This is a genomic window from Mycetocola tolaasinivorans (genome assembly GCF_003667565.1).
Lineage (GTDB): Bacteria > Actinomycetota > Actinomycetes > Actinomycetales > Microbacteriaceae > Mycetocola > Mycetocola tolaasinivorans.
The window spans coordinates 114,771-228,412 of record NZ_RCUX01000001.1 but is presented as its reverse complement, the minus strand read 5'-3'; the positions used below and the strand labels follow the sequence as shown (position 1 = coordinate 228,412).

The 113,642-nt window shown below is 66.9% G+C and carries 114 protein-coding genes and 1 tRNA gene (2 of these 115 cut by a window edge); 48 read left to right on the top strand and 67 right to left on the bottom strand.

Annotated elements, in window-relative coordinates:
- The 8 genes from D9V32_RS01075 to D9V32_RS01040 all read right to left on the bottom strand — a co-directional run.
- Positions 1–109 carry the start of a family 4 glycosyl hydrolase gene (locus D9V32_RS01075; RefSeq protein ID WP_121647048.1) on the bottom strand. The gene continues 1,148 nt to the left of window position 1, outside the view, so only the first 109 of its 1,257 coding nucleotides appear in the window; its start codon is at positions 107–109; its stop codon lies beyond the left edge, outside the window.
- A gap of 35 nt (positions 110–144) precedes the next feature.
- Entirely contained in the window at positions 145–1,296 is a 1,152-nt protein-coding gene (locus D9V32_RS01070) for an ROK family transcriptional regulator (RefSeq protein WP_121647047.1), read from the bottom strand.
- Positions 1,293–2,156 carry an ABC transporter ATP-binding protein gene (locus D9V32_RS01065; protein ID WP_121647046.1) on the bottom strand — a complete coding sequence of 288 codons (864 nt, stop codon included), beginning with the start codon at positions 2,154–2,156 and terminating at the stop codon, positions 1,293–1,295. Before D9V32_RS01065 ends, D9V32_RS01070 begins: the two co-directional genes overlap by 4 nt.
- A complete protein-coding gene (locus D9V32_RS01060; RefSeq protein WP_121647045.1) occupies positions 2,153–3,094 on the bottom strand; it encodes an ABC transporter ATP-binding protein in 942 nt (313 codons plus the stop codon). The genes D9V32_RS01065 and D9V32_RS01060 overlap by 4 nt, the downstream gene beginning before the upstream one ends.
- A complete protein-coding gene (locus tag D9V32_RS01055) occupies positions 3,091–4,110 on the bottom strand; it encodes an ABC transporter permease (protein ID WP_121647044.1) in 1,020 nt (339 codons plus the stop codon). Before D9V32_RS01055 ends, D9V32_RS01060 begins: the two co-directional genes overlap by 4 nt.
- Positions 4,103–5,107 carry an ABC transporter permease gene (locus D9V32_RS01050; RefSeq protein ID WP_121647043.1) on the bottom strand — a complete coding sequence of 335 codons (1,005 nt, stop codon included), beginning with the start codon at positions 5,105–5,107 and terminating at the stop codon, positions 4,103–4,105. Before D9V32_RS01050 ends, D9V32_RS01055 begins: the two co-directional genes overlap by 8 nt.
- Positions 5,108–5,155: 48 nt before the next feature.
- On the bottom strand, positions 5,156–6,832 hold the full coding sequence (locus D9V32_RS01045) for an ABC transporter substrate-binding protein (RefSeq protein WP_121647042.1): 1,677 nt from the start codon (positions 6,830–6,832) through the stop codon (positions 5,156–5,158).
- A gap of 210 nt (positions 6,833–7,042) precedes the next feature.
- The gene (locus D9V32_RS01040; RefSeq protein WP_121647041.1) at positions 7,043–8,752 is read right to left on the bottom strand and encodes an ABC transporter substrate-binding protein; all 1,710 of its coding nucleotides are present in this window, start codon (positions 8,750–8,752) and stop codon (positions 7,043–7,045) included.
- A gap of 278 nt (positions 8,753–9,030) precedes the next feature.
- Between D9V32_RS01040 and D9V32_RS01035 the strand changes: the two genes are divergently transcribed.
- The 4 genes from D9V32_RS01035 (at position 9,031) to D9V32_RS01020 (ending at position 13,375) form a co-directional block, all read left to right on the top strand.
- Positions 9,031–10,065: a zinc-binding dehydrogenase gene (locus D9V32_RS01035; RefSeq protein ID WP_121647040.1), complete on the top strand. Its 1,035-nt coding sequence runs from the start codon at positions 9,031–9,033 to the stop codon at positions 10,063–10,065.
- Between the two features lie 210 nt (positions 10,066–10,275).
- The gene (locus D9V32_RS01030) at positions 10,276–11,343 is read left to right on the top strand and encodes an iron chelate uptake ABC transporter family permease subunit (protein ID WP_121647039.1); all 1,068 of its coding nucleotides are present in this window, start codon (positions 10,276–10,278) and stop codon (positions 11,341–11,343) included.
- Positions 11,340–12,335, top strand: coding sequence for a FecCD family ABC transporter permease (locus D9V32_RS01025; RefSeq protein ID WP_183086112.1), 996 nt, complete (start codon positions 11,340–11,342; stop codon positions 12,333–12,335). The genes D9V32_RS01030 and D9V32_RS01025 overlap by 4 nt, the downstream gene beginning before the upstream one ends.
- A gap of 71 nt (positions 12,336–12,406) precedes the next feature.
- Entirely contained in the window at positions 12,407–13,375 is a 969-nt protein-coding gene (locus D9V32_RS01020) for an ABC transporter substrate-binding protein (RefSeq protein WP_121647037.1), read from the top strand.
- Positions 13,376–13,443: 68 nt separating this feature from the next.
- On the opposite strand, the gene D9V32_RS01015 is transcribed toward D9V32_RS01020, so the two are convergent.
- Positions 13,444–14,658 (bottom strand): beta-ketoacyl-[acyl-carrier-protein] synthase family protein, encoded by a 1,215-nt coding sequence (locus tag D9V32_RS01015; RefSeq protein WP_121647205.1) that lies wholly within the window; start codon positions 14,656–14,658, stop codon positions 13,444–13,446.
- Positions 14,659–14,727: 69 nt separating this feature from the next.
- Here D9V32_RS01015 and D9V32_RS01010 point away from each other — a divergent pair, with 69 nt between their 5' ends.
- The gene (locus tag D9V32_RS01010; protein WP_121647036.1) at positions 14,728–15,315 is read left to right on the top strand and encodes a TetR/AcrR family transcriptional regulator; all 588 of its coding nucleotides are present in this window, start codon (positions 14,728–14,730) and stop codon (positions 15,313–15,315) included.
- An 82-nt stretch (positions 15,316–15,397) separates the two neighbouring features.
- Here D9V32_RS01010 and D9V32_RS01005 read toward each other — a convergent pair whose 3' ends face one another.
- Together D9V32_RS01005 and D9V32_RS01000 are read right to left on the bottom strand one after the other, a co-directional pair.
- Positions 15,398–16,171 (bottom strand): SDR family NAD(P)-dependent oxidoreductase, encoded by a 774-nt coding sequence (locus D9V32_RS01005; RefSeq protein WP_183086111.1) that lies wholly within the window; start codon positions 16,169–16,171, stop codon positions 15,398–15,400.
- A gap of 1 nt (position 16,172) precedes the next feature.
- On the bottom strand, positions 16,173–17,012 hold the full coding sequence (locus D9V32_RS01000; RefSeq protein WP_121647034.1) for an SDR family NAD(P)-dependent oxidoreductase: 840 nt from the start codon (positions 17,010–17,012) through the stop codon (positions 16,173–16,175).
- Between the two features lie 105 nt (positions 17,013–17,117).
- Here D9V32_RS01000 and D9V32_RS00995 point away from each other — a divergent pair, with 105 nt between their 5' ends.
- Positions 17,118–17,651: a TetR/AcrR family transcriptional regulator gene (locus D9V32_RS00995; protein WP_121647033.1), complete on the top strand. Its 534-nt coding sequence runs from the start codon at positions 17,118–17,120 to the stop codon at positions 17,649–17,651.
- 64 nt (positions 17,652–17,715) lie between these two features.
- Positions 17,716–18,663 carry a ketopantoate reductase family protein gene (locus tag D9V32_RS00990; protein ID WP_121647032.1) on the top strand — a complete coding sequence of 316 codons (948 nt, stop codon included), beginning with the start codon at positions 17,716–17,718 and terminating at the stop codon, positions 18,661–18,663.
- 83 nt (positions 18,664–18,746) lie between these two features.
- On the opposite strand, the gene merB is transcribed toward D9V32_RS00990, so the two are convergent.
- A complete protein-coding gene (merB, locus tag D9V32_RS00985) occupies positions 18,747–19,433 on the bottom strand; it encodes an organomercurial lyase (RefSeq protein ID WP_121647031.1) in 687 nt (228 codons plus the stop codon).
- 63 nt (positions 19,434–19,496) lie between these two features.
- Here merB and D9V32_RS00980 point away from each other — a divergent pair, with 63 nt between their 5' ends.
- Positions 19,497–19,952, top strand: a complete 456-nt coding sequence (locus tag D9V32_RS00980; protein WP_121647030.1) for a MarR family winged helix-turn-helix transcriptional regulator — start codon at positions 19,497–19,499, stop codon at positions 19,950–19,952.
- 19 nt (positions 19,953–19,971) lie between these two features.
- Here the strand turns inward: D9V32_RS00980 and D9V32_RS00975 are convergent, their stop codons facing one another.
- Positions 19,972–20,907 carry an SLAC1 family transporter gene (locus tag D9V32_RS00975; RefSeq protein WP_121647029.1) on the bottom strand — a complete coding sequence of 312 codons (936 nt, stop codon included), beginning with the start codon at positions 20,905–20,907 and terminating at the stop codon, positions 19,972–19,974.
- Positions 20,908–20,962: 55 nt separating this feature from the next.
- Here D9V32_RS00975 and D9V32_RS00970 point away from each other — a divergent pair, with 55 nt between their 5' ends.
- The gene (locus D9V32_RS00970; protein ID WP_121647028.1) at positions 20,963–21,523 is read left to right on the top strand and encodes a CGNR zinc finger domain-containing protein; all 561 of its coding nucleotides are present in this window, start codon (positions 20,963–20,965) and stop codon (positions 21,521–21,523) included.
- Between the two features lie 70 nt (positions 21,524–21,593).
- Here the strand turns inward: D9V32_RS00970 and D9V32_RS00965 are convergent, their stop codons facing one another.
- Together D9V32_RS00965 and D9V32_RS00960 are read right to left on the bottom strand one after the other, a co-directional pair.
- The gene (locus D9V32_RS00965) at positions 21,594–22,187 is read right to left on the bottom strand and encodes an HdeD family acid-resistance protein (RefSeq protein ID WP_121647027.1); all 594 of its coding nucleotides are present in this window, start codon (positions 22,185–22,187) and stop codon (positions 21,594–21,596) included.
- Entirely contained in the window at positions 22,184–23,188 is a 1,005-nt protein-coding gene (locus D9V32_RS00960; RefSeq protein ID WP_183086110.1) for an FUSC family protein, read from the bottom strand. Before D9V32_RS00960 ends, D9V32_RS00965 begins: the two co-directional genes overlap by 4 nt.
- Positions 23,189–23,347: 159 nt before the next feature.
- On the opposite strand from D9V32_RS00960, the gene D9V32_RS00955 reads away from it, so the two are divergent.
- The 4 genes from D9V32_RS00955 to D9V32_RS00940 all read left to right on the top strand — a co-directional run bounded on the left by D9V32_RS00955 (position 23,348) and on the right by D9V32_RS00940 (position 27,658).
- On the top strand, positions 23,348–24,583 hold the full coding sequence (locus D9V32_RS00955; protein ID WP_121647025.1) for an amidohydrolase: 1,236 nt from the start codon (positions 23,348–23,350) through the stop codon (positions 24,581–24,583).
- 24 nt (positions 24,584–24,607) lie between these two features.
- Entirely contained in the window at positions 24,608–25,795 is a 1,188-nt protein-coding gene (locus D9V32_RS00950; RefSeq protein ID WP_121647024.1) for an AI-2E family transporter, read from the top strand.
- Positions 25,796–25,868: 73 nt separating this feature from the next.
- A complete protein-coding gene (locus D9V32_RS00945; protein WP_121647023.1) occupies positions 25,869–26,483 on the top strand; it encodes a TetR/AcrR family transcriptional regulator in 615 nt (204 codons plus the stop codon).
- Positions 26,480–27,658 (top strand): SGNH/GDSL hydrolase family protein, encoded by a 1,179-nt coding sequence (locus D9V32_RS00940; RefSeq protein ID WP_121647022.1) that lies wholly within the window; start codon positions 26,480–26,482, stop codon positions 27,656–27,658. The genes D9V32_RS00945 and D9V32_RS00940 overlap by 4 nt, the downstream gene beginning before the upstream one ends.
- Positions 27,659–27,718: 60 nt before the next feature.
- On the opposite strand, the gene D9V32_RS00935 is transcribed toward D9V32_RS00940, so the two are convergent.
- Positions 27,719–28,360 carry a helix-turn-helix domain-containing protein gene (locus D9V32_RS00935; protein ID WP_121647021.1) on the bottom strand — a complete coding sequence of 214 codons (642 nt, stop codon included), beginning with the start codon at positions 28,358–28,360 and terminating at the stop codon, positions 27,719–27,721.
- Positions 28,361–28,444: 84 nt separating this feature from the next.
- On the opposite strand from D9V32_RS00935, the gene D9V32_RS00930 reads away from it, so the two are divergent.
- Both D9V32_RS00930 and D9V32_RS00925 read left to right on the top strand, forming a co-directional pair.
- Positions 28,445–29,104: a class I SAM-dependent methyltransferase gene (locus tag D9V32_RS00930; protein WP_121647020.1), complete on the top strand. Its 660-nt coding sequence runs from the start codon at positions 28,445–28,447 to the stop codon at positions 29,102–29,104.
- 80 nt (positions 29,105–29,184) lie between these two features.
- Positions 29,185–30,735 carry an MFS transporter gene (locus D9V32_RS00925; RefSeq protein ID WP_220700627.1) on the top strand — a complete coding sequence of 517 codons (1,551 nt, stop codon included), beginning with the start codon at positions 29,185–29,187 and terminating at the stop codon, positions 30,733–30,735.
- Here the strand turns inward: D9V32_RS00925 and D9V32_RS00920 are convergent.
- Positions 30,698–31,798: an epoxide hydrolase gene (locus tag D9V32_RS00920; RefSeq protein ID WP_220700626.1), complete on the bottom strand. Its 1,101-nt coding sequence runs from the start codon at positions 31,796–31,798 to the stop codon at positions 30,698–30,700. The two genes, D9V32_RS00925 and D9V32_RS00920, sit on opposite strands and share 38 nt — an antisense overlap.
- Before the next feature lie 98 nt (positions 31,799–31,896).
- Here D9V32_RS00920 and D9V32_RS00915 point away from each other — a divergent pair, with 98 nt between their 5' ends.
- From D9V32_RS00915 to D9V32_RS00905, 3 genes are all read left to right on the top strand, one after another.
- The gene (locus D9V32_RS00915) at positions 31,897–32,526 is read left to right on the top strand and encodes a TetR/AcrR family transcriptional regulator (protein WP_121647018.1); all 630 of its coding nucleotides are present in this window, start codon (positions 31,897–31,899) and stop codon (positions 32,524–32,526) included.
- Positions 32,527–32,787: 261 nt separating this feature from the next.
- Positions 32,788–33,171: an excisionase family DNA-binding protein gene (locus D9V32_RS00910; protein WP_121647203.1), complete on the top strand. Its 384-nt coding sequence runs from the start codon at positions 32,788–32,790 to the stop codon at positions 33,169–33,171.
- 13 nt (positions 33,172–33,184) lie between these two features.
- Positions 33,185–33,775, top strand: coding sequence for a PIN domain-containing protein (locus D9V32_RS00905; RefSeq protein ID WP_121647017.1), 591 nt, complete (start codon positions 33,185–33,187; stop codon positions 33,773–33,775).
- Between the two features lie 65 nt (positions 33,776–33,840).
- Here the strand turns inward: D9V32_RS00905 and D9V32_RS00900 are convergent, their stop codons facing one another.
- From D9V32_RS00900 to D9V32_RS00875, 6 genes are all read right to left on the bottom strand, one after another.
- Entirely contained in the window at positions 33,841–34,221 is a 381-nt protein-coding gene (locus tag D9V32_RS00900) for a metal-sensitive transcriptional regulator (RefSeq protein ID WP_121647016.1), read from the bottom strand.
- A gap of 92 nt (positions 34,222–34,313) precedes the next feature.
- Positions 34,314–36,575 carry a heavy metal translocating P-type ATPase gene (locus D9V32_RS00895; protein WP_121647015.1) on the bottom strand — a complete coding sequence of 754 codons (2,262 nt, stop codon included), beginning with the start codon at positions 36,573–36,575 and terminating at the stop codon, positions 34,314–34,316.
- 51 nt (positions 36,576–36,626) lie between these two features.
- Positions 36,627–36,812 (bottom strand): hypothetical protein, encoded by a 186-nt coding sequence (locus tag D9V32_RS00890; RefSeq protein ID WP_121647014.1) that lies wholly within the window; start codon positions 36,810–36,812, stop codon positions 36,627–36,629.
- 55 nt (positions 36,813–36,867) lie between these two features.
- Positions 36,868–37,077, bottom strand: a complete 210-nt coding sequence (locus tag D9V32_RS00885; protein WP_121647013.1) for a heavy-metal-associated domain-containing protein — start codon at positions 37,075–37,077, stop codon at positions 36,868–36,870.
- Positions 37,078–37,179: 102 nt separating this feature from the next.
- Complete coding sequence (locus D9V32_RS00880; RefSeq protein WP_121647012.1) at positions 37,180–39,711, bottom strand: excinuclease ABC subunit UvrA; 2,532 nt, start codon at positions 39,709–39,711, stop codon at positions 37,180–37,182.
- A complete protein-coding gene (locus tag D9V32_RS00875; protein ID WP_121647011.1) occupies positions 39,708–40,349 on the bottom strand; it encodes a hypothetical protein in 642 nt (213 codons plus the stop codon). The genes D9V32_RS00880 and D9V32_RS00875 overlap by 4 nt, the downstream gene beginning before the upstream one ends.
- 188 nt (positions 40,350–40,537) lie before the next feature.
- Here D9V32_RS00875 and D9V32_RS00870 point away from each other — a divergent pair, with 188 nt between their 5' ends.
- From D9V32_RS00870 to D9V32_RS00855, 4 genes are all read left to right on the top strand, one after another.
- Positions 40,538–41,005: a small multi-drug export protein gene (locus D9V32_RS00870; protein ID WP_121647010.1), complete on the top strand. Its 468-nt coding sequence runs from the start codon at positions 40,538–40,540 to the stop codon at positions 41,003–41,005.
- A gap of 63 nt (positions 41,006–41,068) precedes the next feature.
- Positions 41,069–41,638: a TetR/AcrR family transcriptional regulator gene (locus tag D9V32_RS00865; protein WP_121647009.1), complete on the top strand. Its 570-nt coding sequence runs from the start codon at positions 41,069–41,071 to the stop codon at positions 41,636–41,638.
- 175 nt (positions 41,639–41,813) lie between these two features.
- Positions 41,814–43,631: a hypothetical protein gene (locus D9V32_RS00860; protein ID WP_147440361.1), complete on the top strand. Its 1,818-nt coding sequence runs from the start codon at positions 41,814–41,816 to the stop codon at positions 43,629–43,631.
- A gap of 165 nt (positions 43,632–43,796) precedes the next feature.
- Positions 43,797–44,528, top strand: coding sequence for a TetR/AcrR family transcriptional regulator (locus tag D9V32_RS00855; RefSeq protein WP_121647007.1), 732 nt, complete (start codon positions 43,797–43,799; stop codon positions 44,526–44,528).
- A 4-nt stretch (positions 44,529–44,532) separates the two neighbouring features.
- Here D9V32_RS00855 and D9V32_RS00850 read toward each other — a convergent pair whose 3' ends face one another.
- From D9V32_RS00850 to D9V32_RS00825, 6 genes are read right to left on the bottom strand one after another with little or no spacing between them, the layout of a single operon-like run.
- Entirely contained in the window at positions 44,533–45,525 is a 993-nt protein-coding gene (locus D9V32_RS00850) for an ROK family protein (RefSeq protein ID WP_183086109.1), read from the bottom strand.
- A 20-nt stretch (positions 45,526–45,545) separates the two neighbouring features.
- Positions 45,546–47,141: a family 20 glycosylhydrolase gene (locus D9V32_RS00845; RefSeq protein WP_121647005.1), complete on the bottom strand. Its 1,596-nt coding sequence runs from the start codon at positions 47,139–47,141 to the stop codon at positions 45,546–45,548.
- A 24-nt stretch (positions 47,142–47,165) separates the two neighbouring features.
- Positions 47,166–48,008, bottom strand: coding sequence for an ABC transporter ATP-binding protein (locus D9V32_RS00840; RefSeq protein ID WP_121647004.1), 843 nt, complete (start codon positions 48,006–48,008; stop codon positions 47,166–47,168).
- Entirely contained in the window at positions 48,005–49,801 is a 1,797-nt protein-coding gene (locus D9V32_RS00835) for a dipeptide/oligopeptide/nickel ABC transporter permease/ATP-binding protein (RefSeq protein WP_121647003.1), read from the bottom strand. Before D9V32_RS00835 ends, D9V32_RS00840 begins: the two co-directional genes overlap by 4 nt.
- The gene (locus D9V32_RS00830) at positions 49,798–50,739 is read right to left on the bottom strand and encodes an ABC transporter permease (protein WP_121647002.1); all 942 of its coding nucleotides are present in this window, start codon (positions 50,737–50,739) and stop codon (positions 49,798–49,800) included. The genes D9V32_RS00835 and D9V32_RS00830 overlap by 4 nt, the downstream gene beginning before the upstream one ends.
- Before the next feature lie 25 nt (positions 50,740–50,764).
- The gene (locus D9V32_RS00825) at positions 50,765–52,294 is read right to left on the bottom strand and encodes an ABC transporter substrate-binding protein (RefSeq protein ID WP_121647001.1); all 1,530 of its coding nucleotides are present in this window, start codon (positions 52,292–52,294) and stop codon (positions 50,765–50,767) included.
- A 172-nt stretch (positions 52,295–52,466) separates the two neighbouring features.
- Between D9V32_RS00825 and D9V32_RS00820 the strand changes: the two genes are divergently transcribed.
- The 3 genes from D9V32_RS00820 to D9V32_RS00810 all read left to right on the top strand — a co-directional run bounded on the left by D9V32_RS00820 (position 52,467) and on the right by D9V32_RS00810 (position 57,162).
- Positions 52,467–53,126 (top strand): TetR/AcrR family transcriptional regulator, encoded by a 660-nt coding sequence (locus D9V32_RS00820; RefSeq protein WP_121647000.1) that lies wholly within the window; start codon positions 52,467–52,469, stop codon positions 53,124–53,126.
- Entirely contained in the window at positions 53,123–55,399 is a 2,277-nt protein-coding gene (locus tag D9V32_RS00815) for a glycoside hydrolase family 3 C-terminal domain-containing protein (protein WP_121646999.1), read from the top strand. The genes D9V32_RS00820 and D9V32_RS00815 overlap by 4 nt, the downstream gene beginning before the upstream one ends.
- A 215-nt stretch (positions 55,400–55,614) precedes the next feature.
- On the top strand, positions 55,615–57,162 hold the full coding sequence (locus D9V32_RS00810) for a hypothetical protein (protein WP_121646998.1): 1,548 nt from the start codon (positions 55,615–55,617) through the stop codon (positions 57,160–57,162).
- Between the two features lie 74 nt (positions 57,163–57,236).
- On the opposite strand, the gene D9V32_RS00805 is transcribed toward D9V32_RS00810, so the two are convergent.
- Both D9V32_RS00805 and D9V32_RS00800 read right to left on the bottom strand, forming a co-directional pair.
- Entirely contained in the window at positions 57,237–58,625 is a 1,389-nt protein-coding gene (locus D9V32_RS00805; RefSeq protein ID WP_121646997.1) for an arsenic transporter, read from the bottom strand.
- Between the two features lie 85 nt (positions 58,626–58,710).
- The gene (locus D9V32_RS00800) at positions 58,711–59,073 is read right to left on the bottom strand and encodes an ArsR/SmtB family transcription factor (protein WP_425461991.1); all 363 of its coding nucleotides are present in this window, start codon (positions 59,071–59,073) and stop codon (positions 58,711–58,713) included.
- Positions 59,074–59,155: 82 nt separating this feature from the next.
- Here D9V32_RS00800 and D9V32_RS00795 point away from each other — a divergent pair, with 82 nt between their 5' ends.
- Positions 59,156–59,563, top strand: a complete 408-nt coding sequence (locus D9V32_RS00795) for an arsenate reductase ArsC (protein WP_121646995.1) — start codon at positions 59,156–59,158, stop codon at positions 59,561–59,563.
- Positions 59,564–59,632: 69 nt separating this feature from the next.
- Positions 59,633–60,298, top strand: a complete 666-nt coding sequence (locus D9V32_RS00790) for an SDR family oxidoreductase (RefSeq protein WP_121646994.1) — start codon at positions 59,633–59,635, stop codon at positions 60,296–60,298.
- Here the strand turns inward: D9V32_RS00790 and D9V32_RS00785 are convergent.
- From D9V32_RS00785 to D9V32_RS00710, 16 genes are all read right to left on the bottom strand, one after another.
- Positions 60,295–61,017, bottom strand: a complete 723-nt coding sequence (locus D9V32_RS00785; RefSeq protein WP_121646993.1) for a TetR/AcrR family transcriptional regulator — start codon at positions 61,015–61,017, stop codon at positions 60,295–60,297. The genes D9V32_RS00790 and D9V32_RS00785 overlap by 4 nt on opposite strands.
- 80 nt (positions 61,018–61,097) lie before the next feature.
- Complete coding sequence (locus D9V32_RS00780) at positions 61,098–61,412, bottom strand: CHY zinc finger protein (protein ID WP_245981892.1); 315 nt, start codon at positions 61,410–61,412, stop codon at positions 61,098–61,100.
- Positions 61,409–62,542: a thiolase family protein gene (locus D9V32_RS00775; RefSeq protein ID WP_425461992.1), complete on the bottom strand. Its 1,134-nt coding sequence runs from the start codon at positions 62,540–62,542 to the stop codon at positions 61,409–61,411. The genes D9V32_RS00780 and D9V32_RS00775 overlap by 4 nt, the downstream gene beginning before the upstream one ends.
- A complete protein-coding gene (locus D9V32_RS00770) occupies positions 62,526–63,635 on the bottom strand; it encodes an AMP-binding enzyme (protein WP_245981887.1) in 1,110 nt (369 codons plus the stop codon). Before D9V32_RS00770 ends, D9V32_RS00775 begins: the two co-directional genes overlap by 17 nt.
- Positions 63,636–63,777: 142 nt before the next feature.
- The gene (locus tag D9V32_RS00765) at positions 63,778–64,152 is read right to left on the bottom strand and encodes an SdpI family protein (RefSeq protein ID WP_121646989.1); all 375 of its coding nucleotides are present in this window, start codon (positions 64,150–64,152) and stop codon (positions 63,778–63,780) included.
- A 21-nt stretch (positions 64,153–64,173) separates the two neighbouring features.
- Positions 64,174–64,818, bottom strand: a complete 645-nt coding sequence (locus D9V32_RS00760) for a DUF4395 domain-containing protein (protein ID WP_121646988.1) — start codon at positions 64,816–64,818, stop codon at positions 64,174–64,176.
- Entirely contained in the window at positions 64,805–65,245 is a 441-nt protein-coding gene (locus D9V32_RS00755) for a thioredoxin family protein (RefSeq protein ID WP_121646987.1), read from the bottom strand. The genes D9V32_RS00760 and D9V32_RS00755 overlap by 14 nt, the downstream gene beginning before the upstream one ends.
- 196 nt (positions 65,246–65,441) lie before the next feature.
- A complete protein-coding gene (locus D9V32_RS00750) occupies positions 65,442–66,569 on the bottom strand; it encodes a fatty acid desaturase family protein (protein ID WP_121647202.1) in 1,128 nt (375 codons plus the stop codon).
- Between the two features lie 179 nt (positions 66,570–66,748).
- Positions 66,749–67,918, bottom strand: coding sequence for an RtcB family protein (locus tag D9V32_RS00745; RefSeq protein WP_121646986.1), 1,170 nt, complete (start codon positions 67,916–67,918; stop codon positions 66,749–66,751).
- 112 nt (positions 67,919–68,030) lie between these two features.
- Positions 68,031–68,453 carry an alternative ribosome rescue aminoacyl-tRNA hydrolase ArfB gene (arfB, locus tag D9V32_RS00740; protein WP_121646985.1) on the bottom strand — a complete coding sequence of 141 codons (423 nt, stop codon included), beginning with the start codon at positions 68,451–68,453 and terminating at the stop codon, positions 68,031–68,033.
- 41 nt (positions 68,454–68,494) lie between these two features.
- Positions 68,495–69,301 (bottom strand): ABC transporter ATP-binding protein, encoded by an 807-nt coding sequence (locus D9V32_RS00735; protein WP_121646984.1) that lies wholly within the window; start codon positions 69,299–69,301, stop codon positions 68,495–68,497.
- 11 nt (positions 69,302–69,312) lie between these two features.
- A complete protein-coding gene (locus D9V32_RS00730; RefSeq protein WP_121646983.1) occupies positions 69,313–70,398 on the bottom strand; it encodes a FecCD family ABC transporter permease in 1,086 nt (361 codons plus the stop codon).
- Entirely contained in the window at positions 70,395–71,546 is a 1,152-nt protein-coding gene (locus D9V32_RS00725; RefSeq protein WP_245981884.1) for a FecCD family ABC transporter permease, read from the bottom strand. The genes D9V32_RS00730 and D9V32_RS00725 overlap by 4 nt, the downstream gene beginning before the upstream one ends.
- A complete protein-coding gene (locus D9V32_RS00720; protein WP_121646982.1) occupies positions 71,543–72,613 on the bottom strand; it encodes an ABC transporter substrate-binding protein in 1,071 nt (356 codons plus the stop codon). The genes D9V32_RS00725 and D9V32_RS00720 overlap by 4 nt, the downstream gene beginning before the upstream one ends.
- A gap of 217 nt (positions 72,614–72,830) precedes the next feature.
- A complete protein-coding gene (locus D9V32_RS00715; protein WP_245981881.1) occupies positions 72,831–73,676 on the bottom strand; it encodes a helix-turn-helix transcriptional regulator in 846 nt (281 codons plus the stop codon).
- On the bottom strand, positions 73,673–74,482 hold the full coding sequence (locus D9V32_RS00710) for an AraC family transcriptional regulator (RefSeq protein WP_121646980.1): 810 nt from the start codon (positions 74,480–74,482) through the stop codon (positions 73,673–73,675). The genes D9V32_RS00715 and D9V32_RS00710 overlap by 4 nt, the downstream gene beginning before the upstream one ends.
- Positions 74,483–74,618: 136 nt before the next feature.
- On the opposite strand from D9V32_RS00710, the gene D9V32_RS00705 reads away from it, so the two are divergent.
- The 4 genes from D9V32_RS00705 (at position 74,619) to D9V32_RS16145 (ending at position 78,075) form a co-directional block, all read left to right on the top strand.
- The gene (locus D9V32_RS00705; RefSeq protein WP_121646979.1) at positions 74,619–75,695 is read left to right on the top strand and encodes an ABC transporter substrate-binding protein; all 1,077 of its coding nucleotides are present in this window, start codon (positions 74,619–74,621) and stop codon (positions 75,693–75,695) included.
- A 2-nt stretch (positions 75,696–75,697) separates the two neighbouring features.
- Complete coding sequence (locus D9V32_RS00700; RefSeq protein WP_245981878.1) at positions 75,698–76,795, top strand: FecCD family ABC transporter permease; 1,098 nt, start codon at positions 75,698–75,700, stop codon at positions 76,793–76,795.
- Entirely contained in the window at positions 76,792–77,826 is a 1,035-nt protein-coding gene (locus D9V32_RS00695) for a FecCD family ABC transporter permease (RefSeq protein WP_220700625.1), read from the top strand. The genes D9V32_RS00700 and D9V32_RS00695 overlap by 4 nt, the downstream gene beginning before the upstream one ends.
- A gap of 78 nt (positions 77,827–77,904) precedes the next feature.
- A complete protein-coding gene (locus D9V32_RS16145; RefSeq protein ID WP_183086108.1) occupies positions 77,905–78,075 on the top strand; it encodes a hypothetical protein in 171 nt (56 codons plus the stop codon).
- Between the two features lie 82 nt (positions 78,076–78,157).
- Here the strand turns inward: D9V32_RS16145 and D9V32_RS00690 are convergent, their stop codons facing one another.
- A complete protein-coding gene (locus D9V32_RS00690) occupies positions 78,158–79,072 on the bottom strand; it encodes a nucleotidyl transferase AbiEii/AbiGii toxin family protein (protein ID WP_121646978.1) in 915 nt (304 codons plus the stop codon).
- Complete coding sequence (locus D9V32_RS00685; RefSeq protein WP_245981875.1) at positions 79,069–79,659, bottom strand: type IV toxin-antitoxin system AbiEi family antitoxin domain-containing protein; 591 nt, start codon at positions 79,657–79,659, stop codon at positions 79,069–79,071. The genes D9V32_RS00690 and D9V32_RS00685 overlap by 4 nt, the downstream gene beginning before the upstream one ends.
- Positions 79,660–79,870: 211 nt before the next feature.
- Here D9V32_RS00685 and D9V32_RS00680 point away from each other — a divergent pair, with 211 nt between their 5' ends.
- Positions 79,871–80,854, top strand: coding sequence for an aldo/keto reductase (locus tag D9V32_RS00680; RefSeq protein ID WP_121646976.1), 984 nt, complete (start codon positions 79,871–79,873; stop codon positions 80,852–80,854).
- Positions 80,855–81,343: 489 nt separating this feature from the next.
- On the opposite strand, the gene D9V32_RS00675 is transcribed toward D9V32_RS00680, so the two are convergent.
- The gene (locus D9V32_RS00675) at positions 81,344–81,943 is read right to left on the bottom strand and encodes a superoxide dismutase (RefSeq protein ID WP_121646975.1); all 600 of its coding nucleotides are present in this window, start codon (positions 81,941–81,943) and stop codon (positions 81,344–81,346) included.
- A gap of 143 nt (positions 81,944–82,086) precedes the next feature.
- Between D9V32_RS00675 and D9V32_RS00670 the strand changes: the two genes are divergently transcribed.
- From D9V32_RS00670 to D9V32_RS00650, 5 genes are all read left to right on the top strand, one after another.
- Positions 82,087–82,824, top strand: a complete 738-nt coding sequence (locus D9V32_RS00670; protein ID WP_121646974.1) for a hypothetical protein — start codon at positions 82,087–82,089, stop codon at positions 82,822–82,824.
- Between the two features lie 54 nt (positions 82,825–82,878).
- Positions 82,879–83,697, top strand: a complete 819-nt coding sequence (locus D9V32_RS00665; RefSeq protein WP_121646973.1) for a MerR family transcriptional regulator — start codon at positions 82,879–82,881, stop codon at positions 83,695–83,697.
- Positions 83,698–83,759: 62 nt separating this feature from the next.
- A complete protein-coding gene (locus D9V32_RS00660) occupies positions 83,760–84,557 on the top strand; it encodes an SDR family oxidoreductase (RefSeq protein WP_121646972.1) in 798 nt (265 codons plus the stop codon).
- A 16-nt stretch (positions 84,558–84,573) separates the two neighbouring features.
- Complete coding sequence (locus D9V32_RS00655; protein WP_220700624.1) at positions 84,574–84,912, top strand: nuclear transport factor 2 family protein; 339 nt, start codon at positions 84,574–84,576, stop codon at positions 84,910–84,912.
- A gap of 80 nt (positions 84,913–84,992) precedes the next feature.
- Positions 84,993–85,442, top strand: coding sequence for a DUF6389 family protein (locus D9V32_RS00650; RefSeq protein WP_121646971.1), 450 nt, complete (start codon positions 84,993–84,995; stop codon positions 85,440–85,442).
- Here the strand turns inward: D9V32_RS00650 and D9V32_RS00645 are convergent.
- The 4 genes from D9V32_RS00645 to D9V32_RS00630 form a co-directional block, all read right to left on the bottom strand.
- Positions 85,413–86,738: an acyltransferase family protein gene (locus D9V32_RS00645; RefSeq protein WP_183086107.1), complete on the bottom strand. Its 1,326-nt coding sequence runs from the start codon at positions 86,736–86,738 to the stop codon at positions 85,413–85,415. The genes D9V32_RS00650 and D9V32_RS00645 overlap by 30 nt on opposite strands.
- Before the next feature lie 140 nt (positions 86,739–86,878).
- A complete protein-coding gene (locus tag D9V32_RS00640; RefSeq protein WP_121646969.1) occupies positions 86,879–87,556 on the bottom strand; it encodes a response regulator in 678 nt (225 codons plus the stop codon).
- The gene (locus D9V32_RS00635; RefSeq protein WP_121646968.1) at positions 87,553–88,776 is read right to left on the bottom strand and encodes a sensor histidine kinase; all 1,224 of its coding nucleotides are present in this window, start codon (positions 88,774–88,776) and stop codon (positions 87,553–87,555) included. The genes D9V32_RS00640 and D9V32_RS00635 overlap by 4 nt, the downstream gene beginning before the upstream one ends.
- Positions 88,754–89,485, bottom strand: a complete 732-nt coding sequence (locus tag D9V32_RS00630) for a DedA family protein (RefSeq protein ID WP_121646967.1) — start codon at positions 89,483–89,485, stop codon at positions 88,754–88,756. Before D9V32_RS00630 ends, D9V32_RS00635 begins: the two co-directional genes overlap by 23 nt.
- Positions 89,486–89,761: 276 nt before the next feature.
- On the opposite strand from D9V32_RS00630, the gene D9V32_RS00625 reads away from it, so the two are divergent.
- Complete coding sequence (locus tag D9V32_RS00625; RefSeq protein WP_147440360.1) at positions 89,762–90,130, top strand: hypothetical protein; 369 nt, start codon at positions 89,762–89,764, stop codon at positions 90,128–90,130.
- Positions 90,131–90,358: 228 nt separating this feature from the next.
- On the top strand, positions 90,359–91,402 hold the full coding sequence (gene trpS, locus D9V32_RS00620; protein WP_121646965.1) for a tryptophan--tRNA ligase: 1,044 nt from the start codon (positions 90,359–90,361) through the stop codon (positions 91,400–91,402).
- 121 nt (positions 91,403–91,523) lie between these two features.
- Here the strand turns inward: trpS and D9V32_RS00615 are convergent, their stop codons facing one another.
- Both D9V32_RS00615 and D9V32_RS16140 read right to left on the bottom strand, forming a co-directional pair.
- A complete protein-coding gene (locus D9V32_RS00615) occupies positions 91,524–92,000 on the bottom strand; it encodes a hypothetical protein (protein ID WP_245981871.1) in 477 nt (158 codons plus the stop codon).
- A 101-nt stretch (positions 92,001–92,101) separates the two neighbouring features.
- Positions 92,102–92,257: a hypothetical protein gene (locus tag D9V32_RS16140; protein WP_183086106.1), complete on the bottom strand. Its 156-nt coding sequence runs from the start codon at positions 92,255–92,257 to the stop codon at positions 92,102–92,104.
- Between the two features lie 638 nt (positions 92,258–92,895).
- Here D9V32_RS16140 and D9V32_RS15985 point away from each other — a divergent pair.
- Together D9V32_RS15985 and D9V32_RS00610 are read left to right on the top strand one after the other, a co-directional pair.
- Entirely contained in the window at positions 92,896–93,630 is a 735-nt protein-coding gene (locus tag D9V32_RS15985; protein ID WP_147440359.1) for a hypothetical protein, read from the top strand.
- A 50-nt stretch (positions 93,631–93,680) separates the two neighbouring features.
- The gene (locus D9V32_RS00610; protein WP_121646964.1) at positions 93,681–93,950 is read left to right on the top strand and encodes a GNAT family N-acetyltransferase; all 270 of its coding nucleotides are present in this window, start codon (positions 93,681–93,683) and stop codon (positions 93,948–93,950) included.
- 36 nt (positions 93,951–93,986) lie between these two features.
- Here the strand turns inward: D9V32_RS00610 and D9V32_RS00605 are convergent, their stop codons facing one another.
- Positions 93,987–94,466, bottom strand: a complete 480-nt coding sequence (locus D9V32_RS00605) for an isochorismatase family protein (RefSeq protein ID WP_121646963.1) — start codon at positions 94,464–94,466, stop codon at positions 93,987–93,989.
- A 393-nt stretch (positions 94,467–94,859) separates the two neighbouring features.
- Between D9V32_RS00605 and hrpB the strand changes: the two genes are divergently transcribed.
- From hrpB to D9V32_RS00585, 3 genes are all read left to right on the top strand, one after another.
- The gene (hrpB, locus tag D9V32_RS00595) at positions 94,860–97,592 is read left to right on the top strand and encodes an ATP-dependent helicase HrpB (RefSeq protein WP_121646961.1); all 2,733 of its coding nucleotides are present in this window, start codon (positions 94,860–94,862) and stop codon (positions 97,590–97,592) included.
- Positions 97,585–97,812 carry a hypothetical protein gene (locus D9V32_RS00590; RefSeq protein WP_147440358.1) on the top strand — a complete coding sequence of 76 codons (228 nt, stop codon included), beginning with the start codon at positions 97,585–97,587 and terminating at the stop codon, positions 97,810–97,812. Before hrpB ends, D9V32_RS00590 begins: the two co-directional genes overlap by 8 nt.
- Positions 97,813–97,939: 127 nt before the next feature.
- Entirely contained in the window at positions 97,940–98,734 is a 795-nt protein-coding gene (locus tag D9V32_RS00585) for a hypothetical protein (protein WP_121646959.1), read from the top strand.
- A gap of 22 nt (positions 98,735–98,756) precedes the next feature.
- Here D9V32_RS00585 and D9V32_RS00580 read toward each other — a convergent pair whose 3' ends face one another.
- Positions 98,757–99,407 carry a small multidrug efflux protein gene (locus D9V32_RS00580; RefSeq protein ID WP_121646958.1) on the bottom strand — a complete coding sequence of 217 codons (651 nt, stop codon included), beginning with the start codon at positions 99,405–99,407 and terminating at the stop codon, positions 98,757–98,759.
- Between the two features lie 241 nt (positions 99,408–99,648).
- Between D9V32_RS00580 and D9V32_RS00575 the strand changes: the two genes are divergently transcribed.
- Positions 99,649–100,449 carry a MerR family transcriptional regulator gene (locus D9V32_RS00575; RefSeq protein ID WP_121646957.1) on the top strand — a complete coding sequence of 267 codons (801 nt, stop codon included), beginning with the start codon at positions 99,649–99,651 and terminating at the stop codon, positions 100,447–100,449.
- A complete protein-coding gene (locus D9V32_RS00570) occupies positions 100,442–101,167 on the top strand; it encodes a GOLPH3/VPS74 family protein (RefSeq protein WP_121646956.1) in 726 nt (241 codons plus the stop codon). The genes D9V32_RS00575 and D9V32_RS00570 overlap by 8 nt, the downstream gene beginning before the upstream one ends.
- Positions 101,168–101,198: 31 nt before the next feature.
- On the opposite strand, the gene D9V32_RS00565 is transcribed toward D9V32_RS00570, so the two are convergent.
- Both D9V32_RS00565 and D9V32_RS00560 read right to left on the bottom strand, forming a co-directional pair.
- The gene (locus tag D9V32_RS00565) at positions 101,199–101,651 is read right to left on the bottom strand and encodes a hypothetical protein (protein ID WP_121646955.1); all 453 of its coding nucleotides are present in this window, start codon (positions 101,649–101,651) and stop codon (positions 101,199–101,201) included.
- Between the two features lie 51 nt (positions 101,652–101,702).
- Positions 101,703–103,952, bottom strand: a complete 2,250-nt coding sequence (locus D9V32_RS00560; protein ID WP_121646954.1) for a CapA family protein — start codon at positions 103,950–103,952, stop codon at positions 101,703–101,705.
- A gap of 256 nt (positions 103,953–104,208) precedes the next feature.
- Between D9V32_RS00560 and D9V32_RS00555 the strand changes: the two genes are divergently transcribed.
- Positions 104,209–104,556, top strand: coding sequence for a DUF3892 domain-containing protein (locus D9V32_RS00555; RefSeq protein ID WP_121646953.1), 348 nt, complete (start codon positions 104,209–104,211; stop codon positions 104,554–104,556).
- Between the two features lie 385 nt (positions 104,557–104,941).
- Here the strand turns inward: D9V32_RS00555 and D9V32_RS00550 are convergent.
- The 5 genes from D9V32_RS00550 to D9V32_RS00530 all read right to left on the bottom strand — a co-directional run bounded on the left by D9V32_RS00550 (position 104,942) and on the right by D9V32_RS00530 (position 109,137).
- Positions 104,942–105,018 (bottom strand) — tRNA-Pro (locus D9V32_RS00550).
- Between the two features lie 130 nt (positions 105,019–105,148).
- On the bottom strand, positions 105,149–105,838 hold the full coding sequence (locus D9V32_RS00545) for a nucleoside/nucleotide kinase family protein (protein ID WP_245981864.1): 690 nt from the start codon (positions 105,836–105,838) through the stop codon (positions 105,149–105,151).
- 418 nt (positions 105,839–106,256) lie between these two features.
- Complete coding sequence (locus D9V32_RS00540; RefSeq protein ID WP_121646951.1) at positions 106,257–107,237, bottom strand: acetylxylan esterase; 981 nt, start codon at positions 107,235–107,237, stop codon at positions 106,257–106,259.
- Positions 107,238–107,335: 98 nt separating this feature from the next.
- A complete protein-coding gene (locus tag D9V32_RS00535) occupies positions 107,336–108,112 on the bottom strand; it encodes an SGNH/GDSL hydrolase family protein (protein ID WP_121646950.1) in 777 nt (258 codons plus the stop codon).
- Between the two features lie 113 nt (positions 108,113–108,225).
- On the bottom strand, positions 108,226–109,137 hold the full coding sequence (locus tag D9V32_RS00530) for an NUDIX domain-containing protein (RefSeq protein ID WP_245981861.1): 912 nt from the start codon (positions 109,135–109,137) through the stop codon (positions 108,226–108,228).
- A gap of 324 nt (positions 109,138–109,461) precedes the next feature.
- On the opposite strand from D9V32_RS00530, the gene D9V32_RS00525 reads away from it, so the two are divergent.
- Positions 109,462–110,637 (top strand): alpha/beta hydrolase, encoded by a 1,176-nt coding sequence (locus D9V32_RS00525; RefSeq protein WP_121646948.1) that lies wholly within the window; start codon positions 109,462–109,464, stop codon positions 110,635–110,637.
- Between the two features lie 84 nt (positions 110,638–110,721).
- On the opposite strand, the gene pheT is transcribed toward D9V32_RS00525, so the two are convergent.
- Both pheT and pheS read right to left on the bottom strand, forming a co-directional pair.
- On the bottom strand, positions 110,722–113,250 hold the full coding sequence (gene pheT, locus D9V32_RS00520; protein WP_121646947.1) for a phenylalanine--tRNA ligase subunit beta: 2,529 nt from the start codon (positions 113,248–113,250) through the stop codon (positions 110,722–110,724).
- Positions 113,251–113,252: 2 nt separating this feature from the next.
- Positions 113,253–113,642 carry the 3' end of a phenylalanine--tRNA ligase subunit alpha gene (gene pheS, locus D9V32_RS00515; RefSeq protein WP_030143091.1) on the bottom strand. 651 nt of this gene lie beyond the right edge of the window, so 390 of the gene's 1,041 nt are visible here — the last part of the coding sequence; its start codon lies beyond the right edge, outside the window; its stop codon occupies positions 113,253–113,255.

Here is a 113,642-nt window from a genome sequence, read left to right as displayed (position 1 = left end):
TGTCGACCAGGGCGATCTCCTCGAGGGGGAGAACGTCCCGCAGCCGGGAGAAGCCGTCAATGAGTTCGGGGGTGTAGGTGGACCCTCCGCCAACGATGGCGAGTTTCATGGTGGTTCCGTTCGGTAAAGAGTGAGGGGTAATAGTTAGCGGGACAGAATGCGCGCCTCGAGGCGCTGGCGGATCTGATCAACGAGGAGTTGTCGGGCGCCGAGCAGCACGGCCAGGGGGCCGGCAAGACTCGCACGCACGGTGATTTCGGGATGGGCGTCGCTGCGAATGCGGCTCGCCACCCGGGCGGCGAAGGCGTCCCCGCCGGCCACACCGGTGGGCCCGCCCAGCACCACGAGGGCGGGGTCAAGCACGGCGAGCACCGGATCAAGCGCAAACGCGACCCGATCGGCGAGGGTGTCCCGCGCCTCGGGGTTTTGTGCGAGTAGCGCCACGGAATCCGCATAGGCGGTACCCTCGGGCAGCCCGAGCAGCCGGGTGACCGCCGGGCCACCGAGGAGGTCCGTGGTGTCCGAGGGCTCACCGGTATCGGGGGCGGCCGCCGCGAGATAGCCGATCTCACCGGCGCTCCCGGCCGCACCGCGATGCAGCAGGCCGCCGAGATCCACCCCGACACCGAGGCCCTCGCCCAGCCACAGCAGGGCAAAGCTGCTGGCGTCTCGGGCGGTGCCCTCGGCGCGCTCGGCCATCGTCGCGAGGTTGACGTCGTTCTCCAGCGTCGCGTCAATCTCCAGCGCCGCCTCGATCCGCTCGCGCGATCCGATGGCCGGCCAGCCGGGCAGGGTGTCGGTGAGCGAGAGCCGGTCGCGTTCGCGCCAGACCGCGGCCTGCACTCCGATCGCCACCGCGGCCACCGCATCCGTGGGTACCCCGGCCGCCGCACACGCGGCGTCAATCGCCGCCCGCACGTCGTTTTCGGGTGAGCGCTCACGCCCGGCCAGCGGCACGCGGCTAATCGGATGCTCGGTGCCGATCGCGTCGACGAGCACCGCCTCCAGGAACTCCCCGTGCATGCTCACGGCCACCCCGGTGATGCGGTCGGTGCGTACGCCGTAGGACACCGCGGTGGGCCCGCGGCTGCCCGACACCTCCCCAACCGGGGCGATCAGCTCGGCGCTTTCGAGCCGGGTGAGCATCTGACCGGCGGTGGGCTTGGACATCCCCGAGAGCTCGCCCAGCTGTGCCCGAGTGAGCGGGCCGTGAGTCAGCAGCAGGTGCAGTGCCGTGCGGTCATTTTGTACCCGCAGCCAGGTGGATGTTCCCGGATCAATCTGCGTCTGGCTCATCTGAAGCTCCCTTCGGCACGGACCTCCGCCTTCAGCTGACCCAGCCGATCGGGATCGGCGGCAGCGTCCAACAGGGTGCGCGTGTATTCGTGCTGTGGGTTCAGGATGACAGAATCGGGCTCTCCGCGCTCGACAATTGCGCCCCGATACATCACCATGATCTCGTCCGAGAAGTGACGGGCGGTCGCGAGGTCGTGCGTGATGTAGAGCACGCCGAGCCCCTCACTGCGCTGCAGATCGGCGAGCAGGTTGAGCACGCCGAGCCGAATCGACACGTCGAGCATCGACACCGGCTCATCCGCCACGATGTAGGTCGCTCCCGGCGCGAGCGCGCGGGCGATCGCCACGCGCTGACGCTGACCACCGGAGAGCTCGTGCGGCCGGCGATCGGCGTATCGACTCGAGGGCGTCAGCTGTACGCGCTCCAGAAGTTCGTGCGCCCGCGCGGTGATCTCCTTCTTGGAGAGGTGCGGGTTGTGGATCTTCAGCGGCCGCTCGACGTGGTGCAGGATCGTGTGGAACGGGTTCAGTGAGGCAAACGGATCCTGAAACACCATCTGCACCTTCGAGCGGTAGCGCTCGAGGGCCCGGCCCCGGTTGGGCGCCTGGACACCGTCGAGCAGAACCTGCCCGCCGGTCGCGTTTTCGAGGCGTGAGATGATGCGCGCCACGGTGGATTTCCCCGATCCGCTCTCCCCCACCAGTGCCACGGTACGACCGGGCTCCAGCGTGAACGAGACGTCCGAGACCGCGTGCAGCGTGGTGCGGGCAAAGCCCGAGCGCAGCGTGTAGTCGCGCTTCAGGTTGCGAATCTCCAGGGTGGAGGGGGCCTCGGGGCGGCCCTGCTTTGCGTGGCTCATGCGCTCTCTCCTGCCGTGTTGGTGCTCGGGGCGAGCGGGGCGACACCGCGGTCGGTGGGTGCGGGCGCACCGTGTCCGTGCCGAACGAAGTCGCCGCGGGCGCCGCGCAGGCTCGGGAAGCTCTCGAGCAGTTTGCGGGTGTATTCGTGCTGCGGATCACGGTAGATGCGGTCGGCCTCATCGAGCTCGACGATGGCGCCGTCACGCATGATCGCGATCCGGTCGCTGATCTCGATGAGCAGCGGGAGGTCGTGGGTGATGAAGATCACCGCGAACCCGAGCCGCTCGCGCAGCCGCATAATCTCGCGAATAATGCCACGCTGGACCACCACGTCGAGCGCGGTGGTGGGCTCGTCCATGATCATGACCTGCGGGTTGAGTGCGAGGGCCATGGCGATCATGATGCGCTGGCGCATACCGCCGGAGAGCTCGTGCGGGAACGCCCCGAGACGGTTGGGGTCCACCCCGACCAGCTCCAGCAGCTCGGCGCTGCGGGCGCGGCGCTTCGCCTTGGCCATACCCGGGCGGTGCGTGGTGAACACGTCATCGAGCTGAGCCTGTACGGTCATCACCGGGTTCAGGGAGTTCATCGACCCCTGGAACACCATCGAGACCTTGTCCCAGCGGAAGCGTCGCAGCCCCTCGCCGGAGAGCCCCACCACGTTGATGTCGGTGCCATCGATATCGTGGAACTCCACGTCGCCACCGGTCATCACGGCCGGTGCCTTGAGCAGGCGGTTGAGCCCGTAGGCGAACGTGGTCTTGCCGCAGCCCGACTCCCCCGCAAGCCCGAGGATTTCTCCGCGGTGCAGGGTGAGCGAGACATCCTTGACGGCCTGCACCGGCGGCGTGACCTCATACGTGATGCTCACGCCGTGGGCCGTGAGCACCGGGGTGCCGCGCGTCTCCTCGCCGGAAGCGTTGGTGCTCTCACTCATGCGATCGCTCCGTTCTCGCTGACGCTGCGGCCGGCACGGCGAGCCTTGCGCTGGTTGCGCGCGGCCTGCGGTGCGAGGCGCAGCTTGGGGTTGACGACCTCATCGATCGCAAAGTTGATCAGGGACAATCCGGTACCCAGCAGGGCGATGAGCGCTCCCGGCGGAACGAACCACCACCAGGCCTGGCTGCCCACGGCCTGCCCGGTCTGGGCATCGTTGAGCATGGTACCGAGGGTGATCGACCCGGTGGGGCCAAGACCCAGGTAGGACAGGCCAGCCTCACCGAGGATCGCGAAGATCACGCCGAAGATCAGCTGTGCGGCCAGCAACGGCACGAGGTTCGGCAGGATCTCCACAAAGATGACCCGCAGCGGCTTTTCACCGGCCACCCGGGCGGCGGCCACGTAGTCGCGCATCCGCAGCGACTTGGCGGTGGCACGCAGCACCACGGCGGAGCCCGCCCAGCCGGTAATTCCCAGCACGATCGCCACCAGGAGGGAGCTTCGGGCAAACGCCCCGAGCCCCTCGGTGTGCTGCACGTAGGCCGCGATAACCATGACCAGCGGGAGGCCCGGAATCACCAGCATGATGTTGGTGATCAGGGTGAGGACCTCATCCAGGACCCCGCCGAAGTATCCGGCGAGGACACCAAACAGGATGGCCAGCAGCAGGGCGAGCCCACCGGCGACCACGCCCACGAACAGCGATCCGCGGGTACCCCAGGCGAGCTGGGCAAACACGTCATAGCCGAGCTTGGTGGTTCCGAGGATGTGGCCGTCTCCGGGCGGAAGCAGCGCGTCGTTGCCGGAGAACCGGGGATCCTGCACGAAGAACGGTGCGAGGATTCCAAACAGTGAGATGACCACCACGATGATGATGCCGGTGAGGAGCTTGCCGGAGATCCGCGGCAGCGGGCGACGCGTACGGTCGGTCTTCGCGATGCGAATGGCGGCGAGGGTGGAGGTGGGGGTGGGTCCGGTACGAACCGGGACCTCGGGCGAAGTGTTGTCAGCCACGGTGTCTCACTCTCGGGTCAATAAATCCGTAAATCAGTTCCATCAGGAAGTTCGCCGCCAGCACCGTGAGGGTGATCACGAGGAACACGCCCTGCATGAGGGAGTAGTCGAGGCCCTGCACGGACTGAATCATGAGCTTGCCGATGCCCGGATAGCTGAACACCTGCTCGGTGACGATCGATCCGGCCACCACGAAGCCCAGGGCGATACCGAAGCCGGCGAGGCTCGGAATCACCGCGTTGCGGGCAGCGTAGCGGGTGCGGATCCGGCTCGGGGTGAGGCCCTTGGCCTCGGCGGTCACGACGTAGTCCTCGGACATGGTCTGGACCATCATGTTGCGCATGCCGAGCAGCCAGCCGCCCACCGAGGAGATCACGATGGTCAGTGCGGGCAGGATGGCGTGCACGATGGTGCTGCTGAAGAACGCCCAACTCCATTCGGGGCCGCCGGGGAAGTCGAAGACGTCATACCCGCCGATGATGGGCAGCACACCCATCTGGACGGAGAGCACGGCGACCAGCACGAGTGCGAGCCAGAAGTAGGGAATGGACTGGAGGAAGGTGGTGGCGGGAACCAGGTGGTCTACCCAGGTGCCGCGCTTCCATCCCACCCAGGCACCGGCGGCAATGCCGAGCACAAAGGAGAGGACGGTGGCGACACCGACGAGCATGACCGTCCAGGGCAGCGCCGCCCCGATCAGCTCCAGTACCGGGGCCGGATACCGCGTGGAGGAGACACCGAGGTCTCCCTGCAGGATCCGACCCCAGTACGCGATGTACTGGTCCCAGAGGGTCATCCCCTTTTCTGCACCGAGCATCGAGGTAATCCCCCGAATGGTTTCCTCGGAGAGGGGCCTGCCTCCGTTAGCACGCCGCAGCTTCCCCAGCATGATTGCGGCCGGATCTCCCGGGAGCAAGCGTGGCAGGAGGAAGTTGAGCGAAACAGCAGCCCAGAGCGTGATGACGTAGAACAGGATTCGTCGAACATAAAAAGACACCGTTCAACCCCCCGTTGCGTGTGTGGTGATGGCCATGGAACCGAATTTCTACTTCGCGGGCTTGAGGTGGGTGAGTACGATTGCCGAGGCGGTCGACAGGTACGGCAGCGGTGCCGCGTACAGGTCCTTCTCGCTCGGCCAACCGGTGAAGTCCTTCGTGTTGAAGAACGCCTGGCTGGCGTTCAGGACCACGGGGATGTAGGGCAGGTCGCGGGCGATCTCGGTCTGGATCTTTGCGTAGGCTTCCTTCTTGATGCCCTCGTCCTCGGTGGCGCTCGCGGTCTTCACCGCGGCGTCAACGATGTCGTTGGTGTAGCGGGCATAGTTCTGACCCTTGGTGGGCTCCGATCCGACCTTCGCGGTGGCGGGGGTCGAGAAGTAGCGCTCGTAGGTCGAGTAGGGGTCGGCCACGAGGGACTGGGTGACGCCGTAGAGGGCCATCTGGAAGTTACCGTTTGCCAGCGGGGTCCAGTACTCGGCCTCGGAGACGGTGCGGTTGTTGATGCGGATGCCGGCCTTCGCGGCCTGCTCGCTGATCAGCTTGGCCGCATCGTTGTAGTCGGTCCAGCCGTCCGGGGAGAAGAGATCGAGCTCGATGGCCTTGCCGTCCTTCCCGTAGAAGCCGTCGGAACCCTTGGTGTATCCCGCGGCCTCGAGCGTGCTTCCGGCCTCGGCGATGTTGGCTTCCTGCGGGCTCTTGGCTAGGGCCGGGTCGGAGAGCCACTTCTCGTCACGCGGCAGCAGCGCGAACGAGGGTGAGGCCACACCGGAGAGCCCAGCGAAGGCCTTGTCGCTGATCGCGCCACGGTCGATGGCGAGGTTGATGGCCTGGCGCACGGCGGGGTCGGTCTGCGGACCGGTGCAGCCAAGCGCCACGGTCGAGCAGGTCAGCATGGTGGTGGGGTCCTGCTGCTGGTTGAGGGTCGAGATGCGACCGCCGGCGGTGATGGCATCGGGGTTCGCAATGAACTGGCCCACCCAGTCGATCTTGCCGGTCTTCAGGAGGTCTTCCGAGGACTGGTTGGAGTCGATACCGATGACCTGAACGGTCTTGACCGCGGGAGCGCCGTCACGGTAGTTGGGGTTGGCCTCAACGGTGTAGGCGGCGTCGGTGAACGACTTCAGGACGTAGGGGCCGGAACCAACGGGCTTCTGGTTGGTTTCAACGGTGTAGTCCTTGATGTCCTTCCAGATGTGCTCGGGGATCATCCAGGTGGAACCGAGGATCAGCGAGGCGGCGGTGAACTTCGGGGCGGAGTAGGTGATCACCACGGTGGTGTCGTCGGTGGCCTCGACGGAGACCATCTCGGGGTCCTTGTTCGAGCCGTAGCCGAAGGTAAACGCAACGTCCTTCGCGGTGAGTGCGGTGCCATCCGACCACTTCTGATCAGCCTTGATCGTGATCGTGAGGACGGTGCCGTCTTCGCTGTAGGAGTACTTGTCGCCGATCAGACCGGTGGGGGGATCTGCGGAGAGCTGGTTGAAGAAGAACAGGGGCTCGTAAATCGGGCCGAAGGTGAAGTGGGCGGCGGTGTCCACGGCGAACGGGCTGAAGTTGTTGTTGATGGGGGTCATGGATCCCGACCAGACCCGCAGCGGCTTGTCGGATGCGCCGGAACCACCGGAGCCTCCGTCTGCGCCGCCGGCACATCCGGTCAGGGTGAGCGCCAGTGCGGCTGCACCGGCGGCGAACATCATACTGAGTCGTTTGCGTCGACCAGTCATAGTAAAACCTCTTCTCATGAGCGTTAGAGCTGGATGGTGAAAGGTGTTGCTCGGCAGCATCCTTGCTGCCTGTTCTCAGGAGATTATAGGAAAAGAGGTTTCCAGTAAAGCACTTTCTTGTTTATTTTTGGTCACGATCATGTTTCCAACCGGCCCCCGTGTGTTCACCATGTTTCGGATGCCGCCCGCGCGGGGCGGGCGGCATCGGCCCTATTTCACGGGTTTCAGGCGGGCGAGAATCACCGCCTGGGCCGTGGCCAGGTACGGCAGCGGCGCCGCAAATCGCTCCTGTTCGGTGGGCCAGCCGGTGAAGTCTCGCGTGTTGTAAAACGCCTGACTGGCATTCAAAACCACGGGAATGTAGGGCAGGTCACGGGCGATTTCCGCCTGGATTGCCGCATAGGCCTCACGCTTGGCCCCCTCGTCCTCCGTGGCGCTCGCGGCGGCGACCGCGGCATCCACGATCGGGTTGCTGTAGCGGGCGAGGTTTAGGCCGCCGTCCGGGGAATCCCCGACCGGGGCGGTGGAGGAGGTCGCGAAGAAGCGATCATAGTTCGAGTACGGGTCGGCCACGAGGGACTGCGGGAGCCCGTAGAGCGCCATCTGGAACGTGCCACTGCCCAGCGGGGTCCAGTATTCGGCGTCGGAGACGGTGCGATTGTTCAGCCGGATCCCGGCGTCCGCGGCGGCCTCGGTAATGAGCTTTGCGGCGTCGTTGTAGTCGGTCCAGCCATCCGGAGAGAACAGGTCGATCTCGATGGTGGTGCCGTTCTTGCCATAGAACCCGTCCGAACCACGGACGTAGCCGGCGGTCTCGAGGATGCTCGCGGCCTGCGCCTCATCCGCCCGCTGCGGGCTGCGCAGGAGTGCCGGGTCGGTCACCCACTTCTCGTCACGGGGAATGAGCGCAAACGAGGGCGATACGACGCCGGACAGCCCACTGAACGCCTTCGAGCTGATTTCGCCGCGATCGATCGCGGCGTTGAGCGCCTGCCGCACCGCGGGATCCGTCTGCGCGCCGGAGCAGCCGAGCGCCTCCGAGGAGCAGGTGATGAGGACGGTGGGGTCCTGTTGGAAGTTGACGGTGGAGATCCGGCCGTCCGCGGTGATGGTGTCGGGATTCGCGATGAACTGGCCGACCCAGTCGAGCTTGCCCGTGCGGAGGAGGTCCTCGGAGGACTGGTTGGAGTTCACCCCGATCACCTGCACGGTTTTGACCGCGGGTGCCCCGTCTCGAAAGTTCGGGTTGGCCTCAACCGTGTACGCCGCATCGGTGAAGGACTTCAGCGTGTAGGGCCCCGAGCCCACGGGGTCGCTGTTGGTTTCGGACGCGTAGTCGGTGATTTTGTTCCAGATGGCCTCGGGCAGGATCCAGGTGGCACCCAGAATCAGTGAGGCCGCGGTGAACTTGGGGGCCGAGTAGGTGAGCGTCACGGTGCGCACATCGGTGGCCTCGGCGGAGACCAGATCGGGATCGACGTTGGCACCGTAGCCAAACGTGAACGCGACATCCGAAGCGGTGAGCGCGGTACCATCCGACCACTTCTGATCCGGTTTGATCGTCACCGTGAGAACGGTGCCGTCCTCACTAAAGGAGAATTCGTCGCCGATCAGGCCGGTGGGCGGATCTGCCGAGAGCTGGTTGAAGAAAAACAGCGGCTCGTAGATGGGGCCAAACGTGAAGTGCGCGGCGCTACTCGCGGCAAACGGGTTGAAGTTGCGGGTGAGCGGGGCCTCCGATCCCGACCACACGCGCAGCACCTGATCGCCGCCAGCCGATTCCGGGGTGCTCACCGCACAGCCGGTCAGCACGAGCGCCAACGCGACGGCCCCCGCGGCGAGGGCGGTCACCGAGCGTGGGCGTGCGGTGCGCGGGGGTATCGCTCGCGTCTTTCCCGTGGTCTTTCCCGTGGTGAGCATGGCGGATTCCTCTTCTCGTTGCGGCGCTGCTGGAGATGGGGATCACCCGTTCTTCCGAGCGATGCGACCCCGCTGGCGACACTACAAAGATCCCGTTTTCCGGTATAGCTAGTCGCCGTTATCTGGGGCACCTGATTCGCGGATTTCCCGGCGTAGATCCACCCGGGTCGCCCGCTCGCCAAAGAGGACATGGCGGACAAACTTCGCGTTTCTTCGCGTTCACGATGTAATGGAATCAGCGCCTCCCGCGGGGAGACCACCAGCACGAAGGAGCAGCCATGCGCGCCACATACATTCACGGAGCCGGCGACATTCGCATCGAAACCGTGCCCGATCCCGTCCTGATCGACCCCACCGACGCGATCGTGCGCATCGTGCGCGCGTGCATCTGTGGATCGGACCTCCACCCGTACCACTCCAAGCCCGCGGGCAACCCGCGCGCGATCGGGCACGAGTTCATCGGTATCGTGGAGGACACCGGCTCGGCCGTGCACACGGTGAAGCGTGGCGACTTCGTGATCGCGCCGTTTGTGTGGTCGGACGGTACCTGCGAGTTCTGCCGCGAGGGCCTGTTCACCTCCTGCCTGCACGGTGGCGACTGGGGAGATGAGAACGTGGGCGGCGGCCAGGGCGAGGCCACCCGGGTCCCGTTCGCCGACGGCACCCTGGTTCCCGTGCCCGGAATCACCGAGGACTCCCCCCTGCTGCCCTCGCTGCTGACGCTCTCCGACGTGTACGGCACCGGCTATCACGCGGCCGTCACCGCTGGAGTTCGCCCGGGCGAAACCGTCGCGGTGATTGGCGATGGCGCGGTGGGCCTGCTCGCCGTACTCGCGGCCAAGCAGCTGGGTGCCGAGCGCATCATCCTGATGGGTCGCCACCAGGCGCGCACCGATCTGGGCCGCGAGTTTGGCGCCACCGACGTGGTGTCCGAGCGCGGCGAGGAGGGCATCGCGAAGGTGCGCGAGCTCTCCGGCGGCCACGGCGCGCACCGCGTGCTCGAGGCCGTGGGCTTCATGCCCGCGTACGAGCAGGCGCTGGGAGTCGTGCGTCCCGGCGGCGCGATCAGCCGTGTGGGCGTGCCGCAGTATGCGGAGGCCCCGGCCGGCCGCGTCCTGTTTAGCCCGAACGTCACCCTCACCGGCGGCGTCGCGCCCGTGCGCAAGTACATCGGCACGCTGCTGCCCGCCGTGCTCGATGGCACGGTGAACCCCGGCCGTGTGTTCGATAAGACCGTCTCGATCGAGGACGTCCCTGCGGGGTATGTGGCGATGGACGAGCGCACCGCACTGAAGGTTTTGATCGCCCCGTAACGGGCCCCTCCCCTCGAAAATAGGTGGATTCGCGATAGACGCGGCGGCCGGTATCTCCGGACCGCCGCGTCGTGTCGTTTACGCGACATATCTTGGCGCTCATCCCCCTTGTCGCGCCACGGGATTGCGGCATATCGTATAAACAGCAAGGCAAGGCTAGCCTTATAAACTTCGCGTGCTTCGGCATCCTCACCACGCAGAAAGCTGTTTGTGTTCTCCCACTCCCCCGATCAATCGGCGACCGCTCCCGGGGCGCGTTCCGTACCCCACCCACACGCGCGTCGCCCGTCCTGGCGCATCGGCTGGCTGATTCTTACGTTCGCCGCACTCGTCGTCCTGGCGGCGCTGAGTATCGCGATCGGGGCGAAGTCGATTCCGCTCGGCCACATTCTGCCGGCGCTGATCGATCCCTCGAGCGTGGACGACAGCGCCATCATCTCGGGCCTGCGCGTGCCCCGCACGGTGCTGGGTCTGCTCGCCGGGGCCGCTCTCGGCGTGGCCGGCGGCGTGATTCAGGCGTTCACCCGTAACCCGCTGGCCGATCCCGGAATCCTCGGCGTCAACGCCGGTGCCGCACTCGCGGTGACCGTGGGCGTCGCCTATCTCGGTATGCGCGAGATCGGACAGTATCTCTGGCTCGCCCTCGCCGGCGCGATCATCGCGACCCTGGTGGTGTGGATGATCGGTGCCAGCGCCCGCGAGGGTGCCACCGCGCTGCGAATGACCCTTGCCGGGGTGGGTGTGGCGGCCGTCCTCGGCGGGCTCTCCTCGGCCATTCAGCTGGGGCATCCATCCACCTTCCAGAAGATGATGGGGTGGGGCTCCGGCAGCCTACTCACCCAGCCGCTCTCGGCCGCCGCAATCGTGGCCCCCGTGCTACTCGCGGGCATCATCGTGGCAATTATCGCAACCCGCGGGCTGAACGCCCTGGCCCTCGGGGATGATCTCGCGACCTCGCTCGGCAACCGCGCGACCCTGACCCGCACCCTCGCGATCCTCGCCGTGACGCTGCTCGCCGGTACCGCCACCGCACTGGTCGGGCCGATCGCTTTCGTGGGGCTGATGATCCCCCACGTGGCGCGCTCGATCGTGGGACCCTCGCAGGGCTGGATTCTCGCCTATTCGCTGGTGCTCGGCCCCTGCCTCCTGCTCGCCGCGGATGTGGCCGGCCGGCTGATCATGCAGCCAGCCGAATTACCGGTGGGGCTGGTGACCGCCTTCGTGGGCGCGCCGGTGCTCATCCTCCTTGTCCGCCGCTCCCGGGTGGCGGGGCTGTGACCCGCCGGACGCACCGCCGCGCGCTGCTGGCGCTGGTGATTCTCGCGGCGACGGGCCTCGCGCTCTTTCTCTATTCCCTCGCCACCGGCGAGTACGGCCTGAGCCTCGGGCAGGTGGTGGCCGCGCTGACCGGAAACTCCACCGGCATCGAGTCCACGATCGTGCTCGAGTGGCGACTCCCCCGCGCGCTCACCGCGCTACTGTTTGGGGCGGCGCTGGGCCTCGCCGGTGCGATCTTCCAGTCGCTGACCCGGAATCCGCTGGGCAGCCCGGACATCATTGGCTTCGACACCGGTGCCTACACGGGTGCCCTGGTGGTGATGCTGGTGCTCCAGATCGGCGGATCCGCGGCCACCGCGACCGGCGCCGTGATCGGCGGGCTCCTCACCGCCGCGGCCGTGTATCTGCTCGCCTACCGCGGCGGCATGGTCGGGTTCCGGCTGATCGTGGTCGGTATCGGCGTGACCGCGATGCTCACCTCGGTCAACACCTGGCTGCTGATCCACGCCGATACGCAGCAGGCCGTCGGTGCCGGATTCTGGGGTGCCGGGTCGCTGGATAGGGCGTCGCTCGCGCAGCTCGGGCTGGCCGTGTGGCCGCTCCTGGTGCTGTTCGCGGCGGCGACCCTGATCACCCCGGGGCTGCGCATCCTCGAACTCGGCGATGATGCGGGCGCGCAGCTCGGCGTCGCGGTGGAACGCACCCGGCTCGCGGCGATCGTCGTGGGCGTGGGCCTCAGCGCCCTGGTGACCTCATTCGCCGGCCCGATCGCGTTCGTCGCGCTCAGCGCTCCGCAGATTGCCCGTCGCCTCGCCGGGGCCCCCGGGATCGCGTTCCTCCCCTCCGCCCTGACCGGCGGCGTGCTCCTACTCGCCGCCGACGTGATCGCGCAGCACGCGCTCCCCTCCCCCGTGCCGGTGGGCCTCGTGACCGTGGTCATCGGCGGCGGCTACTTCGTCTGGCTCCTCATCGCCGAGGGGCGCCGCCGCTAGGCCCAGGCAGTTTTCCTCACCCGGTTTTCCCCACCCAGTTTTCTCCCACCCACCCCATCGAAGAAGGACCAATGAAGACTCAGTTCCGATTCCGAAAGTCACTGCTCGCCCTGGGCGGCGCGGCACTCGCCCTGACCCTCGCCGCCTGCGGCACCAGCGCGCCGGGCGGCGATGCCTCCGCCGCCGCGGAAACCCGCACGGTCAAGACCGCCGAGGGTTCGGTGAAGATTCCCGCACACCCCGAGCGGATCGTCTCGATCCACTCGTTCACCACCGAGTCGTTGCTTGACTTCGGGGTGACCCCGATCGGGGTGGAGGATGGCGGCGAGGAGTATGTGCCGCAGCGCTACCTCGGAAAGTGGAAGCCGATCGAGAAGATCGTGAAGGGCGGCACCGTCAACTTCGAGAAGATCGCCGCCCTCAAGCCGGACCTCATCGTGGGTGTGGACGTGCCCTACCTGAAGGACGCCTACGCGAAGCTCGCCGCGATCGCCCCCACCGTCTACGCGCCCTTCGATGAGAACAGCAGCTGGTCGACCTACCCCGAGTACACCGCGGACTTCGTGAACGCTCCGGCCAAGTTCACCGAGCTGAAGAAGCGCTATGACGACCGCATCGCCGAGGTCAAGAAGACCTACGCGGCACAGCTGGAAAAGACGAAGTTTGACGTGATCCAGGGTGGTTTCGACGACGGAAACTACTGGATCTACTCCGACAAGACCCAGGTGGGTACCGTCCTGACCGCCCTCGGTGCCAGGTTCGCCTCGGCCACCGCCAACACGCCCGCCGGCGAAAACCAGTCGGTCTCCTATGAGCGCACCGACCTCCTCACCGACGCCGACGCGATCATCTACTACGAAAACAACGACGGCACCCCCGCCAACAACATCGAGAAGCTCTTCGCACTGCCCGGCTACCAGGAGCTCCCCGCGGTCAAGGCCGGCCTCAGCATCGGCACGCAGGACTTCCTCTCCGGCTCCTACTCCGACAGCCTCGGCATCATCGACTCGATCGAAACCGTGCTGAAGAAGATCCAGTAGTACGCCCAGACCCTGAGCAGAGCGCCCCGTCCCGGAGTTCCGGGGCGGGCACTCTGCTCACGCGTCGATCAGGCTCTCCTGAACACGAGCGAAACGTTCTGACCACCGAACCCGAATGAGTTGCTGAGGGCGGCGGGCTGCGGGAGATCGCGGCGTTCGATGGCCACGTCGAGATCGATGTCCGGGTCCAGGTTTTGCGGGGTGAGGTTGTGGGTGGGCGGGATGACGCCGTCACGTACCGCCAGCACGGTGAGCAGCGCCTCGATCGCGCCGGCCCCGCCGAACAGGTGGCCGAGCGCGCCCTTGGGGGCGGTCACCGTGATGCCCGGGCCGAACACCTCGGCGATCGCGCGGGCCTCCGCCGCATCACCCACCGGGGTGCCGGTGGCGTGGGCGTTCACGTGGGCGATGCCGCCGGGTTCCAGAACCGCCTGGGCGAGAGAGCGACGCATCGCCTGAATCTGGCCGCGGCCATCCGGTGCCGGGGCCGTCATATGGTGGGCATCCGAGGCGATCCCCGCCCCGGCGAGCACCGCGTGGACGCGCGCACTGCGGGCGGCCGCGTGAGCGGCGCTCTCCAGGATGACCACCGCCGCGCCCTCCCCGATTACAAAGCCGTTGCGGTCGGTGGCGAACGGCCGGGAGGCCTCCGCGGCATCGCCGAGAGGCTTTGCGAGCGCCCGCGCCTGGGTGAATCCGGCGATGGTGATGGGCGTGATCGCAGCCTCGGTGCCACCGGCGATCACGATGTCCGCCTCCCCCGCTCGGATGAGCCGCGCCCCCAGCGCGATCGCCTCCGCGCCCGAGGAGCACGCGGAAACCGGCGTGTATACGCCGGCCTGCGCGCCATACTCGATGCTCACCACCGCGGCGGCAGCGTTGGGCATCAGCATCGGAACGGTGCGCGGAGAGACGCGGCGCACCCCGGACTCCGCCAGTACGTCGTGCTCGCGCAGGAGCGACTCGACGCCGCCGATGCCGGTGCCGATCGCCACGGCCAGCCGTTCCGGATCCACACTCTCGAACCCCGCATCGGCCCATGCCTCGGCCGCCGCGACCGCGGCAAACTGCTGCGAGCGATCCAGCCGCTTCACCTGCACCGGGGTGAGTTTCTCGGCGGGATCCGCCGCGACCAGACCGGCCACGAGCCCCGGAACGATCGCGTCGGCGGCCCGGATCCCCGACCGACCGGCGAGCAGCGCCTCCCAGGTTTTGGAAACGTTTGCGCCGAGCGGGGTGATCGCGCCGAGCCCGGTCACGACGACCTCCGTGTGATTCTGCATGCTGACACCCTTCATCTCATTTGTACGTCATACAACCAGGTGTTAATTTGTATCACATACAATTGAGTTATGAGTGCACGACAGAAGAGCGTCTCCGCGGCCACGCATGCCGTCTCCACTCGGCATCGCCTGATCGAGGAGACCGCGAAGCTCTGCATCGGGCGCGGGGGCGGCGACGTCAGCGTGGCCGAGATCGCCGCGGCCGCCGGGGTCTTTCCTAATCAGGTGACGTATCACTTCGGCTCGAAGGACTCCCTGCTCGTGCACGCGGCCTTCTACGGGCTCCTACACGACTCTGAACGCCTCTCCCGCGTGGGCGACTCGGCCGGCGATGCCGCCGCAATTCGCCGCAAGATCGCGCGCACCACGCTCGCCCTCCCCGCGCTCCCCGCGGTATCGCGCGCACTAGCAGCCGGAATCGCCAAGCCCGAGCTCGCACCCACGGTCGACACCCACCTCGACCTCCTCTTTCGACGCTCCGAGCGCTACCTTGAACGCCTCCTCCGGCGTCGCGGATGGAGTATCCAGCGCGATGTCGGCATCGAGGTACGCACGTTCTGGAGCACCGCGCTCGGTGCGGTTCTGCTCGCCCAGGCGGGCGTAAGTGGCTCCGGGTCGGACCTCGACCTTGCGGGCGTCCTGACGTTCCACGAGTAGCCCGAGCGACGTCGGTCACACGAATCCCGCAGCGCAAAACCCCGCACCTCGAGAAACGAGGCGCGGGGCTTCCCTGGCGAATCTAGCCGAGCCGCAGGGCTCCGTCGATCCGAATCGACTCCCCGTTAATGTAGGTGTTCTCCACGATGTGCGCGGCCAGTGCGGCGAACTCGTCTGGGCGGCCCACGCGCTGCGGGTTGGGAATCACCTTCGAGATCGCGGCCAGCTCATCGCCGCTCGGGCCGAGCATCGGGGTATCAAAACCGCCCGCGACGATCGTGTTGACACGGATACCACGCCCCGCGAGGTCGCGCGCCGCGGGCAGGGTGAGGCCGATGATGCCGGCCTTGGTGCCCGCATAGCCGGTCATCGTGGCCGAACCCTCGACCCCGGCGGCCGAGGAGGTGTTGACGATCACGCCACGCTCGCCCTCCTCGGTCGGAGTGTTGGCAAGCATCGCCTCGGCCACCACCGAGGACACCGTGAAGGTACCCAGCAGGTTGGTGTCGATCATCTGAATCAGGGCCCGACGGTAGTCCGCCTGACGGATGGTCGCCCGCCCCTCGGCATCCACCAGCGGCACGGTGTTGTTCACGCCCGCGGTATTGACGTTGGCCTCGATCGACCCAAACTCGGCCAGCGCCAGCGCTACCGCCGCCTCAACCGAATCCAGGTTCGCGATGTCGAGTTCGACGCCGATGGCGTGCGGCAGCGCGGCCGCGATCTCGCGAGCGGTGTCGCCACGTCGGCCACCCACCACCACGTTCGACCCGCGCTCGGCGAAGTAGCGAGCGGTTGCCAGGCCGAGGCCCGAGGTGCCTCCGGCCACAAAGACCGTCCTTCCGGCGAGCTGCATGCTACGCCTCCGATCCGGTGTTGCCATGAGCCGCGAGGGCCACGTGATCCCAGGCCTCCCAGGTCGCAATGCGCTGGGCGTAGACGTCCTTCACGAACGGCAGCAGGTTGCCGAGCATCAGGCGCAGCGGCGGCTTCTCGGCATCCACCAGGGCGAGGATCGCCGGGGCGCTCGCGGCGGGATCACCAAGATCTCCCTCGCCGAGGGAGGCGGCGAGCTCCTCGCGGAGGGCGTCGTACTCGGTCATGGCCGGGGCCGAACCGATCGAACCCGCACTCAGGAACTCGGTCGCGTAGCCGCTCGGCTCAACGATGCTCACCCGGACCCCAAACTGTGCCACCTCTGCGGCGAGCGCCTCGGAGATTCCCTCGACGGCAAACTTCGCACCCTCGTAGATTCCGGCGGTCGGGACGGCAACGATGCCCGCCACGCTCGAGAGGTTGATGATGTGCCCGGCCCCCTGGGCGCGCAGCAGCGGCAGCGCCGCCTGGATCACCGAGAGCGTGCCGAACACGTTGGTCTCGAAGTTCGCGCGGATGCTGTCCTCGTCGACCTCCTCGATCGCGCCCATCTGGCCAAAGCCTGCGTTGTTTACGATGACGTCGAGGCGGCCGAAGTGGTCGTGGGCGGTCGCCACGGCGGCGAACACCTCGGCACGGTTGGTCACGTCAAGTTTGAGGGCGAGTGCGGTGTCGGGGAAGCGCTCCACCAGGTCGGCGGCCTGCGCGGGGTTACGCAGGGTCAGGGCGACGCGGTCGCCACGCTCGAGTGCGGCCTGCGCCCAGATTCGACCAAACCCTCTGCCGGCGCCGGTAATGAACCACGTTTTGTTGCTGGTCATGCTGACCACCCTTTCGTTTTCGTGTTTTCAACTTTACACTTATCGTAAAGATGTAAAGCAAGCGAATGGTGAAATATTCCCGACCGACTGGATAACCTGGAACACATGGACCTCAAAAAGCCGCGCCGCGACCAGATCCTGCGGGATGCCACCGCACTGTTCTGCCGCTACGGCTATGCCAAGACGACCCTCGCGGACGTCGCGAGGCGCAGCGAAATCTCCCGCCCCACGCTCTACGCCGAGTTCGCCGATAAGGACGTCCTGTTCGGTGCGGTGATCGAAACGCTCGCCGACGACCTCTTTGCCCGACTGAGCGCCGAGCGCGCGCACATCCCCTCCGAACGGGATCGCCTCCTGCACGCCTGCCTCGGCTGGGTGGCCTCGGGATACGACCTGGTCCAGGAAAACCCCGAGGCGGCCGACCTCTTCGACCCGAGGTTCGCGGCCGTTCGTGCGAGCAACACCCGCTTCGAGCACTATCTCGAAGAGCTCCTCACCGGATCGGACTCCCCCACCCCGCTCACCGAGATGATCACGCTGAGCCTGCAGGGCATCAAGCGTTTCGCCGAGAATCGCAGCCATCTCGAAGCCCTGGTTGCTACGCTCGTTGACACGGTGATCGCCGCGCGGGCCGTCTAGGCGCACAACGGCAAGTACACCACGGTAAGTACACCTCCCACACGTCCGAGCGAACGGAGCCCCCATGACCACCTTCCCCGCCAGAATCCTGATCGTGGGCGCCGGCGCAACCGGCGGCTACTTCGGCACCCGGCTCCTCGAGGCCGGGCGCGACGTAACCTTTCTGCTGCGCGAGGCGAGGGCGGCACGGGTCCGCGAGCACGGCCTGCGGGTGCGCGCACTCGATGGCGAGTTTGTCTCGCATCCGGCGGTCCTCACCAGCCAAGAGCTGAGCGCCGCCGCACCGTTTGACCTGGTGCTTCTCGGGGTCCGTGCCGACGCGCTCGAGGCCGCCCTCGAGGATCTTGCCCCGGCCGTGGGCCCGGACACGGTGATCATCCCGTTCCTCAACGGCACCCGACACCTCGAGGTATTGCGCACTCGATTCGCCGAGGCACACGTATTCGGCGGCGTCGCGAAGGTCTCCACCTCGCTCGATGCCGAGGGCACCATCGTTCAGGTCACCCCGGGTGCCTCCATCGACTTTGGGGCACTGCGCCCCGATGCCGATGCGGTTACCCGCACGCTCGCCCTGCTGAGCGTCCCCGGGATCACGGTCAGCAGCCGCGAGGACATCATCCAGGACATGTGGGACAAGTGGGTATTCATCGTCTCGCTCACCTCGATCACCGCGCTGATGGGCGCGCCGATCGGGGCGGTTGCCAGCACGCGGGAGGGCACCGAGTTTGCCCGAGCAGTGGTCGATGAGGCGGCCACGGTCAGCGCCGCGGCCGGCCACCCCGTATCCATTCGGTTCCACGAGACCCTGACGGCCACGGCCACCGACCCCTCCTCCCCGATGACCACCTCCGTCTACCGCAGCATGCGAGCGGGGGTGCCCTCCGAGGTTGAGGCGATGCTCGGCACCTTCCAGGCCACGGCCCGCGAGCTCGGCATCGACACCCCCCGCATCGACCTGGCGACCCTCCGCCTGCGCGTCCACGAGCACGTCATCGCGCAGCAGCGGGCGTAGCACGGGCGAGACTGGCGCGCGGCGAGCTCAGATATGCTCCGACACGATCGGATGAGCTGCGGCGCGCCAGCCGAAATCCAGGGTTACTCGGCCGCGGGCGTTCCCCAGAACGGTCCGGTCAGGCCCACGCTCGCGAAGTACTCGGCGGCGACCAGCGGTTCCCGGCGCACGTAGCCGGCGTCCAGGCGGCCCGCGTACCAGCGCGATGCCAGCCGCCAGAGCGTGGCCAGGTCAAAGATCGCGCCCACCTCGTGGCCGGTGCGCGCCGCCCACTGCTCCACGCACACCGCATCACAGAAGATGCGCTGGTTTGCGCAGGCGTGGATGACGTCGTTCCAGACCCGCCCCATGGGCTCGAGGAAGTGCACCACCTGATCGCCAACCGGAGGCTCGTCGCGGGTGATGGTCCAGGCGTGTGGGGCATCACAGTTGGGGCAGGTGGTCGCGACCAGCACCGAGGGCTCCGCAGGCACGAGGTGCGGAATCGCGAAGGAGTCCCAGGCGCAGCCACCCCACCACAGCACGTCGTTTCCCATGACCGAGAAGCCGAGGTTTTGCGTCGCGAACGGGTGCGCCAGCACGATCTCTCCCTCCGGCGAGACGGCGATATGGCGGTCGCGAACGAGCGCATCAAAGGCCTCGCGGGCCTCGCTCACGGGCAGGTCCAGGCGTCTCGCGACGGTCTCCGGGGTGCTGGTTCGGCCGGTCTCGGCGAAGTGCCGATAGATCGAGAGCCGTACCTGCTCGGCGGTGGGGTGGGTGTCGCTCATGCGTGTCACATCCGTTTCGTCACAATTAGGTTGATATCCCCCTAATTCTGTTAGGCTCCCCGAATGAGCGCAATTCCGAGTCCAAGTGTGACGCCAGAGGTCTCCGCGGGCGGCACCTGCAACAGCTATCTGGTGCGCCGGGTTGATCGCCACCTCAACGCCGTCTACGACCGTGCGCTGGCCGGCACCGGCATTCGCACCACGCAGTTCAGCGTGCTGCGCGCCCTGGCACTCGAGGGCGACGCCCGCATCTCCGAGCTCGCCGCGACGCTCGGGATGGATCGCAGCACCCTCAGCGCAAACGTCAAACCGCTGCAGCGAGACGGCCTCGTCGAGGTCACCGAGGCCAGCGACCGCCGGGCTCGCGATGTAAGCATCACCCCCGCCGGCCGCGCCACCCTGGAGGCCGCGATGCCCGCATGGATCGCCGTCCAGGAGTCGTTCGAGGCGGCCATGGGCCATGAATCCGCCCGTGCGCTGCGCAGGCTCCTCGCCGGCACGCTGACCTGGGAGGGCTAGCCCGCGCGGCAGGCCTCGCCTAGGCCGTGGCGACGAGACTCACCCGAGCGGCCCGCCTGGAACGCACCGAGTAGAACGCCACCACAAGAACCACGCCGCTGACCACGACCACGCCGACACCCGACGCCATCGGATTCGACACAGCACTCATCACGAAGGTCGCAACCGCGGCCAGCGGAAACGTGTACGACCACGCCCCCAGGGAGAATGGCGTGCGACGGTAGAGCGGAATGAGACCCACCTGGAGAAGCACCAGAATCAGGGTGAGTCCCAGCAGAATATCGACCACGATGCCCGCATGCTCCCCGGTGAGCGCGATCCACGCGCCACCGGCCACCGCGGGCGGTGCCATCATGATGGCCAGCGTGGGGACGAGCGGAGCGGGCAGCGCGGGACGCAGCGCCAACCGGGCGAGAATCAGCGTAAAGATGAGCACCCAGAACAGGGACCCCACGCCAAACGCACCCCACCCCAGGGCGGGCCATCCGATCTGAGCGGAGGCCGTTGCTGCGAGAAAACCGGCGGCGACCGTGGGCAGGAGATACCCGCCGTGCACGAGGTCGATGTCGATGAGCCCGCGCGCCCAGCGTGCGATGATCCAGCCGGCAAACACGGCCCCGACCGCAATCGAGGCGAGCACCAGTATCGTGCCCGCCAGCGGCACGAACGCGTAGAGGCGGGCACCCACCAGCATGCCGAGGATGGGTGCCAGCGCGGCGATCGGCCCCTGGGCCGGGTGCGCAAGCTGCGCACTGAGCGGCTGGGCTGAGCGGCGTGCCCGCACCGCGTGCGCGATCAGCAGCCAGACCCAGGCGATGGCCGCGACTCCCCAGAACGCGGTTCCGATCAGCGGATCGAGGTGCCAGGTTTTTACGGCGACACTCCAGGTGCCGGCGAGCCCCGCGAGGCCGAAGGCGATCGCGAAGGTGTTGAGGGGGATGCGCTCGTGAGTCATACCGAGATACTAATGCACTCTTGCTCACTTAATCCATTAGCGATAAACTCGGCATATGACCATCACGCTGCTGGGAGAGCCGTTCGCCATCGATCTCATGAACACGCTCAAGACCGCCCACGATCCGATCGTGGATCAACTCGCCTCCCCCGCGGCACTCGACGAGTTTTGGCGGTTTCAGGTCGACCGCGACCCCACCCTCACCCCGCTCGGCCACGAGGACACGCTGGCGCTGCGCGGCATCGTGACCGAGATTGTGTCCTCGATCCGGGAACAGCGCGCACCGGACGTACACGTCCTGACCGCCGCCAATACGCTGCTCTACGCCGCACCCACGCAAACCTATCTGCGCGCGAGCGTGGACGGAATCGACGTTGAACACACCAGCACGGCGAGCCATGCTGCGGATGTCACGCGAGCACGAGCCATCCTGTCAGCGATCGAGCTCACCGCACGCGCCGAGGACGGCCGGCTGCGCCGATGCGCGGCGGAGGACTGCTCTCAGCTGTTCGTTGCGCTGAACTCCAAGCGTCGCTGGTGCACCGCGGCCGGCTGCGGCAATCGCGCTCGGGTTTCCCGCCATGCCGCCCGCGTGCGCACCCCGGCCACCGCCTAGCGCCCACCCGCAAACGAAAAACCCGCGCGAGCACCGAGGTGCCCGCGCGGGTGTGAGGGTGTATCGAGGCCTAGAGCCGCGGAGCCGACTCGCCCACCAGGATGGCGGCCTCACCGCTGCGGTAGGTGAAGGCACGCACAACCTGCAGGATGCCCAGCACGATCAGCGAGACACCGAGGATGAGCCACAGCAGCGCGGCGAAGCTGAACGGCGCGGCGATCACGATGATGCCGGCGACGATGCTCAGGACGGCAAACACACTCGCCCAGACCTTGTTCGCGGCGGCACGCAGCGTGGTGAACGCAATGATGCCCTCAAAGATCCAGCTCACACCGATCAGGATCGCGGTAATAACCGCGAGGCCGGTGGTGACGCCGCCGAGGTTGGCGAATGCCACGATGCCCGCGACCACAAAAACGACGCCCAGCACGATGTGGCCGATGCGCGACCAGACCGTGGCGGTCTTGGCGAAGATGCCCACTCCGGCATAGATCGCGCCCGCGGCAATCGCGTACAGCGCGATGATGGCGGTGATGATCGAGGCGGTCTTAAGCGGGGCGACGAGGATCAGCACACCGAGGATCACGGCGATGATGCCGATAACCCCGAGGGCGGTGCGAATTCCATTGGTGAGTCGCTGCGAGAGCGTGGCGTCCGAGGTCATCGGGTTCCTTCAATCTGTTGAGGGGTGAATGGTGCATCGGTGGACCGCTGAAACAAACGGGTGTGGGCAAGCTGATGGGTGATAAAGGTCACCGCGAGGGCGATGATCGCCGCCGCCAAAACCGCTTCAATTCGCCCGATCCCCACGATGTATGCGGGCTTTTCCGAACTGGTCGTCAGGAGCACCGCGGGGGTGAGGAACGTCACAAACATGGCATAGTTCCCGCTGCGTGCGTACGCGACACACAGCACAACGGCGATCACCGCGGCGATAATTGGCACCGGTTGTGGGGCCAGCGTGATCAGGGTCGCCGCGATCGCCCCCGCGACCGTCCCGAGGATTCGGGACCGCGCGCGCTCCACAACATGGCCGGTATCCACCGCCAAAATCATGCAGTACGACAGCAGGACCCAGGACACATAGGGGTAGTCGATGGCGCTGCTGATCCAGAGGATCAGCAGCGCGCCGGAGGCCAGCATGACCCCGGAGCTCAGCCGGGCGCGCAGGGGCGCGGGGGCGAGGGGCGCGGAACTTCCCCCGGGGAGGAAGAATGAGAACAGCAGCAGGAATCCCGCCCCCACCACGGCCCCGACAAACACGTGCCAGGTGGCCACCTCGGTGTGCGAGAGGCCGGCAAACACCAGGAGGTTGACCGGGGAACGGGTCATTGAGGCCACGGATCCCAGGCGGAAAAACCCCTGCACGAGGCACACGAGGAGCAGGCAGATGGGCAGTAGCTCGGGGGCGGCAATTCCCAGGCTAAACCCGAGGAGTGCGATGGCCACGGCCCAGACCGCGGCGCCGATGCGCCAGCGAACCGGAAGGGCACGGACCGGGGACAGCAGGAGCATCATGGACAGATACGCGGCCTGCGCGGAGTTCGGGCCCACGAACGTATAGAGTCCGCCGACGATCGTTGCCCCGAACGCGGTGAGCAGGAGCGCGGAACCGATCGCCCCGCGCGAAATCGCAAACCTCGACCACCATGAGCCAGCTGCCATACTCAATCCCCCCGATTGTTCATGCATAACACTGGGTTTCCCCTCCGCCGATTGTTGCATGCGGCCCGATGTTCTCGCCACTACCTTCTTAATCCACCCCGCGGACGATCCGCACCACTACGGTGTATACCAAGACCGCCGAGCACCCGAGAGGACACCATGGCGCCCCACAGCATTTCAGAGTTCGAGGACATCTATCGAGATCTGCACGCCCACCCCGAGCTCGGATTTCACGAGGTTCGAACGGCTGGCATCGTCGCCACCACCCTCCGTTCGCTCGGCTACGAGGTCACCGAGGGCGTCGGTCGCACCGGCGTTGTGGGCATTCTCGAGCGTGGCCCCGGGGCCACCGTGCTGCTGCGCGCCGACATGGACGCCCTGCCGGTGCGCGAGGAAACCGGACTCGACTATGCCAGCACCGCGATCGGCACCGCCGCCGATGGCACCGAGGTTCCCCTCATGCACGCCTGTGGCCACGACATGCACGTGACCGCCCTGCTCGGGGCCGCCGCGACCCTCGCCGCCGACCCCGAGTGGAGCGGCCGCCTGATGCTCGTGTTCCAGCCCGCGGAGGAACAGGGTTCCGGTGCCCGCACGATGATCGAAGACGGTCTGTTTGAGCGGTTCGGACGCCCCGACGTGGTGCTCGGCCAGCACGTCGCCCCGCTGCCCGCCGGCGTATTCGGCGTGCGTCCCGGCCCCGCCTTTGCCGCCTCCGACTCCCTGCGGGTCACGCTCTTTGGCCGCGGCGGCCACGGCTCCCGCCCCGAAACCACGGTGGACCCGGTGGTCCTGGCCGCCTCCGTAATCCTGCGCCTGCAGACCATCGTGTCGCGCGAGGTGGCCGGCACCGAGACCGCCGTCGTCACCGTGGGTGCCGTCCACGCCGGCTCAGCCCCGAATATCATCCCCGATTCCGCGGTGCTGAGCATCAGCGTCCGCTCGGTTGAACCCGCCGTCCGCACCCGTGTCCTCGCCGCCATCGAGCGGATCGTGAAGGGCGAGGCTCTGGCCGCCGGGGCCGACCGCGAACCGCTGGTGGAGCACATCCACTCGTACCCCACCGTTGTCAACGATCCCGAGGCCACGGCCCGCGTCCAGGCGGCACTCCAGGCCAGTATTCCGGGCGTGCTCGTGATCGATCCGGGCCTGGTCACCGGAAGCGAGGACGTGGGCATGCTCGCCCAGGCCGCCGGCGTCCCGTGCATGTACTGGATCCTGGGCGGCGGAGACCCCGCAAACTTTGCCGGTCTGAGCACCCCGGAGGAGATCGCCCAGCGCGTCTCCACCCTTCCGTCCAACCACTCGCCCCTGTTTGCCCCGGCAATCACCCCGACCCTGCCGCTCGGCATCCAGGCGCTCGTCTCCGCGGCGCGCGCCTGGCTGATCCGCTAGCCCACACCCTCACGGAGAACACACGTGTCCACCAATACCTCCCCAGACTCCGCCGCCGAGGCGGAGTCTGCCCCCTCGGAAAGTTCCGCTTCGGAAACCGCGACAGCGTCGGGCACCTCGTCCTCGGCCGTCGTGCCCGTTGATGTTCCGCCCTCGCGCCGCTTCTGGACGCGCCTGGACAACCCGTTTATCGCCGGCTTCCTGCTGACCCTGGGCGGCCTTGCCGCGTTTAGCCTCGGTGCGGCGATCACAAATATTTCCACGGTCATCATCTACATCGTGTTCGCGCTGTTCATCGCGCTGGGTATCGACCCGGTGGTGCGCTGGCTTTCGGGCCGGGGAATGAGCCGCACCTGGTCGATCGTGACCACCATCGTGGGTCTGCTCGCCGTCGTCGCGGGCATGCTGTGGCTCGTCATCCCGACCGTGGTGGGCCAGATCACGCAGTTTGTGCAGTCGGTGCCCACGATGATCAAGGACTTCATGCAGTCCGATCTGTTCCACCGCCTGGAGGGCACGTTTGGTGAGGGCTTCGAGTCACTGATCGGCGATGTCCAGAAGTTCCTGTCCGACCCCGGTAACATTGCCGCGATCGGTGGCGGGGCATTCCAGGTGGGGGCGTCGATCTTCAGCGGGCTGTCCGGAGTGCTGATCGTGCTGGTGCTGACGCTGTACTTCGTGGCCTCGCTGCCGCAGATCAAGTCGGCGATGTACGAGCTGGCCCCCGCCCGCAACCGTGAGCGCATCTCGAACCTGACCGATCAGATCACCGACTCGATCGGTGGCTACCTGGGCGGCATGGTCATTCTCGCGTTCTTCAACGCGGTGTTCTCCGGCGTGCTCTACGCCATTCTCGGCCTGCCGTTCCCGCTGCTGATGAGCGTGGTCGCGTTCTGCATCACCCTGATCCCGCTGGTGGGTTCGGTGCTGTTCTGGGCGATCGCCAGCTCGCTCGCGCTGTTCTCGAACCCGCTGAGCGCGCTGCTCTTCGCCCTGATCTACATCGCCTACGTGCAGATCGAGGCCTACGTGTTGACGCCGCGCGTGATGAGCCGAGCCATCTCGATCCCGGGGTCGCTCGTGGTGATCGGTGCCCTGATCGGTGGAACGCTGCTCGGTCTGCTCGGCGCGCTGGTGGCCATTCCGGTGACCGCGTCGATTCTGCTGATCATCAAGCAGGTCTGGATCCCGAGGCAGAACTCGAAGAAGTAGCGGTAGACGCCAAACCTATACATGTTAGGATTTTTCCTATCATGTATAGGTTTTGGTGTTTAAGGAGGTACTGATGGCACGCGCTGGAATCACGACCGAGCGCCTCATCCTAATGGGGGCCGAACTCGCCGACGAGGTGGGGATCGAGCGGGTCACCCTCGCCGAGGTGGCGCGTCGGTTCGGGGTGAAGACCGCGAGCCTCTACTCGCACGTCGCCAACACCGCGGCGCTCGATGACGGCATCAGCCTGCTCGCCCTCGCCGAGCTCGCCGAACTCGCGACCGAGGCCACGAGCGGCCGGGCGCAGCGCGAGGCCCTCGCCGGGCTCGCCAACGCCTATCGCGACTACGCCCTCGCGCACCCGGGCCGCTTCGCCGCGATGCTGCGCCCGCTCACCCCGGAGGTCGCGGCCGCGAGTGCGGGTCCACGGCACGCGCGCCTCACCGAGGCGGTGCTGGCGGGCTACGGACTCACCCCCGAGGCGCATCCACACGCCGTGCGCCTGATCGGCAGCACCGTGCGCGGATTCATCACACTCGAGGCCGCCGGCGGGTTTGCGCACAGCGCTCCCCCGGCCGCCGAGAGCTGGCGGAGCATCATTGACGCACTCGATGCGCTGCTGCGCAACTGGCCCGCACCCGACTCATCCCATCACGGACACACCACCTCGGAGAGGAACCACGCATGACCACCCCACTCACCGCAGTCCCCCTGGACGCCACGATCATCCGCGGTGCCGCCGAGCTGGAAGCCACCGAGCGCGGCCTGCTGCCACACCGCCTTCCCGCCGCGGCGCGCGCTCAGAACACCGATCCCCAGCTGAGCATGGTGGAGGCCCAGCCCTCGGGCGTGCGGCTGGCGTTCACCACGACGGCGACGGTCATCGAGATCGACCTCTTCCGTTCGCGCACCACCTTCAGCGGTGTACCCGCGCGGCCGGACGGCATCGTCGAGCTCACGATTAATGGCGAGCGCGTCGCTGAGGCGGCCACCTCGGGTGGCTCGACCATCACGATCGATCTGGCCACCGGCACCCCGAGCGCCGAGACCGAGCCGGCCGCAGCCCTGCGCTTTGACGGCCTGCCCGCCGAATCGAAGAGCGTCGAAATCTGGCTGCCGCACGGTGAGAAGATCGAGATCGTGGAGCTGCGCACCAGCGCCCCGGTTTCGCCGCTCACCCCGGGCACGCGACCGGTCTGGGTGCATCACGGCAGTTCGATCAGCCACGGCTCCAATGCGATCCGACCCACCGGAATCTGGCCGGTGGTGGCCGCGCGCACGGCAGATCTGGAGCTCGTCAACCTGGGTTTCGGTGGCAGCGCGCTGCTTGACCCGTTCACGGCCCGCGCGATTCGGGACACCCCGGCGGATCTGATCAGCCTGAAGCTCGGCATCAACCTGGTCAACCTTGATCTGCTGCGCCTGCGCGCCTTCGGCCCGGCGGTGCACGGGTTTCTCGACACCATCCGCGACGGCCACCCGGACACCCCGCTGCTCGTGGTCTCGCCCATCTACTGCGGCATCCATGAGGATACCCCGGGGCCGGGCATGTTTGACCTCGAAGCACTGGTGCAGGGCACGCTACGATTCGCCGCCACCGGCAATCCCGATGAGGTCAGGGCGGGCAAGCTCACCCTACGCGTGATTCGCGCCGAACTGGCGCGCATCATCGGGGAGCGCCAGGCCACCGATCCGAACCTGTTCTTCCTGGACGGCCTCGAACTCTACGGTGAGGCCGATGCCGACACCCACCCGCTGCCGGACTCCCTGCACCCGGGGCCGGAGTCGCACGAGATCATGGGCGAGCGCTTCGCGCGGCTCGCGCTCGCGGACGGCACCGACACCTGGTCGGTGCGCGGCTAGGTTTCCTCACGCAAAAACGGCGCGTCATCCGAGGGTGACGCGCCGTTTTCGTGCGCACGCCTAGTCGTGCGGGAAAGCGTGGACGGGCGCCTCGAGATCCGCGGCGGCCTCGGCGAGGGTGGCCTCGGTGCTCGCGCGCACGTGGGCGCGCTCACCCTGCTTGCCGATGAGGCTCAGGTACTCCACCGAGCCGGCCTCGGTAGCCCCGAACCAGTGCGGGGTGCGGGTATCAAACTCGGCGGCCTCGCCCGGGGAGAGCAGGAGGTTTTGATCGCCGAGGATCAGGTGCAGCATGCCGTTCAGCACGTACACCCAGTCGTAGCCCTCGTGGGAGTGGAACTTCGGGGCCTGTGGCCCGGTCGCTCGCGGGAGCACAAACTTATAGGCCTGAATGCCACCTGGCCTCCGGGTGAGCGGCAGGATCGTCGAACCATCGTGGCAGGCCACCGGGCGCAGGTTGATGCGCGGATCGCCGGTGAGCGGTGCATCCACCAGCTCATCCAGGGTCACGCCGTGCACGCGTGCGAGCGGCAGAAGCTGCTCGAGGGTGGGGCGACGCAGGCCGGACTCGAGCCGGGAGAGGGTGCTCGCGGAGATACCGGTGGCCTCGGCGAGTTCGGCGAGGGTGACGTCACGGCGCTGGCGCAGGCGCTTGAGCCGCGGCCCGACGGCGTCGAGCGCCCGATTCGTATCGTGTTCCATCCCTCCATATTGCCATTTGGCAATGAAGATTGCCAGGGGGCAAGTCGATCGCGGAGACTGGGGATATCGACGCGAAAGGCCGCCATGAACACCCCACCCCAGCCAACCGAGCACACCTTTGACCGCCGCTACTGGGAGTCACACTGGAATGATTCCATCCTGCGCGGCAGCCATCAGGCACCACCCCACCCGCACCTCGACGCCCAGATTTCGGGGCTCCTTCCCGGGCGGGCACTGGATGCCGGCTGCGGCACCGGGGCCGAAACGATCCGGCTGGCCGAGGCCGGCTGGAGCGTGACCGGGGCCGATATCTCCGCCGGCGCGCTGAGTGTTGCGCGCGGCCGCGCGAAGTCCGCCGGAGTGCGGGATCGTGTGAGCTGGCTCGAGGCCGACCTCGGCGTCTGGGAACCCGCACGGCCCTTCGATCTGGTACTCACCGCGTTCGCCCATCCGGCGATGCCCCAGCTCGACTTCTACGCGCGCATCGCGCGGTGGGTCACCCCCGGCGGCACCCTCCTGATCTTTGGGCACGCGGCGCACGCTTCAGACGCTTCAGACGCTTCAGACGCTTCGCATGCCGAGCACCCCCACGAGGCATCGGCGAGCGCCGCGGGGATCACCGCGCTCCTTCCCGCGGGCCAGTGGCACATCGATACCGCCGAGGAGGTCGTGGTTCCCGGCACCCATCCCGGCGGCGCGGGTTCTCGCGTCGACGTGATTGTGCGCGCCACCCGCATCGGCTAAACCCCTCACTCACCCGCTCATTCCGCCTCGCACACCGTCGGGGCGCTATTTGGCGCGCCCGCGCGCCGTGAAAGGACCCCATGTCCGTCCCTCTTTCCCCGCAGAGCCACGGCGTCGATTCCGCGAGTGCCGCGCTCATTACCGATCCGAGTCGACGCCGCAGCATCCTGATTGCCGTCTGCCTCGCACTGATGGCCGTGGTGGCCTCCGTTTCCGGCCTGGGTGTCGCGCAGCCCCAGCTCGCGCTGGAGTTTGGCATCGATCAGGATCGCGTGCTCTGGATCATCAACGCCTATACGATCACCCTCGCCGCGCTGCTCCTCCCGCTCGGCGCGCTGGGCGACCGCCTCGGCCGAAAGACCATGCTGCTCGCCGGCACCGCGGTATTCACCCTCGCCAACATTGCGGCGGCCCTCGCCCCCACCGCGGATATGATACTGGGGGCACGCGTGGCCGCGGGCATCGGGGCGGCGGCGATCATGCCGGTCACGCTGTCCGTCATCACCTCCTCCTTCCCGCCCGCCGAGCGTTCACAGGCCATCGGCATTTGGACGGGAGTGGCCGGCGGCGGCGGCATTCTGGGCATGTACCTGTCCGCGCTCCTCGTGGATGTGGCGGCCTGGCGCTGGATGTTCGCGCTTCCCGTAGTTCTGCTACTGGCCTCCGCGCTGCTCGCGGTGCGCTCCGTACCCAACACCCGCGAGGCGGCATCAGGGCCGTTCGATGTGGTCGGCGCACTCACCTCGATGTTCGCGATGGTCGGGTTCACCCTCGCGCTGCACGAGGGCCCCGCACGCGGTTGGGGCGACGCACTGCCCCTCGGCGCGCTGATCATCGCAATACTCGCCGCGGCGGGTTTTGTCTGGCGGGAGCTGCGCCATCCCGCGCCGCTGCTGAACCTGCGCGCGTTTCGTACCCGCGGCCTCTCGAGTGGATCGCTGCTCCTTCTGGTGATGTTCGGCGTGCAGGCGGGAATCTCGATCGTGCTGTATCCGTTCTTTCAGACGGTGCTCGGCTGGTCGGGGCTCGCCGCCACCCTGGGCCTCATGCCGATGGCGCTGCTCATGATGGCCACCTCGGGAATCGCCCCGCGCCTGGCCGCACGGATCGGTGCCCGGGCCACCATGGCCACCGGCGTGTTTGTGGGAGCCGCAGGGCTCGCACTGATGGCTGCCCTGGTATCTCGCGACGGCGGTTATCTCACGGTTCTCCCCGGGCTCATCGCGATGGGTGCGGGCATGGGTCTCGCGATGACACCCTCCACCGAGGCGATTACCTCCGCGCTCCCCCGCGAGCAGCAGGGTGCGGCCTCGGCGCTCAACGACGTCACCCGGGAACTGGGTGCGGCCCTCGGCGTCGCGCTCCTCGGCGCGCTGGTGACGGCCGGCTATCGCACCGCACTCGCCCCCGCGCTGTCGGGGCTTCCGACCACACTCACCGCCGGGGTCGCGGAGGGCATTGCCGGTGCCGGGCCGCTCGCCGCCTCCGGCGATGCCCGCGCGGCCGCGCTGATCCGGGCCGCACACGAGGCGTTTGTCTTCGGCTGGCAGCAGTCCATGTGGATCGGTGCGATCATCCTCGTGCTCCTGGGGGTCATCGTGATGCTGCGGGGCCCGCGGGCGAGAGCCTAACCGCACGGCGCAGGTCGTCGACGTAGGCGGCGGGCTCCTCCCAGGCGGCAAAGTGCCCGCCGTCGTTGTGCTCGCTGAAGACGGCCAGATTCACGAAGCGTTGCACGAATTCCCGCGGTGCGGACAGGAAGTCGCGCCCAAAGGCCGAGTAGACCGTCGGCACCTCGATACGATCGGGCAGGGCCGCGGGTACCGCGTAGGTGGACAGCGCGGTGCCCGCGGTTTCGGTAAACCAGTAGGCACTGACCCAGGTCAGGATGTCCGCGGCACCGAACGCGTCCGCACTGCCCGCCCAGCCCTGGAGCTTTTCACCGATCCAGGCGAGCAGGGCCGCGGGAGAATCACCCAGCATCGTGGTCACCGTACCCGGACGCGTGGCCTGCTCGGCCACAAAACCCCCGTTGGCCTGCCGCCAGCGACCGGCGAGGGCCGCGAACTCGCGCTCCTCGGGGTGCGCGTGGGCGGGGTCGATCATCGCAACCCGCGACGCCGCCAGGTTTGTGAGGTGCAGTGCCGAGACGCTTTCCGGATGTGTGGCCGCGAGGATCTCCCCCACCGTGCCGCCCACGTCGCCACCCGAGACCACGTATCGGTCATACCCGAGGGCGAACATCGCCTCCGCAACCATTTCCGCGATGTCCGCGGTCGAGATGGGTTCTCCGGTCAGGGGTAGTGCATACGGAAATCCTGGCAGAGCGGGCACCACGACGTTGAGGTCTCTGAGCAGCGGCAGCACGCGTTCGAACCGCAGCACGGAGTCAGGCCACCCGTGCAGCAGAACCACCGCGGACGCATCCGGGTTCTCGGCGCGCTGATGAATCACCCTCAGGGCACGGGTTCCGACGCCCGCCGACTCCCATGGATATGCGCGAATGCGCTCCTCCGGCACCGACCAGTCAAAACCTTCGGCCCACTCCCCGAGCAACTCGGCGAGGCGTACCGCGGGGATTCCACGTGCTGCGTCGCCCGCCCAGGGGTTCGGTATCCGGCGGGTGGAGTGGATGCGCCGGATCAGGTCGGCACGTGCCGGGGCGTCGGCGGGGGCGGGGATGGGTTCGAACACGAGGTTCCTCTCGATGATGCAACCCAAATTGGGCCACAAAGCCCATTCTGTGCACATTCAAATGGGCTGTCAAGCCCAGTTGTTGATAAGCTGGCACAATGACAGCTTCCGAAGGCACCCTTCCCGCAACCGCGAAGGGGCGCGCCACCCGCGATCGCATCATTGATGCCGCCGCCGAGCTGATCCTCACTCACGGCGTTCAGGGCACCACCAACCCCGAGGTGCGTGCGGCCGCGGCGGTGAGCGGATCGCAACTCTCGCTCTACTTCCCGGATAAGGAGAGCCTCGTTCGCGCGGTACTGAACCGCCGCGGCGATCAGGTGATCGATGTCACCCAGCGCTCCGCGGAGGGAGCGCTCGACAGCATCGCGGCCCTGCGCTCCTGGGCCGCCTTCTACGCGGCCCGACCCGACTCCTGGCGGGGTGGCTGCCGTTTCGGCTCCCTCGCGAGCGACGTGCTGAAATCAGACCTCGACCTCACCCCCGACGTCACCGCCGGCTTTGCCCGCTGGCGGACGCTGTTCCGGGACGGACTGGCCGCAATGCAAGAACGCGGCGAACTTCGCCCGGACGCCCACCCCGACTCCCTCGCCACGATCCTGCTCGCCGCATTCCAGGGCGGCATGCTCCTCGCCCAGGCCGAGGGCAGCATCACGCCCCTCAACACGGCACTCGACGGCGCCATCGACTATGTCGAGAGCTTCGCTCTCGAAGCGCGACCTCGATAGCGCCCGCGCGCCGCTCCGCGCGGTCCCTGAATACGGGCGGTGAATCCAGAACAATACCCAAACCTTCTAAACGAAATATGTTACGTTTCTTGCACTTATAAGGAGGGTGTGATGTCTCGTATCTCTCGAACCATGACCGAAACATACGGGGGTTCCGATGGGCCCGGGGTTGCCCGAGTCCATGAGCTTCTCACGTCTCGCGGCGAGGCCCCCGAGATCAGCCCCCGTTTTTATCTCTCAGCGGAGAGCACAGGCGCCAGGGTGGAGCTCCCGCGGGAGATCTATCAGGCGCTCCTGCAGGTGGTAGATACGGTGCACCGCGGGCTCGCCGTCACGATTTCCCCCGTCACCACGATGCTCTCAACCCAGCAGGCCGCCGACCTTCTGGGCCTCAGCAGACCCACCGTGATCAAGCTGCTCGACGAGGGAAAGATTCCGTTCGAGCGGGTCAGTAGCCACCGTCGAATCGCGCTTCCCCACGTTCTGGAGTATCGCAATCAGCGACGCAAACAGCAGTACGCCCTGTTAGAGGAACTCTCTACGGATATCGACTCAGATCTGCCACTCGACGAGATGCTCACCACGCTCAGAGAGAATCGTCGCGCCCTCGGCGCTCGTCGCCGACCCTCCACAGACGCCCCCTGATACTGCCGGTATCATGTTCACCGCGCTGCTCGATACCAACGTTCTTTGGCCAAGTCTGCAACGCGACTTTTTTCTCTCGCTCGCGGTGGAGGGCACTTTTCGTCCCGTGTGGAGCGAGGCGATTCTCTCCGAGCTCAGCGCGAGCGAGGAGAACAAGCTCATTGCCCGGCATCAAAAAACTCCCCGTGAGGCACACGCACGAGCATTCAAACTCGTCGATACGATGCGCCGCATGTTTCCGGATGCACTCATACAGAACTGGGAGTGGCGAGACGGATCATATGGGCTGCCAGATAGAAACGATGAGCACGTGGTCGCTGCGGCGGAGACTGCCGACGCCAAAGCCATCGTCACGGAGAACCTGAAGGACTTTCCGGCCCATCTGATCCCGTCCACAATTGCCGTGGTTTCGGCGCGGACCTTCGCGTTTCACGCGGTCAGTGTCAGCACTCACCGCGCCCATCTCGCAATAAATGAGATTGCAAAGAGGAGCGGATCCCGCGGCCCAGTCATGACGCACGATCACATTCTTGATCGGCTTGAGAAGGCGTACGGATTCACCGACGCCGTCGGAGTGCTTCGCGACACACGTCCGGCTCCCTAACATGGTGGTGGGCCGTGCGGGATTTCCCGCACGGCCCACCACCTACGCACCCTGATGCTGCCGGACTAGGAACGCACCAGACGCGCGATCGCGTCGGTCGCCTCCTTGAGCTTGGCGGCGGCCTCCTCGGCGTTGCCGAGACGGGCGGCGTCCATCACGCAGTGCTTGAGGTGGTCGTCCACCAGGCCGATCGCCACCGACTGCAGCGCGCTGGTCAGCGCGGAGATCTGGGTCAGGATGTCGATGCAGTACTTTTCCTCGTCGATCATCTTCGAGATCCCGCGAGCCTGGCCCTCGATGCGGCGCATCCGCTTCTGGTAGCCGTCCTTGTCGCTGATGTAGCCGTGGTGGTGCCCCTCGGTGGCACACACGTCACCCACCGGGGTCTCCCCGACGGGAGCCGAAGACGCGGGTACCGGAACTGCGGGGGAAGCGGTGGTGGCCATGCTGGCTCCTTTGGATCGATCGGCCGAGGCCGGACTACTGACTTCAGGATATCGGGCGATACCGGCGGGCGGCACCGAAACCCGTCGGCGTACTAGTTCTTCACGATGCTGCGAAACCCGCGCAGGCGCAGGCTGTTACCCACCACGAACACGCTCGAGAGCGCCATCGCGGCACCGGCCAGCATCGGGTTGAGCATGCCGAGCGCGGCCACGGGGATCGCCGCCACGTTGTATGCGAAGGCCCAGAAGAGGTTGGTCTTGATGGTGCCCAGGGTCTTGCGGGAGAGCCGGATGGCGTCCACCACGCCGCGGAGATCCCCGCGCACCAGGGTGATGTCGGAGGCCTCGATGGCCACATCGGTGCCGGTACCCATGGCGAGCCCCAGATCAGCCTGGGCGAGGGCCGGGGCATCGTTTACGCCGTCCCCCACCATGGCGACCACGCGGCCCGCGGCCTGCAGTCGGGTCACCTCGGCCACCTTCTCGGCGGGCAGCACCTCGGCGATAACCTCGTCAATCCCCACCTCGGCGGCGATGCGCCGCGCGACCGCGGTGTTGTCTCCGGTGAGCAGAATGGGCGTCAACCCCAGAGCCTTGAGCGCGGCAATCGCCTCACGGCTGGTGGGCTTCACGGTGTCGGCCACCACGAGGATTCCGCGAGCGGCACCGTCCCAGGCCACCGCGACCACGGTCTTTCCGGTGCCCTCGGCCTCGGCCTTCGCCGCGGCAACCGGGCCACTCAGCGCGATCGACCACTCCGCCAGCAGGGACTCCCGCCCCACCAGCACCGCGTGCCCGTCCACAACGCCCTGCACGCCCTTCCCCTCGATGTTCGCGAAGTCCTCGGGGGTGGCCAGCACCGCTCCGTCAGCGATCGCACCGGCGGCAATGGCCTGCGCAATCGGGTGCTCGGAGGCGTGTTCCAGCGCCCCGGCCAGGCGCAGCAGCTCGGCACGATCGGTACCGGGCTCGGTCACGACATCCACCAGGCTCATCTTGCCGGTGGTCACGGTGCCGGTCTTGTCCAGCAGGACGGTATCCACCCGGCGGGTAGACTCGAGCACCTCGGGGCCCTTGATCAGGATGCCCATCTGGGCGCCGCGGCCGGTCCCGACCAGCAGCGCCGTGGGCGTCGCGAGACCGAGGGCACACGGGCAGGCGATGACCAGCACCGCCACCGCGGCAGTGAAGGCCGCGGCCACAGGGAACCCGGCACCGAGCCACGCACCGAGGGTCGCGACGGCGATCACGATCACGATCGGCACAAACACCCCGGAGATGCGGTCGGCGAGGCGCTGCACCTCGGCCTTACCGGTCTGGGCATCCTCGACCATGCGCGCCATCTGGGCGAGCTGGGTATCGGAACCGATGCGGGTCGCCCGCACCACCAGGCGACCACCGGCGTTGACGGTGGCGCCGGTCACGGCGTCGCCCGCAGCCACCTCCACCGGTACGGACTCCCCGGTGAGCATCGAGGCGTCCACCGCCGAGGTTCCGGAACTCACCACGCCATCGGTGGCGATCTTCTCACCCGGGCGCACAATGAACTCATCGCCCACCCGCAGCTCATCGATCGGAATCCTGGTCTCGAGGCCGCCACGCAGCACCGCGACCTCCTTCGCTCCGAGCTCCATCAGCGCGCGCAGCGCCGCACCCGCCTGACGCTTCGACCGCTTCTCAAAGTAGCGCCCCGCCAGGATGAACATCGTGACCCCGGCACCCACCTCGAGGTAGATATTGGAGGCGCCATCCGAGGGCGCGATGGTGAACTCAAACGGGTGCGTCATTCCCGGCACCCCCGCCGTGCCGAGGAACAGCGCGTACACCGACCACAGCAGGGCCACGCCGGTGCCCATCGAAATCAGGGTGTCCATCGTGGCAGCACCGTGCCGCAGGTTGACCCAGGCGGCACGGTGGAACGGCCAGGCACCCCAGACAATGACCGGGGCGGCAAGCGCCAGCGACGCCCACTGCCAGTAGGTGAACTGCAGCGCCGGGATCATCGCCATCGCGATCACCGGAACGGTGAGGATGATCGAACCGATCAGCCGCTGGCGCAGCGACACGAGCTCGGCATCCGGCGCCTCCGCGTCGCCCTCGGCGGGCACCGGGGTTTTCGGTGCGGGCAGGGCCGCGGTATAGCCAGTCTTCTCGATCTCGGCGATCAGGAGCTCGGCGTCATATCCGGCGGGGACACTGACGCGCGCCTTCTCGGTGGCGTAGTTTACGGTGGCCTCGACGCCGTCGAGTTTGTTGAGCTTTTTCTCAATCCGCATCGCACAGGAGGCGCAGGTCATCCCGCCGATCTCCAGTTCAACGTGGGATCCACCGGTGAGTGGTGCCGAGGTACTCATACTCTTCTTCCGTCAATCGGTGCGCCCGGCGGGGCGCAGCGCGAGATAAAACTAGTGGGAGGGGGCCGCCGGGGCGGAGTGCCCGGGCATTGCGGGATGTTCGGACACCGCGGGACGCTCGGGGACCACGCTGTTTGCGGCGCGATCCGGGGTCACGGCGTAGGCGATCCCGAAGGATGCCCCGAAGGCCGCGACGAGACCGGCCGCAAACAGCGTCAGCTTCAGCCAGACCCTCACGGCCGGACCCCCGCCCGGGAGCCCGCGCCCAGGGCGACCACGTTCAGGGCGTGCACTAGGCGCGGACGGCCGAGTATCCGGCCTCGGTGACGGCGGCGAGCACGACGGCGTCATCGAGCTCGGCGGCGGAGGTGATGACCAGTTCGCCGGTCTGGGCGCTCACGCGAATGTCTTCGACGCCGGCGATCAGCTCGACCTCTTCACGGACGGACATCTCGCAGTGTCCGCAGGTCATTCCGGTGACGCGGTACTCGGTGGTGGCCATGGTGTTCTCCTCATCTGGATACCCCTAGCGGGTATCTCACTCACCACCAACGATATACCCCCTGTGGGTATTCCGAAAATCGGAAAATACCGTGAAAATATCTCAGGATCGATGGGCCAGATATGCCGCCAGGTGGGTGCCGGTCACGCTCTCCGGGTTTTCTGCGACCCGCTCCGGCGTTCCGGTCGCCATGATCCGACCGCCGTCGCTGCCGCCACCCGGCCCCAGATCGATCACAAAGTCGGCGTTGGCGATCATGTCGAGATCGTGCTCGATCACGATGACCGTGGCCCCCCGCGCCAGCAGGCCATCCAGCACCCGCAGCAGCACGCGAATATCGCTCGGGTGCAGGCCCACGCTCGGCTCATCCAGCACAAACACCGCGTCGCGCTGATCGCGACCGAGCTCGGAGGCGAGCTTCAGCCGCTGCGCCTCACCACCCGAGAGCGCCGGGGTATCCTCGCCGAGGGTGAGGTAGCCGAGGCCCAGATCCACCAGGGTGTCGAGCTTCTTGCGCGCCCGCGGCAGGTCAGCGAGGGCATCCACGGCCTGCGCCACGGTGAGCGCAAGGAGCTCGGGAAGGGAAATCGATTCATGCTCGCCGTGCCCGCCGCTGAAACCGGCCGGCAGCGGCCGGCGAATCTCGGCCGCGAGCGGCGCATAGCGGGAGCCACCACAGTCGGGGCAGTCGATGTCGACATCCGGCAGGAACTGGACGTCCAGCACGATCTGGCCGGTACCCTCGCAGCGCGGGCAGCGCAGCGACCCGGTGTTGTATGAGAAGTCCGCGGCCCCGAGGCCGCGCTCCCGGGCGGCGGGCAACCCGCCAAACTCGCGCCGCAGGAGGTCGAGAATTCCACTGTAGGTAGCCACCGTCGAGCGCACGTTGGTGCCGATCGGGGTGGCGTCCACGACGTCGGCCCGGGTGATCCCCTCGGCCTCGATGGAGGCCACGTGCTTCGGCAGCTGCCCCTCGGCACGCAGCGCGGGCACCAGGCTCTCGAGGACGAGGGTCGTTTTACCCGAACCGGACATCCCGGTCACCGCGGTGAGTCGGCCACGCGGGAAGGAGGCGTCCAGGGCGCGCACGGTGTGTAGCGGCGTCGTCACCAGGTGAATGCCACCCGCCGCAAAGACCTCGCCCTCCGGCACGCGCTCGCGCACAATCACGGGTTCGGCACCGGAGATGAAGCTGCCGATGACGGAGTCCGGGTTCGCCACGATCTCGGCCAGGGAGTTGTTTGCCACGACCCGGCCGCCCTCGGCACCGGATCCCGGCCCGATCTCGATGATGCGGTCGGCCGCGCGCAGCACCTGCACGTCGTGATCCACGAGCACCACCGAGTTGCCCTCGGCGAGGAGGTCACGGATCACGCCGATCAGGCCGTCGAGGTTTGCCGGGTGTAGCCCGATCGAGGGCTCATCCAGGACGTAGAGCACGCCCGTGGTCTGGTTGCGCACGGCGCGCGCCAGCTGCACGCGCTGCCGCTCTCCAGTGGAGAGGGTGGCACCCGCGCGATCGAGGGTGAGGTAGCCGAGCCCCAGCTCACGCAGTCGGCGACCCATCTCGAGCAGTTCGGTCGAGAGGAGCAGGGCCATCGCGCGCATCTCCGGCGGCAGCGTCTCCGGGAGCCCCGGGGCCCAGGCGGTGAGCTCGTCGAGGGAGAGCGCGGTGGCCTCGGCCAGGTTGATCTCGCCGATGCGGGGGTCGCGCGCGGCCGGGCTCAGCCGGGTGCCCACGCAGTCCCGGCAGGGGGCTGCGATGATGAAGCGATTGACCCGGGTGAGCCCCTTTTCGCTCGTGGTGTTCTTCAACGCCTCGCGTACCGCCCGGCGAGCACTGCGGAACGTGAAGTCCATCGAGAAGACCTTGCCGTTCTTAGAGGCCACGGTGATGTGCCGCTTCTCCTCGGGGCCATCCAGCACGATCTCGCGCTCGCGTTCGGTGAGTTCGGCATAGGGTACGTCGATGCGCACGCCAAACTCCGCCACGACCTGCGGCATGACCGACAGCCCAACCATGCCCCAGGGGGCGACGGCACCGCCCGCGATGGTTTTGGTCTCATCGGGAATCAGCGCGGCATCGTCCACATCGCGCACAATGCCGGTGCCCGAGCAGGTCGGGCAGGCGCCATCGGAGTTGAAGGCGAGGGATTCCGCGCCGGGTGCCCGAAACACCGCCGAGCACACCGTGCAGGTGAGCGGGAGGTCGGCGGCCACGTCGATGGTGGGCGCGTGGCGGTGTCCATTGGGGCAGCTGTGGCTCGCGAGCCGAGAGAACATCACGCGCAGCACGTTGAGGAGTTCACTGGAGGTCCCGAAGGTCGAGCGCACACCGGGCACACCGGGGCGCTGGCGCAGGGCAAGCGCCGCGGGAATATGCCGCACGGACTCCACCGCCGCGCGCGTGGCGTGCGACATCCGCCGCCGCGTATAGGTGGAGAGCGCCTCGACGTATCGGCGCGAGCCCTCGGCGTAGAGCACCCCCATCGCCAGCGATGACTTCCCCGATCCGGAGACCCCGGCGATCGCGACCATCTCCCCCAGCGGCACGTCAACGTCCACGTTCCTGAGGTTGTGCACGCGGGCCCCGCGCACCTCGATGTGCAGACCCCGAGGGGCGTCCGGGCTCATCGGCCCTCCCCCTCGACAATTCGGGCGTGCGGATAGCGCGAGCGAAGCTCATCAGCCACCCCCGCGGGCACCCCCTCGAGGTTCACCTCGGCGAGTGCGGGCAGGGCGGCCGCCTCAGGGAAGTCCTCCGCCGTGAATCCGTGGAGGTGGCGCAGCGTGAGGCTTTCGAGCGCCGGGAGTTCCGCCAGAGAGTGGGTTTCGATCAACTCACCCGGGGCACTCGATTCCCCGGAGAGTTCCAGCAGGGTGAGGGAGGGAAAGGAGTCCACCACGTCATCGAGGTCGAGCATCGCAATGCCCTCCACGCGCAGTTCGGTCACGTTTTCGAGGCCGTCGAGCGCGGGCATGCCGCCCACCACACGGACCGCGAGATCTCGCCCAGCCTCGCGGGCCTCCACCTCGGTCACCGGAATACCGATGGCACCGAGCCCACTCAGCCCGCCCACCAGGTCGTCAACGGAGACGTAGGCCGAGCCGGATTCGAACCCGCGCAGCGTGAGGTGCGTCAGGTTTGGCGGCAGCAGCAGGCGCTCCACACCGTTCACCGAGGCGTCGAGTGTGAACTCGCTTCGCGCGCTCAGATCGAGCAGCGGCGCTACCTCGTGAGACGCCGCGGATTCCGCTGTTGATTCGGCCATGTTGATCCCCTCACCGAGGCGAGCCGAGGGGCTCGCGCAGAGCTCAAGCCTATCGGCGCTCGGGTTTTCGGGCGAGGCGTAATTCCGCGATCCGCGGCCCGTGCAATCAATTAGTACACTGTGCTGGTACGCTGTACTAACGCGATGCGCATCCGCACGCTCACCACCCCCAAAACCGAAGGATCCCCATGATCGACACCCTGCAAGACTTCGTCAGCGGCCTCCCCGAGTGGCTGCAGGTACTCGGGGTTGTCCTGATCGGCATGATCCCGTTCGTGGAGTCCTATCTGGGCACCGTGATCGGCGTCTTCGCCGGACTCAACCCCATCGTCGCGGCGTCCGCCGCCATCGCCGGTAACCTCATCATTGTTCTGGCCCTGATTTTCGGAGCCGATGCGATCCGCGAACGCGCACGAAAGAACCGGACCTTCACCCCCGACTCCCCGCGCCGCGAAAAGGTCAGGCGCATGCTCGAACGCTTCGGCGTTCCCGGAGTGTCGCTGCTGGTTCACCCAATCCAGATCACCTCGCTGCTACTCATCGGGCTCGGTGCCAAGCGTGCGAAGGTCATTCTCTGGCAGGTCGTCTCGATCGTCGCCTGGGGTGTCGTCACCGGCACCATTGCCAGCTTTGGCCTGGCCCAGCTCCTACACTAGGAGGTACCGACGGGGTGGTGGCGGGGTGCCGCCGCCACCCCGCACCATCCCGGGAGGATTCGCATGACCATCGATCGTCGCGCAGACATCGTCAGCGCAGCGCGCGCACAGCTCGTGGAGCAGGATCCGCACGGGATCAGCGTGCGGGCCGTGGCCGCGCGCGCGGGCGTGGGAGCGAGCACCCTGCGACACTATTTCCCCTCCCAAAAAGACCTGCACCACGCGGTCCTCGCCACGTTTTTTGACGAGACCGTCGCCGATCTTCGCATCGCCGATCCGCTAATCCCCGCCGCCGAACGACTCCGCGAGTGCCTCGAACAGTTTGTTCCCCCGGAGATCACCTCGGATTCCCTGCGTCTGGCCGTCAGCACCTTCCTGGGCCCCGCCGCGGTCCCGGGCGCGGATGAGATCTGGGGCTTCTACGCCGATCACGCGCGCGGCAGAATCCGCGCCTGGCTCACCCTTCTCGCCACCGAGGGCGCACTGAATGAGGCAGACGTTGAGCGCCATGCCCGCCTCCTCATGGCCATCGCCGACGGCCTGGCGATTGGCCGCATGGCGGGGGCCGAGCGCCCGACCCTCGAGCAGGAATACCTCGTGATCGCCGATGCGGTAGCGGCGGTTTTGGGCTAAATCACCACTCTCTAGCAGCACCCCACATTCACGGTACGTATACCACGGAGTGGGGTGTTTTTTCTATAACAAAACGTATTTATATTTCGCGTTTTAAACTACAATTCCTAGCAAACCTCGCGCCGGTGCGGGCACCCAGCCCGGTAATTCCGGGCGGCCCCTGTGATTGGAATTCGTGAAAACCTCAACCCCGCGTACGGGCACCCGAACCCGCCGCATCACCGCCGCAGGCGCAACCCTCGCCCTGCTCGGCGGCTCCCTCCTGGGTGTCGCTTCCCTCCAAACGGCTACGGCAGTTCCCCTCAGCATTGAGGCTGTCCGAACGTCTTCCTTCCTCTGGGGGCCAGTCAGTGCCGTCAGCGGTACAGTAGGTTCCGGCCTCCCCTTCCGAACCGTGCCAAACATCTTCGGATGGCCGGGAAACGCGTTTGGCCAATTCGGTTTTCTCACCCTCAGTACGGGTGACAAAACCTGGCGCTTTGCGGCAGACAGCCGAGAGGTCGAGACCCGCGCCGGCGACAAAACCGAGGTCATTCTCCGAGGTAACTCCGGGGACTCTCTCGACAGCGCCTACGCGGTCACACTCACCCTGACCCTCGAGGGAAACTACGTGCGATGGTCTTACAACATCGACGGCGACAACATCGACGCCCTCACAACAACCTTTAGTGGGTCCCTCAATTCCAACGCGGACACCGTCGTTGAACCCAACGGAAACACCCTGCTGACGTACAGCTCATCCCAGAGTAATCTGGCCTCGATCATTACCGGCGTATCCGTCACATCAAACGGAACGCCCTCCACCATTACCGCGCCGGTCAACCTGATTAGCAACACCCTTGATTTCTCCAGCTCCACAACGGGTGCGCGTCACCTCGCAGTGACGGCACTCGCGGTTGACTTCCCGAACATTTTTCCCAGTTCCCTCGACGCAGCACTGGCCTTTACCCGTCCGCTTCTCGCCTCAGTCGACTCACATTTCGGAGAGAGCCATCGCACGCCCGGAGCTCCGTTTTCCCTCACTGACACCGCCGTCGTTGAGGGTGAGACGGTAGATCAGGAGGTGAAGGTCACGTTCTCTGAGGATGTTGCGTCTTCCCCCTACTTTGGACTGATCGAGCTCCCCACGAAGCTCCACGTGTCCGGGCTCCCCGAGGGGCTCAGCCTCAGTGCAACCTTCGCCGAGCCGAAACCGCTCGAGGAAGAATCCGAGGCAGAGGAACCGGGCGACACGAACTCGGAAACCAGCGAACTGGGCGAAGAGAAACCAGACGAAAACGCGTCCGACCCGGATGCGGCAGACCCGTTTACGCTGCACCTGAGCGGCTCCGCCACGGCACCCGGTGTCTACACCGTACCCGTCACCGTGTACCTCGTCCTCCCGGAGGAGTCGAGCGCCTTCCGCGGCGAGGGGTCCTCTACGGATTCACACATCCCCGACGTTCTCGCCCAGAACCTCGTGGACGCCGCTGAAGAGGCACCGTTTTCGCGCCCCGAGGGCGCACTCCCCCTCGACGCCTCGGTCACCATCACGGTGAGAGCAAAGGAGCGCGCATCAAGCCCCAGCCCCACGGCCACGGAACCCACAACCAGCACTCCGGAACCCAGCAACACCACACCCACCAGCAGCAGCACTCCGGAACCCAGCAACACCACACCCACCAGCAGCAGCACTCCGGAACCCAGCAACACCACACCCACGACCAGCTCACCCGATCCGTCCTCCACACCGGGGAACCCGACTCAGACCGCCTCGGCCACCCCGACGGATGGATCGGTACCCCCGACGGATGGCTCAGCCACCCCGACGGATGGATCAGTCCCTCCGAACACCGCCAGCCCCGGAAACACGGCGGGTAGCGGCGACGGTCAGGGGTCGGACCTGCCGGACACCGGTGCGAACGGTGGCGGGCTCCTCCTGCCGATCAGCGTGCTGGTCGCGCTGGGCGGCATCCTCTATATCGGTGCCCGTCGCCGCCGGGCGGTGAGCTAACCCTCAGCGGTATCGCACGCCGAGGCCGGCCGGATTCTCCCCAGAGGATCCGGCCGGTTCCGTTCACCGGGCCCCGAAACGCATCCGCCACCGCATCCGTCCCGACACGGAAACACGCGTCCGGTTGCCGGTTCCAACGCCCGATAAGCCGTAAGCTAGTGCCTCATGGACACCCCGGAAAAACCCGACACTGGCGCGACGTCGGCGGTCCTGACGATGGCTCAGTCACGGGCTCGCATTCCCAAAAAGGGCTCCAAGGGTGAGCGCACCCAGCAGCGCATTTTGGACGCGGCCCTGGAGCTCTTTGCCGAGTCCGGCTTCAACGCCGTCTCGCTGCGCGAAATTGCCGCGCGGGCCGAAATCACCCACGTTGGTCTCCTGCACCACTTCGCCAATAAGGACGAGATCCTGATGCGCCTCATGGTGGGCCGTGACCGCGTGGCCGCCGCCGCGCTGCGCGAGCAGCTGGAAGAACTCCACGCGGGCGACAGCCACTCCGCCGATCCCCTGATCGAACTGCGCTGGTACCTCGATGGTCTGCACCGCATCACCGATCAGCTCTATATGATTCCGCTGTACGTGAAGATTTCGAGCGAGGCCACCGATCCCGGCCACCCGGCACACGAGCACTTTGTCCGCCGCTATGAGGGTGTGATCGACCTGCTGCGGGATTCGATCGAGCGCACCTACGCGCGGCTGGGCATGGGCTCCCCCGCCGTCTCGGCCTACGATGCCGCCCAGCACATCGTGGCCCTTACCGACGGCCTGCAGATCCAGTGGGAGTACGCCCCACACACCGTCAATCTCGAGCGCTCGATCCTGGGCTATCTGCACGCGATCGGCATTCCCGGAAGCGCTACGGCGCCCGACGACCCAGCAGAAAACGGTTCTGACTAGCTCGCTAGCTCGCCTGGCGACCGCGCGCGGCGGCGGAGCGGGCAAGGTTCGTTACCGCGGTGCGTACGAACGTCGCGTCGGGGGCATCGTCTCGCCAGGCGGCGACGCCCGCACCGACGAGGCCGGCTCGCGCCCCGGTGACCGAAGCTCGGAGCGGCGGGAATGGCTTCCAGGGGAGGAGTGTGCGGGCACGAGCGCGCAGGGGATCCAGCAGGGCGTCGCCCGCCTGGCCGAGCCCACCGCCGATGACGATCATGGCGGGATCAAGCAGCGCAGAAACCGCCGCCAGTCCGCGGGCGAGCGCGTCGATCGCATCGGTCCAGACCTCGGCCGCGCGCGTGTCGGTCGCGAGGCGCGCCACGATCTGTTCGGTGCCCTCGGCGTTCCCGCCGCGCTCGCGGTAGCGGCGCAGAATGCTGGCGGCGGACGCATAGATTTCCACGCATCCGGCAAGACCGCACGGGCAGGGCTCTCCGCCTGGCACCACCACGATGTGCCCAAACTCCCCCGCGCCGCCGGAACCGCCGGCCACGAAGCGACCGCCGTCGAGGATCGCGGCCGACACCCCCGTGCCAATGGGCACAAAGACCAGCGAGTCGGCGGTCTCGCCCGCACCCAGAAGGACCGCGCGCTCGGCAACCGCACCGGCGCGCGCATCGTGCAGCAGGGTGGCCGGGAGGTCAAACTCGGCGGCGATCACGTCGGTCAGGGCGAGATCGCGCCACCCCAGGTTGGCGGCGTACGCCACCGTCCCCGCGGGGGTGTCCACGAGCCCGGGTGAGGCGATCCCCACCCGGTGTGCATCGCGCCCGGCCTCCGCGAGCTGACGCTGCAGCTCGCGGAGGACCAGGCGGACGCCGTCCAGCGGGCCGCGCAGACGGTCATGTGTGGGAACCGTCACCTCGCCGTACACCCCGCCGGAACGATCAAGCGCGGCGGCTTTGATGGTGGTCCCACCGATGTCGATCGCCAGCGCGATCTCTTCGGCTTTGGCCACCCTCGATGCCGATCCGCGAGTCATTCGGAGGCCGCGGCGAGCTCCGGCTCGCCAAACACGTCGACCGACCGATAGTGGTTCGCGAACCCCAGGTTGTTCCAGGCCGCGGTCTGCGCACGCAGCCGGATCGCGGTTTCCGTCCAGTCGTACGCGGCCGGCTGCCACATGCGCTCCGCTACCAGGGGCAGGCGCGGCAGCAGCAGGAACGCGAGGTCGTCGATCCCCTCGATGGTCTCGGCCCAGATCGCGGCCTCGACCCCCACCACCCGGGCGTTCTGCAGGGCGGTCCGGGCGTGCTCGGCCGGATTCCAGGAGCCCAGGTCCGCGGTGCGCTCGGGCTCATAGTGCGGGAACCCGGGCTCGGTTGAGCCATCGGCGTCCAGCCGCCCCTCGGCGTGCCGACGGTCCAGGTACAGCGGCGAAGAAGAAGACACCAGGATCGGAGTATCGCGTGCATTGGCAAGACCGATGTCTCCGGGCGCGTGTGCGAAGGTCTTCGCGGCCATTTCCACCAGGGGGTGGTACTCCTCGGGCACGGCCGCGCGCATGGCCTCGGCGTCGAACGCGTCCTTCTCGGCGATCCAGAACTGCAGCACGTCGGTGGGCTCGAACACCTCGGCGCGGGCGGCCTCCTGCCAGCCCACCACGCGCTTCCCCAGCGAGCGTACGTGCGTGTGCAGGATGCGCACGAACTCGGCGTACTCGTCATCGGGCATTCCAAACGCCTCGTCGCCACCGATGTGCAGGTAGGGGCTCGGGCTGATCTCGGCCAGCTCGGTGAGCACGGTCTGCGCAAACGTGACGGCGGCCGCGTTGTGCGGGGCCAGATACTTCACCTGCGGGTGGTCAAACCCGCCCACGATGTCCAGCTCCGGATACGCGGCAATTGCCGCGGCGGTGTGCCCCGGCAGGTCCAGCTCGGGGATCACGGTGATGAAACGTGCCGCCGCATAGGCCACCAGGTCCGAGAACTCGGCGCGGGTGAGGTGCTCCCGAGCCCCGTCGGTGCCGCGGGAGCCCACCAGCGGATAGGCCGGGGACTCCAGACGCCAGCCCTGGGTGTCGCTCAGGTGCAGGTGCAGCACGCTGAAGCGGTGGTAGGCGAGCAGGTCAATCACCGCGTGCAGTTCCTCCCGGGGATAGAGGTGACGCACGGTGTCAAACGAGAGGCCGCGCCAGGCATAGGCGGGGCCATCGACCACGGTGAGGGCGGGCAGGGTGATGCCCTCCTCGGCGAGCTCAAGCGCCTGAAGAATCGTGATCAGGCCGCGGAACGCACCCTCGGTGCTCACCGCGCGCACGACGCTCACGCCGTCTTCGGAGACGATCACAAAGCGCTCATCGGCGCCCTGCGGCCGCGGATCAAAGCCCGCGGCCGGCGCGATCCCGGCGGCATCGGCGTCGAGCCCCAGCTCCACGCGCACGTGAGCGTCCGTGGTGACGTGAACAACCGGCACGCGCCGGGTACGCGCCGCGAGCGCGGTCACCGTCTCGAGTATCGGGCCGAGCGAGGCATCGGCCAGGGCCACCCGCAGCTCGGCACCGGTCGGGGTGGACCCCGCGGTGCTCGCGCGCAGCGGGTGCGGAATCAGGGTGGGAATAGTGGAGTGGGACATCAGGGGATACGTCTCCTCGGTTGGTTACTTCGCAGCGGACGCAAACTCACGCTCGTACGCGGCCCGGCGCAGCGCCTGTTCGGCGGGCTGGGCAATCGGCGCGGAGAGCAGGAGCTTGCGGGTGTACGGGTTCTGCGGGTTGTCGGTGACCTCGCGGGCGGTGCCGGTCTCCACAATGTCTCCGCGGTAGATCACCGAGATCCGGTGGCTCATGTAGCGCACCACCGCGAGGTCGTGGGAGATAAAGAGGTACGACACCCCGGTCTGCTCCTGGATCTCCAGCAGCAGTTCCAGCACGGTGCGCTGGGTGGTGAGGTCGAGGGCAGAAACGGCCTCGTCACACACGATGAGCCTGGGGCTGATCGCGAGCGCCCGCGCGATGGCCACGCGCTGACGCTGACCGCCGGAGAACTCTCGCGGCAGACGCTCGAGCGAATCGGCGGGCAGCGAGACGCGGTCCAGTAGCTCGCCCACCCGGCGCCTGGCGTCCCGCGAGGTGTACCCCTGCGCGAGCAGCGGTTCGGAGAGGGTGTCGCCGATCGAGATCGCCGGGTTGAGCGAGGTGTAGGGGTCCTGGAAGACGACCTGGATGTCGCGGCTCAGCGAGCGCCGCCGCCGCGCGGACAGGTTGTCGATCCGCCTGCCCTGGAACGTGATCTCGCCGCCGGACACGGGGGCGAGGCCCAGGATCGCGCGCCCGATGGTGGTCTTACCGGAGCCCGACTCCCCCACCAGGCCCATCGTTTCGCCCTCGCGAACGTCGAGCGAGACACCGTGCAGCACCTCGTTCGGGGCCTTTCGGAAGCCCTTACTGCCGAACGCGACGCGCACGTCCGTTACCTCAAGGAGTGAGTGTTCCCGGGTCATGCGGAGACCTCCGTGGTTCGGGGCTGCCATTCCGGGCGCGCGTCGACTCCGTCGAGCGCGGCCCCCAGCAGCTGGCGGGTGTAGGGGTGTTCGGGGGCAACCAGGATCTGTTCGGTCGAACCCTGCTCGACGATGCGACCCTGCTGCATGACCGCCACGCGGTCACAGAGGTCGGCCACGACGCCGAGGTTGTGGGTCACGATCAGCACGCCGATCCCGCGATCGCTGCGCAGGCGGCGCAGCAGGCTCAGCACCTCGGCCTGCACGGTTACGTCGAGGGCGGTGGTGGGCTCATCGGCCACCAGGAGGTCCGGATCGCAGGACATCGCGCCGGCGATCAGCACGCGCTGGGCCATACCACCGGAAATCTCATGCGGATAGGCGGCACAGGTGCGGGCCGGATCGGCGATCTCCACCATCTGCAGCAGTTCCAGCACGCGGGCCTTGGCGGCCTGCTTCGAGAGACCGAGGCGCACGCGCAGCGGTTCGGCCAGCTGATCACCGATGGTGAAGGAGGGGTCGAGATTACTCATCGGCTCCTGCGGCACATACGCCACCACGGTGCCTCGCAGCTCGCGGTGCTTCTTCTCGGCGAGGCCGATTACCTCGGTGCCCTGAATCGTTACGCTGCCGCGGGAAACCGACCCGCCCTCGGGCAGGATGCCCAGGATGGAGAAGGCCGTTTGGCTCTTACCCGAGCCGGACTCCCCCACCAGGCCGAGGATCTCACCGGGGGCGATGTCGAGGTTGATGCCGTGCACCACCTCGCGGACACCACCATCGGCGAGCTCATAGCTCACCGCGAGGTCGCGGATCGAGAGCAGCGCACCGCGCTCGGCCGGGGCCGGCACCGAGGTGCTCGGAACCACGATCGCGGGGGCGGCGTTCCTCCGCGTGCGTCGGCGCGCGGCGGGGGCACCGCGCTCACCCAGTACGTCAGAGAGACCGCTCGCAAGCAGCACGAGCGAGGCGCTGGTGAGGCCGAGCGCGAGGCCCGGCCAGAGCAGCAGCATCGGGGCGCGCTGAATGTTCTGGAAGGCCTCGTTCAGCATCGCACCCCAGGTGGGGGTGTCGCCGCTGGTGATGCCCAGGAACTCGAGGCCCGCCTGCAGGCCGATGGCCACACCGGCAACCAGCGCCACCTGAATAATGATGGGCGCGCGCACCACGATGAAAACGTGGCGGCCGATGATGCGCCAGTCGCGCAGACCAGAAACCCGGGCGGCGTCCACGTACAGCTCATTGCGAACGTTACCCACGATCCCGCGCACCAGGCGGAAGAAGCTCGGCGCCACCAGGACACCCATCACGATCATCAGCACCCAGATGGTCGGGCCGAGGATCGCTCGCGAGGCCAGCAGCACCACCATCGCGGGCAGCGACATCACGAGGTTGACGATCCAGCTGGAGATCGAGTCGAACCAGCGGCCGTAGTATCCGGCGATAAGGCCCGTGGGGATTCCGAGGACGAGGGCCACGATCAGTGCGATGCCCGCTCCGGTCATGGTGTTCTGGGCACCCCAGATGAGGCGGCTCAGGACGTCGCGGCCGGCCGAGTCGAATCCCAGCGGGTTCGCGGCCGAGGCCGGGCCAAAGGCGTCCTTGAGCGAGGAGGCCCCGGGATCAAACGGGGCAATGATCGGGGCAAACACGGCAACCAGCACCACGATGGCGAGGATCACCGCCGCACCCACCGCGAGGGGCTTGCTCAGGAATCGGCGGAAAGCGGTTACCTGGCGGGTCTTGGGGGCCAGGGCAATCGCCGCGGTCGAGTCCGGAATGGGGTCACTCATGCAAGTCTCGCTTTCGGGTTGAGCCAGCTCACGACGATGTCCACGAGGAGGTTGATAACCACCACGCCGATCACCGTGAACATCACCAGGCCCATGATGATGGGGATATCACCCCGGGTTGTGTAGGAGACGGTCATGCTGCCGATACCCGGCAGGCCGAAGATCTGCTCCACGATGACCGCGCCGCCGAGCATGCCCACAAACTGCATGCCGAGCACGGTGAGCGCGGGGGCCGAGGCGTTGCGCAGCACGTGCCGGAAGATGATCCGTCGCGGGCTGAGGCCCCGCGAGCGCAGGGTGCGCACGTAGTCCTTGCGCATCACCTCGATCACCGAGCCGCGCACCTGCTGGGAGACGCCGGCGATGGATCCGACCGACAGCGCGAGGATCGGCAGCGTGATGGTCGAGAGCCAGCCGGCCGGGGAGGTAAAGAAGTCCACGTACCCGATCGCGGGGAACCAGCGCAGCTGAACCGCAAACACCAGCACCACGATGAGGGTAACGAGGAACCCGGGGAGGGCGTACCCCACGACCCCGATGACCTGTACAAAACGGTCGGCCGCGCCGCGACGGACACCGGCCCAGATGCCGAGGGCAAACGAGACGATGGCCGTGATCACGGTCACCCCCACCATGAGGCTGAGGGTGACCGGGATCCGGTTGCCGATGGCGCTGAGCACATTCTCGCTGGTGAACCACGAGGTTCCGAGGTCACCGCGCAGCGCGTTCCCGAGCCAGTTCAGGTACTGAATCAGTACCGGCTGGTCGAGCCCAAGCTCCGCGTTTTTTGCGTCAACAAGGCTCTGCTCTGCGGCCTGACCGAGCAGGGTGCGCCCCACGTCGGTGTGCGGGGCCGAGAGCAGGAAGAAGGCTATTGCCGAGATGACAAACAGCAGGACGATGCTCGCGAGGAGCCGCCGAATGAGAAAGGAAATCATGGTCGTGGGGACGAGCCTTACCTGGTTACTTGGCCGGTGCGTAGTTGTAGATCGACGGCACCGCCATACCCGACTGCGGGGTCACGGTTACGGTGCCGTCGGTGACCAGCGCGTAGGTCTGGCGATAGAACGGGACGAACCAGCCCTGCTCCACGATGTGCCGGTTGAGTGCCTGTGCATCGGCCTTGGAATCGGCAACGGCCTCGTGCTGGATCTTGTTCACCAGCTCGGTGGCCACCGGGTCGGTGTAGCCGAAGATGTTGAACGAGCCGGGCAGCAGCTGCCCGGAGATCATCAGCCAGTCGTTGGCGGGCTGGCCGAGGCTCAGCACGAATCCGGGGAAGCCCTTATCGGTGAAGACCTGCTTGAGGGCGGTGGCCTGGTCGAGGTCCTGCCAGGTGAGCTTGACGCCGATGGCGGCAAAGTCGGCCTTGAGCGAGGCAGCGAGGGCGTCGTCCACGATCACCGCGAGGCGCGGCAGGGTGAGATCGAAGCCGTTCGGGTAACCAGCCTCCGCAAGGAGTTCCTTGGCCTTCTTGGGGTCGTGCGTGTAGTAGTTGTCGAGCGACTTGTCGTAGCCGAGGGTGTCGGTACCAAACATCTGGCTGGTGGTGGTGCCGAGACCCTGACGGATCTGCTTGAGCATGGTGTCGCGGTCGATCGCGTAGTTGAGGGCCTGGCGCACGCGGGCGTCGCCGAGGGCGGGCACCATCGCGCCGGCACGGTCGAACAGGATGATGCTCTGCACGTCGACGTTGGTGTCCTGGATCTTGAGCTGAGCGTCCTGCTGGGCGGCCGCGCGCTGGTCGGCGGTCTGCAGCAGCGCGGTGTCGATCTGGCCGGTCTTCAGGCCGTTCACGATCGCGTTCTCGTTGTCGAAGACGCTCAGGGTGAGGGTCTTATAGGGCAGCTTGTCACCCCAGTACCTGTCATCGCGGTCGTACACCCACTTGGTACCGATCACGGTCTTGCCCTTGTCGAGCTCGTACGGGCCGGTTCCGTCGGGGGTGGTCTTCAGGGAGTCCGCGTTCGCAAAGGCGGTGGGGTTTGCCATCAGGCCGGCCGAGTCGCTGAGGCGGAAGATCAGGCTGGGGTCGGGGTCGGTCAGCGCGATGGTGACGTGGGTGGGGTCAACGACGGTGACCTCGGAGACGTTTTTGAGACCCTTCGAGTCAGCGCCGGTGCTGGTTCGAAATCGGTCGATGTTGGCCTTGACCGCTTCGGCATTGAAGGGGGTGCCATCGTGGAACTTGATGTCATCGCGCAGCGTCAGGGTGAGCTGGGTGTTGTCGGCGTTGTACTCCCACTTGGTGGCGAGCATCGGGGTGAAGTCGCCGTTTGCCTGGCGGCGGATCAGGGTGTCGTACACGGCCTGGAAGAACGGCACGCTGCTGCCGGTCGCGTTGATCGGGTCGAGGCTCGTGGGCACCGACAGGGTGGCGATGTTGAGGGTGTCCGACACCGCCGCGGGCTGAGCGGCACCCGCACAGCCCGAGAGCATGACGCCCGTTGCGAGGGTGAGTGCGGCGATGCCGCTCCACTTTCCAAATTTCATAGTTCTAAACCTCGTTGCTTAGATCGCTGATCGAAATCTTGATCGGGTTGGGGGGTCCCCGTGTGGGGTGTACGTCATCCTATACACATTTTTCTACCATGTGGTACTTTTTATTCTCAGCGAGCCTTTCTCACGGCTAAGACACGTATTTCAGCGAGGAGATGAGTATCCAGTGACGCCAAAACCACCCACTCGCAAGGGAGGGCTCACCCGTGCACGCATCGTCGATTCGGCGTTTGAACTCTTCGCGGAGTCGGGATTCACGAGCGTCTCGATCCGGGAAATTGCCGCCCACGCCCACATCAGTCACGTGGGGCTCCTGCACCACTTCGGCAGCAAGGACGAGCTACTCCTCGAGGTGCTGCGCCGCCGAGACAGCTCGGATATCGCCGAGCTTCGCGATGGCGCGCACGGCATCGAGGTACTCGAATGGGCGCTGCACGTGATCCACGACAACGTTTCCCGACCGGGTATCGTCTCGCTCTTCGTCAAGGTTTCCAGCGAGGCAACCGATCCCGATCACCCGGCTCACGAGTTCTTTGCGAACCGCTACGCCCTCCTCGCGGAGTCCGCCGGGCGGGCGTTCGCCGAGCTCTTCGAGGATTCCCCACCACCGATCGCCATCGAACCGCTCGAGGCCGCCCGGCAGTTCATCGCCCTGGCCGACGGCCTCCAGCTGCAGTGGATGCTTTCACCGCACCGCGTGACGACCTACGATTCACTCGTGGTCTTCCTCCGCACGCTGGGAATCACCCCGCGCCCGGTCCCCAGTTTTCCCGAGCACCGCCTGGTCGCGGTCGCGGGCCACCCCGAAAGGACACCGATCCAATGACATCCCCTACCCCAGACCCCTCGGATCTCACCCTCGCAGAGAAGGCCTCCCTCACCTCGGGCAGCGCCACCTGGTACTCCACCGGGGCCGGCGACATTCCGCGCCTGATGCTGACCGACGGCCCGCACGGTCTGCGTCGCCAGCAGGAGGGCGGCGACAACCTCGGCATCGGTGACAGCGTGCCCGCAACCTGCTTCCCGCCGGCCGTGGGGCTCGGCTCCTCCTGGAATGTAGACCTCGCCCGGCGCATCGGCGAAGCCCTCGGCCGCGAGGCCCGCGAACAGGGCGTGCACGTGCTACTCGGCCCGGGCATGAACATCAAGCGCTCCCCGCTGGGCGGACGAAACTTCGAGTACGTATCCGAGGACCCGCACATCACGGGCCGCATCGCCGCGGCCCTGGTGCGCGGCATTCAGTCCCGCGGAGTGGCCGCGACGCCCAAGCACTTCGCGGTCAACAATCAGGAGACCGACCGAATGCGGGTGAGCGCGGACGTCGACGAGCGCACCCTGCGCGAGATCTACCTGCCCGCGTTTGAGCACGTCGTGACCGAAGCCCGGCCCTGGGCGCTGATGTCGTCATACAACCGCATCAACGGCGTCTTCGCGAGCGAAGATCACTCCCTGCAGACCGAGCTGCTGCGCGGCGAGTGGGGCTTTGACGGCGTCGTGATGTCGGACTGGGGCGCGGTCAACGATCGCGTGGCCGCGGTATCATCGGGCCTCGACCTCGAGATGCCGCCCTCGGACACCGACGCCGAGATCGTCGCCGCGGTTGAGTCCGGCACCCTGGACGAGGCCGTGCTCGATACGGTGGTCGAGCGCCTGCGCCTGCTGGCCGCGCGCACCACGGACCCCGCCCTCGCCACCGACCCGGTGGACATCGACGCCCACCACCGCCTGGCGGCGGATGCCGCCGCCGAAGCCATGGTGCTGCTGCGCAATGAGGGCGGCCTGCTCCCCCTCGATGCCGCCGCGGGCGAGCGCATCGCGGTGATCGGAGAGTTTGCGCGCACCCCGCGCTATCAGGGCGGGGGTTCCAGCCGTGTGGTGCCCACCCGTCTGAGCACCGCGCTGGAGGAGATTCGCAGCGTCGCTCCCGCCGCTAGCGTGGAGTTTGCCGCCGGTTTCTCCCTCGAAACCGAGGGTTCCGATGCGGGAACCCTGGCCGCGGAGGCCCTGGCCACGGAGGCCCTGGCCGCCGAGGCCGTCGCGGTTGCCGCCCGCGCCGATCGCGTGCTGCTCTTCCTCGGGCTGCCCGATGGGTATGAATCCGAGGGCTTTGACCGCGAGACCCTGGCCCTGCCCGCCGATCAGCTCGCCCTGCTCACCCGGGTGGCCGCACTGAACGCCCCCGTCGTGGTGATCCTGTCGAACGGTGCCACCGTGGAGGTCGCCGACTGGGCGAACTCGGTCGAGGCGATTCTGGAGACCTGGCTGCTGGGTCAGGGCGGCGGCCTCGCCACCGCCGAGGTGCTGTTTGGCCTTGTCTCCCCCGGCGGAAGGCTCACCGAGACCATCCCGCTGCGCCTCGCCGACACCCCGTCCTACCTCGGTTTCCCGGGCCGCGACGGTCACGTCGTCTACGGTGAGGGCGTCTACGTGGGATACCGCCACTACAACACCCTGAATACCCCGGTGGCCTATGAGTTTGGTTTCGGCCTCACCTACACCACCTTCGAATACACCGACCTGAGCCTTGTACCGGGAGAGACCGCGAACTCCTGGCGGATTTCAGTCACCGTGCAGAACACCGGCGATCGTGACGGGGCCGAGGTTGTCCAGGCCTATGTGGGAGTGACCGAGAGCGCCCCGACGCGTCCCGCGCAGGAGCTGCGTGGCTTTGCAAAGCTCCACCTGGCAGCGGGCGAATCGGGCACCGCCGTGATTAACCTGGATGCGCGTGACTTCGCGACCTGGGATGCGGGCCAGCACCGCTGGCGCGTGGACGCGGGCGTCTTCACCGTGCAGGTGGGCTCGTCTTCGCGCCACATTCGCCTCACGCAGGCCGTGGAAGTTTCGGGCGACGGCTGGATTCCTGAGTTGAGTGAGCAGTCCACCGTGGGCGAGTGGTTTGCGCATCCGGTGGGCGGCCAGCTCCTGCAGAGCGTGCGCGATCGCATGGAGGCCTTCGCCGCGGGCGGCGCCCCCGAGCTCCTGAAGATGGTGGAGCAGGTGCCAATCATCAAGCTCACCTCATGGAAGATGGGCCTGACCCTGGAACGGGTCCGCGAGATGGTGGCCTACGTCGCCGCGGAGCGCAGTCAGGAGTAGTACGCGCGGATGCAATTCGCCCCGCTCTCGACGCTGCAGATTTGAGAGTGGGGCGATTGGCATTCCGATGGGGCCGGTGACGCGAGGCCAAGGAATCATTACAAATTCTCTCGTGTGCGCGAAAATAGGCTACAGTGTGAAGTTAGTTTGCGCATCGGGTCGCTAGCCGCCCAACGATCCAAATCGGTACGCTTCGCACGTCACGATTGGATACTGTGAAGAACTCACTCCTCCGCGCGGGCACCAGAACCCGCCGTTTCACTGCCCTCAGCGTTGGTCTCGCGCTGGCCGCGGGTGCCACCCTGAGCACCGTTACCGCGATCCCCGCTCAGGCGGTCGTGCCCGTCATCGACGAGGTTCAGACCTCCACGATCATGTGGGAGGAGGTGGGCACCTGGACGGGAATCGTGCGCGACGCACGCCCCCAGCGGTACACCCCGGAAATCGCTGGCTGGGCCGACAACACGTTCAACGGCATCGGCTATTTCCTCCTGCGCGAGGGTGACCGCGAGTGGTCGTTTGCTGCGGACTCCGAGGGCACGAAGCGCGTGAACCAGGGCGGCACCAGCACGCTGACCCTGACGGGCAACACCGGATCCGCCCTCGTCGGAAACTACACGGTCACGGCAACCCTGACCTTTGAGGGTAACGACGCACGCTTGTCGTACGCGATCACTGGCGATAACCCCGCCGGCGTTACCGCCTTTTTTGGAGCCAATCTCATCTCGGGTGACGACACCAAGACCGAGGTGGTGAAAAACACCCTCCTGACATGGAGTGAGAGGGCGCGCACGAACCCGGTCCTGGGTGTGACGGCAAACTCGAACGGCAGCGCGCCGACGTTTAACCCCGAGGAATCCGGACCCGGTGAGATCATAATCACCACCACCGGCGCCAGCGAGTTTTCCACCACCGTACTCGTGCAGGATTTTGTTCGGGTAGTCGAATCCTCCCAGCAGAGTGCGCTGAGCTTCGTACGCTCCAAGCTCCCCACGTCGGATGCAACCTTTGGCGAGCAGTACACGATTCAGGAACCGAGCGTACTGCTTGATGACGTCACCGTCGATGCGGATGTCCCGGTCAACCAGGATCTCAGCGCCGCCTTTGACGAGACACTCACGGCCCTCGACTACTTCAATATTCCGGGTTTCCTGCCGGTGATTCACGTTTCGGATCTGCCCGCGGGCCTCAACCTGACCGCGACCGCCAACTGGGAATCTGGCTTCCCGGACCCGACAGATGATTCTGCTGAGAATGAGGGCGAGGAAGAGGCCGTCGACCCGATGACGTTCACCCTCACGGGTACTCCGACCAAGCCGGGCGTCTATACCGTCCCCGTCACGGTCTACCTCATCCAGGACCGGTCTGAGCCGAGCCCGAGCCCCTCGGCGGACCCGGAGCCGGAACCCCAGGCACTGTTCTCGGCGCTCGCGGCGAACGATGAAAATGCCCCCGGCACGTACCCGGTCGACACCACCGTGCAGATCACGGTGAAGGGCAAGGCCGTCGAGCCCACCCCGACGCCGAGCCCGTCCAACTCGGTCCCGACCTCGCCGGTCCCGACCCCGACGGCGACCGACGGCTCGGTTCCGCCCGTGATCACCTCGCCCGAGGCCACCCCCTCACAGACTGCGGGCACCACTGGTCCGACCCTGCCTCACACCGGTGCGGGAGCAGCCGGCCTCGCCCTGCCGATCAGCGTGCTGATCGCCCTGGGCGCCGTGCTCTACCTCGGCGCACGCCGCCGCCGCGCGGCCAACTAGCACTCGCGCGACGGGCACCCGTTCGGCTCTTCCCCGAAGAGCCGGGCGGGTGCCCGCGTTTTACCCGCGGGCACCTAGCCAATAATGAGAAGCCACCCGGCGAGGGCCGAGAGCGAAATGAGCAGCACCGGCACGGTCAGCAGGATGCCCGTGCGGAAATAGCGTCCCCAACCGATGTGAATACCACGGCGGTCCAGCACGTGCAGCCAGAGCAGCGTGGCCAAGCTGCCGATCGGGGTGATCTTCGGCCCGAGATCCGAACCGATCACGTTGGCGTAGATCATCGCCTCATGGGTGAGGCCGGTGGCGCCCGCGGCACCGATGGCGAGTGCGGCGATCAGTACCGTGGGGAGGTTGTTCATGATCGAGGCGAGCACGGCCACGATCACACCCACGCCGAGGGCGGTGACGAGTACCCCGTTCTGGCCGATCCCGGCAAAGACCCCGGCAAGGCGATCGGTGAGTCCCTGATTACGCAGGCCATACACGACCAGATACATGCCGATCGAGAAGAGCACGATCTGCCAGGGTGCCTCACGCACGACCCTCCGCACGGAGATCCGGCGAAGGCCGACCGTCGCGGAGGAGTCTTCGCTCACCGCACGCACCGTCGCATCACCATTCGAGCCCAGCGGCGTCGCCCGGGTAAACAGGAACGCGGGGCGTCGGGCGGCGATCAGGATCAGCGCGAGCGCCCCCACCGCGGTGATGACCGACAGCGGGATGTGCAGCGGATCGGCCACAAAATAGCCGATCAGGAGGACGCCGAGCACCCAGAACCCGGCGGTGAACGTCAGCGGATCGTGGATCGCCGAACGCGGATCCGGGGCGGCGGCGGGGTCGTAGCGGCGCGGGATCGAACGGCGAAATGCCAGGTAGAGCACGCCCAGGCTCGCGGCCACGGTCACGATCCCGACGGGCACCATCACGATCGCGTAGCGCGCGAAGTCGATGCCGAAGTAGTCGGCACTCACGATATTGACCAGGTTGGAGATGACCAGGGGCAGGCTGCCCGCGTCGGCGACGAACCCGCAGGCGAGGACAAAGCCGAGCGAGGCCCGCGCCGAGAATTTGAGCGCGATCAGGATCTGGATCACAATCGGGGTGAGGATCAGCGCCGCACCGTCGTTCGCAAACAGCGCCGAGATGACGGCACCCAGCAGGATCACCATCACAAACAGGAGCCGCCCGTTTCCGCATCCCCAGCGGGTCACGTGCAGCGCGGCCCACTCGAACAGCCCGGACTCATCGAGAATCAGCGAGATCAGCACGATCCCGACGAACGCGAAGGTCGCGTTTCCCACGATGTCCCACACCGTGGGGATGTCGCCCAGGCTTACCACCGTGGTGATCAGGGCGAGGCCGGCACCGCCGAGCGCACTCCAACCGATACCGAGCCCGCGCGGCTGCCAGATCACGAGCACCAGGGTGATAACAAAGATCGCGATGGCAATGATGGTCACGAGTGGGGCTCCTCGATCGACGGACGACTAGCGTGAGTATGCGCCGACACGGGTGGGCGCTCCAAGTAATTGATGAACGCCACGGTTACAGCGCCGCGACCTCACCGAGAAGCGCATCGACGGCACCGGGTACCAGCGCAAAGTATGCCCAGGTGCCGCGCTGCTCCCGGGTGAAGATCCCGGCATCAACCAGAACGCGCAGGTGGTGCGAGACCGTGCCCTGGGTGAGGCCCAGCGGTTCGGTGAGATCACACACACAGGCCTCACGGCCAGGGTGCGCGGACACCATCGAGATCAGGCGCAGGCGCGTCGGATCGGCGATCACCCGCAGTCGTGCGGCCAGTGTCTGGGCCTCCTCGCGTGGCAGCGCCCGCACCTCGGTGCCGGGAGCGCAGGCTTCGGCGCGGCCGGTGATGTCGGCGAGGGGAAGGGGGCTGGTGAACGACACGGGGACTCCGAACAATATTGATGGTGATCAATGTATAGTGAACAGCATACATTGATCGTCATCAATATAGAGCGAGGCTCCCGTGTCACAGTCCCCCACCGTCCTGTTTGTTTGCGTTCACAACGCCGGCCGATCGCAGATGGCCGCCGGATTCCTGGAACACCTCGCGGCCGGCCGCGTGGAGGTACGTTCCGCGGGCTCCGAGCCGCGCGACCAGATCAACCCGGTGGCGGTGTCCGCCATGGCCGAGGTCGGAATCGATATCGCCTCACGTACCCCGAAGATTCTGACGACCGATGCGGTGCGCGCATCCGACGTGGTGATCACGATGGGCTGCGGAGACACCTGCCCGATCTTCCCAGGGAAGCGCTATGAAGACTGGGAGCTCACCGATCCGGCCGGGCAGGGCATCGAAACCGTACGCGTCATCCGAGACGAGATCCGCGGTCGCGTCGAGGCACTGCTCGCGGAAATCCTGCCCGGAGACTAGACCCCGCTCCGCAGCACCCGAGGCACCCGGGTTCCACGCATCCGGCGGCAGGGCGGCTAGGCTCACACCATGCCCCTTGCCCTCATCACCGGTGCCGCACGCGCCAACAGTATCGCCGCCGGAATTGCGCCCGCACTGCGCGCGGACGGGTGGACCGTTGCGACCAGCGACCTCGAGCACGCCGATTATCCGACCGATCTCACGGCCCCCGACGGCCCCGAGTCGCTGATCTCGGCGGTGACCCGCGATCACGGCCGGGTCTCCGCCCTCATACTCAGCCACGCACACGACATCGAATCCGGCCTGCTCGACACCACCGCGGCCAGCTTCGACGCCCACGTCGCAGTCAACGCGCGCGCCAGCCTGCTGCTCATTGCCGCGTTCGCCCGGCAGGTGGGCTCCGAGGGTGGGGCCATTCTGGCCCTCACCAGCGATCACGTCACCGGCAATCTTCCCTACGGTGCCTCGAAGGGTGCGCTGGATCGCCTGGTAATTTCGGCCGCCCGCGAGCTGGGCCCGCAGGGCGTCTCGGCAAACGTCCTGAACCCCGGCCCGATCGACACCGGCTGGATGGATGATGCCACCCGCACGCACCTCACCTCCCTCACCCCGCAGGGCCGGCTGGGCACGCCCGCGGATATTGGCGCGTACGTGGCGTTTCTCGTCTCGCCGGCCGGGCGCTGGATATCCGGGCAGCTGCTTCACGCCGACGGCGGGCTGTCGGCGCGGTTCTAGCCGACTGCGAGGGTCTCTTCCGCGACGCCGGATTCTGCGGCGATGCCGGCTTCTTCCGCCGGGCGCACGTCGCTGTCGACCCGGATACGCAACCCGAGACTCGGTGCCAGGGTGGCCACGGCACGGTCGAGTTGATCCAGCAGGCGCTCCGGATCGGCGGTGATGCGGGGCGCGCTCACCCAGGAGTACTGAGCCGTGCGCACGGCAACGAGGAACACATCAAAGAGGAGCCGGGCGCGCAGCGTGGGTGCCCCGGAGCGTTCGGTGATCGATGCGGCGACCTCCCCGGTCAGGCCCGCACAAAAGCCCAGGTGGTGCGCGGCCACTCCGCTCTGCGCCCGCTCGAGGGCCAGGGCGTCGCGGGTGAGTACCGCCCAGTCAGGGTCGGCTGCGCTCCACTCGCGAATCGCCTCGGCCAGGGTTTCCTGCAGCACCGCAAACACCGAAGCCCCCGGATCAGCCTCGGCCAAGCGGGCGGGGATCAGGGCGAGAAAGGTGCGCCACTGATCCTGAATGGGGGCGAGGGCAGCGTCTTCACGGCTCGTGAAGTAGCGGAAGAACGTGCGCTTGGACACCCCGGCATCGGCACACATCTGCTCGAGGGTGGGGCCACCGGGAACGAGTGAGAGCTGGGCGGCCAGCACGAGCATCCGGCGCATCTCGGCTTTTTTCCGATCGCGCAGGTTCGCCGCGGGATGGGCGGGGTCGGAGGCGATCATTCGCTCACGATAACACCGGCATCCGACAACTGCCACTTGGTGGCACTTTCTGCCGCGTGTCTTTTCCCCGGCCGCCTACATCACTCGAAATACAGCGGGTAGTGCAGCGCACAGCCCGGGTTGAAGGCGGCCGCGCAGTGCGGGCAGGCGTCCACGCTCACGTACTCGTTGACGCTCAGCTCGGTGCCACACACCCCGCACAGGACGGCGTTCTGATCGCGGGCCGAGGCGGGCCAGGGCCGTGCGGGATGATCCGCGGTTTCCTCATGGCAGAGGTGACAGGGATAGTAGCGATCGCAGCACACGTAGCGGATCGCGATCACGTCGAGCTCGGTGCGATAGTGCACGCAGCGCGTCTGCTCATCGACGGTCGGGCCGTACACCCGCGGTCTCACCGGATCACCTCGACGATCATCGCGACGCCCATGCCGCCGCCGATCGAGGCCGCCGCTACGCCCAGGGTTCCTGCGGGCGCACCCGAGCGCACCAGTCGACTAAAGAGTCGCACGATGCTCACCGCACCGCTCGCACCCCAGGGGTGACCGAGCGCGAGGGCACCACCATCGGCGCAAACCCGCGGGTCGTCCTCGACGATGCCCAGCCGATCAAGCACGGCGAGAGACTGCGCGGCGAACGCCTCTACGATCTCGATGGCCGCGATATCCGCGAGCTCGACACCGGCGGTGTTCAGGGCAGCGAGCACCGCGGGCGCCGCGCCGATTCCCGGGAGGGCGGGATCGCTTCCCACCACCGCGTGGGCGCGCACGAGCAATCCGGGGGCGCTGCCCGACCGGGCACGCGGTACAACCACGGTGGCCGCCGCACCGTCGCCGATGCGGGTGGACGTGCCCGCGGTCAGGGAACCACCGGGGAACAGGGCGGGCAGGCGTGTCAGCACCCGCTCGGTCCCGCCGATCGCATCATCGGCGCCGAGGCCCGCGAGGGGCACCAGCTCGGCCGCGAACACACCGCTATCGCGCGCGATGCGGGCTCTCGCGTGGCTGCGCGCGGCGTGGGCATCCTGACGCTCGCGGTCGATACCGTCGTGGGCGGCGAGGTTTTCGGCGGCGCGCACCATATCAGGGTCGGGCCAGCCCGCGGGGGCAAACGGTGCCTTCTCGTAGGCGATTCCATCGATGGAGCGCACGGGTGCGGTCGAGGCACTCTCCACTCCCCCGGCGATGCGGGGGCGCAGATCGCCCGCTCGAATCGCGGTGGCGGCATCGATGATGGCCGCCAGTCCGCTGCCGCACTGGCGGTCCACGGTCTCACCCGGCACCTCAACGCCCAGCCCGGCCGCGAGGGCCGATACCCGTGCGGGGTTGCCGCCCGGGCCCATGCAGTTGCCGAGAATGACGTCGGCAATCACGAGCGTTTCGCCGCCTGCCGCTCGGGCATCATCGAGGGCCGCGGTGATCACCGGGGCCGCCAGCTGCTCGACCCGCAGCCCGGCGAGGGCGCGGCCGCGGGTACCAATCGGCGTGCGCCGGGCGGCAATGATGACGGGGTCAGCGTGTGACACGATCCACCTCTCCGACGAGGGCCCGCCGTTTTGTTTCGGCGCGGGCGGGCTTGCCCGAGGGCGTGCGGGGAATGACGCCGCTGAACCACAGGCGTGGCCGGTGCGCGGGGGCGAGGCTCCGTTCGGCCGCCTCGCGGAGTTCGGTGAGCGTCAGCGGTGTATCTGCCGCTTCCGGCTCGATCACCGCGGCAACCAGCGCCCCGATTCGAGGCGCGGGCACGTCAAAAACCACGGCATCGGCGATCCCCGGAACGCCGCGCAGGGCGGCCTCGACCTCCTCGGGAATGACCGTGGCCGAGGCGGTCAGGATCGCCCCGTCTGAGCGCCCGCGCAGGGTGAGGACGTCGTCGCTCAGCTCCGCGAGATCACCGACCGTTACCCACTCGCCATCGCGACGCAGGGGGCCACCCTCCCCCAGGTATCCGAGCGCGATATAGGGCGAGCGCACCCAGAGCACGCCCGCGCGCACGTCGAGCTCAACCCCGGGGAACGCGCGCAGGCCATCGCCTCGATCAATCGCGATGAAGGAGGCCTCTGCGGCACCGTAGTAGGAGGTGAGGCGAATACCGTTCGCCTCGGCGCGCGCACGCAGCGCGGGGTCGAGGTGCGAGCCACCGACCAGGGCGGTCCGTACGGCCGGAATCGCCTCGGCATCAAGCAGTGACTGGAGCCCCTGCGGGGTACCGTGAAACGCGGTGGCAGTGCGCGCAGATTCGGCGTCCAGCGCGGGGCGCGGGCCCCTACCGGTGAGCGCGTGTGCGAGCGAAAACAGCGTGAGCGAGGAGGCCGGAGGTGCGGGCAGCGCAACCGATTCGGCATCACCCAGGAGTGTGGAAACGGCGGAGAACGAGGTCGCCCACGACGCCTCCGAACGCACCAGAATCCGCGCCGTGCCACTACTTCCCGAGGTCAGGGCGGCCCAGGCGGCACCATCCGGAACGGCAGATTCCGCGGCCAGCGCGGCAACCGCCTCCCACTGCGCGGCGGGCCAGCGCTCATCCCCAATCAGCGGAATGTTTCCAGCTGCACGCACCTCGGCCAGGCGTTCCACAACTCCGTGAGTACTTCCGCGCAACAGAACGATTCGCGGGCTCACGCGGCCACCATCGGGCAGGGCCCCGCCGCATCGCGCACACATCTCACTCGCCGCACACCCACATCCTCAACTGAACACCGTTCTCCTGAACACCGTTCAGTATATCGACGCCCGCCACTCGTTGCAAAGGTGCCGGCCCTGTCTACGACGGACGCTCCGTGTCGGCCGCGCGGGCCGCGACCCGCGCCACCCGCGCCGCCATCATCATGACGATCAACACGGCAACAACCACCGCGAGCACCACACAGCCGAGACCCGTGCTTCCGAGCGGAAACAGACAGGCTATCCCGCCGATGATTGTCAGCACACCACCGGTGACGGAGAGGGCGCGCGCCCGAACATGGCCGGCGCTCCATGCCGCATCACTCGCCAGGGTTTCCGGAATACGAATGCCCGCAGACGAGTTTCGTCCGATCCTTCCGGATGCGGCCGCGCTGGCAATCCAGACCATGATGATTCCGCCAACGATGAGGATTGCGGCAAGGATGATTCGGATTGCGAGTGGGGCGTCGTCCATGCCCACAGCATACGGGGTACCCTACGCCGTCGCGCGAGTACCGCGACCGATCAGCCCCGCACGCACGAGCAGCAGGTAGATTTCGCAGCCGAGGCAGAAGCCGACGGCGGCGTTGAGGAACGCGGCGATGAACGCGGCCGATCCGGCGATGACGAGCGCCCAGGGCACCCCGATCAGGTGCAGGACGAGGCCGATCCCCACCACGGTGAGGCCCACCCCCTGGGCGAAGCGCGGCGGGCGGGCATCCTCCCACTCGGTGGGGGCCGACAGGCGCGGACGCACCAGGCGACGGAAGATGACGGTGAGGGGCTGCGATGCCGGCGCGATCAGCGACCAGGCAAACAGCACGGCTACCAGGAGCTGGATCAGGAAGCCGGGATCGGCGATCCGGGCACTGATCGAGAGACCGCCGAGGTTTCCACCGGTCGAGGTGCCGATGATCGCAAAGAAGACACCGAGGACGAGCAGCACCGAGGTGATGGCGGCGCCCACCCGCGGGGCACGGGGGTCTACCTTTCCGGGCGGCGGGCCGGGACGGACGGGGGTTTCAGCTGCGGACACGGTGGCCTCCGGGGTACGTTTCGGGTTCGGGGTGCGGTTCAGTTCGTGGACCAACCCGGCGCAGGCGTCCAGCGCCGGGGAAAGAAAGGGCTCACCCGCGGGCATGCGAGCCCTCCAGGATGGCGTCCAACTCGGTCACGACGGTATCGCGTGCAATAACACCGGAGAGCCGGGCAGTTGCGTTTCCGCGCGCATCCAGCAGCAGCACGGTCGGGGTTTGCAGCAGGTTGAAGCGGCTCGCGAGCACGGGCTGATGGGTCACGTCCACGTGCACGAAATCCACGTCCTCGCGGGTATCGACGAGGGCGGAGAGTACGCGCCGGGTGCCCGGGCAGCGTGCGCACACCTCGGTGCTGAACTGGACGATCGTAGCGCGCTCCCCCAGCACGGACACCCCGAGAACCCCGGGTTCAATCCGGTCATCCGACGCGGGGCGACTGACCCGGCCATTTCGGGCACGCAGCAGCAGAATGATAAGTACCGAGACGAGCAGCAGCCCACCGAGGAACGCCAGGGCGATCAGCGGGCTCATGCGCGTGCCGCCAAATCGGCACCCGCGAATCGTGCGGGTGCGGCGGGGGCGGGCGGGGTACTCATGGTGCGAGCGTAGATCGGCGCCCCGGATGGCACAACCCCGCCGTCACACGCGGTAACGCCAGGTTACGTCCGAGCGCGCACACACCAAAGGCTCCGGATTCTGAGAATCCGGAGCCCCGTGCAGATCGGAGCTATGCGCTCAGCTGGCCTCCCCCGCGGCGCATCTGCGCGGCCGCCGGGCAGTCGAAGGGGTCGCGCGCGGCGAGGCCCACGCGGTTGAGGTAGGCGATCACGATCGCGTAGGAGCGCAGGATCGACGTCTCGGTGTAGGGCACGTCCAGGGTCTTGCAGTGTTCCATCACGATCTTCCGGGTCGCGGCGAGGTGCGGGCGTGCCATGCTCGGGAACAGGTGGTGCTCGACCTGGTAGTTGAGTCCGCCCATGAACCAGGCCACCCAGGCACCACCGTGAATGTTCCGGGAGGTGCGCACCTGCTTGGAGAAGAAGTCGAGGCGGGCGGCGGGATCGATGATCGGCATGCCCTTGTGGTTCGGCGCAAACGAGGCACCCATGTACACCCCGAATACAGCCATCATCACGCCGAAGAAGGCGAAGGCCATGCCGAGCGGCAGGAAGAGGAACATCGGGGTGAGCACCAGGGCGAAGCGAGCGGAAATCATGCCGAGCTCGATCCAGCGGCCGCGGACCTTGCCGGGGCTCGCGAGGTGCTTGAAACCAAGGTAGTGGAGGTTCAGGCCCTCGAGGGTGAGCAGTGGGAAGAAGAGCCAGCCCTGACGCTGGGTGATGAATCGGCGCAGACCGCGTGCGGTGGCGGCATCCTCCTCAATGAAGGAGATGGTGTCGAGCTCGATGTCTGGATCCTTGCCCACCTTGTTGGGGTTGGCGTGGTGCCGGCTGTGCTTTGAATCCCACCAGGAATAACTCATGCCCACGACCGAGGTCAGAACCCGGGCGAGGCGGTCGTTCGCCGGGCCGGAGGCCAGGATCTGGCGGTGCGCGGCCTCGTGTGCAAGGAAGGCAACCTGGGTAAACAGGATGCCGAATGCGGCGGCGATCAGCAGCTGGAACCAGGAGTGGCCGATCAGTATTGACCCGGCAATGGCCGCTCCGAACGCGAGCACCAGGCCCGCGCCCACGAGCGCGTAAAACAGCGGTGCCCGGCGCAGCAGGCCGGCGGCGCGGACCTCGGCGGAAACCTGCTTATAGGCCTGCGCGATCGGCGGGAAGTCACTCGTCCGGGCCGTGGTGCGGCGCACCGGGCCAAGGGTGGAGGTGGGTTCGGCGTACGTCGATTCCATGATCGGCACCGTTCTTCTGGCTAGCAGCGCGTGCTCAGGGGGCCGGGCTGCAATGAAGCGAAGGGCGGTTGCCGATTGCTGTCTTCAGTGTATGCGCTCGGGTATACGCCGGTGGGTATGCACAGCAGAGTCACATGCTTCGGCGCACACGTTTTGCGTGCGCCGAAGCATGTGCGCGGCTAATCCCCCTTGACATTAACGATCTGGCGCAGCGTGTGCAGCACCGTGACGAGCTCGGCGGAGTCCGCCATGACGACGTCAATGTCCTTGTACGCCGCGGGAATCTCGTCGATGAAGGCCTCGGTGTCTCGGTACTCAATCCCCGCCATCGCCTCCCGCAGCTGCTCCCGCGTGAATGCCCTCCGCGCGGCGCTGCGCGAGTACTCGCGCCCGGCACCGTGCGGTGAGGACTTCAGCGCTACCGGGTTACCGAGGCCCTCGACCACGTAGGAGCGCGTGCCCATCGAGCCCGGAATGAGCCCCAGCACGCCCTTTTCTGCGTTGATCGCCCCCTTTCGCGACACCCAGACCTCCTTCCCGAAGTGATTTTCACGGGCGGTGTAGTTGTGGTGGCAGTTGATGCGCTCGTACTCGGTGACGCTCTCCCCCGTCCAGGCCTCGAACCGCGACACCACGCGGTCCATCATCTCCTCGCGGTTGGCGAGGGCGAAGTCCTGAGCCCAGTGCAGTTCGGTGATGTACCGGGTGAACTGCTCGGTGCCCTGAGGCAGGTAGGCGAGTGCGGGATCGGGCAGCGGGATCCACCAGAGTGCGGCGAGATCCTGCGCCACCCGAATGTGATGCTGCGCGATCCGGTTGCCCACCCCGCGCGAGCCGGAGTGCAGGAACAGCCACACGCGATCCTCCTCGTCGAGGGACACCTCGATGAAGTGGTTCCCGGAACCGAGCGAACCCAGCTGCAGCCGCCAATTGGGGGCATAGGTGGCGGGGTCAAATCCCGCTCTTTCGGCGGCCGCGCTCAGCCGGTCGTTCCGTATGGTCGCGGTCGCGGTTTCCGCGGTGTTGTACTGCCCGGCAGACAGCGGTACCGCGGCCTCGATCTCGGTGCGCAGCGCCGCGCGGTCCAGGTGCGCGATGGACTCCGCGGTGAACTGGGTGCGCACCGCGATCATGCCACACCCGATGTCGACACCCACGGCCGCCGGAATGATGGCGTCGCGGGTGGGCAGCACGCTGCCCACGGTGGCCCCCATCCCAAGGTGGGCATCGGGCATCAGGGCAATGTGGGGATGGATAAACGGCAGACGGGAGGCGGTCTCCGCCTGTTCACGCGTCTTGGGTTCCAAAATCGACGCCCAGCTCATGAGCGTCTTCGAGATTCTCTCCATGCCGTTTTCCCTTCACATGGTCGCCTACTCGGCGGAAGGACCCATCATCTGAAAATGGGCAACCGGTCAGTATACGGGGAAAACTGCCGGGTGCAACAGCTTTTTCTGTGCGCTAATCGGCCGCGGGCCGACGACGGTTCTGCTTCGTTTGCGAGCGCTGCCCCTTGGCCTGCAGCCGGCGCTGCTGAGAACCACGGGTGGGCCGGGTGGCTCGACGACGCGGGCCATCCGGGCGCAGCGCGGTGCGGACCCGCTCGCCGAGCTTCACCAGCGCGCGCTCGCGGTTACGGAGCTGGGAGCGCTGCTCGGACGCGGTGATCTGGATCACGCCGTCATTCAGGAGGCCCGACAGCCGCTCTAGCAGCCGCTCGCGCTGATCCTCGGTCAGCACGCGCGACTCGGCGACGTTCCAGCGCAGCTGCGCCTGCGAATCCGAGGTGTTCACGTGCTGACCACCGGGCCCCGAAGAGCGCGAAAAGCTCCACTCCAGCTCGGCGGCCGGAATGGTGAGCGATCGGGAAATCTCGAGGTCCATGACGCCTCCACCCTACCCTCCTCCCCCGGCTCCACTGTGGTTCAGCGCGCGGCGCGCTGCCAGGAGCGGCGGCCACCGAGGGGCAGTACGAGCGGGGTGCCCGAGATCGGGTCGGTGATCACGCTGCAGGGCAGGTCGTAGACCGCCTCCACGAGTTCGGCGGTGATGATCTCGCGCGGATCCCCCTGCGCCACGATTGCGCCGTCCCGCATCGCGACGAGGTGGGTGGCGTAGCGTGCCGCATGGTTGAGATCATGGAGCACCGCGACCAGGGTGGTGCCCTCCCGATGCAGCTCGGCGAAGAGCTCCATGAGGTCGATCTGATGCGCGATATCGAGGAAGGTCGTGGGCTCATCCAGCAGCAGGTGGCCGGTCTGCTGGGCGAGCGCCATCGCGACCCATACGCGCTGCCGTTGCCCACCGGAGAGCTCATCCACCAGGCGGCGCGAAAGCTCGGTGGTACCGGTGACATCCATTGCCTCGGCCACCGCGCGCTCATCCTCGCGGCTCCAGGTGCGCATCGCGTTCTGGTGCGGGAAGCGGCCCCGGCCCACCAGGTCGGCCACGGTGATGCCGTCCGGCGAGAGCGAAGACTGCGGCAGGAGGCCCAGCTTTCGCGCCGCCTCCTTCGGCTTGAGCGAGCGCAGCTCGGCACCATCCAGCAGGACCGATCCGGTGCTTGGTTTGAGCAGCCGTGCAAACCCGCGCAGCAGCGTGGACTTCCCGCAGGCGTTCGGGCCGATGATGATGGTAAACGAGTTGTCCGGTACCTCGAGCGACAGCTCGGAGATGATCGGGGTATCCCCGTAGCCCAGCGTGATATCGCGGGCCTGTAGCGAGGCGGTCATGAGTGTTCCTTTCACGCGCGGCGCGAGTATTGCCGGGCAAGCAGCCAGGCCAGGTAGAGGCCGCCCACCGAGACGGTGACGACGCCCACGGGCACCTCCAGGAGCTGCGCGGCGCCATCCGAGACCACCACGAGAGCGGCACCGGTGAGCATCACGGGCAGGGTGCCCATCGGGGTGTTTGAGCGGATGAGACGCTGGGCGATCTGCGGGGCAGCCAGCGCAATGAACGAGATCGGGCCGGCCGCGGCCGTGACGAGTGCCACCAGGGCGACGCCGATCACCATCGCCGAGAAGCGGGTGCGGGCGGGATGGATGCCGAGCGCGGTGGCCGCGTCATCCCCCATCTCCAGCACCGGCAGGGTGCGATTCAGCGGGAGCGCCACGCAGACCACGAGCACAAACACGATGGCCGCGGGAATCAGCTGATCAAACCCGAGCGAGGCCAGCGATCCGGCACCCCAGGTGGCGGCCATCATGGCCTTTTCCACGCTCACGGTGATGAGTATCCACGAGGTCAGCGAGCCAAGGCCCGCTGAGACTCCGATGCCCACGATGATCAGCCGGAACGACGACATTACGTGTTTATTCGCGAGGAAGTACACCAGCAGCGCGGTGAGCAGACCGCCCACGAGCGCCCCCACGGCCTTGAACGCGTAGGTGTTGAGGTTGAACACCAGCATCAGCAGGGTCACCCCGAACTGCGCGCCGATACCAAAACCGATGATGTCCGGCGAGCCCAGCGGGTTGCGGGTCAGGGACTGGAAGATACCGCCCGACAGTGCAAGGGCGGCACCGCAGAGTACCGCAAACAGCACGCGCGGCAGACGCCACTCAAAAACCACCTGGCGGATGTCCGGATCGGCGGCGGGGTTGACGATCGCGTCCATCACCGCGCCAAACGAGATCCCATAGGCACCGATGGTCATCGAGTATAGGCCACCGGCGATGATCACGACCAGCAGCACGGCCGAGACCACCAGGGAGCGCACCGGAATGCGCCAGGCGATGCGACGGTTTTCCCAGAAAACGTGCCGCCGACCAAACTCCACCGGGGGAAGCTCACGCGATGCCACCGGCAGATTATTGTCAACGCTCACAGCCCACTCACCTGCTTTCGGCGCACGAGTGCGATGAGGACCGGCGCACCCAGCAGACCCGTAACGATGCCCACCCGCAGCTCACCGTTGGGCAGCACGACGCGGCCCAGGATGTCTGCAAGAAGGAGAAAAATGGGGCCGATCAGGATCGAGTACGAGATGACCCAGCGCTGATCCGGCCCGGTGAACCACCGCACCATGTGCGGGATCATGATGCCCACAAAACCGATGGGCCCCGCCGCCGCCACGGCGGTACCGGCGAGCAGCGTCACGGCGATGATCACCAGGATGCGGGTTGTCCGGATGCGGGCGCCAAGCGACTGCGCAAGGTCATCCCCGAGGGCCAGCGCGTTGAGCGAGCGGGCGCACACCATCGCGATTACCAGCCCTCCGACGATCAGCGGGATAACCCAGACGAGCTGATCCATCGTGCGGCCGCCCACCGACCCCACACCCCAGAAGCGGGTGACGTCCAGCGCATTGCGGTTTTGCAGCACGATCGCGGTGGTGAAACCGGTGAATGCGGCACCGAGCGCCACCCCGGCCAGGGTGAGCTTCATCGGCGTCGCTCCCGAACTGCCAAACGACCCGAGTGCGTACACGAGCACCGTGAGCACGAACGCTCCGCCGAGGGCGAAGGGGACGTAGGATCCGGGGGTTGTGAGCCCCAGCACGCCCACCGCGAAGGTCACCGCAAAGGATGCCCCGGCGTTGACCCCGAGGATCCCGGGGTCGGCCAGCGGATTGCGGGTAAACGCCTGAATCAGCGCGCCACAGACCGCGAGTGCGGCCCCGATAAAGACCGCGAGAATGGTGCGCGGCAGGCGCAGCTGCTGCACCATCAGGTGCAGCGGATTCGCGTCATCGTAGGCGGTGATGGCCGCGAGCACGGTGGCCGGATCGATCGCCCGGTTGCCGACCGCGAGGGAGGCGATCACCGCACACACCAGGATGCCGGCCGCCACACACAGCCCCAGAACCTTGAGCCCGGTGTGGCGCGGGGCGTGCTCGGGTGCGGGTGTGGGCTCAAGCTCAGGTGTGGGCTCGGGTGATTCCGCGGGTGCCTGAGCCGGCTCGGCGGCAGGCACACGCCCGCCCGCTCCCGGAAGTTCCGGGAGCGGGCGGGCGCCGGTCACATCGGCGGTCACTTGCCCGTGTTGGTGGGCTTGCCCTGCACCGCGGCGGCGAGATCGTCGACGTACTTCGGCAGGATGTACTTGAGCGAGAGCACGGTCGGGGCGCTGATGGCCGCGGCCTCGGCATCCTCGTTGTAGATCACATAGTGGCCGTCGGCGATGGGCTGCCAGCGCGAAACGATCTTGTTCTCGACGGTGTAGACGCCGTCGGCGTGGCTGCTGCCCCAGGCAACAAAGAGGTCAGCGGGTACATCGTAGAGCTTTTCGAGGCTGACGCCGGTGTACCAGTTGTCGCCCTCGGCGGATCTCAGGAAGGAGTCCATCGCCGAGGTGGAGGTGAAGCCGAGCGCCTCGGTGATGCGCACGCGGCCGTCGTACTTGAGGTACACGCCAAGGTCGGTGCCGCCCTCGTTCAGGGTCAGGCCCCAGACGAACGACTTATCCTTGAACTCGGGGTGTGCGGCGGCGAGGGTCGACACCTGGGTTTCGGTTTCCTTGATCAGCTCCTCGGCCTTCTGGTCCTCCCACATGGCCTTACCCACAACGCGGGTCATGCTCTCCCAGGTGCCCGGGTTCCAGGGTCCCTCGATGTAGGGCACGGTCGGGGCGATCTCGCTGAGACGCTTGTACTCGATGTCGCTGATGCCCGAGTAGAGGCCGAGGATGAGGTCCGGCTTGAGTGCCTTGATGGCCTCATAGTTCGGGCCCTCATCACCGGCGGGGATGATCTCCGGGGTCTTGCCAAACTCCTTCTTCGTATAGTCCTCAAGCCACGGGGTGAAGCCGCTGTCGCCCGCACCCCAGACCTTCTCTACGCCGACCGGGTTGACGCCGAGGGCGGCCACGATGTCGGGGGTCATCCAGCTGAGGGCGACGATGCGCTCCGGCTTTTTGGGAATGGTGGTCTTACCGTGGGCGTGCTCAACGACCACACCGGTCGTGGCGGCGGGGGCGTCCGATCCACCGGGCTTGGCCTCGGTGCTGGTGGCGCATCCGGTCATGGCGAGTACGGCGGCCAGCGCGACGGCGGCCAGCGTCGTGACGCGGCCTGCCTTCGGGCGCGCGGGGGCGTGCGGCATGGTTCTCCTTGAGAGTTTGGTGGGGAAGTGTTGCCGCTATGACGCGGCTTGATTAGGTAACGCTAACCTAATATGTCGATGGTAGGACGGATCCCCATCGCACAGTGTCGCCAAACCGACGATTTGTGTCTTTATTTCGACAATCGGGCACGGGGAAACCCCGCCACCCGCCCGACACGGCGTCGGAAAACCACGTGATCGCGCGGATCGCGCTCACCTACCGCCAGTACAGGTGATGCGCCGAGTCTGCCGCCACGCGCGCGATATGCTGGCGCGGCGTCATCCCGAAACGCTCGCGGAACGCCGCCGAAAACGCACTGGTAGTGGCGTATCCACAGCGGTGCGCGGCCACACCAATCGGGGTGCCGTCCACGATCAGCCGGGCCGCGAGGGTCATCCGCACCCCGGTGCGCCACTGCCCAAAGGTCATACCCACATCGTGCCCAAACACCCGCGCAACCATGCGCTCGTGCAGGCCGTGGGCGGCACAGAGTTCGGCCGCACTGCGCGGATCACCCGGATCGGCGAGCACCGTCTGCGCGAGGGTGCGCACCCGATCATCCACCGGCAGCGGCACCTCGCCCCAGCCGTCGGCCACCTCGGCGGCCGGCTGCTGCACCATCTCGATCAGCACCGACTGAATGCGGATCCGCAGCGCATCGGGCATGTCGTTGATCCCGAGGTGCAGCAGCATCTCCTGCACCGCACGCGGTACGAGCACCCGCGAAATCTCCGAAACCGGGGCCACGAGGGCGTGATCGGGAATGTAGGTGTAACAGCCAATGGAGTCCCGTTCGTGGCGCGAGGTGTGCGGGGTTCCGGCGGGGATCCACACCCCCTGCCCCGGGGCGAGTCGCCACATGGTGTCCTGCAGGTATACCCAGACGGTGCCGCGATAACACCAGGCGAGCATCGCATCCGGGTGGGTGTGCGGCGGAGAAACCGGGCGCGAGTGGCCGTCCTCCGGGGTCACCACTCCGGTGCCCATCAGATACGGCGGCACCACCGTGGAGGCGTGCTGCAGGTGGGCATCCCACTCGTCGCTGCGGTAGTTATCCATCATGCGCGGCCTCGTTCGCGCGAGTGATAGACCGCGGGCGTCACCCCGAATACCCCGCGGAACGCCTGAATACAGCCGGTCGAGGTGGCAAAGCCCACCCGGAGGGCGGCATCCTGCACCGAGCTTCCCTCGCCGAGCAGGCGCGCGACCCGATAGACCCGGGCACGGGTGCGCCACTGGGCAAAGGTGAATCCTGTTTCCGCGGCAAACGCGCGCAGCAGGGTCTTGGCGCTGATCCCCTCCCCCGCGGCCCAGTCGGTGATCGGGCGAGGGTCGGCGGGGTCACGCAGCAGTGCCTCGGCCACCCGGCGAGCACGCGGATCCACCGGGAGCGCGAGCGCGTCGTGGCTCTCCCGCGCCGATCCCAGCAGTTCACGCAGGAGCTCGAAGCTGAGTCGGCGACGCTCGGCGGGTACGGCCTCGGGCCCCTCGGGGGTGTGCGCACAGAGTTCACGAAACAGCGCGCGCATTAGCGGCTCGGTGGGGAGGACGAGGGGTCGGGCGAATCGCTCGCCCTCTGGGCGCACCTCGGGGCGCTGATACACACTGAGCAGCGCGGTGGATCCCACCATCGCGAGCGCGTGTTCGGTGTGTGCCGGTACCCACACCAGGTGATCCCCGGGGATGCGCCACTGCGCGCCACCCGCGCGCACTCGCATGCCCCCTCCGGGTGCCCACATCAGCTGATCCACCGCGTGCGAGTGTGCCGGAAACTCGCCATCCGGGTCGGTGGGTTCAGAAACGGCGTGCCAAAGTTGCTCTGTCGCCCGGGGCGCACCAAAACTCATCTCCAGCATGTTTTCGACCACAAATCCTCCTGAATGGACACGGTCCTGGCGGTTTTCATCGATCACCGTCCGATCAGCACGATAGCGCACACAGGTAAGGCTCGCCTAATGTAATGACGTTTGCTGCATCGCTTTTAGCTCCGAGAGGCCCTCCCCAATGACCACTGCACACTCCCCCGCTCGTTCCCGCCGCCGCGGGTTGCGCGCGCTCGGCACCACCATCGTTGCGGCGCTGGCCGCGGCCGCCCTGGTTGCCTGCGCGACCGCCCCTGGTAACGCCGGAACCGATCCCACCTCGTCCTCCGGTGCCGAGTCGGCCGCGTTCCCGGTGACCCTGGAACACGTGTTCGGCAACACCACCATCACCAAGCGCCCCGAGCGCATCGTCACCCTGGGCTGGTACTCGGGCGACGTCGTGGCCGCGCTGGGCGTTGTGCCCGTCGGTAACGAGGACTTCACCTGGGGTGAGGTGAAGGGCAACCTACCCTGGTTTGCCGACCGGGTGAAGGAGCTCGGCGGCACCCTGCCGGAGCTCATCCGGTTCACCGATGCCGGCGAGTACGACTTCGAGAGCATCCTGGCCCTCGAGCCCGATCTGATCCTCGCCGTGCACTCGGGCATTGATGAGCCCACCTATAAGCGCCTGACCGAGATCGCCCCAACCGTCGCCTTCAAGAAGTCCGCCTGGGCGTCGGAGCGCGATGATCTGACCCGCACCGTTGCCGCCGCCCTCGGCCAGCCCGAAAAGGCCGAACCTCTGCTGAAGGCCAGCGATGACGCCATTGCCGCGGCCGCCGCCGCCCACCCGGAGTTCCGAGGCGTCACCTACACGTACGGGTGGTACCTCGCCGAGGGCGCCACCTCGCTGGATCTCTATCTCCCGAGGGACCCACGCATCCAGATGACCGACCAGCTGGGATTCACGACCTCCCCTCAGGTGACGGCCGCCGAGTCCACAACCGAAAACTTCTACGCGTCGATCAGCCTCGAAAAGCTCGCCGAGGTGACCTCGGACTTCCACATCGGCTGGGCCGACAGCCAGGATGAGATTGACCGCACCCTGAACAACCCGCTCGTCACTCGCTGGGCCCCGGTGGCCGCCGGCAAGACGTCGTTCTTCTTTGGCGACTACCGCCTCGCGTGGGCCACCACCGCCCCCAGCGTGCTGAGCATTCCGGCCACGATCGACGACATCGCCGTGAAGCTCTCGGCCGACCTCGGCACCGGGAAGTAGCGGTGCCCGCACCGGTGACCTCCGGTACCACCCGCCCGGCGTCGGCCCCGGACGCACCCGCGTCCCGGCCGGCGCCGCGGCGCGTGCCCCGGCCACGGCGGACTACCGGGCTGCGGCGCGCCAGCGGGCTCCTGCTCGCCCTTGCCCTACTGGCGGTGGCCGTCCTGCTGAGTCTCGGGGTCGGTGCGCAGGGAATTGATCCCCTCACCGTATTGCGCGCGCTGTGGGAAAACGATGGGTCCGATGCGCACGCGATCGTGCGCGACTCCCGTCTGCCGCGCACGCTCGTGGGTCTGGTCGTGGGGCCGGCGCTCGGCGTGTGTGGCGCGCTGATCCAGGCGTACACGCGCAATCCGCTCGCCGATCCGGGGATCCTGGGCGTCAACGCCGGGGCGACCTTTGCCGTGACCATGGGCGTCGGTTTTCTCGGGCTGTCCGCTCCCTCCGCCTACGTCTGGTTGTCATTCGGTGGGGCGTTGATCGTGACCGGCGCGGTGACCCTCATCGGCCTGCGCGGGCCGGGTCGCCAGATGCCCGAACGGATGACGCTCACCGGCGTGGCCGTGGCCGCGGTGCTCTCCGGCGTGGGCAGCATCATCGTGATGAAAAACCTCGAGCTGTTCAACCGGGTGCGCTTCTGGGGCCTCGGCAGTCTCGGCGGGCGCGATCCGGAAGCGCTGGCCACCATCGCGCCACTCATCGCGATTGGCTTGATTTTGGCGCTCGGCCTCGCGGGTTCGCTCAACGTGCTCGCTCTCGGCGATGACCTCGGCAGCACTCTCGGTGCACGCATCCTGCGCACCCGCCTGCTCAGCGTTCTCGCGGTCACCATTCTGGCGGGGGCGGCCACGGCGATTGCCGGGCCCATCGCGTTCCTCGGGCTGATGGTGCCGCACACGGTGCGCTGGTTCACCGGCCCGGATCAGCGCTGGATCATCCCGGGTTCGATGATCCTGGCCCCCGCGCTGCTGCTCGGTGCGGATGTTCTGGGGCGCATCATCCTGCCCTCGGGCGAGCTGCAGGTGAGCCTCATGACCGCCCTCGTGGGCGCACCCGTGCTGATGCTCCTGGCTCGGCGACGACGGGCGAGCGGGCTGTGAGCGCGACCATGCCGCACACCGCCCCCGCCCCTACCTCGCGGACGCCCGCCGCTCGGCAGCGTGCGCGTCGGATTCGCGCGGTGCGGGTCTCACTCCTCCTGCTCATTGCTGTAGGCCTGGTGACCTCGCTCGCGCTTGGCACCGTCATCCTGTCGCCCTCGGGGCTCTGGGAGGTGCTCCTGGGGCGTGGATCCGCGTCCGCTCAGAAGCTGGTGTGGGAGTGGCGTCTCCCCCGCGCGCTACTCGCGATCGTCGCCGGTGTGGCACTGGGGGTGAGCGGGGCAATCTTCCAGTCACTCACCCGAAATCCGCTCGGCAGCCCGGACGTCATCGGCTTCGACACCGGTGCGTATACCGGTGCCCTCCTGGCGATGCTGGTGTTCGGGGCCACCGGTTTTGTGGCGATTGCGAGCGGTGCGCTGATTGGTGGGCTGGCTGCCGCAGCCCTCGTCACCGTGCTCGCGTACCGACGCGGGCTGCAGGGCTTCCGCTTCATCATCATGGGGATCGGGCTCGCGGCCCTCCTCACCGCCCTGAACAATACGATCCTGATCGGCACCGGCACGCAGCAGGCGCGCGCGGCCACGGCGTGGGGATTCGGTTCGTTCTCGGGCCTGGGCTTTGAACAGCTGGTACCGCTGGCAATAGCGGTAGCCGTACTCATTCCCCTCACCGCGCTGCTGGTGCCGGGGTTTCGGCAGCTGGAGCTTGGTGACGATGCCGCGCAGGCCCTCGGGGTGCCGATCGAGCGCACCCGGCTCCTGATGACCGCGGTCGGGGTGGCGCTCACCGCCGTGGTGACCGCGGTGGCGGGACCGATCGCATTCGTTGCTCTGGTGGCACCGCAGATCAACGCCCGGCTCTCCGGAAGATTTGGGCTTGATCTTCCCGGGGCAGCCCTGAGCGGCGCCGTACTGCTCCTGACCGCGGACATCATCGGACAGCGCCTGCAGACCTCAGTGGGTCTCATTACCGTGGTGGTCGGCGGCGGCTATTTCCTCTGGCTCCTCATCCGCGAGCGCCGAAAATGACGACATACGACGCAGTATCTATGCGATCCCGACTTTGGGGGCTTGCCCAGGTCAGCGCGGTGGGTCTAGTGTCTCCCTATGGTGACTCCTCATAAAGTGCACCCGGAGACCGGGGCGCTCCTCATTCTGTTCGAACAGCCCTTCGCAACCGAGGCTGGGCGCACCCACTTTTGGGTGGATGACGAGGGTCAACAGTATCCGGTAACGGCCGCCGAGCTGGCGCACCTGCGGAGCGAGGACGGGGTCTAGAGAGGGGCACCGGAGGGTGCCCCCTGAGCGTTTATGCGGGGCGGTCAGACAGGATTTGACCTTCCACCCGGGCTATCCGTCATTAGTCATCCAAAACCCATGTGCCCGTGGGCGGATTCCAGGTCGCGTCTGCGTAACTGAGGCGAGTCAGTAGAGGATCAACGAAGCCAGATATGGCCAGTAATACTTCGGAAAATGATTCCGGGAGGTCGTGGGTTCGATGCGTGCGGTTTCGCCACGCTGCCCACCCTGGCTGAGCAAGAACGCGCATCGGCTCGAGCTCGGGAAGGACCGAGGTGATCCGAACTCCGCGATACCCGGCAACGATCGTGAGCGCACTAAGCAGTTCGTTTACACTCGCGGGATGACGACGTAGAAGGACGTAGATGTCGGCAAAGTCTCGCCATCGAGTGTTCGCCACCCCGCGATCAAAAACCGTCACCGTCTTCTCGGCGAACACCATTGACATCGGGTATCCCAGAACCCACAGCGGCGGAAGATCGAGCTCAATCAGGCGGGGGAACTCAATGTGCAGAGGCTCGGGCCAAATAGGATCGCCAAAGTTCACGTCGATGCCGATGTTGAGCCGTGCTCGCCCCAGCACACCGACAAGCTTTACCCGAATACCCACATAGTGGTCGGATTCTCGAATGATGGAGGCACCGATGGTTTCGGGGTCAAAAACAACACCATCTTTCAGTTCGATCCCGGCGATGAGTCGGATACGTTCTTCGACCTCGGACACGTCGTTGGCCACACCGGTTGCCTGAACATCGATGTCTCGGGTTGGTCTCCGCGCCGCAAACGCGGCGAGGAGCACACCACCCTTGAGAACAAAATCGTCTCTGTATGGGGAGTGAGCGATCCGGCCAAGCAGCGCTTCAAGAACGTAGAGTGTCTGCAATTCCTGCACATCCGCACCGGATTTTCGCGCGAGCTTTTGAATCGCGAGAGTAGCGTCCCCTACCGGAGTTCCGTACTGCGCTGACGCATTCACAAAAGAATTTCCACCGCGTTGAGAAGCGCGGGGCGAGCCTTCGGAAAGCGCTCCGCCATCAGCAGCAGTTCGGGAATACGTCGATTCGGCGTCTGGAGCCAGCGTTTGAGGGCCGAAACCGCGATATCGCTCCCCCACACGTGTCGCAGTCGAAAGAGATCGATGATGGTCCGTTCCGGAGAATACAGACCGATACTGAGGCCCTCCCCCAGGGCGTGTTCCGTACGACCAACATCGAAGGTATCCGGATCAAAACGATGCCACGACACCGGCGCGAACCGCACCCGGAGGGGCTGGCTGCCGCGCGGAATGGCGATGACTGATTCTGACGGAATCTCATCGGTGAGGTCGTGAAGAACAAGCGCGGAGGTCAGGCACAGTGTGGCTCGGGGGTTCTTTGCGGCGATCGCCATCAGCGCTGCCGTTGTGTCGTCAACAACACCCGGCTGCACGAACGCACCGGGAGCAATTCTCTCGTACCCTCCCTCGCTCACCATCCGGTCGAATCCATGCCTGGTGAGGCCGTGAGATTCGAGATCCCGGTAGCGCAAGAAAGTGGGAAGTCTGTGCCCCATGGTTTCCTCCAATCAACAAAAACAGATACACATATAGAGCATCTGGCAGCTTTTCCGTTGACCAGGGTGACCAACGCGTTTGCACAACGCTAAGCCGTCTACCCGCCGCGCGGGGCCGCTTACCACCGACAATTACCCTCTAGTCACGTGACCGCTCGCTACCATGGAACCTGAGCCCCGGATTTCCGGGGATGCCGCCAAAACGGGCAGAAGGAGCACACGCGTGGAACAGCGACCTCTAGGACAAACCGGAAAATCCGTCTCCGTCATCGGTCTCGGTACCTGGCAGCTGGGTGCCGACTGGGGTGAGGTCAGCGAGGCGGATGCCCTGGCCGTGCTGGAGGCATCCACCCGGGCCGGCGTCACGTTTTTTGATACCGCGGACGTCTACGGCGATGGGCGCAGCGAGCGCTTCATCCGCACGTTCCGCGAACGCAACCCCGAGGCAAACGTGTTCGTGGCCACCAAGGTCGGTCGCCGCGAGGCGCAGATCCCCGAAAACTACTCGCGTGAGAACCTCATCGCCTGGGTCGATCGCTCGCGTACAAACCTAGGGGTCGACACCCTCGACCTGGTGCAGCTGCACTGCCCGCCCACTCCGGTCTACCACTCCCAGCTCGCCTTCGACGCGCTCGATGAGCTCGTCGCGAACGGGGCAATCGCCGCCTACGGAGTGAGCGTCGAGGAGACCGCCCAGGCACTCACCGCGATGGAGCGCCCGGGGCTGTCTTCGGTGCAGATCATCCTGAACCCGTTCCGGCTGAAGCCCCTGGATGCGGTGCTTCCCGCGGCCATCCGGCACGAGGTGGGCATCATCGCCCGGGTGCCGCTCGCGAGTGGGCTACTCTCGGGCAAGTACACCGCCGAGACAACCTTCCCCGAGAACGATCACCGCAACTACAACCGTGAGGGTGCGGCCTTTGATCGCGGTGAAACCTTCAGCGGCGTCGATTTTGCCGACGGTCTGGCCGCCGCCCAGGAGTTTGCCCGGGCGCTGCCCGAGGGCGTCTCGGTACCGCAGGCGGCACTGCGCTGGCTGATCGATCAGCCCGGCGTGACCGCCGCCATTCCCGGTGCTCGCAACGTGCGCCAGGCGGTAAGCAACGCGGGGGCTGCCGCGCTGCCGACCACCTCCCCCGAGGTGGATCGCCGCGTCCACGAGATCTACGACCGCTACTTCCGGGCCACCGTACACGCCCAGTGGTAGGCACACGGTAATGCAGGCGCTCGTCATACGCTAGCGACCAGGCAGCCAACCGCGCACGGTGCCGCACCCTCCCGTAGGGTGCGGCACCGTGCTGTCTGTGGGGGCGAGCCACCCAGGGACTGGGTGTGATGAAACTCGCCGCATTCGCCCATCCAGGGACACGGCGACAACCAGCGGGGCAACAATCGGATAGGGCTGGCGCTGCGCCAATCGTCCTCGCGGGGATTGCTCAACTATACGTCTGAGAATTTGCCGCGATACTCCCGCGGCCCCACACGGGAAAACCACCGCTCACCGGCTGTTACACGCTCATTTCGACCGTGTTTCAGGGGCGCGGGTTTTGCCCAGAAACGGGGCTGATTCGTGCTCCGGCAGGGGGCGCGTTACGAGTTCCTGAAAATCAGCCGGTGACCGGGCGCGGCCGCATCGCCGGTTAACGAGGCGTGCCGCGGTCCACCCGGGGAGTGGATCGCGGCACGGTGCGCTCGGTTAGTTTTGAGCGGCGGCGAACCGGGCCTCGACGTCTGCCCAGTTCACGATGTTCCAGAAGGCTTTTACATAGTCGGCGCGTACGTTTACGTAGTCGAGGTAGTAGGCGTGCTCCCACACGTCGAGCTGCAGCAGCGGGGTCACACCGAGCGGCGCGTTACCCTGCTGGTCAAACAGCTGGAAGATGACCGGGCGCGCACCGAGGTGATCCCAGGCCAGAACGGCCCACCCCGACCCCTGCACGCCCAGCGCGGTGGCGGTGAAGTGCGCGCGGAATCCGTCGAGCGAACCGAAGTGCTCCTCGATCGAGGCGAGCAGGGCACCCGAGGGGTCTCCCCCGCCGTCGGGCGAGAGGTTTTCCCAGAAGATGCTGTGGTTGAGGTGCCCGCCGAGGTTGAAGGCGAGATCTTTTTCCAGCCTGTTGATGTTGACGAGGTTCCCGCTGTCGCGGGCCTCGGCCAGCTGTTCGAGCGCGGTGTTGGCACCGTTCACGTAGGCCTGGTGGTGCTTGGAGTGGTGCAGTTCCATGATCCGACCGGAGATGTGCGGGGCGAGGGCTCCGTAGTCATAGGAGAGATCGGGGAGGGTGTAGAGCGGCATGGGGTTCCTTTCCCTGGGGTATTACCCCTACGCTAAAACCTCAAGCGCGGTTGAGGTCAAGGGTTTCTTTTGATGCTTCCGGGCATGGCCGGGTAGCCGCCGCTCCCCTGGCAATGCTGCCGGGCTGAGGTTAGGATCGGGACATGACGACACCCGCCGCCGTCCCGCCCGTTCTCTCGCTGCCCGTCCCCGTGCCCGCGGAGGCCGGCCCATCCGTGCGCATCGCCACGGCACGCCTGGGAACGGATCACCTCGCGACCGCCTGGGCCGACGATCACGGCGAAACCCGGGTGGGAGTACTCGAGCTGAGAAGCGGTGAGTGGAGCATCCTGTCGAGCACGGATCTCCTCGAACGCGCACCGCACGCGGCGGCGATTCTCACGACGCTCAGTGCCGAAACCCCTGCGACGAACGCTCCTGCCCCCGTTGCTCTTCCGATTCCCGAGGCCGCGGGGCGACGCGGCGTCCGGCGGATTCTCAGCGCCGACGCCAACCTCCTCATCGGGGTGACCGGCACACACCCGCACGAGGGCCAGCGTCTGCTGGTTTTTGCCGCACGGGATCAGTCCGAGCTCGCCTCCCTCGACCTCCCGCACGGATACAGCGGTGCCTTTCGCGCACTGGACGGGGTGATCGTAGCCCCGGCAGCACTCGGCGAGACGCGCGAGTTTCTGGCGCTGACCGGACTCCCACCCGTCTCGCCCTGGCGCATCGATCCTGCCGATCCCGCGTGGACGGCCCTCCCCATTCCCGGCGACGCCTCCACCCTCCCCGCACCCGGCCAGCTCAGCATCATTTCACCCACCGAGGTGCGAACCCTCGGCGAACTGGCCGCGGCCTCGACATCGTCGGTGGCGACGCTCCTCGCTCCGGCCGGGTAGGCACGCGGCAGCCGCCGAGGTTTGTGTGTCTGACGCTCGGGAGAGAATGGCACCATGGCAGCAAGAATGACGATCGGTGAGTTTTCCCAGGCCACCCGGCTCAGCGCGAAGGCGCTGCGGTTTTATCACCGGATGGGGATCCTGGTGCCCTCGGCGATCGACGCACACAATGGCTACCGCCTCTACGAGACGACCCAGGTAGCCGACGCTCAGGTCGTTCGAGAGTTTCGCGCCCTCGACGTGCCCGTTGACACCATCCGGGAAATCCTTGACACCCCGCGGGTGCCCGAGCGTCACGCTCTGATCACCGAGCACCTGACGCGGCTGGAGGAGCGGCTCGCAGCCACGACACACGCGGTCGCGGCACTGCGTGGGCTCCTGGATCCCACCACCCATCCGGTCGACATCGAACACCGCAGCGAGCCCGCGCTCCCCGCCCTGGTCATCCGCGAGCGCATCTCCCGGGCCGAACTCAGCGACTGGTACACCGCCGCCCGCGCGGAGCTCGTGCATCTTGCGGCCACGCATGCCGAGGTTGAAGGGCCCGTGGGCGGTGTGTGGGACACCGAGCTGTTCCTGAATGGCGTCGGCGAGGCAGCGCTCTTTGTACTGCTGCGTGCCGAGACGACTGGGGGCGAGTATTCGGGCCGGATTCGCGCCGAGCTCTTACCCGCGGTGGAGCTCGCGGTGGCGGTTCATCGCGGTCCCGACGCCACGATCGCCGAAACCTACGGCGCCCTTGGCGTGTACGTTGCCGAACATGAGATTGGTGTTTCCGGGCCGCTGCGCGAGCGCTACGTTGTGGAGGCGACCCCGGAGTCCGACGACCTGGTGACCGAGATCGGCTGGCCCATTTTTCGGGCGGGACGCTAGCAGAGAAACACGCCGTTCCGCTTCCTTGACCTTCCCCCTGGGGGAATGCCGATTCTGGTCATATGACAGAAAACACTCCCGCGTATCCGCCCCATCTCTCCCTCGCCGGCCGGCACGCAATCGTGATCGGCGGCACCCGCGGCCTCGGTGCCGCGACCGTGCAGCGCCTGGCCGACGCCGGGGCCCGCGTCACCGTGGTGGGTCGCTCCCGCCCCGAGCAGAGCTCGGCCGAGCGAATCCTGCAGCTTGATGTGACCGAACCGGATGCCCCCACGCGCATCGCCGAAGCCGTGCGGGAGGCCGGCGGGCTCGATATTCTCGTGCACGTGACCGGCGGATCGAACACCCCCGGTGGCGGTCATGCGAGCATGACCGACGCCCACTGGAATGACGAACTCACGCTCAACCTGCTGGCGGCGGTGCGTATCGACCGCGCCCTCATCCCGCTTCTGCAGGAGCGCGGCGCGGGCGCAATCGTACACGTGGGCTCGATCCAGGGCCGCATGCCGCTCTACGACGGCACCCTCGGCTATGCGGCGGCAAAGGCCGCTCTGCGCACCTACAGCAAGGGACTCGCGAACGAGCTGGCTCCGCAGCGCATCCGAGTGAACACGGTGTCCCCCGGCGGCATTCAGAGCCCGGGGGCCGTTGCCCTCGCCGCGCGCCTGGCGGAGGCCCACGGCATCGACGAGGAGGCCGGCATGAAGCTCATGATGGACTCCCTCGGAGGCATCCCCGATGGCCGGTTCGCCCCGCCCGAGGAGATCGCCGAAGTCATCGGTTTTGTGGTGTCGGACGCCGCAGCCTCCGTCCTGGGCCAGGACATCACCGTTGATGGCGGCACCATCAAGACCGCCTAGAGCAGGAGATCACACCATGAATAAGCGCCAGTATTCCGCGATTATCGCCCGCTTCTTTGAGCTGATGGACGGGCCGGAAAAGCACCTCGTGGCGGAGGTTTTCACACCGCATGCGGTGGTTGTTGACGATGGCCACATTCATCGCGGCACCGCCGAGATCCTCGCCTGGCTCGCCGGCGCGGCCAGCGAGTTTGAGACCACGTCGACCTGGCTCGAAACCCGGCACGTCGCGGAGGGTACCGCGGTGCTGCAACTCCTCGAGGGAAACTTCCCGGGCGGGGCAGTTGAGCTGACCTACACGTTCGGGGAAGACTCCGCCGGGCTGATCTCCACCCTCACCATCAGCGCCGAATAGACCGGCCATGCGCGGGGCCTCGCTTCGGTTTCGGCCGTGAGGCCTCGCGCGGATGGCCTCGTTCTCGCTAAACTGGCGCCGTGACCGCCGCTGCCGAATACCGTGACGCCCTACGCCCCCTCCTCGAGGCCGCATCCACGCGCGTTACCGGTATCCTCAAGACACTGGCCGGGGCGGCGAACATCCCGGGCATCGACGGTGTCGTGCTCGATGTCTATGTGGGGCAGGATCCCGAGGGCCCGTTTGATATCTGGGCGCGTTTTTCCGGGCCGCGAGGCACCGAATTGGACTTCGCGCTCGGCGATGCCCGCGCCGTATTCGGTGTCGAGTGGACCGAAACCGGGTGGGATCCGGAGGTTCCGCCCTGCCCGGCCGGATGGTCCCTCGAGGAGTTTGAGGGGGCGGTGATCACGGTGGTGGCCGAGTGGATCGACCCGCTCATCCCCGCGGCCCCCGCGGATCTCGAATGGACGGTCGCCTCCCCCGACGGCGTTACCGACTCACTGGTGGTGGGCGGGCACCGCGGCTGAGCGGGCAGTTGAACGGGCACCCGTCACCGCCACCAGCCGCAGGGCGGCGGCGAGCATTCCCAGGGCGATGATCGCACCGCCGAGCGCAAAACCCGTGACCAGGATGACCAGCACGGCACCGGCCCCCAGCAGTACCGCGGCAATCACGCGCGGGGTCAGCATCCGAGTCCCGGAGAGGAAAAGCTCAGCCCGCTTGGCACCCTCGATCCAGCCGAGACGTGCGACGACCGGAATCACCGCGAGCCCCACGGCCACCAGCCAGAACGGCCGAGTCAACCACCAGCCGGCACTCAGCGGGTCGGGCAGCGGCACCGCGACGGTTGCGTTCAGGAACAGCAGGCCCGCGGCGAGCGCGATGATGACCGGCATGTGCCACAGGTAAATCGTCATTGAACGAGCCCCGACGGCGTTCACAAGGCCCGCGATCCGCGGCCGCTCGGCAACCTCACGCAGGCGAGCCCGCAGCACCGTGAAAAGCATGAGCTGGGCGATACCGAGCAGGATCAGGCAGATCGTGGGCGGGTTTAGATTCTCGTACATGTCCGGAGAATACGGGCCGGGAACGCTCAGCAAAAACAGCGCGAGCAGCGCGGCCACCCCGACCGCGACGCGGGTGCGAACACCCCACCGCTCACACCGTCCCTCGGCGAGCCAGAACCCCAGCTGCTGCACCGTAAGCCACACAAACACCAGGTTGACGAACCCGAGTCCCGAGATACCGGTACTCGCCCGCAACATGTCTACGCTGAGGGCGGCGGTGCCGAGCAGCGCCAGGCTGAGTACCGGCCGGCGCTCATGCGCCCCCACCAACAGCGGCACCAGGGCCGAACACAGCACGTACACCCCGAGGAACCACAGCGGCTGACTGATGCGGAACCCCGCGGTAGCGATGAGATCGGCAGGCACCCCGATGATCGTCATCACGAGCAGCGCCGCCGCCACCGTGCCGATCACCGCGACGGCCGGCAACAGCAGCCGGTGCAGCCGAGTCACAACGTAGTCTGCTGGGCTGTGCCCGCGCTCACGCATCCGCGTCCACTGGGTGAAACTGGAAAACCCGCCGAGGACGAAGAACAGCGGCATCACCTGCACGAACCACGACACCGGGGCAAACCCGGGCAGATTATCGAGGGCATTTTCCATTACGATTCCACCGGCACCCACACCGACCCCGGCCATGATCGAGTGCAGGCCCACCACCACGATCAGCAGGATCGCGCGCACCAGATCCACCGATCGATCCCGCGTCTTCGCGGTGGTGCCCCGGCGCGAATCGATACCGGTGAGCGTGGTCATGATGTTCCCTCCCGCACTACGGAATCTCCGCGGCACAGAGGGAGCATAAAAATACGGTGGCTCCCGGGGCATCCCGCCCGGGAGCCATTATGCCCTCACACCCGGGTAGGGGTGCGAGGGCAACGGTCTTACTGAGAAACTCAGCGCGTGGGCGCGACCAGCCCGGTGTCGTAGGCGAGCACCACCGCCTGCACGCGGTCGCGCAGGTGCAGCTTGGAGAAGATCTTGCTCACGTGGGTTTTGACGGTCTGCTCCGAGATGAACAGTTTGGTCGCGATCTCGGTGTTCGAGAGACCCGTGCCCACCAGAATCAGCACCTCGCGCTCGCGCTCGGTGAGGTCGTTGAGCTCGGCCGCGCGGCGGGCCGGGGCCGGGCTGCTGCTGGCGGTGAACGTCTCGATCAGGCGCTTCATCACGCGCGGCGCGATCAGGGCATCCCCGGAGGCGACGATACGCACGGCCTGCACGAGGTCTTCCGGGGTAGCGTCCTTGAGGAGGAATCCGCTCGCGCCGGCGCGCAGGGCCTCGTGTACGTACTCGTCGATGTCGAAGGTGGTCAGCACCATCACGAGCGGGGTGTAGGGGTCACCCTTCGAGGGGGTCGTGAGCTCGCGGGTGGCGTCGATGCCGTTCATGATGGGCATGCGCACGTCCATCAGTACCACGTCGGGTCGCAGCGTCCGGCCGAGCCGTACCGCTTCGGCCCCGTCGGCCGCCTGGCCGATGACGCGCAGGCCGTCCTGCGCGTCGAGGATCGCGGCAAACCCGGCGCGCACCATGGCCTGGTCGTCGGCAATCAGGATCGTGGTGTCGGTCATGCGTGCTCCGTGTGGTTGGGGAGGGGAAGGTGGGCCGCGACACGGAATCCGCCGGATTCGGTGGGGCCGAGGTCCAGGCGGCCGCCGGCGAGGTGCACGCGCTCGCGCATCCCGACCAGGCCGTGCCCGCGCGCGGGAGATGCGGCGTCTGCACCTCGGGTGGCTTCGCCCGAGGCATCGTTTTCGATGAGGAGGTCGAGCGCGGCCGGGCCGCGGGTCACGCTGACGTTCGCGGCGGCACCGGGAGCGTGACGCACCGCATTACTCAGCGCCTCCTGAACGAGGCGATACGCGGTGAGGCCGATTGAGGCGGGCAGCCCATCCGAGTCGCTCACGTTCCAGCTGAGGTCGATTGGCACGCCGGTCTTTCGGATGGTGTCCACCAGCTCGGGCACATCGGCGAGCCCCGGCTGCGGGCCGAGACCCGCGGCGGAATCCTCGTTGCGCAGCACCCCGAGCAGCTGCCGCATCTCGGCGAGCGCGCTGCGCGAGGTGGCACCGATGCCGTCGAACTCGGCGGCGACCTCCGGCGCAAGTCCCGGCAGACGATACTTCGCCGAGGAAGCCTGCACCTGAATCACCGAGAGCCCGTGCGCCACCACATCGTGCAGCTCACGGGCGATGCGGTTGCGCTCCTCGACGAGCTCGCGCCGCACCTGCTCGGAGGCGGTGACCCGGCGCTCCTGTTCCAGCTGGGCCCGGATCCGCGCGCGCTGAGCCAGCAGCAGCGAGATCGTGAGCAGCGCCAGCGAAATCGCTGCAAACGGAATGCCCGAGGCGAGGGATTCGAGGAAGCGATCGTACCGCTGCGGGACGGCCGCGATCAGCCCGATCACCGCGGCCACCGAGATCAGCCAGGTGAGTGTGGCGGTACGCCAGGTCGCGGCGAACGCGAGGGTCACGATGAGGGCGATCTGCGCGAGAATCGTGGTGACGGCCACCGGCCAGGGTGCCCCGGTCGAGGCGATGCTCAGCATCGGCAGCAGCGTAAACGGAATAAACGACAGCGCGGCGGCGATCTTCGGGCTGCGTACCGCGAGCGGAATCAGCCCGGCCTGCAGCAGCCCGAGCAGGATGGCGTCGAGCACGGGCACCCCGTAGAGGGCCGCATTGACCGGAATCGACACCGCGGCGAGAACCACCGCGAGGGCGCAGAGCAGCACCCAGATGCGCCCCATCACGGGGCGCTCGGTGGCCTCAGTTGAACGGGGTGCGCGCATGATCTTCCCTCATTGTGGCACGGACGGGCGGGATTCGGGCGGCATCGTGACGGGCGGTGGCGTGGGGCGTGCGCGCGGTGCCGGTGGTGCCTGTGGTGCCGATGGCGCGCTCCCGGGCGGCGGCGCGGGCAGTGCTGATCCGGTCGATTACGAACCCCACGACGATCGCGACGACCACGGCGATCACCGCACCCAACAGTGGCGTCTCCCGAAACCAGGCCCCGGCCCAGACGCCAATGCCCACGGTGTAGAGCGCCCAGGTCACTCCGGCCAGGATGGAGAGCGGAACGAATCGGCGGCGCGGCAGCCCGGTGGCGCCGGCGGTGAGGTTAACGGCCACCCGGCCCACCGGAATGTACCGCCCGGTGAGGATGAGGACGCCGGTGCGCTTTTCGAGGCCGCGACGCGCCCACTCCAGAGCCGTCACCGAGCGTTCGGCTCGCATCCAGCGGAACCTGGTCAGGTCGACCCTTCGGCCGATCCAGTACGTCAGGTTATCGCCGGCAATAGCGCCGAGGGCGGCCAGCAGGATGAGGACCCAGGCGTTCGGTGTGCCCATGGAGAACCCCAGTGCCGCCGCCGCGACCACCACCGTCTCGCTGGGAATGGGTGGGAAGAAGGCATCGATAAACACCACCACCGGGATGATCAGCGTGATCCACGGCGATCCCACCGCCGTCATGATCGCATCGTTTAGCGCGTCAAACATCCATCACTCCCTCATCACCCGCGCCACGGTTGTGGCCCGCGCCTGAAGCATAGGACCGCGATACCGTCCACGGCATCACCCCGCGGAGGGGTTCGATCCCCCTACCGTGGGGTGAGGCGACCGGGCACGGAGGTCACGATCGTTGAGGCCCAATCGCGCGTGCGCGCGAGTATCCTCCCCCGTCGCGCGGGTGGCAACCCCTTTCATTGGGTGACAAACGCGCGTAGCGTGGGCCATCAACCGAACGCAAGAACCGCAACACCGAGCGATTGGAACATGATGACAAACTTCACTCAATCCCGTGAGTCCGCCGACGATTTCGACAACCCGGACAACACCGCCGAGCAGGTCGCCCAGCACGAGGATTTCGCGCAGGAGCCCGATCCGAAGCAGCACTCCCATCCCAATGAGTTCGACGATGATGAGCACGTTCGCGCGCAGGAAGACCGTCAGAAGGACGGCGAAAACGCGAACAGCGGCGGTGCCGATGACGAGGTGGGCCGCGCGCAGGAATCGGATGACCAGCTGGCCGATGACGCGGTGGATGCCGCCGATGTGACGGATCCCGAGGGCGCGGCCAACGGCACGGACCGAGACGGTACCGCCGAGTACGGCGCCGATCCAGAAACGGCCGGTCGCGGCTAGCGCGAGGGGTCGATGTCGATGGGGATAGCGCGGTTTCCGGGCCGACGTCTATGGATTTCGATGCGCCGTGGCTAAGCTATCCCCATGAACCTCAACCGCGCATCCTGGTGGTGGCTGCCCTAGCAGCCGGTTCACTCATGTCCGCGGGCTGTACGACAGCCCGCGTTGACGATGGTCCGCGCTCCTCGCAGATCGTGCAGCCCACCCGCTCACATCTCAGGAATATTCATGGATTCATTTTCAGTTGCCGAACGTCGCTCCGCGGAGCTCGTCCACGACATCGCCAAAACACCCAAACGATTTCGCATGCTCACCGGGGAGCGCCCCACCGGAGCCCTGCACCTCGGCCACTACTTTGGCAGCGTCATTGAGCGCATCCGGCTGCAGGGGTTGGGCGTCGAGTCGTTCCTCATTCTTGCCGACTACCAGGTCATCACCGATCGCGATTCGATGACACGGGTACGCGAGTACGTGCGCGGCGCGGTACTCGACTATTTGGCGGCGGGCATGGACCCCCAGCGCACCACCATTTTCACCCACTCATCGGTGCCCGCTCTCAATCAGCTCCTCCTCCCCTTCCTCAGCCTGGTCACCGAGGCCGAGCTGCACCGAAACCCCACGGTGAAGTCCGAGCTGGCCGCCTCCGGCCGGGCGCTCAGCGGATTGCTCCTGACCTATCCGGTGCATCAGGCGGCGGACATTCTGTTCTGCAAGGGCAACCTGGTGCCGGTGGGCAAGGACAACCTGCCACATATCGAGCTCACCCGGGTCATCGCTCGCCGGTTCAACGAGCGGTATGGCAGTGTGTTTCCCGTTCCCGATGCACTCCTGACGGCTACCCCCGAGGTGCCGGGGCTTGACGGTCGCAAAATGTCTAAGAGTTATGGAAACGCGATTGCGCTGGGAATGAGCGCCGATGAGACCGCCGCAACCATTAGGCGTACGGTGACCGATTCCGAGCGCCGAATCACGTTCGATCCGGAGACACGACCGGGTATCTCGGCGCTGCTCTCCACCGCGGGCCTCTGCCTGCAGGAGGACCCGCGTCTCATCGCCGATCGCCTCGGGGATGCGGGCAGCGGCGCGCTCAAGGCGCTCACCATCGAGGCGGTCAATGAGTTCCTGGCCGGCCACCGTGAGCGGAGGGCCGAGTTTGCGGCAGATCCCGGGCTGATTTCCGAGGTCCTTGCCCGCGGCAACGAGCGGGCAAACGTCGAGGCCGCCGCAACCTTTGACCAGGTGCGTCAGGCCATGGGCACGGTTTACGGGTAGGGAGCGCTTTCCCGCCGGGGTAGGGCGGTTCTGCGGACCGCCCTACCCTTGGCAGAGCCCGCGGCGGTCTGCCCGTTTGCCCCGACGGATCCGCCGCGTCGGTGAGTGCCCGACGGCGCACTCATCGAGTACTCTCGTCGGGAATACCCGAGTGTGTGCGGGTGGCTGCGGGTGATATTCCGGTCATGAATGGCCGCGGCCCCGCGCCGAGCAGCAGAACCGCGAGCACTGTTTGGACGAGGCCGGTCGCAAAGTAGATGCCCTGGAGCGGTGACCACACCAGAATGATCGCGATCTCGACGAAGATCCAGATCATCATGATCAGGCCGGCGGCGATCTGAAAGTCGAGTGCCCACTTCCGGTGCCCGTAGCTGGCGAGCAGCGCGAGCGCCTGGCTTCCGCCAACGATCACCCCCAGGATGATTCCCGGCCACAGATACGACGAAAAGACGCTGCCCTCGAGCCACGCTGAGGGCATGCCGATGCCGTCACCGAAGATCAGCCCGATCCCGCCCGCAATCGCCGAAACGAGGTTGAACCACGCGATCACGAGCACGCCGATGCGCGTCGTGCGCAGAGCCACCCAGGAGTTGATCACGGCGCCAACCTAACACGCTGCGCGCCGCGGCGGCGAGGGTGCACGGTCCCCCATTTCGGGTGCGGACGAGAGAACCTGCGCTCAGCAACCGGCACTAGCGGCTACTCATGATGGCGCTCTCGCAATGCGAACTCATTGGCCGGAACCAGAGGGAGTTGGTTAACCTGGAAGACATCGATCAGCACCCACTTGTCACCGGAAATTTGCTGGGTTCTCTCCTCGGAAACATCAGACACCACGCCAATTGGACGAGTCATAAGCATCTCCTCGATGCGCTCAAATCAGGGTGTCTTTCTAGGCTCCATGCTCGAGTGCTAACGGACCGAAACGCCCGCAAGCGCGGCAAGGTTGATCTGAGCGATTCCTCAGCGCTCTCGCTCCTTCCGCAGCTGAAAGCCAAAATCCGAGGCGGTCTTGATCTACTCTTTCCAATTCACGGTCTGAACGTTCGGTTAATTCCAGACGCTGGAAAGACCTCGATTTCGGGTACTGGTCGTAATAACAGGTGTGAAACTAGTTAATCTCCGCCAGTTTCCCTTCTTGTAAACATGAATATACTCAGACGGTGATCAACCAGAGATTAGACAGGCTGCGCAAATCCTTGGCATCACTTATCTCAAAACGCCGAAAGAGTTCGAGTGAATCATCACTTCAATCTTCCCCGAGGAGTACAGGTTTAGGCACTTGTCTGGGTAGCCTACGAGAAGCGTTTTGGCCACTCCTGTGGACAACTGTCATGGTAGCCGTGGCTGGCGGATTAGTCGTCGTTTTCGAAACTACGCAACCTACAGTTGGGCATACGCCACCGTCCGGATCTATTTACGTGTACTTTGACCAACCTCGCGTAAGTGCCCAGGTTACGGTTGCTGCAAGCTCCATACGCGGCGCTGGCGACGTGGCAGATAATGATCGCTACGACATCGAATTGCACGTCAGTGGCCTTGAAGGACAACGTGACCACCATTTCTTCGTTGCGATGGCAGGGTCGATTATGCCGGAATATCCAAACTCAGATCTGGCAGGACACCCCCAAGCCACAATTGATTGTCCCCCGTCGATACTCTCCACGGACGATACAACGAAATGTCTAAGCACTGTAGGCAATCTCGACTCCCTGTGGTTCAATCCCGAGTCCGCGGAAGATCTCATCATCGTAAATGGCAAACTCTCTAAATTGGAACATGACGACAGTAAGGGCTTCGGAACAGTCGCTGTGTCTACCGCACCAACAAATCGTGTAGAGGCAGGCGATAGAACGCTTTTTCGGCTCCCGACAGTAGGTACCACTCAGGTTTTCGACACAATCCGAGATGAGTTCAAAGTGAACGTTGAGGGACTGGAAAACGCATACGTTCCTATAATCAAAACTATCGTCAAGTATGACGAGCTTTCTGAAACGGAACTGCTGGAAAACCCCTCATTAGTCCCTCAGAGTATGCGTCCACTCACATGGGTGGAAGACTCCGGTGCGAGACTTTCAGCTTCGGGATTCATCGTCGATTTGCGTGAACAGAGAGCAACGGACCGTAATCTATTCGTCGTTGCAGCAATTACTGGAGTCTGGGGCGGCTCAATCTTTCCACTAGCTCAAAGCTGGATGGGCTGGTACTCCCGCCGACGCCTGAACTGATTTGGAGTCGACATCACACTTCGCGAATCAGCTAAGGACCGACTGCATTCGTGGCCTGCGATGCCCTCGCCGACCCGGCAGAGATCATGTACATCGCCGTACACGAGCGTGCACGGGGGCTCGGGCCCGGACGGCTACTCGTGCAGGACATCACGGACGCTGTCACCGACCGGGTGGTGAGCGCCAACACCGATGATGACGCCGTCGACTTCTACCGACGCCTCGGTTTTGTCATCTCCGACGGCGAAACAGACCCTCGCTGGCCCGACCGTCGCCGATACTTGTGCCGTCTGTTTCCCGAGGGTAATTCGCGCGGCTAGCCCCGGCACCCGGCGAATGACCTCGTTTTTGAACGCTCAAAGAGTAGTCAATTTCGGAGGATTTTTGATCGGGAGTCCCCCGTCGAACATCACCCGCGTGCGCTCCAGGACCTCGCGCGTACTCAGCACCGTCGCGAACTCGCCGTGCAGGTTAGTCGCGATGCCGCAGATCACCACCTCCGAGAGGCCCTCTTCGGCCAGCCATGCGTGCAGATCCGGGGCACCGTGAAAACTGGAGTTCACGCGCTTGCGCACGAGGAGATCGGGAGTACCCGTCACGGCATCGGCAAAAGCGTGGCCGGGGTTGTCCGGGTGCAGCGGCGATTCCGGACTATCCGAATCGTGCTGGACAAAAACGACGGGCCATCGACGCTCACGCCATCGGGCAATGAGCGCCGCAATGTTGTCCTCGCAGTCCAGATTGTTCCGCGGCCCCCAGAATTCGGCATCACCAAATCCGCGCTGCACATCAATCACGATGAGGGCGGGGGTTCGAAGCGCTGAATTCGACGTCATGGGTCGCCAGCCTAGTCGTTTCTCCGGGTAGTGATCGGCGGCTGAGCGGAGAAAAGATTCGTTCAGCCCCTGTGGAATAGATAGTGGCCGCATAGAAGGCCCGCCACTACGATATGGCTCATGGCACGCATTCGAAACTTTGAACAGGTAACGTCCAGCAGCAAGATTCATCCGACTGAGGCAGATGCTGAATGGAGTGTGATAGGTTCTGGGGATGCGCGCCTCCTACAGGTTTCCACTTTCGGATCCGACGATCGAGTGTCACGCCCTAAGGTGAGTCAGACCATTCAATTCGATCGCGATTCAGCGCGGGTACTGAAGAAAGCTATCGAGGCGGCGTTCCCTGAGCTCTAGGTTGTCATCGCCCTGGTGATCATTCCCTAGTATGGGGACGTGACCGCACACCTCTTTGATCTGGCCCGAATCGGCGCGGGGCTGCCCGTAGCCGCCGCCCGCGCAGAGATTGAGGGTGTGGTGGGCGATGGCGTCGCGGTGATTACAGCCCCGCCCGGCACCGGTAAGACCACGTTTGTGCCGCCGCTGGTCGCCAACCTGCTGGCCGCGGGCAGCGGTTCCGGCAACGCCCCGGGGGAAGGCACCGCTCCCGGCCGTATCCTGCTGAGCCAGCCCCGCCGCGTGGCGGTCCGTGCGGCTGCCCGTCGCCTCGCCACACTCGATGGCAGCGCGGTGGGCGGGCCGGTCGGGTTCACGGTGCGTGGCGAACGGCGGGTGAGCCCGGGCACCCGGGTGGAGGTTCTCACCCCCGGCGTGCTGCTGCGCCGGCTGCTGTCCGATCCCGAGCTGGAGGGCGTCAGCGCCGTCATCCTCGACGAGGTACACGAACGCTCGGTGGACGGCGACCTGCTCCTCGGCTTCCTCGCCGAGGTGCTCCAACTGCGGCAGGATCTCACCGTCATCGCAATGTCGGCAACCCTCGATGCCGCGGGCATTTCTGAGCTGCTGGACGCACGGGTGGTGAACGTGCCCTCGCCGCTGCATCCGCTCGAGACCGCACACCGTCCGGGTACGCAGCCGCGACTGGACGAGCGTGGCGTGACCCGCGAGTTCCTGCGACACATCGCCGAGGTGGCCCTCGCCGAGCAGCGGGCCGCGGGCCACGACGCTCTGGTCTTTGTGCCGGGAGCGCGCGAGGTCGACGAGGTGGTGCGAAACCTCCGCGATCTCCTCCCCGCGGGCACCCCCGTGGTCGAGATCCTGCCGTTGCACGGCCGGCTGTCCTCCACGGAGCAGGATCGCGCGGTTTCCGGGGGCAACCCCGGCGACCCCGCCCGCATCGTGGTGAGCACCGCACTGGCCGAGAGCTCCCTGACGGTTCCCGGCGTGCGCCTCGTCATCGATTCGGGGCTGACCCGTGAGGTGCGCCGCGATCGCGGCCGCGATATGGCGGGCCTCGTGACCGTCAGCGCGTCTCGCGCGAGCGCCGAACAGCGCGCGGGACGTGCGGCCCGGCAGGGCCCCGGCCGCGCCGTTCGCGCGTACTCCGAGACCGAGTTTGCCCGGATGCCCGCGGCCTCGGCCCCCGAAATTCAGTCGGCCGATCTGCTGGACGCCGCGCTCCTCCTGGCCGCCTGGGGCACCCCGGGTGCCGCCGGCCTCACCCTCCTCACCCCTCCGCCGGCCGCGACCATGGCGCAGGCCACCCGCGAACTCTCCACCCTGGGCCTCACCACAGAATCCGGAAGCCTCACCCAACTGGGCACGAGGGTCTCCCGCCTTCCGGTGGGTGTCCGCGAGGCCCGCGCACTCCTGTCCGGCACCGCCACCAGCGGCACCACGAACGGTGGCGATACTCAGGCGGTTTCGGAGATCGTGGCCGCCCTCTCGGGCGATCACCGTGACCCGGGCGCCGACCTCACCTCCCTGCTACGCGACCTCCGCACCGGCCGGGCACCGGGGGCGCAGCGCTGGCGTTCGGAGGCGAAGCGGCTGGCGCGGATCGCCGAAGACGCGGGCACCGCGGCGAGCACCGCGGCGACCACGGAGCTGGGCTCGCCGCTGGCCGGCGCTCATGCGAGTGATCTGCCCGGCATCGTCACCGCGATCGCCCGCCCCGAATGGATCGCCCGCCGCACCGGGGAGCACTCCCGCACCTACCTTCTCGCGACCGGCACTCGCGCGGCTCTGCCCGAGGGCAGCACGCTGCAGGCCAGCGAGTGGATCGCCGTCCGCGAGGTACAGCGCGCCGCCGGACGCATCGCCGACGGCACCGGCGCCGTGATCCGCCTCGCCGCGCAGCTGAGCGAGGCCGACGCCCTCCGGGTGGGCGCTCCCCTGCGCCACACCGAACGCATAGCCCGCGTCACCGACGGCCGCGTGCGCGTGCAGGAGCGCCGGATGCTCGGCGACATCCCCCTCTCGATCACCCCGGTAGCGGCCATCGCGGAAGACACCGCCCCGGCGTTTGCCGCCCACCTGCGCGAGGCCGGGCTGTCGGCACTGCGTTGGAGCGAGGGTGCCGAATCGCTGCGCGCCCGCCTCGGTCTGCTCCACCGCGAGCTGGGATCACCGTGGCCAGCGATGGACGATGCCACCCTGCTCGCCACCGTGCAGGAGTGGCTCGGCCACGACCTCGAACGCCTCTCTCCGCAGTCCTCCCTGCACGGCATTGACGTGACGCAGGCGCTGCGCCGGCTCCTCCCCTGGCCCGAGGCCGCTCAACTGGACGCCCTGGTTCCCGAACACCTGGAGGTCCCGTCGGGGTCGCGCGTGCGCATCCGGTATCCGGAGCCGAGCGAGGCCGCAGCTCCGGCCACGGAAAACACCGGTACAGATTCCGGCACCGCAGCTGCCGCCGCTGCCGGAGCCATCGGGACCGGGGCCGAGGTGCGCCCGGTGGTCGCGGTCAAACTGCAGGAACTCTTTGGCCTGACGGACACCCCGCGCCTCGTCAACGGCCGCGTCCCGGTACTGTTCCACCTGCTCTCCCCCGCGCAGAAACCCCTCGCCATCACCGGTGACCTCGCCTCCTTCTGGAACGGCCCCTATCAGGATGTCCGCAAGGAGATGCGCGGCCGTTATCCCAAGCATCCCTGGCCCGAGGACCCGTGGACAGCGGTCGCAACCGCGCGCACAAAGCGGGCGATGGAGCGGGGTTCAAGTGTCTGATCAGCAGTTCCCAGAACGGCCGCGGATTCGGCCGGGAGTGTTCCTCATCTGCTATCTGGTGGGGATGTTAGTGCTGACCAGCAGCGTTCGGATTCTCTTCCCGGAGGTTCACATCGTCTTCCTCACGGTGCTGTCCACGCTTGCGGCGGCGCTGTATCCCCGGATCGCGCGCTCGGTGGGGATCACGGATCCGTGGGGCGGGAAAGACGACCAGGCGTGAGTCACCGCAGACGATGATGCCGGTACCGGGGTGTTCGGCACCATTGCCTCGCCCCGCGGAGTATCGATAGTGTGGGCGCGTATGGGTCTACCCCTGACGCGCGTTATCCCAATGAGGAGATGTCCCCGTGAAGACCCGCCAGCGACTCCTGATGAGCGCCACCACCACGATGATCGCAGCGCTCGCACTTACCGGCTGCGCGGCGGCCTCGGAAACCGAAAAGCCCGCGTCTCCCGCGGCGTCCGCCCCTCAGGAAACCGACGCCCCGAGCGCGACACCCGCCACTGCCGAGCGTCAGGTGCCGGCCTCGTGCTCAGCGCTGACGCTCGCACTGGGTGCCCAGCTGGAGGGCACGGCGCTCGGGAAGTGCGTGTCCGAGGCGCTGTCGAGCTACGGCTCGGGCAGGATACACCTCACCGCGGATGCCTTCGGGGAGGTCGAGTTTACCTACGACCCCACCTACAGCTTCCACGCCGACCTCCAGGGATCAAACGGCCCCCTCACCATCACCTACGTGAACGGCGACATGTGGGTGGATTCCGGCAGCGGCCCGGTCAAGGGCGACCTCAACTCCGACAAGCCCGAGGAACAGCTGGTGGCCGTCACCGGCGAACTATACCGCTTCTACTCCGATCTGGAACAGACCGCGACACTCATCGCGGCCCAGCCCGCCTGGCGCATCGACGACGCCAAGGACCAGGTCTCCGCGCCCTCGGGTGACACCGTCGAACCGTTCAAGATCGTCAGCGACGGCCCCTTCACCTGGAACGAAATCCCGGTGAGCGAGTTCATCCTCTGGTTCGGCGACGACTGGACCCCGGTGGGCACCCAGGCCACCGTGTCCTTCATAGGCACCACCGGCACCCACACCCAGCACTTCTACGACCTGGGCAAGCCGGTGAAGATTGAGCCGCTGAGCTAACGCGCACTATACGCTCGGCAGCTCACCAACCGAGTAGCGCGAGCGCTCCTGCCGAAATCACGGTGAACGCGGCGGTCCAGAGGACGATCGCGATGGTCTGCCAGAGAATAACCCATCCCTTCGGCACGCCCGAGGCGACGAAGAATGCGGCGGTCAGCATGGTGGGCAGGGCGGCCGGGGCGAGGATGCTCGCGCCCGGCACACCGAACGACACCATCCAGCGACGCAGACGAGTGCGACCTTTTGATTGTGGCTCGGTGTGGGCGTTGCCGTCGTCCGCCGTGGTCTCGACGGTGGTCTCGACGGTGGTCTCGACGGTGGTGACCGTCGACGAGGTGGTGGGTGCGGCCCGGCCCTCCGCGGGATGTCCCGCGTGTGTCTCGGGCGCGCTCCGGTGGGCGTCCCGGCCACTCGTGATTTTGGCGGCGCGACGGGCAATGGTTCGCGCTCGGATTCGGGCACCGAGCGCAACGACGCCGATCACGCACAGGATGTTGCCGAGGGCCGCGGCGATTCCGGCGATCACGGGGTTGATACCGGCGAGAACGCCGCGGGCGGCGGCGCCCGCACCCTCGATGTAGGGCATGAGGGCGGCGGCCGCGACGATCAGCGGTTGAAGGATGCCGGGCACCTGGTCGATGACGCTCTGTAGCCATTCGTAGGGGTTGTTCATGATGCTCCTTCTCCGCCGACGATGATGCCGATGCGGGTGCGGTTCGGGGGCACGCCGGCCGGGTTGCCCGCGTGTCTCACTGGACGCAGTCAACACCGTGTTCCCACCACAGGGTCAAGACGAGGCGAGGATTCGGCGGGGTTTTCCGAAAATCCTTGACCCTGTTCCGGGAACATGGTTTTAGATGGGGGTAGTGGTCTCGTCCGGAGTTCCCGGTCTGTGCCACGCGGACGGAGCGGTGATGGCCTGGAGCACACGCGAGATTGCCGAGCTGGCGGGCACCACGGTAAACACCGTCCGTCACTATCATCGCTCGGGGCTGTTGGAGCAGCCGCGGCGCCTCTCGAACGGCTATAAGCAGTACGACGCCGGACATCTTGTCCGGCTGTTGCAGATCCGCAGGCTTCGGGAGCTGGGTGTTCCGCTGGCCCAGATGGAGTCGGTGGGCTCTGCCGGCACGTCGCCGCGGGCGGCCCTGCTGTCGATTGATGCGGATCTCGCGGCGAGTATCGAACGCCTGCAGCGAGCGCGGGCGGAGATCCGCGCAATCGTGGAGGGCGGCACCGCCACCGATGTTCCCTCCGGGTTTGAGCACCTCGCCGATCGGCTGTCAACGCCCGCGCGCTCGCTCATGCTGGTGTATTCGCAGCTCTATGACGAGGCGGCGATGGACGATTTGAAAACCATGGTTGAGTCGGAGCCCGATTCGGCAAGCACCGAGTTTGATGCCCTTCCCGCCGATGCCGACGAGGCCACCCGCCAGCGCCTCGCCGAGGCGTTCGCACCGCAACTGGCCGATCTTTTGGGCACCTATGACTGGCTCGCGGATCCCACCGGGCGCATGCCGATGGGTGAGGCCGTGACCAGAGACACGTTTTTGCACACCATTGTCGAGGTGTACAACGAGGCACAGCTGGATGTGCTGGTGCGCGCGAGCGCCCTCGCGATGGTGCCGACCGATTCACCCGGTTCCCCCGATTCACCCGATTCACCCGCAGCATCATTTCCGATGCAGATGACCGAAGGAGATTCCGATGACTGACCGTCGCGATCACACCACGGAGGTTTCGACCTCTGCCGTGCCTCCCGCTGATGCGTCCCTCCTCGTGGAGGACGTGCTGCTGCTTCTCTTCCAGCCCGAGTCGGGCACGATTGCCGGGGAGAACATCCTGTTTTATGTGCTGGGCGGTGGCGTGCTGGGCGATCTGGCCCTCGCCGAGCGGGTCGAGATGGTGGCGGAGGGCCCGCTGAGCGCGAGGGTGCGGGCCGTGGGCGATGCGTCGTCTCCGGATGAGCTTCTCGCGCCCGCGCTCGAGTACGTGGCGGCGAAGCCGCGAGGTGTGCAGACCGTCCTGGCGGCGATCGGGCCGACGCTGCGCGGGCCGGTGCTCGAGCGTCTCATCGCGCGCGGCGATCTGCACCGCGAAGAGACAAAAACGCTCGGCATCTTCCCCTCGACGAAGCTCTCCGTGGGCAGCGAACGCCGGGCCACGCTGATCGCGCAGGTGCGGGCGGCCCTCATCGACGGTGAAACGCCGACCCCGCGCATCGGCGCCGCCATCGCACTGCTGTCGGCGAGTGGCACGCTCCCTCAGTTTTATCGCGAAATCCCGTGGAGCGGTGCCGTGTATACGCGCGGGAAGGAGTTGGAGCGCGGCGACTGGGGTGCGTCGGCCGCGGGATCGGCCGTGACCCGCACGCTCGCGGCGGTCATTACGAATGCGGTGATCGCGGCGGTGGTGGTGATCCCGAGGGTGTGAGCGGGAGCGGGAGTGTGAGCGTGGCCGCGACCTAGCGGGTTGTGGCGGGGCGGCGCACCAGCTCGCGGATTCGTGAGAGGAGCACGCCCACGAAACCACCGACCGCACCGATGCCGAGCAGTCCGATCACGTTGATGCCGGGCAGGAGGGTGAGCACGATGCCGACGAGGACGCAGACCCCGGCGATGAGCCCGCGCAGCAGGCTCCATCGTGTTTCGTTCATGAGGGCGTCGAGCCCCCAGAACACGAGGACCGGAATGATCGGCGCGAAGATCAGCATCCAGAAGTGTTCGTCAAGGATGCCCCAGAGCAGGACGAAGAACACGCCCGGCAGGGTGATCGCGCCCACTACGGCACCGACGAGCGCCTGGATGACGGCACCCTTCTTGGCGGCGCGGATCTGTGTGGCCGTTCGGCCGCCTCTCGGGTCGAGTAGCGGATTTTCTGCCGCTGCGGTTGATGACTGGTGTGGCTCGTGGCTCATGTGGGTCCCCCGTTGGTGAGTGTCCCACCCTTTCATATCGAGCGTCATGGTTCAACCCGGGGCGGGCGAACGTACCGTCGGGACGACCGTGCCGTCCGGGCTGATGATCGCGGCGGTATCACGGAAATCGCGGATGCCGCGCTGGTTCATGAGGTGTGCGGCCTGGTGGGCGGGGTCGGGCTGGGGAATGCCGTCTGCCCGGGTGAATCGGATCGAGCGCACCCGCGCGGCACTCACGGTGCCGTCGGCGCTCAGCGTCACCGAGAGGTAGGCACCAAATCGCGTGGCGGGATCCTTCCCGAAGACTCCCCCGCCGCCGAAGTTTCCGAGACTGTAGGCGATGAGCCTGCCGCGATACCATTCCATTCCGCGCAGAATGTGCGGTCCGTGCCCGAGCACCAGGTCGGCCCCCGCGTCGACCGCCGCATGGGCGAACGCGATCGGGTCGCCGCGGTTCTCCCCGAACATCGTTTCGGTCCCGGGCGTGACCGCGTCTGCGTCCGACCCCTCGGCACCCATGTGTGCCTGGACGATCACAATGTCCGCACGCTCGGACGCCGTGCGAACGATCTTGCGCACGTGTCGGAGGTCCGTCACCCGGTTGAACGTGGGGTAGGGCGCAAACCCGATCATCGCGACCGTGAGGTCACCGACCCGCGTATAACTGATCTCGTCTCGATCCCCCACCGGGCGAATACCCGCGCCCTCGAGCGCCGCCCGCGTGGCGTCATAGCTGCCCTGCCCGAAGTCACGGCTGTGGTTGTTGGCGAGGTTGAGATCGGTGAATCCGCGCAGGCTCGCGGCGGCCGCGGGGTCGCTGCGAAAGGCAAAGCAGTCGTTCAGCCCGGCGCACTTGGTGGTGCCGTTGTCGGGGGTGAGGGCCTGTTCGAGGTTACCGGTCACGATGTCCTCGGTGAACCAGGGTCGCACGTGATCGAAGTACCCGGTCGCCTGATCGGCCGGGACCCCGCGCGACGCGTCGTAGAGCAGGATGTCGCCGGCCGCGCCGATGCTCACCTCGCCGGGGCGGTGTGCGGAGCGGTGGGGCGTGTTGCTACCGGGTGTGTGGGCGCTGAGTTGGCTGGCACCGGGTGTGTGGGCGTCGGGTGTGTGGGCATCGTTTGTCGCGGGGATCGCCGTGGCCGCGGAGGCCGCGATGCCGATTGCCGCGAGGGTGAGGACGGCGAGCGGAGTGCGCCAGGGTAGGGTGCGGCTGGTATGGCGAGCGCTAGGCAGGTCGAGCAGCCAGCGCAGCCCGTCGCGCGAGATGAGGCGCGCGATCCAGAGGCTCGCGGCGATGACGACGGTGGTGACGATGACGGGCAACGTGATCGCCGCCGCAAGCTGCACGACTCCCCCGGCATCGGAGAGCGGCCCGACGATGAGCGCGTCGATCAGCACGAGGACGGGCATGTGAATCACGTAGATCGGGAGGGTGCGGGCACCGAGCGCGGCGAGCCCGGTGCCGAGCTTCGGGATCCGCGCCAGCAGTGGTGCGATCGCGAGCCCCATCCCCACCCCGATCAGCGCAAGCGCCGGCAATACCCCGGGCACCTGCTCGACCGCGGTCACGCGCACCAGGGCAAACGCACCCAGGTAGAGCAAAGCCAGCGCACCGGCGAGCACCGGACGCGGCCGCGCGGCAAACTTCAGCACGTGTCGCGACGCGTACGCCCCGATGAGGAAAAACAACAGGTTCGCAAGGAGGGATCCGCGGTTACTCACGATGTCGATGACCCCCGCCCCCACCGCGATCGACAGCGCGGCTGCCAGCCCCAGCGGAATCCAGCGGGGCACTCCGCGAAGCACCTTGGCCACCACAAAGTACAGCGCGAGCGCATAGAGATACCAGGTGTTGGTCGGGCTGATGGTGATCGCCTCAATGAACGCGGCGACGGATCGTGGCACGAGCGTGGGAAAGTCGGGAAACGCCCACATCGCGGCGGTGTGGATCAGCGTCCACAGCAGGTAGAGGTACAGGAATCGCACCACGCGGTTCCGAAACACCGCACCCCACGGCCGCGCGAGCGCGCTCGCCGCGAAGCATCCCGAGATGAGAAAGAACAGCGGCATCCGCACCGGATACGTGATGTCGGCAATCATCCCCCACGCGCCGGGAATCGGCACCGGCAGCCGCCAGTCAACCTCCAGGTACGACTTCACCACCGTGTGCCAAAACACCACGAGGATGATGAGGAGCCCCTTGGCGACGTCGGGCCAGAGGAGGCGCGGCGTACTCACCGCCGTTTCGGTGCCACGAACGCTGGAAAACGCGGTACGGGCTGAGGCACGGATTTGCATAGCTGCGAGTCAAACAGGGGTGGTGTTGCGCCCACGTTTGCAGATTTGGATACACAAACGATACGGGCGCTACGCCAGTGAGGCTCCCCAGATGAGCGCACGCTCGTGTTGATCGAAGGGAGATGAGCAGGCCGTTTTCCTCCGATACGTGGGCGCGTTCAGGCCCCTGACCAGGCTCAAACCGACGCCAATCAACACTGCCATAACAGATTTCTGGAGTCTTGATAAGGCCCACTAGCAGTGATATCGAACGTTCATGGTTTCCAATAACATCACGGTTGGTGTGGGCAATCTGGCCCACACCAAACTTACTGAATGGAGCAACATGATTTATATTCGCCGAGTACGGGTCGCCTATCCAGGCACCAGAAATGAACACATCACCGATGTCCAGTACTCAGATGGCACTGGCGGCATCCTCAAGGCGGTTACCCGCGCTTCAATGGTGGAATACATAGACAACGGGAATAGCGTTCGCACTCACAATGATCACACGGGCGCTCAAGCCGAGGTGATCACGCGTAGCAATGGGGTCAGGTATCTCACTACAATCGCAAATGAACGCGAATCCGACAATCTGCTTGCGCTGCCTCGCTTTCAGTGACGGACCTCTGAGATCCCAGCAATACCGATGTCGGTGCTCGCCCCTATGATTCACTGCATGAGAACCTAGGACGAGGAAAAGCTGGAGATGAAAGGCATTCGTTATATTTCAAAGCGAGCGGCAAGCGCAATGAACTACGAAGCGGCTATCTATGCTGACCGAGCTAATTAGCGGTCGACCACGATGCGCTGTCCGCACTGCGGATTCTGGCATGTCGTGGGGTTGACCCCGCCAATCGAGCGTCCGCCAAAACCACATCGTCGCTGAGCTTTTCAAAGGGATCCGGCTAGCAGTCTCAGGGCGAAACTCAGTGTGCGATTTAGACGAAACGAAACGAAAAACCCTCCCAGTCCCGCGGTATCTTGCGGTTCTGGGAGGGTTTCTTTGGTCGGGCTGACAGGATTTGAACCTGCGACCCCTTGACCCCCAGTCAAGTGCGCTACCAAGCTGCGCCACAGCCCGTTGTCGTTTCCGGCAACTCATTTATAGTAGCGCGAACCCGGGGTGAAAGGGAAAACGGGCGGCGGGGTGCGCGTGTCGCCGCGGCGGAGCCATCGGCGAAGGCGCAGCGGAGCCACACGCGAAGGCCCGGCTAGTCCTGCACCGGCGTCACGATCAGGTCCGCGTTGACCGCCGAAGCCTCGATAATGCGGGCGTTGGCCTCGTCGCTGCGGAAGACCCACTCCCGGGCGTGCTCCGGGGACTTGCCGTGGGCCTCGTGACGGGCGACCAGGCGTTCGGTGCGCAGGCCCGTGGGGATCTCCACAAACCAGGCCTCATCCAGGAACTCGCGCGCCGGTGCCCACTCGGGGTCATCCAGCAGCAGATAGTTGCCCTCCACAATGAGCAACGGAGTAACAGGAGATACCGCCAGCGCTGCGGCTACGGGCTCGTGGAGGTCGCGATCGTAGCTCGGAACGTACACGGTCTCCCGGGCATCCTGCAGGCGGCCCAGGAGGGCTACGAAGCCCGCGGCATCGAAGGTGTCGGGGGCGCCCTTGCGGTCGGTGCGGCCGAGGTCGGCGAGCACGGCGCGGGAGAGGTGATAGCCGTCCATCGGGACGAGCGTCGCGTCTTCCCCCAGCTCGGCCACGATGCGGGCCGCGAGGGTCGACTTCCCAGCGCCGGGAGCGCCGGCCATACCCAGCAGGCGGCGCTGGCCCGGCACGATCAGCGCGCGGGCGCGCTCGACCAGCTCGGCGAGGCCCGCCTCAATCCGCTCGGGGCTCTCGGCGAGCGCGGCCGGTCCACCCACCGCGTCCTCGAACTCTTCTCCACTCACCGGTCTCTCCCCGTCCTCGGCGAAACCGTCACCGGCCCCGCCATACTTCCTCGGCAGAACCAGCACCAGCCCTGCCCGATTGTCCTTATTGGCACCGTCACCGGCCCAACACCCTGCCGAAGGCAGAACCGTCACCGGCCCCGCCATCCATCGATATCCCCGCCGGCACGTCGGCGCACGCTCCCCCACGGGGTCACGCGCACCCGCCCACCCGGGGCATCACACAGCCGCCCGCGCGTGAGCACACCGGCGGTCTCGTCGCCCAATGCTAGCCCTATCCGGGGAACGATGGAGCGGCGCGGGCGGGGAATGCAAAAGTGTGCGGCCGGGCCCTCTTGGCCCAGCTGCACACCGCGTTTATAGGGGCACTCCCCCGGCGTCCACGCCCCTCAGGGAGCGTATATGCGCACTGCCCGCGCTACTTCGCGGCCAACACCTCATCGAGGAAGGCCACCGCGGTGCGGGTCGTGAAGGTCTGGCCGCCCTCGTGGCCGTTGAACTCCCACTCAATGATGCGCTTATCGCCGGCATAGCGGTTGTAGGCGGCGTAGACGGTCGAGGGGAGGCACACCGGGTCCATCAGGCCCACCGAGATCAGGGCCGGGGCGGTGGCGCGGCCCACGAGATTCGACACATCGAAGTACGACAGCACGCCGAAGACCTCGGCCGCATCGCCGCGGTGAATCGCCAGGTACTCGCCGATCTCCCGATACGGCTTCTGCGTGGCCGCGCGTACCGAGCGCGGGAAGTCCGACAGGAACGGCTCCTGCGCGATGACCGCCCCCACATCCGAGCGCAAACCAGACACCGCGAGCGCGAGCCCGCCGCCCTGGCTGTGCCCCTGCACCGCCACGCGCGACGAATCAATCGCCGCCACGCCCAGGGCCACATCCACCGCGCGCACCGCGTCGGTAATGAGGCGGCGGTAGTAGTAGTCCTGCGGGTTCTGGATACCGCGGGTCATATGTCCGGGGACGGTCGGGCCCTGCGTGGCGACGTCGCCGGTGTCGCCGCGGCTCCAGGCCGAGCCCTGTCCGCGGGTGTCCATGTGCAGGTGGGCAAAACCGGAGCTGGCCCAGAAGAGATCGTCCTCGGGTTCGCCGCGGCCGCCGCCATATCCCACAAAGGTCACGACCGCCGCCAGATCACCCGCGGCATCCAGATCGGTCCCCGCGGGCACACGCAGCCACGCACGCACGTCCTGACCGGCAAACCCGGCAAAGGTCACGTCGTAAACATCAACCAGGCGCAGGCGCTCCGCTACCCGGACAAAGCGGGCATTCAGCGGGAAGGCCGCGGCCTCGTCCAGCGTCTGAGTCCAGAAGGCCTCCAGATCATCGGGTGCGGTGGCAACCCCCTGGTACCCGCGTACCCACTCGATATCCGGTTCAACCAGCATGCGTTCCTCGTTTCATTGGGGGATTCCTCGCCGATCGTACCCGGTGGGCGTGATCGGCCGCGATGTGCCGCGTCACAGTGCGAGACATCGAAAGGGGGTCAGGGGGTGATGGTCGGGTCCGGGATCGTCACCGGATCGAGCGTCGCAAACTTCGGCGGCCGGCCATCACCCGAGCTACGCCCGGTCAGGCGCCTGCCGATCCATGGCAGCACGTGCTCGCGATAGTAGGCGCGGTCACGCCTGCGCGCCCCCGCATCCGGGCGCAGCGCGGTGTCCTCCACCGCCCACTCCGCGGGAACCGCAATACCCAGCGCGTTCAGGACGTTCGCCGCGACGCGCACATGCCCGATGGTGTTCAGGTGCAGGTTGTCATGAGACCAGAATCGGCCCTGAGCGAGCACCGGATCGGACCAGTTATCCACGTAGGTGATCGACGCCGGCAGCAGCCGCGTCACGGCCTCCGCCAGCTCATCGCCGCGGCTCGACACCAGCCCACCCATCGGAATGTGCCGACTCGGATTCGCACCACTCACCACGATCACCCGCGCACCACCGGAACCCAACCTCTGAACCGACTCGACCAGCCGCCCCGCGACCGCCTCGATCGACACCCGCGGACGCATGATGTCATTCCCCGCACCGTTGAAGGTCACGAGCTCCGCGCCCAGCGCGAGGGCCGGATCCACCTGCTCGGCGATGATCGGCTCGAGCTTCTTCCCGCGGATCGCGAGGTTCGCATAGCGAATAGGAGAACCCGCCGCACGGCCCAGCGCCAGCGCTACGAGATCGGTCCACCCGCGGACGCTCCCATCGGGCAGCGTATCGCCCATGCCCTCGCTGAAACTATCGCCCACCGCAACGTAGCTGGAAAACATTCAACATCTCCTCAGGGACGCCCACCGAGACGTCAAAAAAATACTCTCACACGGTCCCGTGGAAAACAGTCTCATTCCCCACACTCATACCGGTGGTCGCAAACCGGCCGGCGCTACCCGGAGAGCGCGTCGATCCGCTCCCACAACCAGCGCGAGCCCAGGGTGCGAGACCCCGCGGCCTCGACCCGCTCCCGCAGTTCGCGATCGCTCGTGATCGTCCACACCGTGTGCGGGGGCTTTCGGGCGGTGAGCTCGCGCACCTCGTGCACGATCGCCTCATCGCCCTCCCCCGGCGCGCGCACCACGGTGAGTTCCGGCACCTGCGCATCACGGGTGTCGGCGGCGCGCGCGGCACCCTCGAGTACCACCCGGAATCGCGGCCACCAGTGATCGTGTTCGAGGCCCAGCGCGGCGGCCGGCAGGCCCTCCTCGGCGAGGCGTTCGAGCACGGCAAGCAGGCGATCGGCGGCACTCGCGCGATCCTTCCACCAGCCGTCCGGGCGCGCACCCACCACGTTTGCGGCATCCACCACGATGGTTTCAGAACGCTCCAGCTCGGCACGCAGGGCCGGCCACGACTGCTCAAACCCGGGGTGCAGCGGCAGCTGATCCACCTCGGCGATCGGTACCCAGCGCAGCTCAAGGCTCTCGGGATCGGTGATCTCGGGCTCAAACGGGGTCGTCACATCGCCCACCACCGTGGTGTACGACCAGAAACCCAGGTCGGTCACGGCGCTGAAACGCGGACGCACGGCCTCGGCCGGCACCCCGGCCTCCTCCGCCGCCTCGCGATATGCGCCATCCACCGCGGATTCGCCGCGGTGACGCGCGCCACCGGGCAGCGCCCAGGTGCCACCGAAGTGGCTCCACTCCACGCGATGCTGCAGCAGCACGCCACGGGTGCGGTCATGGGCCAGCAGCCCGGCCGCGCCATACGTGCCCCAGAACTGGCGGCCATCGGGTGCGTACACCCAGGCGTCGCCGCTGTCGGAGGGATCGGGATGGGAATCTAGTGGACCGGACACACCTCCAGCTTGCCACGCCACCGCCAAACGCGCACCCCCGTGACCCCGCATGACGAGATCCCGGCCCCTAACGGACATCGCCACCCCGCACGGATGAGGGAAATCCCCGGTGAATAGCTGATAAACAGCCGCGAATATCCGCGAGATGTCCGTCACTTCCGCGAGTTTCCGCCACTCGCTGCACCGTAGCGCCCAACGGTCACCCCGTTCTCACCCGTTTCGCTCTACAATCAAGGCTGATCCGCGCAGAGTGAATTGCCCCGGCACCCCGGGGCGCGCGGCACGGCTCGAGCATCGGGCCGACCCGCAGCAGGAGGCTCCCCCATGAATCCCGACAACAAGATCGACATCCCCGCGTCACTCGAAAACGGCAACGCGGGAACCGATCTGCTGGCCACATACTGGCCGAGCATCATCGTGATCGGTATCGCGATCCTGCTCGTTGCGCTCTGGATCTGGCGTGCCCGCCGCGACCCCGATCACGCCTCGCGTCGCGTGCGTCGCGGGTTCCTCTGGTGGGTACCCACCGGCATCGCCCTGTTTGTGGCGGTCGCGCTCGGCGTGAACACCTGGGTGGGCTATCTGCCGTCCGTTTCCGCCGTGGAGCGCTGGCTCAGCGATACCCCGCCGAACCCCGAGGTCATCTCCAATAAGAAGCCCGTGGAGGGAACGGGAAGCACCGTGCTGCCCTCCTCGGAGCGTCGGGTGACCACCGCATCGAGCGGCTACTCGTTCCTCGCCACCATCCCCTCCACCGCGACCGACGTGCCAAACTCGGGTGCCTGGGTGTACCTCCCGCCGGACTACGACAAGCCCGGCAACACCAAGCGCTACCCGGTGATCTATGCCCTGCACGGCTCCCCCGGCAGCGCCGCCGACTGGTTTGCCGGCGGCCGCATCGACGTGACCCTCGAGGAGCTGATCAAGTCCGGGCAGTTCCCCAAGGCCATCGTGGTCGCCCCCGATCTCAACGCCGGCCCCGCCCGCCGCAGCACCGAACCGCTGAACTTCCCCGGTGGCCCGCAGATTGAGGACTACATGGTCAAGGACGTGGTGGGATGGGCCGATAAAACCCTGCGCACCGAGCCCGAAGCCAGCAAGCGCATCGTGGCTGGAATGTCCTCGGGCGGCTTCGCCTCGCTCATCTACTCGCTGCGCTACCCCGAGGAGTTTGGCTCCGCCATCTCCCTGCTGCCCTATGGCAAGCCCTACTCTAAGGGCATCGTGGGCAACGCCGAGGCTATGCGCGATAACACGCCGCTGCACCTCATCCGCGAGCTTCCGCGCGGCACCAAGCAGACGTTCTTCATCGGCCAGGACGACGGCGAATCTCTCCGCGCCGCCGAACTCATCAACGAGGACCTGCGCACGCGCGGCGATATCAGCACCATGCGCTCCTACCCCGGTCTCCAGCACAACTGGACCGCTGCCCGCACCATGATGCCCTACGGCCTCGTCTGGACCGCCCAGCAGCTCGGCTGGGACGAAAAGACCAGCTAGCGCACGACCAACCATCACACAGCGCCCCCGCTCGGAATGCCGAGCGGGGGCGCTGTGTGTCTGGCTCTCGCCAGGTGGAGCGATTTAGTCGCGGATCGCCGCACCGAAGCGCGAACCCGCGAGGGCCGCGCCGGCGAGCTTGGCCTCGGAGGCCTCGGCCGCGGTGAGCGTGCGGTCGGCGGCGCGGAAGCGCAGCGCGAAGCTCAGCGACTTGTGGCCCTCGGCGAGGCCCTGGCCGCGGTAGTCATCAACGAGGCGGATGTGCTCCAGGAGCTCACCCGCACCCTCGAGAACCGCCGCCTGAACCTCGGCCGCCGGAACCTCGACCGGAACGGTCAGCGAGAGGTCCTGGGTGGCGGCCATGAAGGTGTAGATCGACTGCGCGTCAACAATGTCGGTGCCCCCGGCGAGGACGGCGTCGAGGTTGATCTCGGCGACGGCCACGGTGCGCGGAAGGTCCGACTCGGCGGCGAAGCTCGGCAGGAGTTCACCGGCGTAACCCACGAGGGTGTCGCCGAGGTACAGCGCGGCGGTGCGTCCCGGGTGCAGGATCTGGTGCGATCCCTGCTCGACACGAATCTCCACACCGGCGGCCAGGGCCACCTGACGCACGGCGTCCAGGGCGTCGATCAGGCCGCTCGGCACGGCATCCAGACCCGGCTGCTTCGGGGTCACGTTACCCACGATGAGCACACCCACGTGGTGCGGCTGCGGCGGAATACCGGCCTTCAGCGCCGCCAGCTCGGCGTCACTCGGACGGACGGTACCGTTCGGCAGCTCGCCCGCATAACCCAGCGAGGCTCCGGCCTCGGGACGGAACACCAGACCGGTCTCGTAGATCGAGAGGTCCACGAGGCCGCGCGCGAGGTTGCGCTTGGCCACACCGATCAGACCCGGCAGCACCGAGGTGCGCAGGAACGGCTCGCGCGCATCAAGCGCGTTGGCCAGCTTGATCGCGGGCACGTCGCCGGCCGCGGCATCCGCCGTACCAAACAGGTTGTTGGTCTCGGCCGAGACGAACGGGTACGACTGCACCTCGGTCGATCCGGCAGCAGCCAGGGTCTGGGCCACGCGGCGACGCGCACGCTGGGTGCGGGTCAGGCCGCGGCCGGGCGGGGCAACGGGCAGACGCGAGGGAATGCGGTCGTAGCCGATGATCCGCGCGATTTCCTCGGCGAGGTCGCAGGGGTCGGTGATGTCCGAACGCCAGGTGGGGCGTACGACGCTCAGGCCGCCGTCTACGGCGGTCACCTCCGCACCGATCTCCTCCAGCGCCGAGGTCTCCTCGGCCACGGTGTACTCGGCACCGATCAGACCCGACACGTAGCCCGCGGGCAGCAGGATGGCCTCGGGAGCCTCATCGGCGGCGATGGTCTGACCGAGCGAATCGATCGTTCCGCCGGCCAGCTCGACCAGCAGCTCAGCCACGCGCGCCGCGGCGGCACGGCCCAGACGCGGGTCAACACCGCGCTCGAAGCGCTTGGACGCCTCGGAGGGCAGCTTGTGGCGGCGAGCGGTACGCGCGATGGAAACCGGCGAGAAGTGCGCGGCCTCGATCAGCACATCGGTGGTGGTGTCGCTGATCTCGGTGGACGCGCCACCCATGACACCGGCCAGGCCAATGGCCCCGGAATCATCGGCGATCACGAGGTCCTCGGCGTGCAGCTTGCGCTCGGTGCCGTCGAGGGTGACCAGGGTCTCGCCCTTTTCGGCGCGACGCACAACCAGGCCGCCGGCGACCTTATCGAGGTCGTATCCGTGGATCGGCTGACCCAGCTCGAACATCACGTAGTTGGTGATGTCGACCAGCAGCGAGATCGAGCGCACACCGGCGAGGGAGAGGCGCGCAACCAGCCACGGCGGGGTCGGACGGGTGGCGTCCACACCGCGCACCACGCGGGTGGTGAAGGCGTCTGCCCCCACAACACCGCGGATGGGAGCGTCATCGCGAATCTCGACCGAGAAGCCGGTGGCCTCCAGCGCGGCGGGCGCGAGGGCCGGGTCGCGGAAGGCGGCACCGGTGGCGTGCGAGTACTCGCGGGCCACACCGCGCACCGAGAACGCGTAGCCGCGATCCGGGGTCACGTTGACCTCCACGGCCGAGTCGTCGAGACCCAGCAGCGGCAGTGCGGGGGTGCCCACGGGGGCATCGATGCCGTACTTCGAGAGCACGATGATGCCGTCGTGCTCGTCACCGAGCCCGAGCTCGCGAGCCGAGGCCATCATGCCCTCGGACACGTGGCCGTAGGTCTTGCGCGGGGCGATCACGAAGTTTCCGGGCAGCACGGCGCCGGGCAGGGTCACCACGACCTTGTCACCCACGCGGAAGTTGTGGGCGCCACAGACGATGCCGTGCACGGCGTCGCCACCATCGGCGGCAATCTCACCGTCCGCAGCCACGCGCACGCGGCACCAGTTGATGGTCTTACCGTTGGACTGCTCCTCGGGGGTGAACTCCAGCACCTCGCCCACGACGATCGGTCCGGTGAGGTCGAACGTGTGCACGTCCTCCTCTTCCAGACCCACCTTGACCAGGGCCTCCTGGACCGACGCGGGGGTCGCTCCGGGCTCGAGATCTACGTATTCAGCCAGCCAGTTCAGGGGAACCCGCACGACTACACCACCATTCCGAATTGCTGGGAGAAGCGCACGTCGCCCTCCACCATTTCACGCATGTCCTGTACACCGTCGCGCAGCATCAGCCCGCGCTCCACACCCATGCCGAAGGCGAAACCGGAGTAGATCTCCGGGTCGATTCCGGCCGCACGCAGCACGTTGGGGTGGATCATGCCGCAGCCGCCCCACTCGATCCAGCGCGCGCCGCCCTTGAAGGTGGGGTGCCAGAAGTCGAGCTCGGCGCTGGGCTCGGTGAACGGGAAGAAGCTCGGGCGCAGACGAATCTTCGCCTCGTCACCGAAGACCGACTTCACGAAGTGGTCCAGGGTACCGCGGAGGTCGGCCATGGTCAGGCCCTTGTCCACCGCGAGGCCTTCGAACTGCGTGAA

Excerpts from the sequence above, each read along its gene's own strand:
- D9V32_RS00885 (WP_121647013.1), bottom strand. The coding sequence starts at position 37,077 with ATGGCCACCACCGAGTACCGCGTCACCGGAATGACCTGCGGACACTGC.
- D9V32_RS00935 (WP_121647021.1), bottom strand. The coding sequence starts at position 28,360 with ATGGAACACGATACGAATCGGGCGCTCGACGCCGTCGGGCCGCGGCTC.
- D9V32_RS00655 (WP_220700624.1), top strand. The coding sequence starts at position 84,574 with ATGAATAAGCGCCAGTATTCCGCGATTATCGCCCGCTTCTTTGAGCTG.
- D9V32_RS00830 (WP_121647002.1), bottom strand. The coding sequence starts at position 50,739 with ATGATTTCCTTTCTCATTCGGCGGCTCCTCGCGAGCATCGTCCTGCTG.
- D9V32_RS00895 (WP_121647015.1), bottom strand. The coding sequence starts at position 36,575 with ATGAGTACCTCGGCACCACTCACCGGTGGATCCCACGTTGAACTGGAG.
- D9V32_RS00625 (WP_147440360.1), top strand. The coding sequence starts at position 89,762 with ATGATGACAAACTTCACTCAATCCCGTGAGTCCGCCGACGATTTCGAC.
- D9V32_RS00815 (WP_121646999.1), top strand. The coding sequence starts at position 53,123 with ATGACATCCCCTACCCCAGACCCCTCGGATCTCACCCTCGCAGAGAAG.
- D9V32_RS00845 (WP_121647005.1), bottom strand. The coding sequence starts at position 47,141 with ATGTCCCACTCCACTATTCCCACCCTGATTCCGCACCCGCTGCGCGCG.
- D9V32_RS00525 (WP_121646948.1), top strand. The coding sequence starts at position 109,462 with ATGAATCCCGACAACAAGATCGACATCCCCGCGTCACTCGAAAACGGC.
- D9V32_RS00945 (WP_121647023.1), top strand. The coding sequence starts at position 25,869 with ATGGCACGCGCTGGAATCACGACCGAGCGCCTCATCCTAATGGGGGCC.
- D9V32_RS00960 (WP_183086110.1), bottom strand. The coding sequence starts at position 23,188 with ATGGCAGCTGGCTCATGGTGGTCGAGGTTTGCGATTTCGCGCGGGGCG.
- D9V32_RS00535 (WP_121646950.1), bottom strand. The coding sequence starts at position 108,112 with ATGTTTTCCAGCTACGTTGCGGTGGGCGATAGTTTCAGCGAGGGCATG.
- D9V32_RS00940 (WP_121647022.1), top strand. The coding sequence starts at position 26,480 with ATGACCACCCCACTCACCGCAGTCCCCCTGGACGCCACGATCATCCGC.
- D9V32_RS00670 (WP_121646974.1), top strand. The coding sequence starts at position 82,087 with ATGACGACACCCGCCGCCGTCCCGCCCGTTCTCTCGCTGCCCGTCCCC.
- D9V32_RS01040 (WP_121647041.1), bottom strand. The coding sequence starts at position 8,752 with ATGCTCACCACGGGAAAGACCACGGGAAAGACGCGAGCGATACCCCCG.
- D9V32_RS00955 (WP_121647025.1), top strand. The coding sequence starts at position 23,348 with ATGGCGCCCCACAGCATTTCAGAGTTCGAGGACATCTATCGAGATCTG.
- D9V32_RS00540 (WP_121646951.1), bottom strand. The coding sequence starts at position 107,237 with ATGCTGGTTGAACCGGATATCGAGTGGGTACGCGGGTACCAGGGGGTT.
- D9V32_RS00990 (WP_121647032.1), top strand. The coding sequence starts at position 17,716 with ATGACCACCTTCCCCGCCAGAATCCTGATCGTGGGCGCCGGCGCAACC.
- arfB (WP_121646985.1), bottom strand. The coding sequence starts at position 68,453 with ATGGACCTCGAGATTTCCCGATCGCTCACCATTCCGGCCGCCGAGCTG.
- D9V32_RS01035 (WP_121647040.1), top strand. The coding sequence starts at position 9,031 with ATGCGCGCCACATACATTCACGGAGCCGGCGACATTCGCATCGAAACC.
- D9V32_RS00905 (WP_121647017.1), top strand. The coding sequence starts at position 33,185 with ATGTTCACCGCGCTGCTCGATACCAACGTTCTTTGGCCAAGTCTGCAA.
- D9V32_RS00560 (WP_121646954.1), bottom strand. The coding sequence starts at position 103,952 with ATGCAAATCCGTGCCTCAGCCCGTACCGCGTTTTCCAGCGTTCGTGGC.
- D9V32_RS00715 (WP_245981881.1), bottom strand. The coding sequence starts at position 73,676 with ATGATGGATAACTACCGCAGCGACGAGTGGGATGCCCACCTGCAGCAC.
- D9V32_RS00825 (WP_121647001.1), bottom strand. The coding sequence starts at position 52,294 with ATGAAATTTGGAAAGTGGAGCGGCATCGCCGCACTCACCCTCGCAACG.
- D9V32_RS16140 (WP_183086106.1), bottom strand. The coding sequence starts at position 92,257 with ATGACTCGTCCAATTGGCGTGGTGTCTGATGTTTCCGAGGAGAGAACC.
- D9V32_RS00565 (WP_121646955.1), bottom strand. The coding sequence starts at position 101,651 with ATGAGCCACGAGCCACACCAGTCATCAACCGCAGCGGCAGAAAATCCG.
- D9V32_RS00765 (WP_121646989.1), bottom strand. The coding sequence starts at position 64,152 with ATGGACGACGCCCCACTCGCAATCCGAATCATCCTTGCCGCAATCCTC.
- D9V32_RS00705 (WP_121646979.1), top strand. The coding sequence starts at position 74,619 with ATGACCACTGCACACTCCCCCGCTCGTTCCCGCCGCCGCGGGTTGCGC.
- D9V32_RS00735 (WP_121646984.1), bottom strand. The coding sequence starts at position 69,301 with ATGACCGCCTCGCTACAGGCCCGCGATATCACGCTGGGCTACGGGGAT.
- D9V32_RS00755 (WP_121646987.1), bottom strand. The coding sequence starts at position 65,245 with ATGAGCCCGCTGATCGCCCTGGCGTTCCTCGGTGGGCTGCTGCTCGTC.
- D9V32_RS00675 (WP_121646975.1), bottom strand. The coding sequence starts at position 81,943 with ATGCCGCTCTACACCCTCCCCGATCTCTCCTATGACTACGGAGCCCTC.
- D9V32_RS00760 (WP_121646988.1), bottom strand. The coding sequence starts at position 64,818 with ATGCCCGCGGGTGAGCCCTTTCTTTCCCCGGCGCTGGACGCCTGCGCC.
- D9V32_RS00555 (WP_121646953.1), top strand. The coding sequence starts at position 104,209 with ATGGTTTCCAATAACATCACGGTTGGTGTGGGCAATCTGGCCCACACC.
- D9V32_RS00720 (WP_121646982.1), bottom strand. The coding sequence starts at position 72,613 with ATGCCGCACGCCCCCGCGCGCCCGAAGGCAGGCCGCGTCACGACGCTG.
- D9V32_RS00785 (WP_121646993.1), bottom strand. The coding sequence starts at position 61,017 with ATGATCGCCTCCGACCCCGCCCATCCCGCGGCGAACCTGCGCGATCGG.
- D9V32_RS00925 (WP_220700627.1), top strand. The coding sequence starts at position 29,185 with ATGTCCGTCCCTCTTTCCCCGCAGAGCCACGGCGTCGATTCCGCGAGT.
- D9V32_RS00970 (WP_121647028.1), top strand. The coding sequence starts at position 20,963 with ATGACCATCACGCTGCTGGGAGAGCCGTTCGCCATCGATCTCATGAAC.
- D9V32_RS01045 (WP_121647042.1), bottom strand. The coding sequence starts at position 6,832 with ATGACTGGTCGACGCAAACGACTCAGTATGATGTTCGCCGCCGGTGCA.
- D9V32_RS01070 (WP_121647047.1), bottom strand. The coding sequence starts at position 1,296 with ATGAGCCAGACGCAGATTGATCCGGGAACATCCACCTGGCTGCGGGTA.
- D9V32_RS00965 (WP_121647027.1), bottom strand. The coding sequence starts at position 22,187 with ATGACCTCGGACGCCACGCTCTCGCAGCGACTCACCAATGGAATTCGC.
- D9V32_RS00790 (WP_121646994.1), top strand. The coding sequence starts at position 59,633 with ATGCCCCTTGCCCTCATCACCGGTGCCGCACGCGCCAACAGTATCGCC.
- D9V32_RS00875 (WP_121647011.1), bottom strand. The coding sequence starts at position 40,349 with ATGGCCGAATCAACAGCGGAATCCGCGGCGTCTCACGAGGTAGCGCCG.
- D9V32_RS00900 (WP_121647016.1), bottom strand. The coding sequence starts at position 34,221 with ATGGCCACCACCGCTTCCCCCGCAGTTCCGGTACCCGCGTCTTCGGCT.
- D9V32_RS00835 (WP_121647003.1), bottom strand. The coding sequence starts at position 49,801 with ATGAGTGACCCCATTCCGGACTCGACCGCGGCGATTGCCCTGGCCCCC.
- D9V32_RS00645 (WP_183086107.1), bottom strand. The coding sequence starts at position 86,738 with ATGACCACGCTCACCGGTATCGATTCGCGCCGGGGCACCACCGCGAAG.
- D9V32_RS00880 (WP_121647012.1), bottom strand. The coding sequence starts at position 39,711 with ATGAGCCCGGACGCCCCTCGGGGTCTGCACATCGAGGTGCGCGGGGCC.
- D9V32_RS00630 (WP_121646967.1), bottom strand. The coding sequence starts at position 89,485 with ATGTTTGACGCGCTAAACGATGCGATCATGACGGCGGTGGGATCGCCG.
- D9V32_RS00580 (WP_121646958.1), bottom strand. The coding sequence starts at position 99,407 with ATGAACAACCCCTACGAATGGCTACAGAGCGTCATCGACCAGGTGCCC.
- D9V32_RS01010 (WP_121647036.1), top strand. The coding sequence starts at position 14,728 with ATGAGTGCACGACAGAAGAGCGTCTCCGCGGCCACGCATGCCGTCTCC.
- D9V32_RS00660 (WP_121646972.1), top strand. The coding sequence starts at position 83,760 with ATGACAGAAAACACTCCCGCGTATCCGCCCCATCTCTCCCTCGCCGGC.
- D9V32_RS00975 (WP_121647029.1), bottom strand. The coding sequence starts at position 20,907 with ATGACTCACGAGCGCATCCCCCTCAACACCTTCGCGATCGCCTTCGGC.
- D9V32_RS00930 (WP_121647020.1), top strand. The coding sequence starts at position 28,445 with ATGAACACCCCACCCCAGCCAACCGAGCACACCTTTGACCGCCGCTAC.
- D9V32_RS00915 (WP_121647018.1), top strand. The coding sequence starts at position 31,897 with ATGACAGCTTCCGAAGGCACCCTTCCCGCAACCGCGAAGGGGCGCGCC.
- D9V32_RS00865 (WP_121647009.1), top strand. The coding sequence starts at position 41,069 with ATGACCATCGATCGTCGCGCAGACATCGTCAGCGCAGCGCGCGCACAG.
- D9V32_RS01005 (WP_183086111.1), bottom strand. The coding sequence starts at position 16,171 with ATGCAGCTCGCCGGAAGGACGGTCTTTGTGGCCGGAGGCACCTCGGGC.
- D9V32_RS00750 (WP_121647202.1), bottom strand. The coding sequence starts at position 66,569 with ATGGAATCGACGTACGCCGAACCCACCTCCACCCTTGGCCCGGTGCGC.
- D9V32_RS00605 (WP_121646963.1), bottom strand. The coding sequence starts at position 94,466 with ATGACGTCGAATTCAGCGCTTCGAACCCCCGCCCTCATCGTGATTGAT.
- D9V32_RS01065 (WP_121647046.1), bottom strand. The coding sequence starts at position 2,156 with ATGAGCCACGCAAAGCAGGGCCGCCCCGAGGCCCCCTCCACCCTGGAG.
- D9V32_RS00665 (WP_121646973.1), top strand. The coding sequence starts at position 82,879 with ATGGCAGCAAGAATGACGATCGGTGAGTTTTCCCAGGCCACCCGGCTC.
- D9V32_RS00980 (WP_121647030.1), top strand. The coding sequence starts at position 19,497 with ATGAGCGCAATTCCGAGTCCAAGTGTGACGCCAGAGGTCTCCGCGGGC.
- D9V32_RS01060 (WP_121647045.1), bottom strand. The coding sequence starts at position 3,094 with ATGAGTGAGAGCACCAACGCTTCCGGCGAGGAGACGCGCGGCACCCCG.
- D9V32_RS16145 (WP_183086108.1), top strand. The coding sequence starts at position 77,905 with ATGGTGACTCCTCATAAAGTGCACCCGGAGACCGGGGCGCTCCTCATT.
- trpS (WP_121646965.1), top strand. The coding sequence starts at position 90,359 with ATGGATTCATTTTCAGTTGCCGAACGTCGCTCCGCGGAGCTCGTCCAC.
- D9V32_RS00840 (WP_121647004.1), bottom strand. The coding sequence starts at position 48,008 with ATGACCCGGGAACACTCACTCCTTGAGGTAACGGACGTGCGCGTCGCG.
- D9V32_RS01015 (WP_121647205.1), bottom strand. The coding sequence starts at position 14,658 with ATGCAGAATCACACGGAGGTCGTCGTGACCGGGCTCGGCGCGATCACC.
- D9V32_RS01020 (WP_121647037.1), top strand. The coding sequence starts at position 12,407 with ATGAAGACTCAGTTCCGATTCCGAAAGTCACTGCTCGCCCTGGGCGGC.
- D9V32_RS00640 (WP_121646969.1), bottom strand. The coding sequence starts at position 87,556 with ATGACCGACACCACGATCCTGATTGCCGACGACCAGGCCATGGTGCGC.
- D9V32_RS00870 (WP_121647010.1), top strand. The coding sequence starts at position 40,538 with ATGATCGACACCCTGCAAGACTTCGTCAGCGGCCTCCCCGAGTGGCTG.
- D9V32_RS00745 (WP_121646986.1), bottom strand. The coding sequence starts at position 67,918 with ATGGAGAGAATCTCGAAGACGCTCATGAGCTGGGCGTCGATTTTGGAA.
- D9V32_RS00855 (WP_121647007.1), top strand. The coding sequence starts at position 43,797 with ATGGACACCCCGGAAAAACCCGACACTGGCGCGACGTCGGCGGTCCTG.
- D9V32_RS00570 (WP_121646956.1), top strand. The coding sequence starts at position 100,442 with ATGACTGACCGTCGCGATCACACCACGGAGGTTTCGACCTCTGCCGTG.
- D9V32_RS00995 (WP_121647033.1), top strand. The coding sequence starts at position 17,118 with ATGGACCTCAAAAAGCCGCGCCGCGACCAGATCCTGCGGGATGCCACC.
- D9V32_RS01000 (WP_121647034.1), bottom strand. The coding sequence starts at position 17,012 with ATGACCAGCAACAAAACGTGGTTCATTACCGGCGCCGGCAGAGGGTTT.
- D9V32_RS00575 (WP_121646957.1), top strand. The coding sequence starts at position 99,649 with ATGGCCTGGAGCACACGCGAGATTGCCGAGCTGGCGGGCACCACGGTA.
- D9V32_RS00635 (WP_121646968.1), bottom strand. The coding sequence starts at position 88,776 with ATGCGCGCACCCCGTTCAACTGAGGCCACCGAGCGCCCCGTGATGGGG.
- merB (WP_121647031.1), bottom strand. The coding sequence starts at position 19,433 with ATGAGCGACACCCACCCCACCGCCGAGCAGGTACGGCTCTCGATCTAT.